At 40.8% G+C, this 115,343-nt stretch carries 111 protein-coding genes, 1 other RNA gene, 2 pseudogenes and 1 riboswitch (2 of these 115 running past the window's edge); of the genes and pseudogenes, 101 read left to right on the top strand and 13 right to left on the bottom strand.

Translation table 11 applies throughout. The features are described from left to right. From NYE65_RS02510 to fni, 5 genes are all read left to right on the top strand, one after another. Positions 1–2: a 2-nt sliver of a YpfB family protein gene (locus NYE65_RS02510; protein ID WP_098865327.1), read on the top strand. The gene continues 184 nt to the left of window position 1, outside the view; just 2 of its 186 coding nucleotides fall inside the window; its start codon lies beyond the left edge, outside the window; the stop codon is cut by the window's left edge — 2 of its three bases fall inside, at positions 1–2. 195 nt (positions 3–197) lie between these two features. Beyond that, positions 198–872 carry a (d)CMP kinase gene (cmk, locus tag NYE65_RS02505; RefSeq protein WP_191929644.1) on the top strand — a complete coding sequence of 225 codons (675 nt, stop codon included), beginning with the start codon at positions 198–200 and terminating at the stop codon, positions 870–872. Next, positions 869–1,456, top strand: coding sequence for a lysophospholipid acyltransferase family protein (locus tag NYE65_RS02500; RefSeq protein ID WP_170956575.1), 588 nt, complete (start codon positions 869–871; stop codon positions 1,454–1,456). The genes cmk and NYE65_RS02500 overlap by 4 nt, the downstream gene beginning before the upstream one ends. Positions 1,457–1,672: 216 nt before the next feature. Beyond that, positions 1,673–2,812, top strand: coding sequence for a 30S ribosomal protein S1 (rpsA, locus tag NYE65_RS02495; RefSeq protein ID WP_034308045.1), 1,140 nt, complete (start codon positions 1,673–1,675; stop codon positions 2,810–2,812). 19 nt (positions 2,813–2,831) lie between these two features. Continuing rightward, positions 2,832–3,878 (top strand): type 2 isopentenyl-diphosphate Delta-isomerase, encoded by a 1,047-nt coding sequence (gene fni / locus NYE65_RS02490; protein WP_340859765.1) that lies wholly within the window; start codon positions 2,832–2,834, stop codon positions 3,876–3,878. 67 nt (positions 3,879–3,945) lie between these two features. Here fni and NYE65_RS02485 read toward each other — a convergent pair whose 3' ends face one another. Next, positions 3,946–4,077 carry a YpzI family protein gene (locus NYE65_RS02485; protein ID WP_095389675.1) on the bottom strand — a complete coding sequence of 44 codons (132 nt, stop codon included), beginning with the start codon at positions 4,075–4,077 and terminating at the stop codon, positions 3,946–3,948. 112 nt (positions 4,078–4,189) lie between these two features. On the opposite strand from NYE65_RS02485, the gene NYE65_RS02480 reads away from it, so the two are divergent. The 33 genes and pseudogenes from NYE65_RS02480 to NYE65_RS02320 all read left to right on the top strand — a co-directional run bounded on the left by NYE65_RS02480 (position 4,190) and on the right by NYE65_RS02320 (position 37,598). Beyond that, positions 4,190–4,810, top strand: a complete 621-nt coding sequence (locus NYE65_RS02480) for a YphA family membrane protein (RefSeq protein ID WP_340859762.1) — start codon at positions 4,190–4,192, stop codon at positions 4,808–4,810. Positions 4,811–5,307: 497 nt separating this feature from the next. After that, the gene (gene der, locus NYE65_RS02475; protein ID WP_034308039.1) at positions 5,308–6,618 is read left to right on the top strand and encodes a ribosome biogenesis GTPase Der; all 1,311 of its coding nucleotides are present in this window, start codon (positions 5,308–5,310) and stop codon (positions 6,616–6,618) included. A 16-nt stretch (positions 6,619–6,634) separates the two neighbouring features. After that, complete coding sequence (locus NYE65_RS02470) at positions 6,635–7,687, top strand: NAD(P)H-dependent glycerol-3-phosphate dehydrogenase (protein WP_328176803.1); 1,053 nt, start codon at positions 6,635–6,637, stop codon at positions 7,685–7,687. A gap of 375 nt (positions 7,688–8,062) precedes the next feature. Next, positions 8,063–9,400, top strand: coding sequence for an APC family permease (locus NYE65_RS02465; protein ID WP_328176802.1), 1,338 nt, complete (start codon positions 8,063–8,065; stop codon positions 9,398–9,400). A gap of 472 nt (positions 9,401–9,872) precedes the next feature. Further along, positions 9,873–10,004, top strand: a complete 132-nt coding sequence (locus NYE65_RS02460; protein ID WP_340859759.1) for a hypothetical protein — start codon at positions 9,873–9,875, stop codon at positions 10,002–10,004. 242 nt (positions 10,005–10,246) lie between these two features. Further along, a complete protein-coding gene (locus NYE65_RS02455) occupies positions 10,247–12,352 on the top strand; it encodes a sigma 54-interacting transcriptional regulator (RefSeq protein WP_268591104.1) in 2,106 nt (701 codons plus the stop codon). A 303-nt stretch (positions 12,353–12,655) separates the two neighbouring features. Next, positions 12,656–14,029: a putrescine aminotransferase gene (locus NYE65_RS02450; protein WP_048681701.1), complete on the top strand. Its 1,374-nt coding sequence runs from the start codon at positions 12,656–12,658 to the stop codon at positions 14,027–14,029. Between the two features lie 702 nt (positions 14,030–14,731). After that, positions 14,732–14,929, top strand: a complete 198-nt coding sequence (locus NYE65_RS02445; RefSeq protein WP_048681698.1) for a DUF2768 domain-containing protein — start codon at positions 14,732–14,734, stop codon at positions 14,927–14,929. A 13-nt stretch (positions 14,930–14,942) separates the two neighbouring features. Beyond that, entirely contained in the window at positions 14,943–15,668 is a 726-nt protein-coding gene (locus NYE65_RS02440; RefSeq protein WP_098865329.1) for a hypothetical protein, read from the top strand. Between the two features lie 233 nt (positions 15,669–15,901). Then, complete coding sequence (spoIVA, locus tag NYE65_RS02435) at positions 15,902–17,380, top strand: stage IV sporulation protein A (RefSeq protein WP_034308024.1); 1,479 nt, start codon at positions 15,902–15,904, stop codon at positions 17,378–17,380. 504 nt (positions 17,381–17,884) lie between these two features. Beyond that, positions 17,885–18,157 carry an HU family DNA-binding protein gene (locus NYE65_RS02430; RefSeq protein ID WP_034308023.1) on the top strand — a complete coding sequence of 91 codons (273 nt, stop codon included), beginning with the start codon at positions 17,885–17,887 and terminating at the stop codon, positions 18,155–18,157. Positions 18,158–18,447: 290 nt separating this feature from the next. Continuing rightward, positions 18,448–19,014: a GTP cyclohydrolase I FolE gene (gene folE / locus NYE65_RS02425; protein ID WP_034308020.1), complete on the top strand. Its 567-nt coding sequence runs from the start codon at positions 18,448–18,450 to the stop codon at positions 19,012–19,014. Between the two features lie 20 nt (positions 19,015–19,034). Next, positions 19,035–19,283, top strand: a complete 249-nt coding sequence (mtrB, locus tag NYE65_RS02420; protein WP_034308017.1) for a trp RNA-binding attenuation protein MtrB — start codon at positions 19,035–19,037, stop codon at positions 19,281–19,283. A 251-nt stretch (positions 19,284–19,534) separates the two neighbouring features. Beyond that, positions 19,535–20,365 (top strand): heptaprenyl diphosphate synthase component 1, encoded by an 831-nt coding sequence (locus NYE65_RS02415; RefSeq protein ID WP_340859758.1) that lies wholly within the window; start codon positions 19,535–19,537, stop codon positions 20,363–20,365. 3 nt (positions 20,366–20,368) lie between these two features. Beyond that, on the top strand, positions 20,369–21,079 hold the full coding sequence (locus tag NYE65_RS02410; RefSeq protein ID WP_034308012.1) for a demethylmenaquinone methyltransferase: 711 nt from the start codon (positions 20,369–20,371) through the stop codon (positions 21,077–21,079). A 34-nt stretch (positions 21,080–21,113) separates the two neighbouring features. Beyond that, a complete protein-coding gene (gene hepT / locus NYE65_RS02405; RefSeq protein WP_053535594.1) occupies positions 21,114–22,076 on the top strand; it encodes a heptaprenyl diphosphate synthase component II in 963 nt (320 codons plus the stop codon). 96 nt (positions 22,077–22,172) lie between these two features. Then, entirely contained in the window at positions 22,173–22,619 is a 447-nt protein-coding gene (gene ndk, locus NYE65_RS02400) for a nucleoside-diphosphate kinase (RefSeq protein ID WP_034308008.1), read from the top strand. A 186-nt stretch (positions 22,620–22,805) separates the two neighbouring features. Next, positions 22,806–23,577: pseudogene (locus NYE65_RS02395) on the top strand (CheR family methyltransferase). Positions 23,578–23,830: 253 nt separating this feature from the next. Beyond that, positions 23,831–25,003 carry a chorismate synthase gene (gene aroC / locus NYE65_RS02390; RefSeq protein ID WP_340859756.1) on the top strand — a complete coding sequence of 391 codons (1,173 nt, stop codon included), beginning with the start codon at positions 23,831–23,833 and terminating at the stop codon, positions 25,001–25,003. A 3-nt stretch (positions 25,004–25,006) separates the two neighbouring features. Beyond that, the gene (gene aroB / locus NYE65_RS02385) at positions 25,007–26,086 is read left to right on the top strand and encodes a 3-dehydroquinate synthase (RefSeq protein WP_340859755.1); all 1,080 of its coding nucleotides are present in this window, start codon (positions 25,007–25,009) and stop codon (positions 26,084–26,086) included. A 24-nt stretch (positions 26,087–26,110) separates the two neighbouring features. Beyond that, positions 26,111–26,479: a chorismate mutase gene (gene aroH, locus NYE65_RS02380; protein WP_082609239.1), complete on the top strand. Its 369-nt coding sequence runs from the start codon at positions 26,111–26,113 to the stop codon at positions 26,477–26,479. 81 nt (positions 26,480–26,560) lie between these two features. After that, on the top strand, positions 26,561–27,673 hold the full coding sequence (hisC, locus tag NYE65_RS02375; RefSeq protein WP_063575748.1) for a histidinol-phosphate transaminase: 1,113 nt from the start codon (positions 26,561–26,563) through the stop codon (positions 27,671–27,673). A 47-nt stretch (positions 27,674–27,720) separates the two neighbouring features. Continuing rightward, positions 27,721–28,824 (top strand): prephenate dehydrogenase, encoded by a 1,104-nt coding sequence (locus NYE65_RS02370; protein ID WP_057276291.1) that lies wholly within the window; start codon positions 27,721–27,723, stop codon positions 28,822–28,824. A gap of 22 nt (positions 28,825–28,846) precedes the next feature. Continuing rightward, positions 28,847–30,133, top strand: coding sequence for a 3-phosphoshikimate 1-carboxyvinyltransferase (gene aroA / locus NYE65_RS02365; RefSeq protein WP_340859754.1), 1,287 nt, complete (start codon positions 28,847–28,849; stop codon positions 30,131–30,133). Between the two features lie 369 nt (positions 30,134–30,502). After that, the gene (locus tag NYE65_RS02360; protein WP_328176795.1) at positions 30,503–31,774 is read left to right on the top strand and encodes a tetratricopeptide repeat protein; all 1,272 of its coding nucleotides are present in this window, start codon (positions 30,503–30,505) and stop codon (positions 31,772–31,774) included. Positions 31,775–31,815: 41 nt separating this feature from the next. Beyond that, positions 31,816–32,367, top strand: coding sequence for a ReoY family proteolytic degradation factor (locus NYE65_RS02355; RefSeq protein WP_034307987.1), 552 nt, complete (start codon positions 31,816–31,818; stop codon positions 32,365–32,367). Positions 32,368–32,527: 160 nt separating this feature from the next. Next, positions 32,528–32,989: a YpiF family protein gene (locus tag NYE65_RS02350; RefSeq protein WP_053535588.1), complete on the top strand. Its 462-nt coding sequence runs from the start codon at positions 32,528–32,530 to the stop codon at positions 32,987–32,989. A 160-nt stretch (positions 32,990–33,149) separates the two neighbouring features. Next, entirely contained in the window at positions 33,150–33,656 is a 507-nt protein-coding gene (locus tag NYE65_RS02345) for a ubiquinol-cytochrome c reductase iron-sulfur subunit (protein WP_034307977.1), read from the top strand. Between the two features lie 3 nt (positions 33,657–33,659). Next, complete coding sequence (gene qcrB / locus NYE65_RS02340) at positions 33,660–34,334, top strand: menaquinol-cytochrome c reductase cytochrome b subunit (protein WP_034307974.1); 675 nt, start codon at positions 33,660–33,662, stop codon at positions 34,332–34,334. 56 nt (positions 34,335–34,390) lie between these two features. Further along, positions 34,391–35,158 (top strand): menaquinol-cytochrome c reductase cytochrome b/c subunit, encoded by a 768-nt coding sequence (locus NYE65_RS02335; protein WP_034307972.1) that lies wholly within the window; start codon positions 34,391–34,393, stop codon positions 35,156–35,158. A gap of 178 nt (positions 35,159–35,336) precedes the next feature. Next, on the top strand, positions 35,337–35,933 hold the full coding sequence (locus NYE65_RS02330; RefSeq protein ID WP_264638962.1) for a DUF1405 domain-containing protein: 597 nt from the start codon (positions 35,337–35,339) through the stop codon (positions 35,931–35,933). A 119-nt stretch (positions 35,934–36,052) separates the two neighbouring features. After that, entirely contained in the window at positions 36,053–36,838 is a 786-nt protein-coding gene (gene ypjB, locus NYE65_RS02325; RefSeq protein ID WP_034307968.1) for a sporulation protein YpjB, read from the top strand. A gap of 85 nt (positions 36,839–36,923) precedes the next feature. Then, a complete protein-coding gene (locus NYE65_RS02320) occupies positions 36,924–37,598 on the top strand; it encodes a zinc metallopeptidase (RefSeq protein ID WP_340859750.1) in 675 nt (224 codons plus the stop codon). A gap of 135 nt (positions 37,599–37,733) precedes the next feature. Here NYE65_RS02320 and NYE65_RS02315 read toward each other — a convergent pair whose 3' ends face one another. Next, positions 37,734–38,606 carry a YitT family protein gene (locus tag NYE65_RS02315; RefSeq protein ID WP_034307964.1) on the bottom strand — a complete coding sequence of 291 codons (873 nt, stop codon included), beginning with the start codon at positions 38,604–38,606 and terminating at the stop codon, positions 37,734–37,736. 131 nt (positions 38,607–38,737) lie between these two features. Between NYE65_RS02315 and NYE65_RS02310 the strand changes: the two genes are divergently transcribed. The 20 genes from NYE65_RS02310 (at position 38,738) to NYE65_RS02215 (ending at position 58,754) form a co-directional block, all read left to right on the top strand. Beyond that, a complete protein-coding gene (locus tag NYE65_RS02310; protein ID WP_223255836.1) occupies positions 38,738–39,133 on the top strand; it encodes a nucleotide pyrophosphohydrolase in 396 nt (131 codons plus the stop codon). Continuing rightward, positions 39,126–39,926 (top strand): 4-hydroxy-tetrahydrodipicolinate reductase, encoded by an 801-nt coding sequence (gene dapB / locus NYE65_RS02305; protein ID WP_340859747.1) that lies wholly within the window; start codon positions 39,126–39,128, stop codon positions 39,924–39,926. The genes NYE65_RS02310 and dapB overlap by 8 nt, the downstream gene beginning before the upstream one ends. 18 nt (positions 39,927–39,944) lie before the next feature. Then, positions 39,945–40,370 (top strand): methylglyoxal synthase, encoded by a 426-nt coding sequence (locus tag NYE65_RS02300; protein WP_048681639.1) that lies wholly within the window; start codon positions 39,945–39,947, stop codon positions 40,368–40,370. Beyond that, positions 40,354–41,064 (top strand): bacillithiol biosynthesis deacetylase BshB1, encoded by a 711-nt coding sequence (bshB1, locus tag NYE65_RS02295; protein WP_340859745.1) that lies wholly within the window; start codon positions 40,354–40,356, stop codon positions 41,062–41,064. The genes NYE65_RS02300 and bshB1 overlap by 17 nt, the downstream gene beginning before the upstream one ends. Before the next feature lie 7 nt (positions 41,065–41,071). Beyond that, positions 41,072–42,211 carry an N-acetyl-alpha-D-glucosaminyl L-malate synthase BshA gene (bshA, locus tag NYE65_RS02290; protein ID WP_063590701.1) on the top strand — a complete coding sequence of 380 codons (1,140 nt, stop codon included), beginning with the start codon at positions 41,072–41,074 and terminating at the stop codon, positions 42,209–42,211. Between the two features lie 13 nt (positions 42,212–42,224). Then, complete coding sequence (locus tag NYE65_RS02285; protein ID WP_340859744.1) at positions 42,225–43,409, top strand: CCA tRNA nucleotidyltransferase; 1,185 nt, start codon at positions 42,225–42,227, stop codon at positions 43,407–43,409. Continuing rightward, positions 43,394–44,374 (top strand): biotin--[acetyl-CoA-carboxylase] ligase, encoded by a 981-nt coding sequence (locus NYE65_RS02280; protein WP_264638959.1) that lies wholly within the window; start codon positions 43,394–43,396, stop codon positions 44,372–44,374. Before NYE65_RS02285 ends, NYE65_RS02280 begins: the two co-directional genes overlap by 16 nt. Positions 44,375–44,716: 342 nt before the next feature. Continuing rightward, positions 44,717–45,553, top strand: coding sequence for a 3-methyl-2-oxobutanoate hydroxymethyltransferase (gene panB / locus NYE65_RS02275; protein ID WP_328176792.1), 837 nt, complete (start codon positions 44,717–44,719; stop codon positions 45,551–45,553). Beyond that, a complete protein-coding gene (gene panC, locus NYE65_RS02270) occupies positions 45,550–46,398 on the top strand; it encodes a pantoate--beta-alanine ligase (protein WP_340859742.1) in 849 nt (282 codons plus the stop codon). Before panB ends, panC begins: the two co-directional genes overlap by 4 nt. 24 nt (positions 46,399–46,422) lie before the next feature. Beyond that, positions 46,423–46,806 carry an aspartate 1-decarboxylase gene (gene panD, locus NYE65_RS02265; RefSeq protein WP_057276303.1) on the top strand — a complete coding sequence of 128 codons (384 nt, stop codon included), beginning with the start codon at positions 46,423–46,425 and terminating at the stop codon, positions 46,804–46,806. Positions 46,807–46,966: 160 nt separating this feature from the next. After that, positions 46,967–49,747, top strand: a complete 2,781-nt coding sequence (dinG, locus tag NYE65_RS02260; protein WP_340859740.1) for an ATP-dependent DNA helicase DinG — start codon at positions 46,967–46,969, stop codon at positions 49,745–49,747. A gap of 150 nt (positions 49,748–49,897) precedes the next feature. Continuing rightward, positions 49,898–50,068, top strand: coding sequence for a YpmA family protein (locus NYE65_RS02255; protein ID WP_065310840.1), 171 nt, complete (start codon positions 49,898–49,900; stop codon positions 50,066–50,068). Positions 50,069–50,086: 18 nt separating this feature from the next. Then, the gene (locus NYE65_RS02250; RefSeq protein ID WP_034307930.1) at positions 50,087–50,563 is read left to right on the top strand and encodes a cell wall elongation regulator TseB-like domain-containing protein; all 477 of its coding nucleotides are present in this window, start codon (positions 50,087–50,089) and stop codon (positions 50,561–50,563) included. A gap of 19 nt (positions 50,564–50,582) precedes the next feature. Beyond that, entirely contained in the window at positions 50,583–51,767 is a 1,185-nt protein-coding gene (locus NYE65_RS02245) for a pyridoxal phosphate-dependent aminotransferase (protein WP_340859737.1), read from the top strand. A gap of 226 nt (positions 51,768–51,993) precedes the next feature. After that, positions 51,994–52,671, top strand: coding sequence for a GntR family transcriptional regulator (locus NYE65_RS02240; protein WP_063575759.1), 678 nt, complete (start codon positions 51,994–51,996; stop codon positions 52,669–52,671). Between the two features lie 109 nt (positions 52,672–52,780). Then, positions 52,781–53,698 carry a 2,4-dihydroxyhept-2-ene-1,7-dioic acid aldolase gene (gene hpaI / locus NYE65_RS02235; RefSeq protein WP_340859735.1) on the top strand — a complete coding sequence of 306 codons (918 nt, stop codon included), beginning with the start codon at positions 52,781–52,783 and terminating at the stop codon, positions 53,696–53,698. Between the two features lie 77 nt (positions 53,699–53,775). Beyond that, the gene (hpaE, locus tag NYE65_RS02230; protein ID WP_340859733.1) at positions 53,776–55,290 is read left to right on the top strand and encodes a 5-carboxymethyl-2-hydroxymuconate semialdehyde dehydrogenase; all 1,515 of its coding nucleotides are present in this window, start codon (positions 53,776–53,778) and stop codon (positions 55,288–55,290) included. A gap of 31 nt (positions 55,291–55,321) precedes the next feature. Beyond that, positions 55,322–56,305, top strand: coding sequence for a 3,4-dihydroxyphenylacetate 2,3-dioxygenase (gene hpaD, locus NYE65_RS02225; RefSeq protein WP_057276309.1), 984 nt, complete (start codon positions 55,322–55,324; stop codon positions 56,303–56,305). 541 nt (positions 56,306–56,846) lie between these two features. Continuing rightward, positions 56,847–57,185 (top strand): DUF485 domain-containing protein, encoded by a 339-nt coding sequence (locus NYE65_RS02220; protein ID WP_063575763.1) that lies wholly within the window; start codon positions 56,847–56,849, stop codon positions 57,183–57,185. A 3-nt stretch (positions 57,186–57,188) separates the two neighbouring features. Then, the gene (locus tag NYE65_RS02215) at positions 57,189–58,754 is read left to right on the top strand and encodes a solute symporter family protein (protein ID WP_268591114.1); all 1,566 of its coding nucleotides are present in this window, start codon (positions 57,189–57,191) and stop codon (positions 58,752–58,754) included. A gap of 162 nt (positions 58,755–58,916) precedes the next feature. Here the strand turns inward: NYE65_RS02215 and NYE65_RS02210 are convergent, their stop codons facing one another. Continuing rightward, positions 58,917–59,804 (bottom strand): LysR family transcriptional regulator, encoded by an 888-nt coding sequence (locus NYE65_RS02210; protein WP_340859731.1) that lies wholly within the window; start codon positions 59,802–59,804, stop codon positions 58,917–58,919. Positions 59,805–59,968: 164 nt separating this feature from the next. Here NYE65_RS02210 and hpaB point away from each other — a divergent pair, with 164 nt between their 5' ends. Then, on the top strand, positions 59,969–61,441 hold the full coding sequence (gene hpaB / locus NYE65_RS02205) for a 4-hydroxyphenylacetate 3-monooxygenase, oxygenase component (protein ID WP_340859729.1): 1,473 nt from the start codon (positions 59,969–59,971) through the stop codon (positions 61,439–61,441). A 78-nt stretch (positions 61,442–61,519) separates the two neighbouring features. Here the strand turns inward: hpaB and NYE65_RS02200 are convergent, their stop codons facing one another. Genes NYE65_RS02200 through NYE65_RS02190 form a run of 3 tightly spaced genes read right to left on the bottom strand, consistent with a single transcriptional unit; the run spans position 61,520 to position 63,497 of the window. Next, positions 61,520–61,906, bottom strand: a complete 387-nt coding sequence (locus tag NYE65_RS02200; protein WP_340859728.1) for a 5-carboxymethyl-2-hydroxymuconate Delta-isomerase — start codon at positions 61,904–61,906, stop codon at positions 61,520–61,522. A 17-nt stretch (positions 61,907–61,923) separates the two neighbouring features. Continuing rightward, a complete protein-coding gene (locus NYE65_RS02195) occupies positions 61,924–62,712 on the bottom strand; it encodes a fumarylacetoacetate hydrolase family protein (RefSeq protein WP_328176783.1) in 789 nt (262 codons plus the stop codon). Continuing rightward, positions 62,709–63,497 carry a fumarylacetoacetate hydrolase family protein gene (locus NYE65_RS02190; protein WP_340859727.1) on the bottom strand — a complete coding sequence of 263 codons (789 nt, stop codon included), beginning with the start codon at positions 63,495–63,497 and terminating at the stop codon, positions 62,709–62,711. Before NYE65_RS02190 ends, NYE65_RS02195 begins: the two co-directional genes overlap by 4 nt. A gap of 516 nt (positions 63,498–64,013) precedes the next feature. Here NYE65_RS02190 and asnS point away from each other — a divergent pair. From asnS to NYE65_RS02170, 4 genes are all read left to right on the top strand, one after another. Continuing rightward, positions 64,014–65,306, top strand: coding sequence for an asparagine--tRNA ligase (asnS, locus tag NYE65_RS02185; RefSeq protein WP_034307905.1), 1,293 nt, complete (start codon positions 64,014–64,016; stop codon positions 65,304–65,306). A 114-nt stretch (positions 65,307–65,420) separates the two neighbouring features. Beyond that, complete coding sequence (locus NYE65_RS02180) at positions 65,421–66,116, top strand: DnaD domain-containing protein (RefSeq protein WP_053535560.1); 696 nt, start codon at positions 65,421–65,423, stop codon at positions 66,114–66,116. Positions 66,117–66,138: 22 nt separating this feature from the next. Then, positions 66,139–66,795 carry an endonuclease III gene (gene nth, locus NYE65_RS02175; RefSeq protein ID WP_057277814.1) on the top strand — a complete coding sequence of 219 codons (657 nt, stop codon included), beginning with the start codon at positions 66,139–66,141 and terminating at the stop codon, positions 66,793–66,795. Continuing rightward, complete coding sequence (locus NYE65_RS02170) at positions 66,792–67,331, top strand: YpoC family protein (RefSeq protein ID WP_340859723.1); 540 nt, start codon at positions 66,792–66,794, stop codon at positions 67,329–67,331. The genes nth and NYE65_RS02170 overlap by 4 nt, the downstream gene beginning before the upstream one ends. A 45-nt stretch (positions 67,332–67,376) precedes the next feature. Here the strand turns inward: NYE65_RS02170 and NYE65_RS02165 are convergent, their stop codons facing one another. Beyond that, positions 67,377–70,127 (bottom strand): PBP1A family penicillin-binding protein, encoded by a 2,751-nt coding sequence (locus tag NYE65_RS02165; RefSeq protein WP_340859721.1) that lies wholly within the window; start codon positions 70,125–70,127, stop codon positions 67,377–67,379. Between the two features lie 26 nt (positions 70,128–70,153). Next, positions 70,154–70,765, bottom strand: coding sequence for a Holliday junction resolvase RecU (gene recU, locus NYE65_RS02160; protein ID WP_034307899.1), 612 nt, complete (start codon positions 70,763–70,765; stop codon positions 70,154–70,156). Positions 70,766–70,906: 141 nt separating this feature from the next. Between recU and NYE65_RS02155 the strand changes: the two genes are divergently transcribed. The 4 genes from NYE65_RS02155 (at position 70,907) to NYE65_RS02140 (ending at position 73,566) form a co-directional block, all read left to right on the top strand. Further along, complete coding sequence (locus tag NYE65_RS02155; RefSeq protein ID WP_340859719.1) at positions 70,907–71,848, top strand: DUF2515 family protein; 942 nt, start codon at positions 70,907–70,909, stop codon at positions 71,846–71,848. Positions 71,849–72,191: 343 nt separating this feature from the next. After that, complete coding sequence (locus tag NYE65_RS02150; protein WP_048688368.1) at positions 72,192–72,467, top strand: hypothetical protein; 276 nt, start codon at positions 72,192–72,194, stop codon at positions 72,465–72,467. 69 nt (positions 72,468–72,536) lie between these two features. Next, positions 72,537–72,905 (top strand): YppE family protein, encoded by a 369-nt coding sequence (locus NYE65_RS02145; protein ID WP_340859716.1) that lies wholly within the window; start codon positions 72,537–72,539, stop codon positions 72,903–72,905. Positions 72,906–72,981: 76 nt separating this feature from the next. Continuing rightward, the gene (locus NYE65_RS02140) at positions 72,982–73,566 is read left to right on the top strand and encodes a YppG family protein (protein ID WP_340859714.1); all 585 of its coding nucleotides are present in this window, start codon (positions 72,982–72,984) and stop codon (positions 73,564–73,566) included. A gap of 69 nt (positions 73,567–73,635) precedes the next feature. On the opposite strand, the gene NYE65_RS02135 is transcribed toward NYE65_RS02140, so the two are convergent. After that, a complete protein-coding gene (locus NYE65_RS02135; RefSeq protein WP_340859713.1) occupies positions 73,636–74,088 on the bottom strand; it encodes an Hsp20/alpha crystallin family protein in 453 nt (150 codons plus the stop codon). Positions 74,089–74,229: 141 nt separating this feature from the next. On the opposite strand from NYE65_RS02135, the gene NYE65_RS02130 reads away from it, so the two are divergent. The 11 genes from NYE65_RS02130 to NYE65_RS02080 all read left to right on the top strand — a co-directional run bounded on the left by NYE65_RS02130 (position 74,230) and on the right by NYE65_RS02080 (position 87,166). After that, positions 74,230–74,991 carry an alpha/beta fold hydrolase gene (locus NYE65_RS02130; RefSeq protein WP_098186732.1) on the top strand — a complete coding sequence of 254 codons (762 nt, stop codon included), beginning with the start codon at positions 74,230–74,232 and terminating at the stop codon, positions 74,989–74,991. 122 nt (positions 74,992–75,113) lie between these two features. Further along, positions 75,114–77,390, top strand: coding sequence for a DEAD/DEAH box helicase (locus NYE65_RS02125; protein WP_268591123.1), 2,277 nt, complete (start codon positions 75,114–75,116; stop codon positions 77,388–77,390). 36 nt (positions 77,391–77,426) lie between these two features. Further along, complete coding sequence (locus tag NYE65_RS02120) at positions 77,427–78,683, top strand: ribonuclease H-like domain-containing protein (RefSeq protein ID WP_340859711.1); 1,257 nt, start codon at positions 77,427–77,429, stop codon at positions 78,681–78,683. Between the two features lie 451 nt (positions 78,684–79,134). Continuing rightward, a complete protein-coding gene (locus NYE65_RS02115; RefSeq protein ID WP_340859709.1) occupies positions 79,135–79,626 on the top strand; it encodes a CotD family spore coat protein in 492 nt (163 codons plus the stop codon). 65 nt (positions 79,627–79,691) lie between these two features. Continuing rightward, entirely contained in the window at positions 79,692–80,243 is a 552-nt protein-coding gene (locus NYE65_RS02110) for a DUF1273 domain-containing protein (RefSeq protein WP_340859708.1), read from the top strand. A 198-nt stretch (positions 80,244–80,441) separates the two neighbouring features. After that, complete coding sequence (gene gpsB / locus NYE65_RS02105; protein ID WP_034307876.1) at positions 80,442–80,753, top strand: cell division regulator GpsB; 312 nt, start codon at positions 80,442–80,444, stop codon at positions 80,751–80,753. A gap of 80 nt (positions 80,754–80,833) precedes the next feature. Continuing rightward, an RNA gene (gene rnpB / locus NYE65_RS02100) (RNase P RNA component class B) lies at positions 80,834–81,223 on the top strand. A 615-nt stretch (positions 81,224–81,838) separates the two neighbouring features. Beyond that, positions 81,839–83,002, top strand: coding sequence for a THUMP domain-containing class I SAM-dependent RNA methyltransferase (locus NYE65_RS02095; protein WP_340859706.1), 1,164 nt, complete (start codon positions 81,839–81,841; stop codon positions 83,000–83,002). A 178-nt stretch (positions 83,003–83,180) separates the two neighbouring features. Then, a complete protein-coding gene (locus NYE65_RS02090) occupies positions 83,181–83,381 on the top strand; it encodes a cold-shock protein (RefSeq protein ID WP_034307871.1) in 201 nt (66 codons plus the stop codon). Positions 83,382–83,610: 229 nt separating this feature from the next. Further along, the gene (locus tag NYE65_RS02085) at positions 83,611–85,524 is read left to right on the top strand and encodes an ATP-dependent DNA helicase (RefSeq protein WP_340859697.1); all 1,914 of its coding nucleotides are present in this window, start codon (positions 83,611–83,613) and stop codon (positions 85,522–85,524) included. Between the two features lie 130 nt (positions 85,525–85,654). After that, the gene (locus NYE65_RS02080; RefSeq protein ID WP_340859695.1) at positions 85,655–87,166 is read left to right on the top strand and encodes a carboxypeptidase M32; all 1,512 of its coding nucleotides are present in this window, start codon (positions 85,655–85,657) and stop codon (positions 87,164–87,166) included. 172 nt (positions 87,167–87,338) lie between these two features. Here the strand turns inward: NYE65_RS02080 and NYE65_RS27170 are convergent. Further along, positions 87,339–87,601 (bottom strand): annotated as a pseudogene (locus tag NYE65_RS27170) (transposase); the annotation flags it as partial. Positions 87,602–87,969: 368 nt separating this feature from the next. Beyond that, positions 87,970–88,071: riboswitch (purine riboswitch) on the top strand. Positions 88,072–88,232: 161 nt separating this feature from the next. Here NYE65_RS27170 and NYE65_RS02070 point away from each other — a divergent pair. The 10 genes from NYE65_RS02070 (at position 88,233) to NYE65_RS02025 (ending at position 100,007) form a co-directional block, all read left to right on the top strand. Then, positions 88,233–88,832 carry a xanthine phosphoribosyltransferase gene (locus NYE65_RS02070; protein ID WP_034311269.1) on the top strand — a complete coding sequence of 200 codons (600 nt, stop codon included), beginning with the start codon at positions 88,233–88,235 and terminating at the stop codon, positions 88,830–88,832. Further along, entirely contained in the window at positions 88,825–90,138 is a 1,314-nt protein-coding gene (locus NYE65_RS02065; RefSeq protein WP_057277827.1) for a nucleobase:cation symporter-2 family protein, read from the top strand. Before NYE65_RS02070 ends, NYE65_RS02065 begins: the two co-directional genes overlap by 8 nt. 895 nt (positions 90,139–91,033) lie before the next feature. Continuing rightward, complete coding sequence (locus NYE65_RS02060) at positions 91,034–92,122, top strand: type III polyketide synthase (RefSeq protein WP_268591130.1); 1,089 nt, start codon at positions 91,034–91,036, stop codon at positions 92,120–92,122. Next, entirely contained in the window at positions 92,122–92,652 is a 531-nt protein-coding gene (locus tag NYE65_RS02055) for an isoprenylcysteine carboxyl methyltransferase family protein (RefSeq protein ID WP_340859691.1), read from the top strand. The genes NYE65_RS02060 and NYE65_RS02055 overlap by 1 nt, the downstream gene beginning before the upstream one ends. Before the next feature lie 153 nt (positions 92,653–92,805). Then, complete coding sequence (locus NYE65_RS02050; protein ID WP_156404370.1) at positions 92,806–92,964, top strand: hypothetical protein; 159 nt, start codon at positions 92,806–92,808, stop codon at positions 92,962–92,964. 190 nt (positions 92,965–93,154) lie between these two features. Then, a complete protein-coding gene (locus tag NYE65_RS02045) occupies positions 93,155–96,868 on the top strand; it encodes a dynamin family protein (protein ID WP_340859690.1) in 3,714 nt (1,237 codons plus the stop codon). Between the two features lie 15 nt (positions 96,869–96,883). Further along, the gene (locus NYE65_RS02040) at positions 96,884–97,645 is read left to right on the top strand and encodes a nucleotidyltransferase domain-containing protein (RefSeq protein WP_340859689.1); all 762 of its coding nucleotides are present in this window, start codon (positions 96,884–96,886) and stop codon (positions 97,643–97,645) included. An 11-nt stretch (positions 97,646–97,656) separates the two neighbouring features. Next, complete coding sequence (locus NYE65_RS02035; RefSeq protein WP_340859687.1) at positions 97,657–98,484, top strand: sulfurtransferase; 828 nt, start codon at positions 97,657–97,659, stop codon at positions 98,482–98,484. 85 nt (positions 98,485–98,569) lie between these two features. Beyond that, the gene (locus NYE65_RS02030; protein ID WP_057277833.1) at positions 98,570–99,445 is read left to right on the top strand and encodes a 5'-3' exonuclease; all 876 of its coding nucleotides are present in this window, start codon (positions 98,570–98,572) and stop codon (positions 99,443–99,445) included. A 268-nt stretch (positions 99,446–99,713) separates the two neighbouring features. Then, positions 99,714–100,007 (top strand): DUF6123 family protein, encoded by a 294-nt coding sequence (locus NYE65_RS02025; protein ID WP_034307851.1) that lies wholly within the window; start codon positions 99,714–99,716, stop codon positions 100,005–100,007. Positions 100,008–100,048: 41 nt separating this feature from the next. Here NYE65_RS02025 and NYE65_RS02020 read toward each other — a convergent pair whose 3' ends face one another. Then, positions 100,049–100,957, bottom strand: coding sequence for a DMT family transporter (locus NYE65_RS02020; RefSeq protein WP_340859684.1), 909 nt, complete (start codon positions 100,955–100,957; stop codon positions 100,049–100,051). Beyond that, the gene (locus NYE65_RS02015) at positions 100,941–101,354 is read right to left on the bottom strand and encodes a reverse transcriptase-like protein (RefSeq protein WP_098936927.1); all 414 of its coding nucleotides are present in this window, start codon (positions 101,352–101,354) and stop codon (positions 100,941–100,943) included. The genes NYE65_RS02020 and NYE65_RS02015 overlap by 17 nt, the downstream gene beginning before the upstream one ends. A 221-nt stretch (positions 101,355–101,575) precedes the next feature. On the opposite strand from NYE65_RS02015, the gene NYE65_RS02010 reads away from it, so the two are divergent. The 4 genes from NYE65_RS02010 (at position 101,576) to NYE65_RS01995 (ending at position 103,456) form a co-directional block, all read left to right on the top strand. Next, entirely contained in the window at positions 101,576–102,247 is a 672-nt protein-coding gene (locus NYE65_RS02010) for a reverse transcriptase-like protein (protein ID WP_222619895.1), read from the top strand. 5 nt (positions 102,248–102,252) lie between these two features. After that, a complete protein-coding gene (locus tag NYE65_RS02005; RefSeq protein ID WP_034307842.1) occupies positions 102,253–102,438 on the top strand; it encodes a zinc-finger domain-containing protein in 186 nt (61 codons plus the stop codon). A 97-nt stretch (positions 102,439–102,535) separates the two neighbouring features. Then, positions 102,536–103,228, top strand: coding sequence for an HD-GYP domain-containing protein (locus NYE65_RS02000; RefSeq protein WP_340859680.1), 693 nt, complete (start codon positions 102,536–102,538; stop codon positions 103,226–103,228). 102 nt (positions 103,229–103,330) lie between these two features. Further along, complete coding sequence (locus NYE65_RS01995; protein WP_340859678.1) at positions 103,331–103,456, top strand: hypothetical protein; 126 nt, start codon at positions 103,331–103,333, stop codon at positions 103,454–103,456. A gap of 27 nt (positions 103,457–103,483) precedes the next feature. Here NYE65_RS01995 and NYE65_RS01990 read toward each other — a convergent pair whose 3' ends face one another. Next, the gene (locus NYE65_RS01990; protein ID WP_340859676.1) at positions 103,484–103,948 is read right to left on the bottom strand and encodes an RrF2 family transcriptional regulator; all 465 of its coding nucleotides are present in this window, start codon (positions 103,946–103,948) and stop codon (positions 103,484–103,486) included. 170 nt (positions 103,949–104,118) lie between these two features. Here NYE65_RS01990 and hmpA point away from each other — a divergent pair, with 170 nt between their 5' ends. The 9 genes from hmpA to NYE65_RS01945 all read left to right on the top strand — a co-directional run. After that, positions 104,119–105,327: an NO-inducible flavohemoprotein gene (gene hmpA / locus NYE65_RS01985; protein ID WP_340859674.1), complete on the top strand. Its 1,209-nt coding sequence runs from the start codon at positions 104,119–104,121 to the stop codon at positions 105,325–105,327. A gap of 334 nt (positions 105,328–105,661) precedes the next feature. Beyond that, positions 105,662–106,750 (top strand): glutamate 5-kinase, encoded by a 1,089-nt coding sequence (gene proB / locus NYE65_RS01980; RefSeq protein WP_340859672.1) that lies wholly within the window; start codon positions 105,662–105,664, stop codon positions 106,748–106,750. A gap of 35 nt (positions 106,751–106,785) precedes the next feature. Continuing rightward, the gene (locus tag NYE65_RS01975; protein WP_340859670.1) at positions 106,786–108,033 is read left to right on the top strand and encodes a glutamate-5-semialdehyde dehydrogenase; all 1,248 of its coding nucleotides are present in this window, start codon (positions 106,786–106,788) and stop codon (positions 108,031–108,033) included. Between the two features lie 80 nt (positions 108,034–108,113). Next, on the top strand, positions 108,114–108,548 hold the full coding sequence (locus NYE65_RS01970; protein ID WP_340859668.1) for a general stress protein: 435 nt from the start codon (positions 108,114–108,116) through the stop codon (positions 108,546–108,548). Between the two features lie 641 nt (positions 108,549–109,189). Continuing rightward, entirely contained in the window at positions 109,190–111,124 is a 1,935-nt protein-coding gene (locus NYE65_RS01965; protein WP_340859667.1) for a sigma 54-interacting transcriptional regulator, read from the top strand. Between the two features lie 186 nt (positions 111,125–111,310). Beyond that, positions 111,311–112,285, top strand: a complete 975-nt coding sequence (locus tag NYE65_RS01960) for a hydroxyacid dehydrogenase (RefSeq protein ID WP_340859665.1) — start codon at positions 111,311–111,313, stop codon at positions 112,283–112,285. An 86-nt stretch (positions 112,286–112,371) separates the two neighbouring features. After that, positions 112,372–112,563, top strand: coding sequence for a DUF3311 domain-containing protein (locus NYE65_RS01955; RefSeq protein ID WP_268591143.1), 192 nt, complete (start codon positions 112,372–112,374; stop codon positions 112,561–112,563). Continuing rightward, complete coding sequence (locus NYE65_RS01950; protein ID WP_340859663.1) at positions 112,563–114,059, top strand: sodium:solute symporter family protein; 1,497 nt, start codon at positions 112,563–112,565, stop codon at positions 114,057–114,059. The genes NYE65_RS01955 and NYE65_RS01950 overlap by 1 nt, the downstream gene beginning before the upstream one ends. Positions 114,060–114,138: 79 nt before the next feature. Beyond that, positions 114,139–115,343, top strand: the 5' portion of a protein-coding gene (locus NYE65_RS01945; RefSeq protein WP_340859662.1) for a thiamine pyrophosphate-dependent enzyme. 460 nt of this gene lie beyond the right edge of the window; 1,205 of the gene's 1,665 nt are visible here — the first part of the coding sequence; its start codon is at positions 114,139–114,141; the stop codon falls past the right edge of the window.

The raw sequence follows: 115,343 nt of genomic DNA, 5'->3' as shown, positions 1-115,343 counted from the left end.
AAAAGCGGTGATACCCGCTTTTTTTTGTAAGAAGATTTTCAGTAAAACGATAACGTTTGATGGCTGTTGGGATCAAAAAAAGAACAAAGGTGATTTTGATCGTACACATCCCTTTTATTAATGATTTTCCCGCTAGTTGTGATAAAATGAAAAGGTACTAAATAATCAGCATGATTGTAGGATTCCTGGGAGGATTTATGAAAAAAAAATTATCAGTCGCAATCGATGGACCAGCTGCTGCTGGAAAAAGCACGGTTGCTAAAATTGTTGCAGAAAAGTTCAATTACATATATGTGGATACAGGGGCAATGTATAGGGCCATTACCTATAAGGCCCTTAATCAAAAGATTCTTCTTGATGATGAACAATCATTATCAGAAGTTCTCATCAATACGGAAATCGAATTAAGACCAAGTGAAAATGGGCAGTTGGTTTTCTTGGATAACGAGGACGTGACAGCCCAAATCAGGAACAATGAAGTGACTGGTTCCGTTTCAAAAGTGGCCAAGCACCGGAGCATCCGGGAGGAATTGGTTCGGAGGCAGCAAATCTTAGGTGAAAATGGCGGTGTCGTCATGGATGGCAGGGACATCGGTACGCATGTGTTACCAAACGCCGAAGTAAAGGTATTTCTAATCGCTTCTGTGGATGAAAGGGCACAGCGGAGGCATCAGGAAAATATATTGAAAGGTTTTCCATCAGATATCGAAAAATTAAGGGAAGAAATCGCAACAAGGGACAAACTGGACTCCGAACGCGAGGTATCGCCATTGAAAAAGGCAGCGGATGCTATCGAAATCGATACGACCTCATTATCGATTCAGGAAGTTGCAGAAAGTATCATGTCTTTAATAGAAGAGAGGAAAAGATGACATTGGATTTTTACACATTTGCCAAGAACATCGTAAAAGGCGTTTTAACGCCTTCGTTTAGGGTTAAAGCACTCGGAAAGGAACATATCCCTAAAGAGGGCGGGGTATTGATCTGTGCCAATCACATTGATAATTTGGATCCGCCCGTAGTTGGCATGACGTCTCCAAGGGATATTCATTTCATGGCGAAAGAAGAGTTGTTTCATGCACCTGTTTTAAAGGGTATATTACCAAGAGTAAATGCATTTCCCGTGAAACGTGGCAATAGCGATCGGGAATCCCTTAGGAAAGGCTTAAAGCTTTTGAAGGAGGGCAAGGCTATTGGTCTGTTTCCCGAGGGAACCAGAAGCAAGACTGGTCAATTGGGAGAAGGTTTGGCGGGGGCAGGATTTTTTGCGTTGCGGTCTGATGCCGTTATCATACCGTGTGCAATCATCGGCCCATATAAATTTTTACGTCCATTGAAGGTCGTTTACGGTCCTCCAATAAATTTTACCGAATATCGTGAACAGAAAATATCAGCCGATGAAGCCACCAAGATCATCATGGAGCATATTGGGAAATTGATTTCCGAGCATAAATAGTCCTTCATACTTGACAATTTTCTGATTTTGTTAGAATTTATAAAATAAGGGTATTGTTCCTTATTGCCGATGAAAAGGAATATAACTTTATTACTCTAAAAAAAAACTGTTTTTATCTTTATTAGGAAAGTGTTTTTATTGAACCACTTTAAATAAAATATGTGGCCGATGAAGAGGAAATTTGCTGATCAGTCATGGGTTAAGGAGGAGTTAGTAATGACAGAAGATATGAACCAAGTAGAAGTGAACAATTACAAAGTTGGGGATCAAGTTAAAGCAACCGTTTCAAAGGTAGAAGAAAAACAGGTCATTGTCGATGTGGAAAACAGCAAGACTGATGGAATCATACCTATCAGTGAGCTTTCAAGCCTGCATGTCGAAAAGGCGTCAGATGCCGTTTCGGAAGGTGATGCATTGGAGCTGGAAGTCATTAAAGTCGAAGAAGAAGCTCTCATTCTATCAAAACGTAAAATTGACGCTCTTAAGGCATGGGATGACCTGGAATTGAAATTTGAAAATGGAGACGTATTTGAGGCTGAAGTTAAAGATGTCGTCAAAGGCGGGCTTGTCGTAGATCTAGGCGTACGTGGTTTTGTTCCAGCTTCTCTAGTAGAAGACTATTTCGTTGAAGACTTTTCTGATTACAAAAACAAAACTTTAACATTCAAGATCGTTGAACTTGAGAAAGACAAAAATCGCTTAATCCTCTCACATCGGGCAGTGGTCCAGGACCAAAAGGAAAAGCAAAAAGCAAACGTCTTGGATAAGATTGAAAGCGGGCAAGTGCTTGAGGGTGTGGTCCAAAGGATTACCGATTTTGGTGCGTTCGTGGATATTGGTGGCGTAGACGGCCTTGTCCACATTTCCCAGCTTTCCCATCAGCATGTCGACAAGGCATCCGATGTCGTGTCCGAAGGGGATAAGGTGCAGGTGAAAGTGCTATCCATCGATCGTGATAATGAAAGGATTTCACTTTCCATCAAGGATACCCTTCCTGGACCTTGGGCAGGAATTGCAGAAAAAGCTGCCAAAGGCTCTAAACTGGAAGGTATCGTCAAACGCCTTGTTTCTTTTGGTGCATTCGTGGAAATTTTTCCAGGCGTAGAAGGGCTTGTCCATATATCACAAATTTCACACAAGCATATTGCCACACCGCAAGAAGTACTTAAAGAAGGCCAGTCTGTCGAAGTGAAAGTGCTGGAAGTCAATGAAACGGATCAGCGTTTATCATTGAGCATCAAGGAACTTGAAGAACCTCAATCCAATTACAACACATCAGATTATGAGATGCCTGAAGAATCGAAGGGTTTTCAGTTAGGTGAAATGATTGGTGATCAATTGAAAAAACTAAAATAAGATAATAATGGTGATGGCCTTGGAGAGAAAACAACGAAAATTAGATCATATAGAATTTGCGCTTAAGACAGGACAGCAGCATCAAACCGGACTAGAAGATATTTCGTTTATTCACCAAAGCTTACCAGGTATTTCCTTGAATAATGTGAACCTCACAGCAGAAGTTGGCGAACTTGAATTAAGTTCGCCAATTTTTATAAATGCCATGACCGGAGGCGGAGGCGCTGAAACGGAAAAATTGAATGGTGACCTAGCCATTGCTGCAAGGGAAACGGGAATCGCCATGGCGGTAGGATCGCAAATGGCAGCCATCAAGGATCCTAGCCAGCAAGCTTCTTTCAAAGTTGTAAGGAAGGAAAATCCTGATGGTGTGTTGATTGGTAATCTCGGTGGTGAAGCAACAGTCGAACAGGCTAAGCGGGCAAGCGAAATGATCGGGGCCGATGCCCTTCAAATACATATTAACGTCATCCAAGAATTGACGATGCCTGAAGGGGACAGGGATTTTGCGGGTACCCTTTCGAGAATAGAAAAAATCAATGAAACGATCGGAATTCCTGTCATCGTAAAAGAAGTTGGATTTGGGATGAGTATGGAAACGGTACGGCAATTACATTCCGTAGGTGTTTCAATCATTGATGTAGGCGGGTTTGGCGGAACGAATTTTGCTAAAATCGAGAATGAAAGACGAGCAAAAATACTCGGATATTTTAATGAATGGGGCATACCGACAGCCGCTTCGATTGTCGAAGCAGTGAATGTTTCACCACAGCTTTCAGTCATTGGGTCGGGTGGCATTCAAAGCCCTTTGGAAATTACAAAAAGCCTGGCGCTAGGAGCGAAAGGTGTCGGATTGGCTGGACATTTCCTCAAGCTCTATAAAGAGTTGGGCTTGGAGCATTTGATTAAAGAAATACATTACATACATGAAGATTTAAAGGTCATCATGACTGCACTCGGATGCGGTAATATCTCTGAGCTAAGAAAATCGAAATTAGTCATTAAAGGAAATACCTATCATTGGTTATCTCAAAGAGGCATTGATTGTTCCGTGTATGCTAAATGAATGACCACAAAAAGGAAGCATCTCATTGGATCCAATGGAGATGCTTCCTTTTTGTTCATGGATAGACTTAACTATTCCTTTTTCGTGCCTCTTCAGGGCTTTCCATTCTTGTTGCCCCTTTAAGACCCAGTGATTGGTCCCTGTCGGACTCCACCCGTTTACTTTCTCTTAATTTCTTCTCTTGTCGATCTTTTCCCATATTCACACCTCCTTTTTAAATGAATGGGGTAAGGTTTCCTCATTAAATGCCGTGCTTAACGTTTATACTTTGAATAAACAACCCATAATGTTCCTAAAAGGGGGGACGCTGCATGGATGGAATTATATTTTATTGGATTTCATGGATAGTTTGGGTCATTGTCATGTATTTTATTCCGAAAACGGTTCCCTTTCGTTTTGATTTTCTTTTTCATCTATTAGCCGTAATGGTATTAACGGGCTATAAACTGGAGGCTCCGTTGGTTTCCGTGCATTTAAGCGGACCTTATCTTTTCTTTATTCTGTGTGTGTATATTAGGAAGAAATCAATCATCAAGATGATGGAACTGATCAGCGGAAGTCTTATTATCACTCTCGCTTATGCGAGTTTTCAACTTTTTTCTTTACTTGATCCGATATGGCTCATAATGAAACCCTCTTATCTTTTGTGTATTTTCCTGAATTATCTTATTTTATTACTTTTTAAAAATTGGAAACATCGATTGTTCGTCCTTTTAATTGGGATGCTGCTAGGAGATATCATATATTCCGGATTACTTGCTTACCACTCTTTACCTTATGTGGCCCTTGATTACGCATGGCATGATAATGCCGTGCTGGTATTGGGAGCAAACATACTGTGGAGAATGTTGGAACTGGTTGGCCAATACATTTATACAATTTCCCATTCGAGATTTTTATCAAAACAAGGAAAAGAGAATTTTAATCAATGAGTATGGAGAAAATTAGTATGGGGTATTAGCTGTTTTATCAAAAGGCAGAAATATAAATGGAACCAATTGGAATTGGAAGGCTTTTATTCATACAATCATTGTTGATTGGCGAGAAATTTGTTACTATAGGATAGTTAGAGGTCTGTAGATAAATCGTAAAATGCTCTAAACAATTAAAAAGGAAGCCGTATGCCGAAGCTTTCTTAATTTTTTTGGGCTGTTTAGAATCAAGTTTTAGCATGCAGAGGGTTCAGCTTCATGTCACCTAAGGAACCGGGGCGTCAAGTGGACAAACCGCCCGTGAATACCTGATGAGTTTAACTGAACATCAGTTGGGATTATCCTTACTGATGAAAGATTCCTTTAAATGATGATGAATACAACCTTTTCCTTTAAAAGGAAATTATGAAAATCAATAATGCAAAGCAACCGTAATAAATGCATTCATGAATTTCGTGACTTTGACAGAGATATAGTAGCAGAAAGGGTGAATAGCAATGCCAAAACCGGTAATTGCGATAGTCGGTCGTCCGAACGTGGGAAAATCGACAATCTTTAATAGAATAGTTGGAGAACGGGTTTCGATTGTTGAAGACGTTCCAGGAGTGACCCGGGACAGGATTTATAGTTCGGGTGAATGGTTGACACATGATTTCAACATTATTGATACAGGTGGAATTGATATCGGTGACGAGCCGTTCCTAGAACAAATTCGTCAGCAGGCTGAAATTGCCATTGACGAAGCTGATGTGATAATTTTTATGACGAATGGTCGTGAAGGTGTAACGGCTGCTGATGAAGAGGTCGCAAAGATACTCTATAAGTCAAGAAAGCCGGTTGTCCTTGCGGTAAATAAAGTCGATAACCCAGAAATGAAAGATCAAATTTATGATTTCTATGCGTTAGGTTTTGGTGATCCATTCCCGATTTCCGGGTCTCATGGACTTGGTCTTGGTGACCTTCTGGATGAAGCGGCTAAACATTTCCCTAAATTTGACGGCCCGGATTATGCTGATGATGTCATTAAATTCAGTTTGATTGGAAGACCGAACGTAGGTAAATCTTCTCTGGTCAATGCATTGTTAGGTGAAGAACGCGTCATTGTCAGTGATATTGAAGGTACGACTCGTGACGCAATTGACTCTCCGTATAAGTATAATGGCAAAGAGTATGTCATTATTGATACAGCAGGGATGCGGAAAAAAGGCAAGGTGTATGAAAGTACGGAAAAATATAGCGTACTTCGTGCATTAAGGGCAATTGAACGTTCAGACGTTGTTCTTGTAGTCCTGAACGCTGAAGAAGGAATTCGTGAGCAGGATAAGAAAATTGCAGGATATGCCCATGAAGCGGGTAGGGCGGTCATCATCGTCGTCAATAAGTGGGATGCCATCGAGAAAGATGAAAAAACGATGAAGGATTTTGAAGAAAAGATCCGTGCTCATTTCCTGTTCTTGGATTATGCGCCAATCATTTATCTTTCTGCCTTAACGAAAAAACGGACACATACCTTAATACCGGTCATTGATCAGGCTAGTGAGAATCATGCTATCCGGGTTCAGACAAATGTATTGAATGAAGTGGTAATGGATGCCGTGGCAATGAATCCGACACCGACTCATAATGGAAACCGTTTGAAAATTTACTATACGACACAGGTAGCCATCAAGCCGCCAACTTTCGTCGTATTCGTTAACGATCCGGAGTTATTGCATTTCTCATATGAGAGATTTTTAGAAAATCGAATTAGGGATGCCTTTGGTTTTGAAGGAACACCAATACGAATTTTTGGACGCCAGAGAAAATAGTAAAGGTGGTTATACCGTGGTAAAAGAAAAAGAAAGTATCGCAGTGATTGGAGCTGGGAGCTGGGGGACTGCTTTAGCGCTTGTAATCGCTGATAACCAGCATGAAGTGAGATTATGGGGACATAATCAGAAACAAATCGATGAAATCAATCAAATTCATACGAATGAAAAATACTTGCCTGGGATTGAATTGCCTTTGGGGATTAAAGGTTATTCTTCCATTAAGGAAGCATTGGCCGGGATTGAAATAATAATCTTGGCTGTTCCGACAAAAGCCTACCGGGAAGTGCTTGGCCAGATTGAAGAGGCTCATGATAAACCGTTGACAATCGTTCATGTGAGTAAGGGAATTGAACCTGATTCCCTGCTTCGTATATCGGAAATGATTGAAGAAGTCTCTTCGTCAGAATGGCTTAAGGATATAGTGGTTCTTTCAGGACCGAGCCATGCAGAAGAAGTCAGTTTACGTCACCCGACAACAGTTGCCGTTTCTTCAAAGAATATGAAAGCTGCCGAAAGGGTTCAGGACATCTTTATCAATAATAATTTCCGTGTATATACGAATCCGGACTTGATTGGTGTTGAAATCGGAGGGGCTTTAAAGAACATCATCGCTTTGGCTGCCGGCATCACGGATGGTTTAGGCTATGGGGATAATGCCAAGGCTGCATTAATGACTCGAGGGTTGGCTGAAATATCCCGTCTAGGGGTGGCCATGGGGGCTAACCCATTAACGTTTTCAGGTTTAGCTGGGATTGGCGACTTGATCGTCACTTGTACAAGCGTTCATTCCCGTAATTGGAGAGCTGGGAATATGCTTGGTAAAGGGCAAAAGCTTGAAGAAGTTTTGGAAAACATGGGGATGGTAGTTGAAGGTGTCAGAACCACTAAAGCCGCCTATCAACTAGCCCAAAAGTACGAAGTGAATATGCCGATCACCGAAGCCCTGTACGATGTTTTATTCAATGGGGAAGAAGTGAAAAAGGCAGTTGACCTTTTGATGAATCGTTCAAAAACGAATGAGATGGAAGAACTTTTTAACATATTGGATAGCAGGCAGCAGGATTAATCTCCAATCTGTTGATTTTCATAAAAGAATTTCATTAAATTAGGCATTTGATGATGCGCCTTGCCGTGTATCAGCATACAATGCAACGAAAGTAAACTAGTAATTTGACCTCGGCACGGGGGATTTAGTCAAATGAGCAGAAGATATCTAAATATCTTCTGCTTTTTTTATTGGCAAAAAATCTTCTATTTATGAATAATTGAATAGATTATTCAAATTTGCATAAATCATTCTACATATTTCCTTGTTTTTTGTTAAAAATCGACCCTTTTTTTTGGTATGAAAATTGCGAAGTGTAATATGACCAACAATTTATAAGGGAGGCTAGAAAAGTTTGTCTTAACTTTTCTAGCATAAAAGGAAGGGGAATGATACATGCAAACAGGTAATCTGAAAAGGTCATTAAACTTGTGGCATATCGTATTGCTCGGTGTTGGATATATGACGCCGATGGTTGTTTTTGATACATTCGGGATAGTTTCCGAAAAAACCGGGGGGCATGTGCCGACCGCTTATATCATTGCTCTTTTGGCAATGTTGTTTACAGCAGCCAGTTATGGAAAAATGGTTAAAATATATCCGCAGGCGGGTTCATCCTATACGTACACACAAAAAACGATCAGTCCGCATTTAGGCTTCCTCGTCGGGTGGTCTTCGTTACTTGACTACTTATTTTTACCGATGGTGAACGGCATTTTGACTAAAATATACTTAACTGCTCTTTTTCCGGAAGTATACCCATGGATATGGGTGGTGGCATTTGTCCTTTTAATGACAGTCATTAACTTATTCAATGTTAATTTTGCGGCCAACTTTAATAGCTTCCTTGTTTTTTTTCAAATGTTGGTCATCGTCATTTTTGGGGCACTTGTCGTTAAAGGAGTCATGGGTGGAGAAGGGACTGGAGAGGTCTTGTCGGTTCAGCCATTCATCGGACCCCATATGGAAATCTCGACGCTCATAACTGGTGCTACAATCCTTTGTTTTTCTTTTTTGGGGTTTGACGCAGTCACTACTTTATCGGAAGAAACACCGAATCCATCCAAAACGGTCCCCCGGGCCATCTTTTTGACTGCCCTGATCGGAGGGGTTTTATTCGTGACGGCATCATTCTTTACACAGTTATTTTTCCCGGATGTTTCCCGTTTTAGCGATCCTGAAGCAGCCTCTCCGGAAATTGCCCTTTTCGTGGGCGGGAAGTTATTTCAGGCATTCTTTCTTGCAGGAACTTTATGCGGTACCCTTGCCTCCGGTCTTGCATCTCACGCTAGTGTTTCTAGGTTGCTATATGTCATGGGGCGTGACCAAATGATTCCGAAAAAACTATTTGGGTTTGTCCACCCCAAGTACAACACGCCATTTTTTAATGTCATTTTTGTCGGGTCGATATCACTGGTTGCCTTATTCCTTGATTTGGTTACGGCCACTTCCCTCATAAACTTTGGGGCATTAATCGCTTTTACCTTCGTGAATATTTGTGTAATCGTCCATTCGATAAGAAACAAAAGCTTCAGAACGATTAAAGGTTTTCTTTCAACTATTCTGTCCCCGGTTTTAGGCGCGGCTTCGGTCTTCATCCTTTGGCTTAATCTCGAGATGAGTTCCTTGATTTTAGGAATAGTCTGGGCGGTAATTGGGATTGGTTATCTTCTATATCGGACAAAATGGTTTACGGAATCCCCTCCGTTATTCCAATTTGAAAAAGCACAGTGAATGTATTCTACTGTTTCATTACACGAGGGAGGGTGTTATATGCCTGATGAGAAATGAAGAGGTCATTAATGCTATTGCTTGTTGTCTATTCCGTTCATGGCGTTAGCAACATGTATTCAGCGCTTAGGGCAAGAATATGTCGCTTAGTATGGTGCCCGGGAGCTTTCATGGTAATGCTTTTCCCGGCGTACGGTTATGTAATGTTGGCAAAGTCATTCCTTCGGCAGGTTCGGTATAGTTTTATATGTCCATTCATACATATGCCTGTTTTTGCAGGTTAGGACACTGATGGATTAATTATTCATTTCAATTATATTGCTTTTAATAAATTTCCTTCTGTACTGACCTTTCCATAAGCATTGAATTTACTGATTATTGTGACGGTTTCCGTGTCATGGTTGGGAAAGTGGGTGTAATTTATCTAGGAAATTATGTAGGGGGATGAATAAGGAATAGCGACGGGGGCAGAAGCATGGAAGCATATATGTTACCCTTGGTTCCTTATAGTGTTGCAAACAGGTATGAAGCCGTAATGACGGTATTGAGGGTGCTGTCCTATCTGTATAAAAAGCCCTGGCAGAGGACGGCCATCCATGAATCATAACAAACAGGAATAAGCAAAATTCAAACATGATTGGAATGTATAAGATAAGGTGGACGGTCCTTATAAAATAAGTCTAAGCTGCATATCAGATTTTTAGGTCAAAAGGGTCCCTTTAAGGACCCTTTTGTCGTGGAATGAGTAAAGGTAAATGCTGGATATGAGTAATGGTGCCTCTTATTTTTTATCTTGCAATTCGGAATTGTGATAAAATATAGGTTAGGTTACAAAAGGAGAGTGAAACTGTGTTATCTATTCCGGATGATAAAATTAGACCATTCATAACTATAACAATTGATCAGCCTACATTTTCAGACCAAAATATTCATGAGATACAGGAACCTTTCTTCTTTCTTATGAAGGAAAATCAAGTGTTTGCGTATATCCGCATGGATGACCTCCCGTTAAATGAAAAAATAACGACAGTCGATCAGCTTTTACAGTATGCTTTTTCGATTGATAATGTCTGTAAATTGCACCCTAACATTTCCTTGCCGCATTTGTTTCAAATTATCGGTGAGCCTATCGTACTGATAAAAACGGATGATGGCCTGCTAACCGGTTATGTAAAAAGGGAAGATGTATTAGCTGAATTATTCAAGCAGGACAGCAAACAAAATTTAGACCTATTAAATGTTATATTAACCTCCATTCCTATGGGGATATTTGTGGCTGATAAAGAAAAGAATATCGTGAACTTCAATGAATCAGGCTTGAAGATGATAAAAAAACCTTCTGAACAAGTCCTTAATGAACCTGCTGCGAGCATCTTCAATAAGCAGCATATACATAGCGTGTTTGCCAGCGGGAGCAGTATTCTGAATCAGTTGGAGATTACTGATGTCATGAGTGTGCTTGTCGACTATAGCCCGATTCTGAACCATGAAAAAGAAGTCGAAGGCCTGATCATCATCGTTCAGGATTTACCGATGGTTGAGGAAATGGCCATGGAAATAGAATTGATAAAAAGCTCGAATAAAGATTTGAATGCCATTTTAGCGAATATCTATGATGAAATACTTGTAGTCAATCAAAAAGGAGAGCTGCTGCGCTATAGTGACAGCATCATCTCGGGATTCTGGGGGAAGGACTTAAAAGATTATATCGGGAAGAATCTCTTGCAATTAGAGGATGAAGGGATTTTTAATCCTTCGGTAACCCGGTTAGTCCTTGAACAAAAAAAGAAAGTATCGATTGTCCAAGATACGAAAATGAATAAGAAAGTCCTTTCCGTCGGCACCCCTGTGTTCAATGAAAAAGGGGAAATAGATCGAATAGTCATTGCATCAAGGGATATAACGGAAACGACACAATTGAAATCGGAATTAAATGAAATGAGGAAAGAACTGGACTCTTTCAAAAAACAGGATCAATTTTATAAAGAGTTGGTTTTTGCAAGTCCTAAAATGGAGCAGATAATCAGCCAAGTCAAGAAAATCGCCCATTTTTCATCTACTGTATTAATTAATGGGGAGTCGGGAGTAGGTAAAGAAGTGATAGCTGAAGCCATTCATAAAATGGGCAGGCGATCTAAAATGCCTTTCCTGAAGATAAATTGCGGGGCGATTCCGGAAAACCTTCTCGAAAGTGAATTGTTTGGTTATACGAAGGGTTCCTTTACAGGAGCGGATAAAAATGGGAAGGTAGGATACTTTCAGCAGGCTAATAAAGGTGTTTTATTCCTGGATGAAGTTGGTGACATGCCCATACATCTGCAAGTCAAGCTGCTGCGGGTACTCCAGGAACAGGAAGTGATACCGATTGGCAGCACTACACCCATTTCCATTGATGTTCAAATTGTTGCGGCCACGAATAAGAGTCTGGAAAAAATGGTCGAGATGGGCACGTTCCGGGAAGATTTATTCTATCGGTTGAACGTCATACCCATACATGTGCCCCCATTAAGGGAAAGGCCGGAGGATATACCGCCGCTAGCCTTTCATTTCCTGCAAAAACTGAATGAAAGGTATCAGCGGAATTATCACTTTTCCCCTGATGCATTAAATATACTGGAAGTCTATACTTGGCCGGGAAACATTCGTGAGTTGCAGAACATGATTGAAAGATTGGTTGTTTCTGCAGATGAAGAGATGATCGATGCTGACTTCATTCAAAGGTTCATACCTGTGGGCAGTGACTTTAAACAAACGAAACCCATCATTACGAGAATCCTTCCGCTGCAGGAAGCGCAGGATCATGTGGAAGAACAATTGATCATGCTTGCCATGAAACAGTATAAAACCACGACCAAAGCGGCTAAAGCGCTCGGGATAAGTCAATCGTCAGTGAGCAGGAAGTATCAAAAAGTGTTAGCTGAACAAAGTAAGAAAATCGAAAATGATGCATTTTGATCAAAAGCCGTTGCCGGGTGATGAAAATCACTTGTCAACGGCTTTTATTTTTATGAAGGCATTTTCGAAGCTTTTCAATGATTTCCCAAACTTGATTATGCAAAGTGAAATAACGATATGCATATTTGCATAGTTTTAGAGTGTTTTTTTTAAAAAAATGCAATTTTATTGGTTAATTAACTTGGCATGCTTCTTGCTTGATTAGTAAGTATAAGAAAAAAGGGAGGTAAGCATCAAAGTTTCATAAAACAAGCAAACTTAATTAACCCATCAACTAAAGCTATAAAAAAAGGAGATAATAAAATGTCAATTAACGTAGAAAGTAAAAACACTCAAGCTAACCAATCAGCAACTCAAGATTATATTAAAAAGGTTCTTCAATTAATCGAGCAGAAAGAAATTTCAAAAGAAGATGCACAGTGGGTAACAAGAGAAACGGTCGAGAATTTCCGTAACCATGTAAACCCTGGGTTTTTGGAATACCGGAAGACGGTCACTAAAGACACACAGTTCGCTTCGGTGGAGTGGTCTGATCAAGATTCCTGTTTTACGGATGTAAATGGAAAAAAATATATTGATTGTTTAGGTGGCTTTGGTATTTATAATGTTGGCCATCGTAACCCTAAAGTAGTAAAGGCAGTAACCGATCAATTGCAAAGACAAGCCCTTCATAGCCAGGACTTACTTGATCCATTACGTGCAATGCTTGCCAAGATCCTTGCCGAAATCACACCGGGAGATCTAAAATACTCATTCTTTACGAACAGCGGTACCGAGAGCGTGGAAGCTGCACTTAAGCTGGCTAAAATGTACAGTGACAAATACACGATCATTTCCACGACAAAATCATTTCATGGGAAAAGCCTTGGTTCCCTATCGGCAACGGCAAAGGGCATGTTCAGAAAACCGTTCATCCCGTTGGTTCCAGGTGTGCGCCATGTACCGTTCGGTGATGTGGATATGATGAGAAAAACGTTTGAAAGTTGTGCATTGGTCGGTGAAGATGTTGCTGCTGTGCTGTTAGAGCCTATTCAAGGTGAAGGAGGGGTCATTCTGCCTCCGCAGGATTATTTAAAGCAGGTTCGGGCATTATGTGACGAATATGATGCGTTATTGATCTTGGATGAAGTGCAAACAGGAATGGGACGGACAGGTAAAATGTTCGCTTCTGAGCTATATGATGTTGTTCCGGACATTATTTGTTTAGCGAAAGCATTTGGTGGCGGTGTAATGCCTGCAGGCGCTGTTGTAGCCAATGAGAAAGTATTTAAAAGCTGGTTCGACAATCCATTCATGCATACTACGACATTTGGTGGAAATCCATTAGCTTGTGCTGCGGCCATCGCTACGATCGACGTACTTTTGGAAGAAAACTTACCGCAGCGTGCTGCGGAAGTTGGAGAATACTTCTTAAATGGGTTAAGGGAAGTGGCTGCTGAGCACAAAGATAAGGTGCTGGAAATCCGTGGCCAAGGATTAATGATCGGTATTGAGTTCCATAAAGATGAAGTGGGTTATGAATTCTCAAAAGCCCTTTTTGATAAAGGCATCTTGGTGGCAGGTACGCTTATTAATTCCAAAACAATCAGGATCGAGCCATCATTGACTATTAAGCTGGATGAAGTCGATACAGTAATTAAAGCGTTTAAAGAAGTCTTGCCGACTCTTCAATCTTAATTAAAAAAAAGCAGAAAAACAGCCTTTGGCTGATTCAGACTGTAGATAAAAAGGTTTCGGAATGGTATCATTCCGAAACCTTTTTGAATTTGTAGCAGTTTTAGATAATGATGAACTCTCCAAGGTCATTATTTCCAACATTTCTCCCCTTCGTCAAGGCCAGGTGGCCATCTTCTTTACATGAATGGGAACCTCCATTCTACTAATCTGCAAGAGGTGGTCTAAGTAAACATTTCAAGCTGATCAAAGGTATCCTCACCACCTCGAGTATTCACCCTTAAATAAGGAGCTTATCTTCCTGTTAACACAAGGTTAACTGGAACGGAACGTAACGAGACTCCTGCGGGAAAGCGGGGCCAAGGGAGACCCCCACAGGCGCTAATAGAGCCGAGGGGGGACCTTCCGGTAAAGCGAGTGCCCTACGTTCCAATCTACGGTCAAATTTTAAACACCTTAAAAAACTGTCGACAAACTCAATTATTATCGAGTTTGTTTATAAACTGAAACAGTCATTGCGCTGTTTTTTTTGTTGTTTGGAGGAGGGGATAATTACATATTTCTCGTTTTATAACTGGATCTCAGAATTTTTTTTCACGAGAACGAGTAATGAAAACGGGAATTACACAGATTGGACAAGGATTTAATTCCTTTAACGTAATTTGGTATGTTATAATAATTTCTGGAAAAAGGAGTGATGAAGATATGACACCTGCTCTGCAAAAAATGTGGATATCCTTTATAGCTATGGGCTTTATGGTTATCTCTATATTTCTAATCTACTTAAGCCGCTATAAATTAAAAGGTTTTTGGAGAGTCTTGACAGCAATTATCGCATACATACTTATGATTCTGGCCGGCTTGATCATCCTTATCGTTGTTCTTAGCGGGCCAACCACTTGATAGGTGAGGAGAAATGATGAGAAATTTTTTCAAAATATTATGTTTATTATGCATCTCTGTATCATTATCCGGCTGCTTATATCCGGAGAAGCAAAAAATGCAAAACCAACTGCCTTATAAAGAACAAATACAATCCGTCCAAAGTGCAGTGGATCAATTTCAGAAGGATGAAGGCGGCATACTGCCGATAGTTACTAAAGATGCAGGGACACCGATTTATCAAAAATATGTCATAAAATTTTCTAAGATTTCGCCGAGGTATATGGCTGAACCGCCGGACAATGCCTTTGAATCAGGGGGTGTCTTTCAATACATCCTAGTTAATGTTGAAAAAGATCCGACTGTAAAGCTGTTGGATGTCAGGATGGCGCAGAAGATTCAGGATGTTTCCTTGAGATTGACTGCCTATCAGCAAAGCAACGGATACCCGCCGTTTAAGGAAAGGTTATCCGATAATGTCTTCACGCTTGATTATGAAAAGATGGGCCTGAAGGAAGCTCCGACGGTCACGAGTCCATTTTCACAAAAAGATTTATACCTTGTAGTCGATGGTCAAGGCAGCGTTTTTGTTGATTATACCCCGGATTTACTTGAGGCATTGAAGAAGAATGAGGGGAAAATCAAGCAAGGTGAAGATATCCGGGAACTGCTGGTGCAGAGTTCGGAGTTCGTTCCTGCCTATTCGTTACCATATACAATTGATGAAAAAACAAATACTCCAATATTTCTTACAAAATAGGCATAACCCTTCTTCTGCAAAATATATTGTAGGGGAAGGGTTATTTCTTTTATCTTTATTTCATCTTACTTTTAAAATAACAACCCTTATATAAAAATTTCTGGTGGAGGAAGGGATTGAACCAGGGAAATAAATGGAATAAATTTTTAGGACAACATCATAGATATATATTGTCCTAAATAAATGCAAATGGATAAACGAAATCCCAAAACTCTAATTCGGGAGGGGATACCTTGGAAAAGGTAGATATTTTTAAAGATATAGCTGAACGGACCGGTGGCGATATATACTTGGGGGTGGTCGGTGCCGTCAGGACTGGAAAATCCACATTTATTAAAAAATTCATGGAGCTAGTCGTCATTCCGAATATACCGTCTGAGGCGGACCGCGCCAGGGCACAGGATGAATTGCCACAAAGTGCTGCCGGAAAGACGATCATGACGACGGAACCCAAATTCGTACCGAACCAGGCAGCATCGATTCAAGTAGCTGAAGGTCTCGACGTGAACATCCGTTTAGTCGATTGTGTCGGTTATACAATACCCGGGGCAAAAGGGTATGAGGATGAAAATGGTCCCCGCATGATTCACACGCCTTGGTATGAAGAGCCGATTCCGTTCAATGAAGCTGCCGAGATCGGTACTCGTAAAGTAATTCAGGATCATTCCACATTAGGTGTGGTCGTTACGACGGATGGTTCGATAGGAGAAATCCCGCGAAGTGATTATTTAGAGGCCGAGGAAAGGGTCGTCGAAGAATTGAAGGAGGTTGGCAAGCCATTTATCATGATTGTCAATTCCGTTCAGCCTCACCACCCGAATACGGTGGCACTGAGGGAATCCTTGCAGGAAAAGTATGATATCCCCGTATTGGCCATGAGTGTCGAAGGAATGCGGGAATCGGATGTTTACAGCGTACTGCGCGAGGCCTTGTACGAATTTCCTGTTCTCGAGGTCAATGTTAATCTCCCGAGCTGGGTAATGGTTCTGCGCGAGGATCATTGGTTAAGGGAAAGTTACCAGGAAGCGGTTAAAGAGACAGTCAAGGACATTAAGCGCCTGAGGGATGTTGATCGTGTAGTCGGTCATTTCAATGAATTCGAGTTCATTGACCGTGCAGCGCTTGCAGGCATTGAGATGGGGCAGGGGGTTGCAGAAATAGACCTATACGCCCCGGATGAACTATATGATGATATTCTGAAGGAAATTGTCGGTGTGGAGATTCGGGGCAAGGATCATCTGTTATCATTGATGCAGGACTTTGCGTATGCGAAAGCAGAATATGATCAGGTGGCCGATGCGTTGAGAATGGTTAAACAAACTGGATATGGTGTCGCAGCCCCATCCCTTAACGATATGAGTCTTGATGAACCGGAAATCATCCGCCAGGGAGCCAGGTTCGGTGTCAGGCTAAAAGCTGTAGCTCCTTCCATCCATATGATCAAGGTCGATGTCGAATCCGAATTCTCGCCAATCATCGGTACGGAAAAGCAAAGTGAGGAATTAGTACGGTATCTGATGCAGGATTTCGAAGACAATCCACTTTCCATTTGGAACTCCGATATTTTTGGAAGAAGCCTAAGTTCCTACGTAAGGGAGGGCATACAGGTGAAATTAGCGATGATGCCAGACAATGCACGCTATAAATTAAAAGAAACACTTGAGAGGATTATTAATGAGGGCAGTGGCGGTTTGATTGCCATCATCTTATAGAAAACGTTTAAGGCCGGACCAACTCCATTTATGGATTGGTCTTTTTACATGGAAGAAACGGCAGGATCGAAAGAAAAATATCATTTATGAACGCTAATATTTGAATTAATCTGCTGTTCTTTAGTATAATCTTGAAAAAACCTTGTGGTTAAGCGATTTTCAGCAATATAATAAGTTTAATTTCTATAAAAAAGGGAAATGATGAATAGCGAAAGACAAAATTTATAATATATACAATTATTGATGAAAAGATTCCCATTATTTTTTGAATTCCCTTGCTAAGCTAATAGGATTTGTGATAATCTACATACAGAAAACGCGTTATAACAGCGATTTCAACCTATTTATAAATTTCCGGATGAATTATTTGGAAATTAATCGGGCTTGGTAATCCATGATTGTCAGGGAATGAAAATTTTTTGACCGAAGCTAATAACAAATCACTATTATAGTGTTGTAATAATGATTTTTTATAAAGATCCCTTTTGGGAGGAGGTGAATGGCATGAACAAAACAGAATTAATTAATGAAGTTGTTACAGCAACTGAAATTTCTAAGAAAGACGCTACAAAAGCTGTTGATGCTGTTTTTGATACAATCTTAGAAGCTCTAAAAAACGGTGATAAAGTCCAATTGATCGGTTTTGGTAACTTTGAAGTTCGTGAACGTGCGGCTCGTAAAGGCCGTAACCCACAAACTGGTGACGAAATCGAAATTGCAGCTAGCAAAGTGCCAGCTTTCAAACCCGGTAAAGCGCTGAAAGATGCAGTGAAGTAATTCTACCATTACATACGGGTGCTTAACCGAAAAGGGCCGCGTGAAAACGCGGTCCTTTTTTTGCTTCTTAATTTCCATCTGTGATAATATAAAAGACAGTGAATATTTTAGATACGCTTCAGATGGTAAATCTGTCACAAGAAAATACCCACCCGAAACCGCCTTTAAAGGGCTTCAATCTTTGGGTAATCGGTCGCTTTATAATTGCAATTATGGATTTCCGGGTGCAACGCGCTTTGGTTTTTTTATCTGAATACATAATATTATTGATTTTTTAGGAGGTACAAAAAATGGCTAATGTTGATCATGCCAAATTAGAAGAAGCGGTTAAAATGCTTCTCGAGGCTGTAGGGGAAGACCCAACGAGGGAAGGATTGCTGGATACTCCTGCTCGTGTAGCCAGAATGTATGAAGAAATTTTTTCTGGACTTAATCAGGATCCAAAGGAATATTTCGATACTGTTTTTGGGGAGGACCATGAAGAACTCGTACTAGTAAAGGATATTCCGTTTTACTCGGTATGTGAACATCATTTAGTCCCTTTTTACGGGAAAGCCCATGTAGCATATATTCCGAAAAACGGAAAAGTGACTGGTTTAAGCAAATTGGCACGGGCGGTTGAGGCTGTATCGAAGCGTCCGCAGCTTCAAGAGCGCATCACTTCTACAGTTGCAGACTCGATAATGGAAAAGCTCGAGCCTCATGGTGTAATGGTTGTAGTAGAGGCTGAACATATGTGCATGACCATGCGAGGCGTGAAAAAACCTGGATCTAAAACAGTGACTTCAGCTGTAAGGGGAACGTTTGCGAAGGATCACCGTACTAGAGCTGAAGTACTGGCATTCATTAAAGACTAAGGATATGGGGGCAGGAAAAAATGAATGATAAAAAGATTCTGAATGATTTTGTCGTAATCAAAGCCATTGAGGATAGTGTGAATGTCATCGGGTTGACAAGGGGAACGGACACCAAGTTTCACCACTCCGAAAAACTGGACTCAGGAGAGGTGATGATCGCACAATTCACGGAGCATACCTCGGCAATTAAAATCAGGGGCCATGCAAAGGTCTATACTCCATTCGGAGAGATAGAAAGTGATTCCAAAAAGAATTCACCTGACAAATGATCGTTTCTCAATGCTTGGTTAATTATAAATCAATCACCTGATATCGCGTTTAACAAGCTGTAAATTTCCCGCATCCATTTTTTTGAAGAGCAAAAGTCGATGATTTCCTTGTTTTTGGAAGTTTCATTTTATAAACGTTGACCATTTCATCTGATTGTTTTTATGGTATAATAATGTGTATTTTACACAGACAGAAACCAATATGTATGTATGAAAAAAATTATCTTTCGGGGATGCAAGGGTGATCTCAATTGTTAAACATAACGGACGACATAAGGCAATTAAAACGATTAATAGAAACGAAAGCTCAACATCCATATTTGTTGAAGTATATACAAAAGCCAAGCTTGGACGAAGATAAACTGATGTTGCTTTGGGGATTGTTTAACGATTTGGACGTTACAAGCGAAAAACGGAATCAATACATCATTTCAACCATGTTAGTGCAAATAGCTCTGGATACCCATGAAATCGTCTCAAATTCGGGTGAAGGAATCGAGTCGCCGGAGGTATTGAAAAATCGTCAATTACAAGTGCTTGCCGGTGATTACTATAGTGGCTTATATTATCAAGGGCTTGCCAGTATAGGTAATGTTGACATGATCCGTATCCTTTCAAGCGCGATAAAAAAAATAAATGATAATAAAATCATTCTATACCAACAAGGGTCGATTCAAGATGTACCAACGCTTTTAATGACGATAAAAGCGATCGAGGCTTCGCTGATTCAGAAACTTGCGGATTACTATAATGAGCCTGCCTGGATAGAGATATCGGAAGATCTGCTGCTTTTAAAACGGTTGCATGCCGAGAAGAGAAGTTATATGAAGTCGGGGGAATCAATAGTTTTTGATGTCCTAAGGGAAATGCCTTTTGATGACTCGATCGGTCGGGATGTTCCCATTTCGGAAAAGGAAGAACAGGTACGCACCCAATTCGACAAGTGCCTGAGGGATGCCTGGCAATCCGTAGAGCGCTCGATGCGGAAGCTGGCAAAGTTGGATGATGAACTACTGGAAAGAGTGAAGGCCATCTTGGAACAAACAGAGAGTATGGCAAATTCATATGTGAAAGAAGGGTGAATCATGGAGCAGTCTAAAGAGCAAAAAGTTCATCATGTCTTTGAAAAGATTTACGGAAATTATGACAAGATGAATTCCCTCATAAGCTTTAAACAGCATCTTAAATGGCGGAAGGCTACAATGGCCATCATGAATGTCCCAAAAGGCGCCCATGCACTGGATGTATGCTGTGGAACAGCGGACTGGACCATTGCCCTTGCTAATGAAGTAGGACCAGAAGGAAAGGTTGTTGGTCTGGATTTTAGTAAAAACATGCTGAAAATCGGCGAACAAAAGGTGAAGGAACTCAATCTGGATCAAGTTTCCCTAATGCATGGGAATGCAATGGAACTTCCTTTTGAGGATAATAGCTTTGACTATGTCACGATCGGTTTCGGGCTGCGGAATGTCCCTGATTACATGAAAGTGCTTAAAGAGTTAAACCGTGTAGCGAAGCCAGGTGGTATGGTCGTTTGCCTGGATACGTCACAGCCAACGATGCTAGGCTTTAAACAGGGATATTATTTTTATTTCCGTTTCATCATGCCCATGTTCGGCAAATTATTCGCAAAAAGCTATAGTGAATACTCATGGCTGCAGGAATCGGCTCGAGATTTCCCAGGCATGAAAAAGCTTGAAAACATGTTTAAGCAGGCAGGAATGGAAAATGTCAGTTATAAAGCCCATTTCGGTGGGGTAGCAGCAACGCATTTCGGGTACAAGCCTTCAAAATAAGCAGAATAGCAATGGACAAAGCTGGGTGGAATGTATGAAATTTAAAATGATGTATTCATTTTTGAATGCAGATTTGCAATTAATAGAAAAAGAACTGGAAGCCGCAATTGAAGCGGATTCCACGGTTTTAAGGGAAGCTTCCCTGCATTTACTGCAATCCGGTGGAAAACGGATCCGTCCGGTATTCGTCCTATTGGGAGCGAAGTTTGGCAACTATGATATTCATGTCGTAAAGCATGTCGCAGCGACTCTGGAACTGATTCATACGGCCTCCCTTGTACATGATGATGTTGTGGATGATGCGGATTTACGCAGGGGGTCGGCTACCATCAAGTCGAAATGGGATAATCGTGTCGCCATGTACACAGGCGACTTCATTTTTGCTCGTGCACTGGAAATGATGGCGGTCATCGAGTCTCCGCTTGCGCATCAAATTCTCGCTGATACCATGGTTGAACTATGTCTTGGGGAAATTGAACAAATTAAAGATAAGTATAATTTCGAACAGAATTGGCGGATATATTTTAGACGGATCAAACGGAAAACGGCATTGCTCATTGCATCCAGCTGCCAGTTGGGAGCCATTTCAGCAGGTGTTGAAGAGGGAATTCACGAAAAGCTATTTAAATTCGGATATTATGTCGGTATGTCCTATCAAATCACCGATGATATATTGGATTTTACGGCGTCGGAAGAAGAGCTTGGTAAACCGGCCGGGAGTGATTTGATTCAAGGTAATATCACTTTACCCGTTTTGATCGCTATGGAGGATCCAAAGTTAAAAAAGCTTATCGAAACTGTTCGGGAAGATACGCCAAAAGATGAAATGTCCCATATAATCAATGCGATAAAAACTTCCGGTGCCATTGAACAGGCAGCGAGGATCAGTGATATGTATTTAGAAAAAGCTTTTACTGAGTTGAAAGGTCTTCCTGCCATTAAAGCTAGAAAAACTTTATCGGATATCGCGAAAAATATCGGAAAAAGAAAGTTTTGATAATGGGAGTTGCGAAACTCATCAAACAATGGTAATATTCTAAAAGTATTGCCTTATATAGGCAAATAACAATGATACATATTAGGAGTGACATTCATGGAAAGAACTTTTTTAATGGTAAAGCCTGACGGCGTTCAACGCAATTTAATCGGTGAAATCGTTTCCCGTTTCGAAAAGAAAGGCTTCCTTCTTGCAGGAGCAAAATTAATGGTCATTTCTCAAGAATTGGCTGAGCAACATTATGGCGAGCACAAAGAACGTCCTTTCTTTGGCGAATTAGTGGACTTCATTACTTCAGGTCCTGTCTTCGCAATGGTTTGGGAAGGTGAAAATGTAATCGCTACAGCACGTCAAATGATGGGTGCTACTAACCCTAAAGATGCAGCAGCAGCAACAATTCGTGGCGATTTTGCGGTAACTGTCGGCAAAAACATCATTCACGGATCTGATTCAGCTGAAAGCGCTGTACGTGAAATCGGTTTATTCTTCAAAGAAGAAGAACTTGTTGAGTATTCTAAACTTGTAAACGAGTGGGTTTATTAATTAGTACTCTTCACTATATAGGAAGCGGGTTCCATCGTCATTATGCGATGGAACCCGTTTTTTTTGCATTGCTTTTTTAGCTTCCCGGCACGGTAAGGAATTATTGTAGTTTAAAGAAAATATGGCACTCTCCGATATATAAAGGGAAGGAACACTTAAATAATTATGTGCAGGGGAGTCGTAGGAATGCCTCAAGAATTTGAAGAGTTTATTCGCAATATCAAAACGCTGACAGGCATTGATTTGGCATTATATAAGGAAGGGCAAATGAAAAGGCGATTGACATCTCTATATGAAAAAAGAGGATATCATTCATTTCGTGAATACTATAAAGACATTCAAACCAATCCCGAAGTTTTAAATGAGTTTCTGGATAAAATGACAATCAATGTTTCCGAATTTTATCGAAATGCGAAAAGATGGAAGGTGTTGGAGCGGAAAATCCTTCTAGGTCTTTTAGCAAGCAAAAAAAAGTTGAAGATTTGGAGTGCGGCCTGTTAAACTGGCGAGGAACCATACACGCTTGCCATGATTTTATCCAATCTGGTTCCACTTAGCCAGATAGAGATATTGGCGACGGATCTGGATGAAAATGTGTTGGCGCGAGCGGAATTGGGGATGTATCCTGAACGTTCCTTAAATGAAGTGCCTGAAGAAATCAAAAGGAAATACTTTGAAAAAAAGCGGATTTTTATCGTGTTGATGAAGAAATCAAGAGAAGGGTGACATTTAAAAAGCAAAACCTTCTCGCTGATCGTTTTGAACAGGGGTTCGATATAATCATTTGCCGCAATGTGCTAATTTATTTCACGGAAGAAGCCAAAAATTTGTTATATGAAAAATTCAGTGCATCACTAAGAAGCGGCGGGGTTTTTTTGTAGGAAGTACAGAGCAAATATTCACCCCTGGAAAATATCAATTTGAAACGATCGACACATTTTTTTATAAGAAAAAGTAAATACTTTTTAAAAAAGGGACTGATTCTGCTCATGGGCGTTCAGTCCTTTTCGTTTGTCGAGTAATAGCAAATCCAGTAGAACTCTGATTTGAAAGAAAAACTATATCGAAAATGTTTAAGTACTTGTAAAATAGAGTGAAAAGTGATTAAATTCAAACAATATGGTTTTTACGTTTTACATATACCCACATTTCATAAAATTGTGGTATATTGATACATATACACTTTAAAGTGCTAAAAGGGGGGCTGGAAGATGAGATATTTAACAGCGGGAGAATCACATGGTCCGCAACTGACTACTATCATTGAAGGATTACCGGCAGGAATGCCGATTTCGAATGAGGATATCAATCAAGAATTGGGACGCCGGCAAAAAGGGCATGGACGTGGAAGAAGGATGCAGATCGAGAAAGATCAGGCTTTTATTTCTTCAGGAATCAGACATGGCTACACACTCGGTTCACCGGTTGCTTTGGTGGTCGAGAACGATGATTGGAAACATTGGACAAAGATTATGGGAAGTGAAGGGCTTTCAGAAGAGGAAGCTGAAGAAATTAAACGTAAAATCACCCGGCCTCGCCCTGGTCATGCCGACTTGAACGGCGGGATTAAATATGGGCACCGCGATTTGAGAAATGTTCTGGAACGCTCTTCAGCCCGTGAAACGACAGTAAGGGTGGCGGCAGGTTCTGTCGCGAAAAAACTATTGTCTTTATTGGGGATAGAAGTGGCATCGCATGTTTTGGAAATTGGCGGAGTGAAGGCAGAACCGCCAAAATACGAAACGATCCAGCAATTGCAACAGGTAACAGAAGAATCTTCCGTTAGATGTTTCGACAAAAACGTAGAGCAGCAGATGAAGGATGCAATTGATGAAGCGAAACAAAAAGGAGATTCCATCGGCGGAATCGTCGAAGTCATTGTAGAAGGAATGCCGGTGGGAGTGGGAAGTTATGTGCATTATGACCGTAAGCTTGATGCAAAACTAGCCGCAGCGATAATGAGCATCAATGCATTTAAAGGGGTGGAAATAGGTCTAGGATTTGAAGCGGCCCATCTATTCGGCAGTGATGTCCATGATGAAATCGCATGGGATGAAGTACAGGGTTATTACCGGAAAACCAATCGCCTTGGAGGTTTTGAAGGCGGTATGACAACTGGAATGCCGATAGTTGTACGCGGTGTGATGAAGCCGATCCCCACTTTATATAAACCTTTGAAAAGTGTTGATATTGATACGAAGGAAGTGTTTGAAGCAAGTGTCGAGCGTTCCGATAGTTGTGCGGTTCCTGCGGCAGCAGTAGTTGCTGAGGCGGTAGTGGCATGGGAACTGGCGGCTGCCATCGTTGATCAATTCCCTTCAGATCGTTATGAGCAATTAGCAGAGTACATAAGATCATATCGGGAAGAAGTAAAGGGGTTTTAAATCATGGAATCCATCCAAATAAAAACGGCTTCCAAGCAATATCCGGTTTTAATTGGCAAGAAGGCAATCAATGAATTGCCCGAATTAATAACACATGAGCTGAATCATCTAAATAAGATTCTGATCATAACTGATGAGAAAGTGGCGGCACTTCATTTGCAGACTGTGAAGGACGCCCTGATCAAGACGGGAAAACCGGTCTTGCATCATGTAGTGCCAGAAGGGGAGCATGCCAAAACATTCGATGTGTTTTATGAATGCCAAAGCTTCTGCTTAACACAACAGATTAATCGCAAGTCATTGATTATTGCCCTTGGCGGCGGTGCAGTCGGTGACTTGGCTGGATTCGTTGCAGCTACATTTATGAGAGGGATTCCATTTATACAGGTTCCGACGACTTTGCTTGCCCACGACAGTGCAGTGGGCGGCAAGGTTGCCATCAATCACCCGCTAGGGAAAAATATGATTGGTGCCTTTCATCAGCCTGAAGCGGTCATTTATGATCTGGAATTTTTAAAGACTCTGCCACTTAAAGAATTAAGGTCAGGTTTTGCAGAAGTCATTAAACATTCCTTGATAGCAGATAATGAGCTTTATCTATGGTTAAAGTCGAATATTGTTGATTTGAATGATATAACGGATGAGGAATTCCTTACCATGATTACAAAAGGGATTAGCATAAAAGCTAAAATTGTCGAAGAGGATGAGAAGGAAAACGGCATTCGTGCCTTTTTGAATTTTGGTCATACGCTTGGACATGCAGTGGAAGGTTCAATGGGATACGGAAACTTTACGCATGGGGAATCGATTTTAATCGGGATGGTATATGCTCTTAAACTAAGCAGAAAGAAAGTGGATCTTGATTTTAAACTAGATGAGTTTATTGCCTGGGTTTCTTCTTTAGGTTATGAAATAACCATTCCAACCCGACTTGAACATGAAATGCTGCTTGAATTAATGAAAACAGACAAAAAATCGGTCAATGATGCAGCTACCTTTGTCTTGCTAAACGAAGTGGGGTCACCGCTATTAATGGATATAGCCGACTCTGAGCTGATAGAGGAAATGGCGGAGATGATTTAGAGTTCAGTAGAAGGGGGACTATGTGTGATAAGAGGAATAAGGGGTGCCACTACAGTAGAAAGTGACACGGAAATGGAAGTGATTTCTGCTGTCGAAAAGTTGATGGCCGAGATCATTCAGGTCAACGAAGTTGATCCCGATATGGTAGCTTCTGTATTTTTTTCTGCTACGGAAGAGATTCGTTCTGTCTTCCCTGCCAAAGCCTTGAGGAAATTCGAAGGCTGGACTTATGTACCGGTTACATGCATGAAAGAAATACCGGTGAGCAATTCCTTGCCATTTTGCATCCGGGTCATGATCCACGTAAATACGACAAAATCTCAAAAAGAGATACAGCATGTATACCAGGCAGGGGCTACGGTATTACGGCCAGATTTGACAAAGCAGATATAAGATGATTATAAATCTATTAATATGATATACTATTCTCACACTTTCTTACTTTAAAGTGATAAATATATAGAGGTGATTGACATGAAATGGAATGAAGCGGTCCTTTCCTTGAAGTCTTATCAACCGGGAAAATCCACTGATGAAGTGAAAAAATTATACGGGCTGGAAAAAATCACGAAATTAGCTTCAAATGAAAATCCTTTTGGCTGTTCGGAAAAGGTCAAGGAATCCGTTAGGAATTCAACCCATTCGTTTGCCATCTATCCAGATGGATATGCAACGATGCTAAGGGAGGCTGTTGCGAAACATACAGGTGTGAAAGAAACTCAGCTTATTTTTGGAAATGGATCTGATGAGAACATTCAAATCATCTCCAGGAGTCTATTGGGAGCTGGAAAGAATACGGTCATGGCAACAGGCACTTTTTCGCAGTATCGCCATAATGCCACACTAGAAGGAGCGGAAATAAGGGAAGTTCCTCATATTGACGGTGCTCATGATCTAGAAGGAATGCTTAAAGTAATAGATGATGAAACATCGGTTGTATGGCTTTGTACACCAAATAATCCAACAGGTAAATACATTTCGGAACAGGACTTATTATCGTTCATCGAAAAAGTGCCGGAAGATGTTCTTATCGTTTTGGATGAAGCTTATTGTGAATATGCAACGGCTGAGGATTACCCTAGAACGAATCAATGGATCAATAAATATAAAAATTTGATCATACTCCGGACTTTCTCAAAAATTTATGGACTTGCCAGTTTTAGGGTAGGGTACGGTTTGGCGGATGAGGATATCATCCAGAAACTAGATCCATCCCGGGAACCATTCAATGTGAACACATTTGCACAGAATATTGCTATCGTCGCTTTGGAAGATCAGGCCTTCATTGAAAAATGCAAGGAAGAAAATCAAAAAGGGCTAAAGCAGTACTATGAATTTTGCAATAAGGAAAATTTGGCTTATTACGCGTCACAAGGTAATTTCATCTTTATCCATTTTAAACAGGATGCCGATGTGGTATTTCAATATTTGCTTGAGCGCGGCTTCATCGCAAGGTCGGGGAAATCTTTCGGTTTTCCTAACAGCCTGAGGGTAACGATTGGTTCTACGGAAGAAAATGAAGGAATGATCCATGCTATTAAAGCTTTTTTGAATGAAGTTGAGGCACCTTCTGATTCGCTGCTTTAACGTTTCATCAAACCTAGAGGAGCATAAAAGATGCGGGGGAGAGAAGAGTGAAGGGTAAGGTTTTTGTAATAGGTTTAGGTCTAATAGGCGGATCACTGGCCATGGCTGTACGCCATGCACATCCTGAAGCCGTGATTGTTGGTATGGACCTAAGTGAAAAGAATATTCAACTATCGATGCTATTGGGGATCATTGATGATTCTGTATCATCTTTGGAAGCGGGAGCATGTGAAGCTGATTTGATTCTACTTGCCGTGCCTGTCAATGAAACCGTGAAGATTTTAGCTCAATTGGCTGATATGGATTTGAAAAGCGATGTCCTCATATCTGATGCAGGAAGTACGAAGGATACAGTCGTTAAGGCAGCGAAACCATTGATAGATAAAGGGGTGGCCTTCATCGGGGGGCACCCTATGGCTGGTTCCCATAAGAGCGGCGCTGCGGCAGCCAAATTACATTTATTCGAACATGCATTTTATTTGCTTACTCCCGGGGACACCATCAAAGAAGAAAAAGTTGAGCAGCTGAAAGGGTGGCTGCAGGGGACAAGAGCTAACTTTCTTATTGTTAGTCCTGCCACACACGATAAGCTGACTGGGGTCATTAGTCATTTTCCGCATATTGTCGCATCAGGGCTCGTTAAGCAGGCAGAAAATTACAGTAAGGAAAACAAGTTGATTTCAAGGCTCGCAGCAGGTGGATTCCGGGATATTACCAGAATCGCCTCAAGCAGTCCGGAAATGTGGCGTGACATTTTGTTACATAACCGGGATGTGCTGCTTGAATTAATGAATGATTGGCTGAATGAAATGGAGCATATAAAAGGTCTGGTTGCGAATGAAGAAAGTGAAGAAATCCTTCGATTCTTTACCGATGCCAAGATTTTCAGGGATGATTTGCCGACACATGCGAAAGGCGCCATACCAGCGTTTTATGATTTATATATCGATATACCGGATTATGCCGGAATAATTTCTGAGATTACCGGATATTTGGCACAAGAAGGTATCAGCATTACAAACATAAGGATCATTGAAACCAGGGAAGAGATATACGGTGTGCTGGTCATCAGTTTCCAAACGGATGTTGATCGCATAAAAGCTGCGGAGTGTATTTCAAGACATACAGATTATGAAACGATCCTGGCATAATAATATAGGGAAGGATGGTTTTATGAATACTAAAAAATTACAAACAAAAATCCAAACATTGCGTGGTTCGATTGTCATACCTGGAGATAAGTCGATCTCCCATCGTTCGATAATGTTTGGAGCCCTTGCCGAAGGGGAAACGACAGTAACTAATTTTCTTCCAGGAGCTGATTGTTTAAGTACGATTTCCTGTTTTAAGCAGCTTGGAGTCCATATTGAACAAGATGGCCAGCACGTCAAAATTGAAGGCAAAGGTTTTAATGGATTAAAGGAACCTGAATCAGTACTGGATGTCGGAAATTCTGGTACCACGATCAGGTTAATGATGGGCATATTGGCAGGACAGGATTTTTCAGCGGTTTTGGCAGGTGACGAATCGATAGCCAAACGTCCAATGACCCGGGTAGTCAACCCTCTACGTCAGATGGGAGCAACCATTGATGGCCGAAAAGGAGCCGAATATACCCCCCTTGCCATAAGAGGAGGCAAATTACAAGGGCTTCGCTACGAATTGCCTGTAGCGAGTGCACAGGTGAAATCTGCGATAATCTTGGCTGGTTTACAGGCAGAAGGTGAAACGATCATTATCGAACCGGAAGAGACCCGTGATCATACAGAACGAATGATCCAGGAGTTTGGCGGTAAAATCGAAAAGGACGGCCATACGATTAAAGTAAGCGGAAATCAAGTCTTCAAAGGGACGGCCATCCATGTGCCGGGTGATATTTCTTCGGCAGCTTTCTTCATGGTGGCTGCAGCGATTACGGAAAATAGTGAAGTGGTATTAAAGAATGTGGGCCTTAATTCGACAAGGACTGGAATCATCGAAGTCATGAAATCGATGGGGGCTGATATCACGATAGAGAAGAAGACGAGCGAGGGAGAACCTGCAGGTGACATCACGGTCAGAAGCTCCCGATTAAAAGGAACGACCATCAGCGGTGATTTAATTCCCCGTCTCATCGATGAAATACCGGTAATTGCACTTCTGGCGACACAGGCAGAAGGGATAACGACGATCAAGGATGCAGCAGAATTAAAAGTGAAAGAGACGAATCGAATTGATACTGTTGCAAATGAGCTTTCCATCCTGGGGGCAGATATAACCCCGACAGCAGACGGATTGATCATCAAAGGCCGTAAAGCCCTGAATGGAGGTATGGTTACAAGCCATGGGGATCATCGTATCGGGATGATGCTTGCTGTAGCGGCTTTGATAACGGATGGGGAAGTGGAACTTGCCGACCCTGATGCCATCGATGTATCATATCCACAATTTTTTGGGCATTTGACGCAATTGATAAAGTAAATATAAAAAAAGTTTACATACCTTATTTGGTCTGTAAACTTTTTTTAAATGCTTAAAAGTGTTGAAAGCGCTAACATCAGAGGTGTTTTGTACCTGAATTGATCATGAAAATAATGAAAAAGGGGTTCAAGATCAAAAAGGAGATTTACCGTAGCATGGAGAATTAACTAGTAACCTTTTTTTAATGAGAATGGGAGGGGACTTCATCGATGGAATACAAGGCTGCAGTATGGTAAACTAGTGAATACTGTTTACTATGCATCTCGCGATTACATGGTATTTTGTTCTTAATGGCAGAGTATGTTACATTATGGCGTGAGTGTGTATGACTAGGGACCAAGTCTATCATGCAAAAGGAAGGATTCAACAATGAACACAGTGGAACAAGTTATACAGCATTTAAAAAAAGGGGAATTAACAGAAGCTCTTAAACATATAAATCGAATTAAATCATCAGAGTCAGCAGAGGACATTTTATTGCTGGCCGAAGAAATGCTCCAGCTTGGCTTTGCGGAAGAGGCAAAGGATCTTTTTGAACATCTGCTGCAACTCTATCCCGATGAAGGAGAATTGATTGTTTCGTTGGCGGAAATCCTAATTGATATGGACCAGGAAGATGAAGCGATGCTGATGCTTGAAAAAGTAAGTGCAGATGATGAAGTATATCCAAGTGCTTTGCTTTTGGAAGCGGACCTTTATCAATTGCAGGGGATGGATGAGGTCAGCGAACGGAAATTACTGCAGGCTAAGGAAATGCTTCCAGATGAGATCATCATTGATTTTGCACTAGCTGAACTGTTCTTTCATCAAGGCAGGGATCAGGAAGCCATTGCAAATTACATAAAGGTTTTGGAACAGGAACAAGAAATCGCTGGTGTTAATGTCAATCAGAGGCTTGCTGAAGCATTAAGCAGCTCGGGCAAGTTCGAGGAGGCCCTTCCGCACTTTGAGAAGGCCTTGAAGGACGGACTTGAAATCAATACTCTATTTGAATATGCATTTACAGCTTTTCAGGCAGGTCTTTATGAGACAGCCGTACGAAAGTTTATTGAACTGAAAGAATTAGATCATGAATATCATTCACTATATTTGTACCTGGCAAAGAGTTATGAACATCTTGAAGATCTCGAAAATGCCTTGAAAACGGTCAAAGAAGGAATCAAGGCTGATGAATTCAATAAGGAACTTTACTTCTTCGGTGGTAAAATAGCCTTGAAAAGCGGGCTTGACAAAGAGGCTGAAAATCTATTTAAAGAAGCACTTGCCATTGATCCGGGATATCTGGAAGCTGCACTCACCCTTTTGAAATTGTATATGCACCAAGAAAGGTATGAAGATGTATTGGAGTGTATAGGTGAAGTAAGGCGATATGGAGAGGATGATCCTCAGTTTGATTGGATTGCTGCTGTATCTTATCAGCATACCGAACAATTTAAAGAGTCATTAACCAGCTATCATAAAGCATATAATTCATTCAAGAGCAATCAAGATTTCCTTGAAGATTATGGTTTCTTTTTAATTGAAGAAGGAGACAGAGCCACATCTAGAGAAGTATTTAATAAGCTGCTTGAGATGAATCCGGCGAATGATGAGTATGCAATGATCTTGGAGCGGCTAGGTGAAAGCACAGAGGAAATGTAGATAAGTGAAATAAAACTAAATCAAGACAGAGGAGGGAATTCATGGTGGCTGCCCCTGTTTCTGTGAATGAGAAGAAGGATTTTATTCGGTGGTTCTTAAATCATTATCAACTGAAACGAAGAGAATGCGTGTGGATATTGAATTACTTAATGAGTCATGATCAACTGATGAAAAAGGTTCATTTTGTAGAAAATGCACAATATTGCCCACGTGGACTGATCATGTCGACACATTGTGTGGATGAGGTCCCTTTCAGGTTCTATAAGTCCAATATCATGACGACCGATGCAGAGAAATCTTTTCATGATATCCGTTTAAATCGGGACGAAGACATTTATATTCAGCTTAATTTTAAATCGTCTTACTCTTCCTATCAATATGCAGCGGTACTCGAGCACAATCCCTTCATGCCGAAATCGACGGCATCGAATGAAAAAGATCAGCTGCTAGCTGAACAATTTTTAGAAAGAAGCATGTTGTATTTTCAAAGGGACCGTCTTCTTAAGGAAATCGATGAAGCACTTGATAAGCATGATGAACAAGCATTTAAGGATTTAACCGAACAATTGAATCAATTGAAAGTACTTGGATGAAATAAATTGACCTTTCCGTAAACAGGAAAGGTTTTTATTTTTTATAAAACATTGATAAAATCCACATTTTTGTAAAGACTATGGGTATATGGTAAAGATGTTATAAAAAAATGGTAAAATGATAAGGAGTTGATTCAAAAATCGGGAGTGAAGAAAAAACATGAAGTGGACAGCAAAAGATCTTGACATGTATATGCAATCAAAAGAGTATGTGGATACCGTTTTGATTCCTTTGGTTCCCCTATCTTTTAAAGGGCAAATGAAGCAAACGGGCTCAATGAATGAATTTCTTACCATTTTAAGCTTGGAAATTGAAAAGCAGATGAAAGGTAGAATTCTTTTATTGCCGACATTTCATTATTTAAGCGATGAAATGGATAAGGTTGAACGGTTAAAGCGTTGGGCCAATGAAGTGAAAGAAAATAATTTCGAGCATGTTTTCTTTCTAACATCGGATTTCGAGTGGAAAAAAGAAGAGCGGGAATTAGAAAATAATTTAGTATGGATTCCTGCCATTCCCTTGGAGGGGCTTGAAATTGAACAAGCAAGGGAAATGATTAACCAGCAAGTTCTCCAAATCCTTGATATTTTCTCTTATAATTGGAAAAATGAAAAAAAGTAGGATTTTTCGCATTATTTGACACATAGTTGCCACCTTTTGGGTTTTACAAATATTGACCTTGGTAAATTATTGAGATATCATGGAAATGTCCTAGTTTTATAGTGTCGCTATTTATTGGTCCTTTGGGCTCTCAGTATAGTAATAGAGGGGGGGAAAACGCATGAGCAAGCATAATGTTTCACGACGTCAATTCCTTAATTACACACTTACTGGCGTTGGTGGATTTATGGCGGCCGGTATGTTGATGCCTATGGTTAGGTTTGCAATTGATCCTGTATTATCAGCTGATAAAGGCGGGGATTACGTTGCAACTAAGCAAAAGGTAGGTGAACTCACTACCGAACCAACCCGTGTCGACTTTAGTTTTAAACAGGTCGATGGGTGGTATGAGTCTGAAGAAACAAATACAGCTTGGGTTTACAAAACGGATGATGGTAAGATCGTTGCTTTATCTCCAATCTGTAAACATTTAGGCTGTACGGTAGGGTGGAATACGGATAAGACTAATCCGAATCAATTTTTCTGTCCTTGCCATTACGGCAGGTATACGAAAGATGGGATGAATGTGAAAGGGACACCGCCAGTTTCACCATTGGATGTCTTTGACACGAAAGAAAAAGATGGAATACTTTATTTGGGTCAACTAAAACCGCACGGGGAGGCGTAAACATTGCTAACAAAGTTATATGACTGGGTGGACGAGCGTTTAGATATTACGCCGTTATGGCGGGATATTGCTGACCATGAGGTTCCTGAACATGTTAACCCCGCACATCATTTTTCTGCATTCGTATATTGTTTTGGTGGGTTAACTTTCTTTATTACGGTCATCCAAATCTTGTCAGGCATGTTCTTGACGATGTACTATGTCCCGGACATTAAAAACGCTTGGGAATCTGTTTATTATTTGCAAAATGAAGTTGCCTTCGGTCAAATTGTCCGTGGTATGCATCACTGGGGAGCAAGTCTAGTTATCGTTATGATGTTTTTACATACTCTTCGTGTCTTCTTCCAGGGAGCTTACAAAAAACCGCGTGAATTGAACTGGATGGTCGGCGTATTGATTTTCTTCATCATGCTGGCATTAGGCTTGACTGGTTATTTATTGCCATGGGATATGAAAGCGCTATTCGCAACGAAAGTTACGTTGACAATTGTCGAATCGGTACCGTTGATGGGACCGGCACTCAAGACATTGATAGCAGGAGATCCAACCATCGTTGGAGCACAGACATTGACACGATTCTTTGCAATTCATGTATTCTTCCTGCCAGCAGCATTATTTGCTTTACTAGCGGCTCATTTCCTGATGATCCGAAAACAAGGTATTTCAGGTCCGCTATAAAAGAATGGTGAACCAAAAACCAAAAAAACCTTTTCATAAAGGAGGGGAATTGTTCAATGCATCGTGGGAAAGGTATGAAATTCGTAGGTGACTCGCGTATCTCCGCGGACCGTAAACCGAATATTCCGAAAGATTATTCAGAATATCCTGGGAAAACTGAAGCATTTTGGCCTAATTTCCTTTTAAAAGAATGGATGGTAGGAGCTGTATTTCTTGTAGGCTACCTTTGCCTGACAATCGCACATCCGTCACCATTGGAAAGGATAGCAGATCCAACAGATACAGGGTATATTCCGCTGCCGGACTGGTATTTCCTATTCCTTTACCAATTACTTAAGTATACCTATGCTTCAGGTCCTTATAATGCTATCGGGTCCATGGTAATACCCGGCTTGGCTTTCGGAGCGTTACTCTTGGCACCTTTTCTAGATCGTGGTCCAGAGCGGAGCCCGGCGAAACGTCCTTTTGCTGTAGGCTTCATGCTATTGGCAATGGCCGGCGTTTTCTATCTAACATGGGAGTCCGCAGCCCATCACGATTGGGAAGCTTCCAAGAAGCAAGGAGCCATCGTGGAAGGTGCAGACATTGATAAAGAGAGCGATGGGTATAAACTGATGGATTCTAATGGCTGTATTAGCTGTCACGGAGCAGAATTAACTGGTGGAGCAGGAGCGCCAAGCTTAATTGACACTGGATTGAAGCCAGAAGAAATTTCTAAAATCGCAGTCAAAGGCCAGGGTGCCATGCCAGCTGGCATGTTCAAAGGTACAGATGAAGAACTGAAAACATTAGCTGAATTTGTATCTGGTTTATCGACAAAGTAATATAGCCATAAACTTCAATTTCTTTCATAGGCTGCAAATAAAGCTGACGACTACGGTTGTCGGCTTTTTTATTGGTAAATTGAAGCGTATATGAGAGGAATTTGAAATGAATACTTGGTTTTCTGGTTGATGGCCTGTAAAATGAATATACTTGAGAATGTAAGTGAGGGTAAAAAGAATGAATGTTATTTACAGTTTGCTTGCAAACCGGCAAATGCTCGCTTTGTTATTATTAATAAATATTTTCGGTACTGCCTATGGATATTATTGGTACGGTAGTCAATTGGAAAACACTCCGGCGATTTTTTTGGCATTTGTACCGGACAGCCCGACAGCTAGCCTGTTCTTTGTATTTGTTTTATTGGGGTTCCTGTTAAGAAGGAATTTCGGACTTATGGAAGCGTTGGCGATCATAACACTTTTCAAATATGGAATATGGGCGGTTGCAATGAATTTGATGACCTTCGTGACAACCGGTTCATTGCCATGGGAAGGTTATATGTTAATGGCTTCTCATTTGGGGATGGCGATACAAGGGGTATTATATGCACCATTTTATCGAATAAAACCTTGGCATTTGATAGTGGCCGCGATTTGGACCATACATAATGACATAATCGATTATGTTTTCGAAATGATGCCAATTTATCGTGATTTATTGGTATTTATGAATTCGATAGGTTATTTCACTTTTTGGCTCAGTATACTATCCATTTTTGTCGGCTGGTACTTTGGATATAGAAAAAAGCGGACCACCCTATCCTTCATCCATTAAAAAGTTAACTCTAAATACAGCTTTGTAAAAGCAGGGTTAACTTTTTTATGTTGAACGAGGTCTACTCATGTTTTTTCTTTCATATCGTTTTAGTAGAGATATGAGGAGGGACGAGTAGCATGTTGAAAAAATTCATATTAACCATTGCTGTTTTATTTGTCGTCTTACATTTCCCTGTCTATGCAGAATCCTCTTCAAGTTTGGAGCAATTAGATAACATTTCCGATAGAGCCTTGGAAATGACCAAGTTGAAGCGATATGGAGATTCGGAAAAGATGCTGACGTTTTTTTCTGACCGGTTTTTAAAAGAGACAGCGAAAGAGCAGATCCTTGACATGGACGAACTTCGAATTATCACTGTAGCTCATAATGAGGCGTTGATGACAATAAAGGATATGAACAAGGGAGATTCCGAAAAGGTTAATTCTGTTACAAAGTTCCGGCTTGTTGTTGATGCGGTCAAGTCCACCCATCAGCCTCTTTGGACAGAGATGGAGGATCAAATGATGAATTCATTCCAGCAGACAAAGAATGCCGCGATCAATCAAGACACAATTACTTTCAATAGCCAATTGAACTTATTCCTATCACAATATGAAATGATATATCCAAGCTTGAAAGTCGACCTTTCTAAAGAAACGATGCAGCAACTGGACACGAGGATTCAATACATCAACCAATACCGTCCGGAGGTAATCAGTGATGGAGAAAGTCAGAAGGAACTGGATGCGTTGCAAAACGAACTAACTTCCATTTTTGATGATATGGGTGAAGATGATGCAGATCCTTCCCTTTGGTGGGTCATCATATCGACAGGCTCAATCATTATCATGACGCTTTCTTATGTAGGCTGGAGAAAATATAAAGGTGATAGGGAAAAACCAAGGAAAGAACATAATGATTAAAAAGACAGGGGAAGAGAACACTATATTTGACACGGTTGCCTTCAATCCATAGAATTAAGAGTAATAATAGTTATAGGAGGATACCATGTATTTCATTTATTTGGCGATTATCATTTTAATCCCGATTTATGCACAAATGAAAGTGAAAAGCACATATAAAAAATATTCAAAGGTATCGGCCTCTTCCGGTATGAGCGGTGCTGAGACGGCGCGGGCCATTTTAGATCAAAATGGACTGTTCAATGTCAGGGTCGAAGAGACACCTGGAATGCTTTCGGACCATTATGACCCAAGGGATAAAACGGTACGTTTATCATCGGATAACTATCACGGCCATTCAGTTGCCGGTGTAGCGGTAGCAGCCCATGAAGTTGGACATGCGATTCAAGATAAAGAAGCCTATGCATTCTTGCGTTTCCGTCATGCATTAGTACCGGTAGCTAATTTTGGCTCTAACATATCTTGGATTTTGATTTTAATCGGGATGTTAGCTTCAATTCCTGGGTTGCTATTGGCGGGTATCGTATTTATGGCAGCCGCTGTATTGTTCCAAGTGATTACCCTGCCGGTTGAATTCAATGCCTCTTCTAGGGCGATGGATCAACTCGTTTCCGCCGGGGTCATCCGGAACGATGAAGAACGGGAAACGAAAAAAGTATTAAGTGCCGCTGCGATGACTTATGTTGCTGCCGCTCTTGTAGCCGTAATGGAATTAGTTCGTCTTCTGCTTATGTATACAGGAATGAGGGAAGAAGATTAATGAGAAAAGGACACCATCTTGGGATGGGGTCCTTTTTTCATTTTTAGAGTATTAGCTGCACATTGCTAATAAAATTCAGTTGGACAGGGCAACATTCATAAGGGTTGCATTCAATCGGTATGTACAGTCAATGGATCACCTTTCAATGGGATTCTTGTTCTCATCAAGGGTAAAGCCCTCACCCAATACGTCATGAACTTCACTGACTGATACAAATGCATGAGGGTCCACAGAAGTTATGGCATTTTTTAAGCGGACTAACTCATTTTTCCCAACAACACAATAGAGGACTTCCCGGTCATTGCGTGTAAAGGACCCATAGCCCCTTAATACAGTTACGCCCCGCTCCATATCATTCATGATTTTTTCGGCAATTTCCTTGTTTTTGTCACTAATGATCATTGCACCTCTAGCAGCATAGGCTCCTTCTTGCATAAAGTCGATTACTCGGGCACCTATAAAAACGGCAACGAGGGTATACATCGCTTGCCGGTAATCCAGGTAGGTAAGGATGGACAGGCCAATGACGACGGCATCAAAGATGAACATGGTCCGACCCATGCCCATCCCTAAGTAACGATGGGCAAAACGGGCAATGATATCCACTCCGCCTGTTGTACCGCCGTAACGAAAAATGATGCCCAGCCCGACACCAACCGAGACCCCGGCAAACAATGCCACAAGCATCAAATCATTACCGAGATTGATTTCAAATTCGTATCTCTCGAAAACCCAAAGCCAAACGGAGAGGCCAACCGTTCCGATAATCGTATAAAAGAAAGATGTGCGCCCTAAATATTTCCACCCGATTAAAAATAAGGGAATATTCAAAATCAAATTAGAATAAGAAGGATTTATCCCGATAAGTTGATATATAATCAAGGTGAGGCCAGTGAATCCGCCCTCGGCCAAGTTGTTCTGCATGTTAAAATGCACAAGGCCAAAAGCGAATATTCCAGCCCCAAAAAGGATAAATATGATGTTTTTCAATTTTAAGCCCAAAAGCATGTCCCATACCTCCAAAGGTTTGCATAGCATTAATTTACTTATTATAACTAATTAACCAACTATGGGCAATTTTGATTCCAAACGTATCTGTTGTCATCTGTTTCACTTTTAGCTAACATGGAGAAGGTATGATGTTTGAAAACGAAAATCAAGAATGGGTGACTCATATGGAAAAGCAAAAGACGATCCAACAAATGCAAGCGGAAGTCGACCGATACATAGGACAATTTAAAGAAGGATATTTCAGCCCTCTGGCCATGCTCGCACGCATGTCTGAAGAACTTGGGGAATTGGCTAGGGAAGTCAATCATTACCATGGTGAAAAACCAAAGAAGGCAACAGAGGAAGAGAATACCATTGAAGCGGAATTGGGGGACATGCTTTTTGTGTTGATTTGTTTTGCCAATTCTTTAGGGATTGATCTTCAAAACTCGCATGATTTGGTCATGGAAAAATTCACAACCCGCGATAAAGATAGATGGACAAGAAAAGAAGAGGAAATGGAGGAGGAAGGTAAAGATGAGTAAAGTGAAAGTGATTGTAGCAGGTCCACGAGGCAGAATGGGAAATGAAGCGGTGAAGCTTGTACATAGGACAGAAGGGTTTGAATTGGCAGCTGTCATAGATCGCAAGCATAACGGGGAAAGCCTTTCCGCAATAGAAGGTTTTCACGGGATTGAAGCACCGGTTTTTTCTGATATAAATGAATGCTTTTCTTCTGTAGAGGCAGACGTATTGATCGATTTGACCACACCGGAAGTGGGCATGTTCCATACCGAAACGGCACTTAATCATGGCATCCGCCCTGTAGTGGGAACGACTGGTTTTACAAAAGAAGATTTAGCAAAGCTGGATTCATTGACAAAAGAAAAAGGCATTGGTTGCATCATCGCGCCAAACTTTGCAATTGGCGCCATTTTGATGATGAAGTTTTCCCAAATGGCCGCAAAGTATTTCCCGGATGTGGAAATCATAGAAATGCACCATGATCAAAAACTGGATGCACCTTCTGGAACTGCTTCCAAAACGGCAGACATGATTGCAGCGGTACGTGAACCAAAACAACAGGGGCACCCTAATGAAAAAGAAACCATCCAGGGGGCAAGAGGTGCAAATGTAGATGGCATGCATATCCACAGTGTCCGTCTACCGGGACTCGTTGCCCATCAACAGGTGCTTTTCGGAAGTGATGGAGAGCTATTGACGGTTAGGCATGATTCCTTTAATCGAGCTTCCTTCATGTCAGGAGTCAAACTTGCTGTCGATACCGTCATGAAATTGGATGTTCTTGTATACGGCTTGGAAAATATTATTGAATAGGGATCAGGAGGATTTACGATGAAAATTGCCTTAATTGCCCATGATATGAAAAAAGAAGATATCATTCAATTTGTGACAGCCTATAAAGATGTATTTGAGCAGCATGAATTATTTGCAACAGGTACGACTGGGAAACGAATCATGGAAGAAGTATCACTGCCTGTCCATCGTTTTCATTCAGGACCTCTTGGCGGAGATCAGGAAATAGGTGCAATGATTGCTCGCGGAGAAATGGACATGGTCCTATTTTTCCGCGATCCTTTGACATCACAGCCGCATGAACCTGATGTATCGGCGCTTATCCGCCTATCAGATGTATATGAAATTCCCTTGGCAACAAATATGGGCACTGCAGAAGTGCTCATACAAGGTTTGAAACATGGGTATATGGACTGGCTAAAACTACGGCAAAAACAAGGTGAGATAAATGATAAACAAAAGTAATATAGATATCCTGGCTTTCGGGGCACATGCTGATGATGTTGAAATCGGTATGGGTGGCACAATCGCTAAATATGTGCAACAAGGCAGGAAAATTGTCATTTGTGATTTGACAAAAGCTGAAATGTCGTCCAACGGAACCGTTCCACTGCGGCAAGAGGAAGCCGATAAGGCTGCTGAAATCCTTGGGGTGAAGAGGATTTCCCTTGATCTACCCGACAGGGGACTATACATGAAGGCGGAATACATAAACCAAATCATCGCGGTCATTCGCCAATATAAACCTGCACTTGTATTTGCACCATTTTTGGAAGATCGCCATCCCGATCATGGTAACTGTGCCAAATTAGTCGAGGAAGCAGTTTTTTCGGCAGGAGTAAGAAAGTATATGGAAGAAGAAGGTCTGGGTTCCCATCGTATCCAAAATATGCACTATTATATGATCAATGGGTTTCACAAACCGGACTTCGTCGTGGATATCACGTCTACAATATCGAAAAAGCTGGATAGCCTTAGGGCATATGGGAGCCAATTCGAAAAAAGTCAGGTATCTGTAGAAACACCGTTAGTTAATGGCTATATCGAGACTGTAGAGGCACGGGAGCGGATGTTTGGCAAAGAAGTGGGTGTCGCCTTTGCGGAGGGATTCATGACAAAAAAACCGTTACTGATCGATGCCGACTTGTTAGGAGAATAATAATCTTATGAAATTAAAAATTGGAATTACCTGTTACCCGACAGTTGGGGGTTCTGGTGTCGTAGCAACTGAATTAGGTAAGATGCTTGCAGAAAAAGGACATGAAATACATTTCATTTCTTCAAGCATCCCTTTTCGCTTAAATAAGATGTACTGTAATATTTTTTATCACCAGGTTGAAGTGAACTCATATTCAGTCTTTCAATATCCGCCATATGACTTGGCGCTTGCGAGCAAGATGGCGGATGTCGTAAAACGGGAAAAATTAGATATCCTTCACGTTCACTATGCAATTCCACATGCTGTTTGTGCGATCCTTGCAAAGCAGATGTCAGGTAATGAAGTAAAGATCGTAACGACACTGCATGGTACGGATATCACCGTTTTGGGCCAGGATCCCTCATTGACCAATTTGATTAAATTCGGCATAGAGCAATCAGATGTCGTTACAGGAGTATCTAATTCCCTTGTTCAGCAAACGCACGAATTAATCGCGCCGGATAAGGAAATCAAAACCGTTTATAATTTCATTGATGAAAGAGAGTACCATAAATCCGATTCAGATTACCTTAAGGATGAATACGGAATCAGGGAAGATGAAAAAGTGATCATACATGTTTCGAATTTCCGTTCGGTCAAGCGAGTGAAAGATGTCATCCAGGCGTTTTATTTAACTCAAAAGAAAATGCCTGCAAAGCTACTGCTCGTAGGAGATGGGCCGGAAGTGACAACCGTATTGAAATTGGCTAAAGATCTTGGAATCGATGATGCGGTCTTGTTCCTTGGTAAGCAGGATAACCTTGCGGAATTATATTCAATCAGTGATTTGATATTCCTGTTATCGGAAAAAGAGAGTTTCGGACTTGTGCTGCTCGAGGCGATGGCATGTGGAGTTCCTTGTATCGGGACGAATATCGGGGGAATACCTGAAGTCATCGTTGATGGGGAGACTGGTTATATTTGTGAATTGGGAGATGTCAAAATGGTTGCTGAAAAAGCGGTTGGACTTTTAAGCGACCCGAGTTTACATAAACGCTTTTCTGAAGCTGCGCTGGAAAGGGCCAATACTGATTTCCATAGTGATACGATTATGTCAGAGTATGAAGCCATCTACATTCAAGCACTTGAAGGTAAATCCATGGAATAGGGAGGAGACGCTGATGGATCGGTTATTCTTGAAATCAGTACCCATTCTGGAATTGATTGAAGAAGCAGGATATGAGGCTTATTTCGTTGGCGGCTCTGTAAGGGATTATATCCTTGGCAGGACAATAAACGATGTGGACATCGCTACTTCCGCAACACCCCAGGAAATCAAAAGAATTTTTCCTAATACGGCTGATATCGGAATCGACCACGGTACAGTGCTTGTCATTACGGATACGGGTACATACGAAATTACGACGTTTAGAACGGAAAGCGGGTATTCGGACTTTCGCAGGCCCGATGCCGTAAAGTTTGTCCGTTCTTTGACCGAAGATTTGCAAAGAAGAGATTTTACCATGAATGCAATAGCAATGGATAAGACCGGAAAGATCATCGATCCATTTAATGGTAAGCGCGATTTGGCACAAAGAAGGATTATCACAGTTGGTAACCCGCATGAAAGGTTTCATGAAGATGCATTGAGAATGATGCGTGCTTTAAGGTTCGTCAGTCAACTTGATTTTGAACTGGATCAAGAAACCTTTGATTCCCTTAAAGAGAACGCCCAGAACATCAGTGAAATCGCTGTCGAAAGAATCCTGGTTGAATTTGAGAAACTAGCGGCCGGCTCCAATAAGATAAAGGCTTTCTCACTATTGCTGGAAAGCGGATTATATCAATACCTGCCTCTATTCTCAAGTAAAAAAGATCATCTGATGGACTTACTGAACCTGCCGCTTCATCAACTGAATGCGGCAGAAATATGGTCTATCATCATGATTCACACAAAGGATCAAGAAATCGAAGAGGCTTTGAGGGCATGGAAGCTGCCATTGAAAACGATAAGAAACGTTCAACGTACGATAAAGCTGGTGAAGAGTAAGGAACCATCAGCCATCGATGTATTTCAGGCAGGTCATGGCATAACGGTACAAGCTGCTAAAGTCAGAGCTGCACTGAATGCCGGGAATGTATCGGATGCTGAAGAGAATGCACACCAACGCTACAATGGACTTATTATAAAACAAATGTCGGATCTTGCCGTCACGGGGACGGATCTATTGATTTGGCATCAAGAAAAGCCAGGTCCATGGGTCAAGGAATACTTGGAAAAAATATTGAAAGCTGTCTTGAATGAAGAATTAAGAAATGATAAAGAAGAAATTAAGAGGTGGCTGGTGAAATGCAATCTGAGTTAAGAACAAAGCTGATGGAAGCCCTCTCAAAAGCGGATGGTGCGTTTATATCCGGTCAGGAAATTGCTGAATACATTGGCTGTTCGCGCACAGCGGTCTGGAAGCATATAGAAGATCTGCGCAGTGAAGGATATAATGTCGAAGCTGTTAGGAAAAAAGGCTACCGGATCATATCGGCGCCGGAAAAAGTGTCCGAGAGCGAAATACAACTTGGCTTGGAAACAAAAACGATCGGCAAGTTGATCCATTATCAGGAAACTGTTGAATCCACTCAAAAAATTGCGCATCAACTAGCAAATGAAGGAGTTCAGGAAGGAACCCTCGTCGTTGCCGAGGAGCAGTTATCCGGCAAAGGAAGGCTAATGAGATCTTGGCATTCCCCAAAATTCAGCGGGATATGGATGAGTCTAATCCTAAGACCGAAAATTCCGATTCATGAGGCGCCGCAACTTACATTATTGGCCGCGGTCGCTGTAGCTCAGGCTATAGAGGATACCACTGATTTGAAGCCGCAGATAAAGTGGCCGAATGATATTTTGGTGAATCGCAAGAAAGTGGTGGGCATCCTGACGGAGATGCAGGCGGAGTCAGATAGAATCCATTCTGTCATTATCGGAATTGGAATGAATATCAATCAGCAATTGGAGGATTTTCCTGAAGAACTGCAGGAAAAAGCGTCCTCCCTACTCATAGAAAGTGGAGGGACGATTTCAAGGTCCAAGGTCATTCAACGAGCATTATTTCGTCTTGAAAATCTGTACGAACTCTATTTAGATCAAGGGTTCATGCCTATAAAGGATTTATGGGAGAGTTATGCGATCAGTCTTGGACAGGTAATCAAAGCCAGTACCGTTAATGACATGATTGTCGGAAAAGCATTGGGCATAACGGATTCAGGCGTTTTACTTCTCGAAGACGGAAAAGGTACCGTACATTCGATATATTCTGCTGATATTGAAATTCAGTAGATTTTTGTCAAATTCGTGAAAATTAAATAGAAAATTTCAATTTTGCTTGATATAATGCAAGTGGGCAGTATCTCATGTGAACTGCACCCCCATAAATACCAAATTATTTGAAAATCTGCCTTGATCCAGAGAACTGGACTGGGACGGAGGGATGAAACTTCTGATGAAATAAAGGGATTGACTAAAAAGCTAAGTGCTGTTTATTGATCGAATTGTGGCTTTTCATGCCATTTTTCGTAGCGAAACAGATACTTTTTTAGTCAGTCCTTTTTTTGCGCATGAATGTATAGACACCAGTTTTCGCTGATGTTTTCATCTCCTCCATTAAAAGGAGGAAACGTAATGAAATTGTCCGGAGATTTTTTGAAGATGAAACAAAATCAAGAGAAGATTGTCATGCTCACGGCTTATGATTACCCTTCAGCAAAGTTAGCCGAACAATCAGGTGTAGACATGATTTTAGTCGGTGATTCTTTAGGAATGGTCGTATTGGGGTATGACTCAACGATTCCAGTTACGGTGAATGACATGATTCATCATACAAAGGCAGTAAAACGCGGGGCACCAAATACATTTGTCGTGACGGATATGCCCTTTATGAGCTATCACCTATCTATGGATGAAACACTGAAGAATGCAGCCCGGATCATGCAGGAAGGTCATGCGGACGCCGTGAAGCTCGAGGGAGCGGATGATGTTGTTGAAAAAATATCAGCATTGACAAAGGCAGGCATCCCGGTTGTAGCCCATCTTGGCTTGACTCCTCAATCCGTCGGTGTTCTGGGCGGATATAAAGTGCAAGGAAAAGATGCAGAAAGTGCAGCACAACTCTTGGAAGATGCGAGAAAGTGTGAAGCGGCAGGGGCGATGCTAGTAGTTTTTGAATGTGTTCCATATCAAGTGGGGGAACTCGTCACACGGAACCTCGAAATTCCAACCATTGGAATTGGAGCAGGTGCAGAAACGGATGGTCAAGTCCTCGTTTACCATGATGTCATCAAGTATGGGGTAGACCGGCTAGCGAAATTCGTAAAAGTTTATGGAGATGCAAATGATTTGATTGGCCAATCGATTACAAGCTTTGTGAATGAAGTGAAATCTAAAGATTTTCCGTCGGAAGAACATACATTCACGATGAAGGAAGAGCAGCTTTCTGAACTTTACGGAGGAAAAAGATGAAAACTTTTACATCAGCAGCTGATTTGCAATTGGCACTTAGAGAGGAAAAAAACAATCACAAAAGCATTGGCTATGTAGCGACAATGGGGTTTTTGCATGAGGGGCATGCAACCCTTTTGGAAATGGCCCGCAAAGAAAATGATATTGTGGTATTGAGTATTTTTGTAAATCCGATGCAGTTTGGACCGAATGAGGATTTTGAAACATATCCGCGGGATTTGGAACGGGATGAAAATGTCGCAGCCAATGGCGGAGTGGATTATCTCTTTTATCCAACAGTCCATGAAATGTACGGTGAAGAACCATCTGTGAAAGTTGTTGTCCAAAGCAGGACGGATGTTTTATGCGGGAGACAAAGGCCTGGACACTTTGATGGTGTAGCGACAGTCTTAACGAAATTCTTCAATATCATCCTTCCCGATAGAGCTTACTTTGGTAAGAAGGATGCCCAGCAAGTCGCCGTGATAGATGGACTGATCAAAGACTTCAATTTCCCTATCCAGCTTGTTGCTGTAGATACCGTACGCGAGGAAGATGGGTTAGCGAAGAGTTCGCGAAATGTGAACCTATCAGATCAAGAACGCATGGAGGCTAAAGAGCTGTACCAAAGTTTATTGAAGGCCAAAAAGGCGGTTGAATCAGGTGAAAGAAATGCAGCTACCGTCACGGCTCTAATTAGTGAACATATTACTGCCCAAACAAGTGGCGTGATTGACTATATTGAAGTCTATCAATACCCGGAACTTAAACCACTTGAATCACTGGCAGGAAACATCATCATTGCAATGGCTGTAAAGTTCAAGCATGCAAGACTAATTGATAATATCACCTTATATATAGAATAAATCATAAGATCAGGGGGAATTGAGATGTTTCGAACGATGATGAATGGAAAAATCCACCGTGCACGGGTAACTGAAGCTAATTTGAATTATGTAGGCAGCATTACGATTGATGAAGATATAATAGATGCGGTGGGGATTTTGCCTAATGAGAAAGTCGCCATCGTGAATAATAATAATGGTGCAAGGCTTGAAACGTATGTGATTGCGGGTGAACGGGGTAGCGGTGTCGTGTGTTTGAATGGAGCGGCAGCTAGACTGGTGCAGCCGGATGATATCGTGATAATCATTTCTTATGTGATGGTTTCTGAGGATAAACTGGGAGATCACAAACCAAAAGTTGCGATCATGGATGAATACAATAAAATCATTGATTTAATTTCAAACGAACCTGCAGCTACAATCATGTAAGCGGAGGGCCGGCACATGTGCATGAAACATGCATATAGGTGCCGGCCCTTTTCGTCTTTTGATGAACGGCTTGTTTCCTTTATTACGATTATTATGGTATAAAAAAGATAAGAGAATTCCATCAGGAAGTGGAGAAAGCGAAGTTTGAGGTGTACAATTCATGATGCAACGATATGTAGTGGTCGATTTGGAAACAACAGGGAATTCTCCAAAAAAAGGAGATAGGATTATTCAATTTGCTGGAGTGGTCATTGAAAATGACCAAATCGTGGATGAATACTCGACATTCATCCACCCTGGACAGGAAATTTCCTTGTTTATTGAAGAATTGACCGGAATAAGCAACGAGACGGTAAAAAATGCACCTGACTTTGAAGATGTTGCAGAAAATATTGCCCGGCTTATAGAAGGGGCTTGTTTTGTTGCCCATAATGTATTATTTGATTTATCTTTTTTACAGGAAGAACTAGTGCGATGCGGGTTTGAGCCGTTTTATGGTTCCACCCTTGATACAGTGGAGTTAGCGAAAATATTAAAACCAACATCCGATGGATATAAGCTGCACCAGCTGGCTAAAGAAGAAAACCTAGATCATTCCAGGCCACATCAAGCGGATAGTGATGCATATGCCACCGCTTTATTATTGTTGGAATTGAAAAAAAAGCTGATGAATCTTCCAGTCATGACACTTAAACAGTTGTATCGATTATCTTATTCCTTACAAAGTGAGGTTTCCGAATTAATAGATGCTTGCATTGCAAGCAAACTTGCTAAAGCAGAAGTCCATTCACCTGATCTAATTACTTATAGGGGCCTTGCCTTTAAAAAGGCTGAACATGAAGGTGATCATAAAGACACGGGGTCTGAATTCCCGCTCGACAATGAGGTAAAAGTAGCCATGCTCCAAAGTGCATTCCCTGCATTCGAAGCAAGAAGCGGACAACTTGATATGATGAACCTGATTCACAATTCTTTCGAAACCAGCCAGGATGCAATCATTGAAGCTGGAACCGGTATTGGTAAATCGATAGGTTATCTGCTTCCGGCCGTTTATTTTGCAAAAAAACATCAAAAACCTGTCGTCGTTTCGACGTATACGCTTCAGTTGCAGGACCAACTACTTCAAAACGAGGTTCCTAAGCTTAAGAAAATCCTTCCTTTTACCTTTCAAGCTGTTTTACTGAAGGGGAGAAGCAATTATTTGAGCTTGGCAAAGTTCGAAAGGGCTTTGCGTGAAAAGGAAGATAATTATGAAACGGCCTTAACGAAAATGCAGATATTGGTTTGGCTTACTGAGACCGTAACAGGTGATAAAGATGAATTGAACCTTACAAGCGGCGGTCAGCTATTTTGGAATAGGCTTCAAAGTGATGGTCTTACATACGCCGGTTTAAAACAGCCCTGGCTTGAATTGGATTTTTTTGAACGGGCAAAAAAAACTGCTGCAAAGGCGGATATCATCATTACTAACCATTCATTTTTAATGACGGATCTTCTTACGGAAGACGCCTTGATTCCCAAAAAAGGGTATTTGGTTCTCGATGAAGCACACCATTTGGAACAGGCTGCATCCAAACAGCTTGGGAGCAGGCTTAATTACATTTCGGTGAAGACGATTTTGAACAGACTAGGGACATCGGATCAAAAGCAATTATTATATAAATTGGACAGGATGCTTTTGAATAACGGACTGACGGACGGGAGATCTTCACATGAATTGGATCAAAAGCTTAGTGATTTTTCGTATGAATTCGAACAGCTTTTTTATTACCTTTCCAATCAGGCGGAAAAACTTTCACGTTCTTTAAGTCCAAAACGGCTTTCATTCAAAATAGATGACGGAAGATGGGGAAAAGCGATTCTTGTCGCTGAGCGGTTGGTGGATTTATTAGGATACATCATCACGGAGTTAGAGAAAAGATTGGCCCTTTTATTGAATAATGAATCCCCATTAGGGAAAAATTCATTATTTCACTTGAATGATATCGAGGTGCTGCTTGGACATTTACAGGATACCAGGGACTCCTTGCATGAGTTTTTCATCAAGCCGCATGAAGAAAATATTTATTGGCTTGATTATACGAATGCAGCACCTCAGCATGGGGTGACTTTGACGGTTCAGCCGATTGCAGGCAGTAAACGGCTATGGGATTCCTATTTCGGGCGCCAAAAAAGTGTGGTCATGACATCGGCAACCCTTGTGGTGAAGGATTCTTTTAAGTATTTTAAGGAACAACTCGGATTAGAGAATGAACCTATGCAGACAGCAAGTTTTCCATCACCCTTTCCCTATAAGAAACTCGTAAAGGTACTGGTTCCAAATGATCTACCAGATATCAATTGTTTATCGGTGGAGGAATTCTCCGAAACCGCGGCTAACCATATTATTGCTGCCGCTCAGGCAGCGAAAGGGAGAATGATGGTATTATTCACCTCGCATGAAATGCTGCGCGCAACCTATCATTCGGTCAAAGATTGTGGTGTTCTGGATGAGTTCACCCTGTTTGCACAAGGGATTTCTGGCGGCAGCCGGATGAGGCTGCTCAGGAATTTCCAAAACTTCGAGAAAGCGGTCCTGTTTGGGACAACAAGCCTATGGGAGGGCGTCGATATCCCTGGCGAGGATTTATCTTGTTTAATCATTGTCAGGCTGCCTTTTTCGCCACCGGATGAACCAGTGACAGCTGCAAAATGCCAACTTCTCGAGAAGCAGGGGCGCAATCCATTCTCTGAGTATTCATTACCCGAAGCCCTATTAAGGTTCCGACAAGGTTTCGGCAGGCTTATACGCACTCCAGAAGATAAAGGGATTTTGGTAATACTTGATCGCCGCATCATCACGGCTAAATATGGAACTGAATTTCAAAAGGCCATTCCGAAAGTGGACTGGCACCAAGGCACTATTTCAGAAATGGCTGAAATGATAGAAGAGTGGATTTAAAGGGTCTTGATAATTCATTAATCCAGGAATTTTTATAATTTTTAAAGAAAAATAACCACTGAACTGGTATAATGTGATAGGTGGTAAAGCCTTCAAATCCTATTCATACCAGTGGTTGTTGACAATTTATTAAAATGGAGGGGCATTTTCATGGAAAGTAAAATCGAAGTAATTTCAACAGTCAGGTTACAACATTCTCCTGATCTGTATAAAATTGTGGATTCCTTGAACCGAACATTGAAAAAAGATGATTTGATGTTCGGTCTGGCATTGGATTCCCAAGATCAAGAAAAAGCGATATTTACAATTTATCGTACATAGAAAGAAGGAAAAGCAGCTTTGAAAAAATGGTTGATTATTGCTTCTATCCTAGTCCTTTGTTTTATCGGATTTGTCAGCGGGGCATATATTAAAGCGTTGCAGCCTAAAAAAGAGGCTGGTAATGAGGCTTTTAAAAAGGCAAAGGAAGAGGGCGGCCTTGTTACCATGGAAGAATTCTACCTTTATAATGGGCAGGATTCATACTCTGTCATCATTGGTAAGGGGGAAAAAGGGACTAAAAAAATAGTCTGGCTTCCTGAGGACAAGAAGAAAGAAATAGTAGTGGAAAACTATAAAGATGGTAAATCAAAAAAAGAAATCATGAACATTGTCAAAGAAAAGCTTAATCCCCAAAAAATCATTTCGGTTAAGCTAGGCATGGAAAAGAACGTCCCGCTTTGGGAAGTAACGTATCTTGATGAATCCGAGCGCTTTAATTATGACTATTATGATTTTAAAACTGGGGAATGGCTAAAGTATTATCGAAGCATTTAGAATGGAGGATTAATTTAAAATGAAATTAGCGAACCGTGTTCAGTCATTAACGCCATCAACAACATTGGCCATTACGGCAAAAGCAAAGGAACTTAAGGCCCAAGGTTTAGATATAATTGGTTTGGGTGCAGGTGAACCAGACTATAATACGCCCAAACATATCATAGATGCAGCACTTCTTTCCATGAATGAAGGTCAAACTAAATACACGCCATCCGCTGGTCTGCCGAAGTTAAAAGAAGCAATTGCGGCTAAATTGAAGCGTGATCAGGGCTTGGATTACAAACCGTCTGAAATTGCAGTTGGATCAGGTGCAAAGCACTCGCTGTACACATTGTTTCAAGCTATCCTGGATGAAGAAGATGAAGTCATTGTTCCGATACCATATTGGGTGAGCTATCCTGAGCAAATCAAGCTTGCTGACGGTAAGCCGGTTTATATAGTTTGTACGGAAGAAAATCAATATAAAATCACGAAAGAACAATTAGAACAAGCAATTACCGATAAAACGAAAGCGGTTATCATCAACTCTCCAAGCAATCCAACGGGCATGCTTTATTCCAGGGAAGAATTGGCGGCTATCGGGGAAGTTTGCCTGGCTCATGATATCTTGATCGTTTCCGACGAAATTTACGAAAAATTGGTTTATGGAAATGCTAAACATACATCCATTGCAGAGATTTCACCTGAATTGAAAAAGCAAACGATCATCATCAATGGTGTTTCTAAATCTCACTCGATGACTGGCTGGAGAATAGGTTATGCAGCCGGTGATGAGTCCATCATTAAAGCAATGGCGAACCTTGCTAGCCATAGCACATCCAACCCAACCACAACCGCTCAATATGGTGCGATTGCGGCTTATGAAGGTACACAGGAGCCTGTTGAGGAAATGCGTCAAGCATTTGAAAGCCGTTTGAATAAAATCTATGATAAATTGGTTGAAATTCCAGGCGTAAGCTGCATTAAACCACAAGGGGCATTTTATTTATTCCCGAACGTTAAACGTGCAGTTGAATTAACAGGGTATAGCAATGTCGAAGATTTTACGACTGCGTTGCTTGAAGAAGCTCAAGTGGCTGTTATTCCAGGTTCAGGGTTCGGTGCACCTGATAACATCAGACTCTCTTATGCAACTTCACTGGAGCTGCTGGAAGCAGCCGTTGAAAGAATACATTCATTCGTTAATTCAAAAATGGCCTAATTTATAAAAAACCTGCAGACTGAGTCTGCAGGTTTTTTATAGTTGGATTATATTTCGATACGTGAAGAAGGCGGGACATTGCGTGGGCTGCCGGATTTTCTAGATACATTCTGTCTATTCATAGGCACAGGTCATTCATATATGCAAAACAAGCATGTGAAAAATCATATATGATTTTTAATGAAAATCGATTGCAATCATATATGATTTCATATATGATGAAAATATGGAAGATAAAAGCAAAAACCCTAGCAAAAAGCAACTAGCTTATGAGCACCTTCGTAAATTAATTTTGGATGGAACATATGGTTCTGGACAGCGGATCATTATCGATCAAACGGCAAAAGAACTTAGTTTAAGTCCGATTCCTGTCAGGGAAGCGATCAGGCAATTGGAATCTGACGGCCTTATTCAATATAAGCCTTATAGTGGAGCGGTGGTTACAAGCATAAATGAGAGCGAATACATTGAAACTCTTTCTGTTTTATCTCTGCTTGAAGGATATGCAGCTGCACTCAGTTCTTTAACCATGAATGATCATGATTTTGAAAATCTAATTAATTTAAACAATGAAATGGAAAAAGCCCTCCATAACTTTGAATTAGAGCTGTTTGGTAAATTAAACGAATGTTTCCATGCGGAAATTTATGAAAAGTGCGGAAATTCCTTTTTAATAGAGGAAATTAAACAGGCACAACAAAGAATGAATAGAGTCAGAAAGTCCATGTTCACCATGGTGCCGCAACGCGCAGTCCAATCGATTCGCGAACATGAAAGCATCATAAAGCTCCTAAAGGAAAAAGCATCTTTTGAAGAAATTGAATCATTGGTGAGAAAGCATAAACTGAATGCGATAAGCACTTTCAAGCAGAGGGCGGAAACTAATCAAGATCAGGCACTTTGATGACCCAGGCTTTGTTTTATTATAGTCGATTGATTATTGATAAAAGCAAAGCCGATTTTTTCACTTGAATTATTCGGAATATTCAAATAATAAAAAGGTGGTAGAAAAAATGTACGAGGAAATCAAAAGTCGTTTAAGAGGATCCATCGCACCCGTTATCACTCCCTTTGATGACAAGATGGAAGTTGATGTAAAGGCAATTGAAAATCTAGTAAACTGGCATATTGAAAGCGGTTCCCATGGAATTTCGTTATGCGGGACTACAGGCGAGCCGAGTTCACTTACTATTGAGGAACGGGAATTAGTGATGGAAACGGCAATTAAAGCAGCAAAAGCCCGTGTTCCAGTTGCACCAGGTACCGGATCTGCCAATCAGAAAGAAACGTTGCATTTGACAAAAAGGGCACAGGAAATGGGCGCGGATGCTGCTTTAGTCATCGTACCTTATTACAATAAACCGAATCAACAGGCACTTTATAATCATTTTAAAACCGTAGCCAATGCAGTTGATATCCCGCTGATCGTTTATAACATCCCCGGAAGAACGGCGACGAATTTAGAAGTGAAGACATTGGCACGTCTTGCTGAAGATTGTGAAAATATTATTGGTGTAAAAGAATCTAATAAAGATTTCGAACATGTGAACCGTGTCTTATTGAATTGCGGAAGGGATTTTCTCTTATATTCTGGCATTGAATTATTATGCTATCCAATGTTGGCTATTGGAGGGGCAGGACATATAAGTGCTACTGCCAATATCACTCCTAAAGAAGTGGCGGACATTTATAACCTTTGGGTGGAGGGTGATGTAGATAAGGCGCTTGACCTCCATTACAAATTAATGCCATTGAATGATGTTTTGTTTAAAGAAACCAATCCAGGACCATTAAAAGCTGCGATGGGGATGATGGGGAAAATCAATCCGGCATTAAGGCCGCCTATGGGACCGCCTTCGGAACCATTGGAAAAAGAACTGCGTGAAACCCTTCAATCATACGGGTTGATTGACCAAAAAATCCAGTCATAAAGCTAGATTGGGAAGATTGCACAAATCCAAACGATTTTTGTCATCTTCCCGAATTAATTTTTAAAGGAGGATTTATCATGCAAACTTTTCCCGTGCAGGATGTGAAGCATTACGTCAATGGTCAATTTGTGGATGGTATCTCAGGAAAAACATTTGAAAATCTAAGCCCTTTTAATAATCAAGCAATCAATAATGTGGCAGAAGGCTTTAAAGAGGATATTGATCAAGCGGTCGCCGCCGCAAGAGCTGCATTCGATAATGGCCCATGGAGAACGATGAAAGTGGAAGAAAGATTGAAGTACATGAATAGGATTGCTGATCTAATTGAAGAAAATGCCGAAGAAATCTCCTTTTTGGAATCACTGGATACAGGGTTGCCGATTAGCCAGACAAAAAAACAAGCGGCAAGGGGAGCGGAGAATTTTCGTTTTTATTCTGAAATGGTGAAAAGCAGGCTGATAGGAGAGTCATATCAAGTGGATGACACTTTCATCAATTATACGATTCATAAACCGATAGGAGTGGCAGGATTAATCACTCCTTGGAATGCACCTTTCATGTTAGAAACCTGGAAGATCGCCCCGGCCCTGGCTACAGGTAATACATGTGTCCTTAAACCAGCGGAGTGGTCTCCATTGACTGCCAATAAATTAGCTCAAATCATTGATCAATCCGGTCTGCCAAAAGGCGTATTCAATATTGTTCACGGTTTTGGGGAGACAGCGGGGGCGTCCTTGGTTGCCCATCCTGAAGTCCAATTGATATCCTTTACCGGAGAAACGACAACCGGCGCTGAAATCATTAAAAATGGTGCAGATACAATGAAACGTTTTTCCATGGAACTCGGCGGTAAATCACCAGCAGTCATTTTTGAAGATGCCGATTTAGAAAAGGCCCTGGATTCAGTGGTATGGGGAATCTATTCGTTCAATGGGGAGCGCTGCACAGCCAATTCCAGATTATTTGTCCATGAATCGATAATAGACCAGTTCGTGGCAGAATTGAAGGAACGTGTTCATAATATCAAGATTGGAAACCCAATGGATCCAGACACGGAAATCGGACCGCTGATCCATCGTAACCATTTTAATAATGTCTCCCGATATCTGGATATAGCAAAAGATGAAGGGGCGGAAATTGTAAGCGGTGCCATACCAAGTGCATTCAAGGAAGGGAATTATATTGCCCCGACGCTTCTTTTGAACTGTACAAATGATATGACGGTGGCACAAGAAGAGATTTTTGGACCTGTCATGGCAGTCATTCCTTTCAAGACTGAAGAGGAAGCACTGAGAATGGCTAATGATGTAAAGTATGGGCTAGCTGCTTATGTATGGACCAATGATATGAAACGTGGACATAGGTTTGCTCAAGCTGTCGATAGTGGGATGGTCTGGGTGAATTCCCAAAACGTTAGGGATTTGCGGATTCCTTTTGGAGGGTCGAAATATAGTGGGGTAGGACGTGAAGGCGGCCATTATAGCTTTGAATTCTATACGGAAACACAAGTTATCCACGTGGCAATTGGAGAACATCACATTCCGAAATTTGGCGACGTAAAACAAAATGCCGTTTCTTCTGCTGAAAACTAATCCGGGTTTCATTAAAGAAGGGGAGAATACTATGAATTTTTCTATTATTCGTGTTGCGAGAACGATACTTAATGTAACAGATTTAGATAAATCAAGAGCCTTTTATGTGGATGCTTTAGGTTTTATTGAAACGGAAAGAACGAATGACCACATATATTTACGTGGTTTAGAGGAAGCGCATCATCATTCGCTTATCTTGCAAAAGGCAGAAAAGCCAAGCGTTGAGGCAATAGGATACAAGGTTGAAAAAGAGGAAGACCTTGAAGGGTTGGAATCTTTCTTTCTGTCCAAGGGAATGAAAATGAAGTGGATGCAGGAAGGAACACAGCATGCACTAGGCAAGTCACTGCGAGTTCAGGATATTTCAGGATTGCCAGTAGAGTTTTTTTACAAAATGGATAAAGCCGAGAGATTGCTGCAACGATATGATATGCATAGGGGTTCGAGGGTCCAAAGAATCGATCATGTGAATTGTTGTGTACCAAATGTGCAAAAAGCCTCTGACTTTTATATGAAAGAATTAGGTTTTGCCTGCTCGGAAGATACTGTGGATGAGTCGGGCAAATTATGGGCAACGTGGCTACATAGAAAGCAAACGGTCCATGACCAGGCATTCATGAACGGTATCGGTCCAAGACTTCATCATGTAGGCTTCTTTCTGCCTGACCCGCTTGCACTTATCCATGCCTGTGATGTACTGGCATCTCTTGGATATGCAAAGTCAATCGAACGCGGCCCAGGGAGGCATGGCCTATCCAATGCATTCTTCCTATATTTAAGAGATCCGGATGGTCACAGGATCGAATTATACAATGGGGATTACTTAACATCTGACCCGGATACCGAACCGATTCATTGGGATTTGAATGATCCAAGACGGCAGACATTCTGGGGAGCCCAAGCTCCGGATTCATGGTTTGATGAGGCATCTTCTGTACTTGATATAATATCAGGAGAAGAAGTTCCTCTTAAAGAACCGATCCTGGCAAAAAGTAAGCCTGAATTCATCATCTAAAAAGAAGCGGGATTTAGGATGAAAGATGGGAAATTCAGCAAAAATACATGGACTCTCATAGTCTTTTCAAAAGGGCGCCTGTGCAAATGGTGAAAAGTTGATGGAAGACTGCTGGATAAGGAATAGCCCATCAAATACTGGACGGATCCTTTCAAGGGAGTTGGCACTTACATTTCAATGATTCTCTTCCCTTGAAAGGAAAGGAGGTTCATATCAAATGGAAAAGTGAATGTATCAAGAAGTCGAAACAGATGAAGGATAGGCAGCCAAGACTAATGTGAAAGTGCAAACCTTTTAAAAGATATGGTCTTGGACAGGGCAGCAGTGGGAGCTTACTGCTGCCCTATTTGTAAGTTTCATCGGTTTCACAAAAGGAGTATGGAAAGCTTAGGGAATGGGCTTCAGACCCTCTTTGGGCAGATGAGGTTGTAGGTATTCTGGGATGGAGGGGGATCTGTGCCATTGAAGAATGCGGCTGACATTGGAGGAATACTACCAGGACCGTCCTTGTAAAAATAAATATCAGAAGAGGTGTGTAGAGATGGTTCGGCTGGAAAAAAACCTTGATGAATCGGAACAAACCAATCTAGTGGATTATGAAAAGATTGTTGCCTCCAAAGAGTTTCAGAATATGCTTTCCGACAAAAAGAAGTTCGTCATCCCTTTTACGATTTTCTTTATGGGATATTCCTTGCTTTTGCCCTTCTTAGTTTTTTACACAGATATCCTGGATCACCCTTTCATCGGGGACATAACCTGGGCGTGGGCGTACGGTGTCTCCATTACGGTTATGTCTGTATGGGTTTGCAGCATATATGTAAGGAAATCTGAAAGAATCGATGAACAAATAAAAGAAATCATCGAGAAAGAAGGGCTTTGAAACATGAATTGGACAGTTATCATTCTCTTTGCGCTAATGTCGATAGGTACGCTTTTCATCACGTATTTCGCTTCAAAAAAAACTAAAACGGCAGGCTCCTTTTATACGGCTGGGGGCGGGTTGACCGCTAGGCAAAATGGACTTGCATTGGCCGGGGATTTTATGTCGGCTTCCACGTTTTTAGGGTTGATAGGGGCATTTTCCTTAACGGGATATGATGGATTTTTCCTGATGTATGGAGCACTTGTTTCATTTCTTGTCGTGTTATTCCTAGTGGCTGAGCCATTAAGGAACTTAGGGAAATACACATTGGCTGATATGGTGACTACAAGGTTTAAATATAAACAGGTCCGGGGAGTGACCGCATTTAATACCCTGGTGATATCAGTCATGTACATGCTGGGGCAACTTGTTGCTGCAGGCGCTTTATTTAAATTGCTTTTAGACATCCCGTATAATATTTCTGTCATCATCGTAGGTATTGTAATGCTGGTATTTGTTCTATTCGGGGGGATGACGGCGACGAGCTGGGTGCAGATCATTAAAGCCATCCTGCTGATAGGCGGAGTGTTTATATTATTCATGATCGTCATGTGGAAGTTGAATTTTAGTTTCATCGGAATTTTCACGGATATGAAAACTGCGACACCCATGGGTGCAGATTACCTGAAGGCAGGAATTAAGTATGCCAGTGGGTGGGATGCAGCATCCTTGTCACTGGGTCTGATTCTGGGAACGGCAGGTCTGCCTCACATTTTAATACGTTTTTTGACTGTCCCGAATGCACGAGTGGCAAGAAAGTCGGTTGTTTGGGTGATGTGGATTATGGGTGCATTTCATATCATGGTCATTTTTCTCGGATTCGGTGCTGCTAAGTTGGTCGGAACATCGAATATCATGGCCGCTAATCCAGCAGGTAACATGGCTGCACCTTTATTGGCCCAGCTTGTGGGCGGGGACATCTTATTCGCATTTATTGCGGCCGTTTCTTTCGCAACGATACTCGCAGTAGTTGCAGGAATCGTTTTAACAGGTGCTACGGCATTTTCACATGATTTTTATAATGAAATATTAAAAGATGGAAAAGCGACGGAAAAACAGCAAATGACGATGGCTAGATGGGCTTCTATTGGTGTGACTGCACTTGCGATTGTTTTATCATTAGGTCTGCAGGAATTCAATGTAGCGTTTCTGGCATCTATCGCCTTTACATTGGCCGCCAGTTCGAATTTGCCAGTAATCCTTCTTACGATCTATTGGAAAAAATTCAATAAAACTGGAGCGATAGTCGGTATGATGACAGGTCTTTTTGGAACACTTTTGCTCGTGGCCCTCAGTCCAAATGTCTGGAACCCGGTCCCCGGAGCATCCATAATGACAGGTGAACCGATTTTCCCTTTGAATTCACCAGGAATCGTTTCCATTCCGCTTGGATTCATCGCCTGCTATTTAGGTGCCTTGATCGGCAATCGCAGGACCGGTCCGAAAACGGTTGCAAAAGACAATTATAATGAAATCCTGGTAAAGTCCAATACCGGTCATGATGTTAAGGGGGTTTTGCGACATTAAATGATGTAAAGGCATGCCTATAAATAAAGCACAGGTCAACGCAATTGTGAATGGATTTGAAAAAGCGGCCATCAAATGATAGGTTGCTTTTTTCTTTTCAAGGATAAAGAAATTCGAACAAATACAAAAGATTACTAGAAAGAGGTACAGGTGCACTAATATTCAGGGATAACTGGGCATTCCTTCAGAAAATGTTTCTAGGAATTTGACGGCTCCTTTGGAAATATAGCGTTCTTCGAGCCAAATAAGGGCGGCTTCCGATTGTACTACACAATCTATCAATTCGACTATTTTTATCCCCTGGGTTGAAAACGATTTGGACGTGGTACGTGGCATGATGGTAGCGCCTACTCCTTCCTTCACTAAAGATAAGATCATGGCAGCATCAGGACATTCACATACAATCGTAGGGTCAAATCCATGTCTTAGACATTCATCCACTATAAGTTCGTAAGTACCTTGACCGCTAACCCTATGCAGCAATAAGAGGGGATATTCCTTAATTTGTTTGAATTCGATCGAGTCTGGGATATCCCAATCTTTTGGGGTGACAAGCACAAAATCTTCCGGCGGAAGGTTAATCGATGAGAATTGCTTACCGTTAATAGGAAGCCTTACAATGGCCAACTCGATTTCCCTGTTTATTAAGCCTTCTGTCAAACGGAACGTATCACCTTCCATTAACTTGAAACGAATGTCAGGGTATTTAACCCTAAAGGTTCTCATCCTTTGCGGAATGTAAGAAAAGCAAGTTTTTACTGACCCTATGGAAAGAGTACCCTTTACCCCTTTACTGACTTCCTTCACTTCCAGTAGTGATTCTTCGAACTGGATTAATAGAGCTTCAGCTTTTTTATAAAGGACCTTACCAGTTTCAGTGAGTTCAAGTTTCTTTCCATTCCGATCGAAAAGTTTTTCACCGATTTCCATTTCCATTAATTTAAGTTGCTGGCTAAGGGGCGGTTGAGCCATATGTAATTTTTTTGCGGCTTTGGTTACTTGTTCTTCCTGAACGATCGTCACAAAATACTTTAACTGCCGGATGTCCATTATATACACCTCATACATATGATTTACATATACATATTGAATTTTTTAAGTATTATATATATATCATAACACATGGTATATTTTGTTATAGGAATTAATTCAATTTTTGGAATTTATTTAATTGTAAGCGCTTCATTAAATTAATACTAAAGGGGGATGTAAGCATGCCGGCTAAAACAGGTAAAGAATATATCGATAGGGTAGACAAAGCAAAGGCGAATGTATGGATCAATGGAGAGCAAGTAAAAAATAAGATCAGTCAACACCCAGCTTTTAAAGGGGTCATGAAATCACAGGCCGAATTATATGATTTGCAGCATGATTCCGCGAAAACTGACATCATGACTTATATTTCACCAACTTCAAACGAAAGAGTAGGGACCTCATTCATGCAGCCGCGGACTAAGGAAGACCTTGAAAAAAGGAGGAAAATGATTCAAGAATGGGCAAGGCATAATAATGGAATGATGGGACGTTCCCCTGACTATATCAACAGTGGGATGATGGCGTACGGTACAGCAGCTGATATGTTCGGCACTCAGGATTCGGCATTTGCTAAAAATATGAAAGATTATTATGAGCTCTGCAGGGAAAAGGATTTGTCGTTGACACATACCCTGATTCAACCCCAGGTTAATAGGGGAGTTAGTGCCGCAAAGCTTCCGGACCCTTACATCGCTGCACGGATTGCTGGCAAGAATTCAGAAGGGCTTATTATAAAGGGAGCTAGATTATTAGCTACACAAGGGGGAATAACGGATGAAATCATGGTATTCCCTTCAACATTGCTTAAACAATCGGAAGAAGAAAACCCTTATGCATTCGCATTCTCCATACCAAATAATACACCAGGGTTGAAATTCATCTGTCGTGAATCATTCGACTATGGCAAATCACATTTTGACCATCCTCTTGGTTCAAGATTTGAGGAAATGGATACGATTATCGCTTTTGATGATGTAGTCGTTCCTTGGAATCGGGTATTTGCATATGGGGATGTCGGCATTTGCAACCAGGCTTATAATGAAAGCAATGCGGTTGTTCATATGACCCATCAGGTGGTAGCGAAGAATATCGCCAAAACCGAGTTCATTCTGGGGATTCTGCAACTAATGGTGGAAACCATCAATATCGGGCAATACCAGCATGTTCAGGAAAAAATCTCGGAAGTCATCATAGCGCTTGAAACGGTAAAGGCTTTCATAACAGCTTCGGAGGCAAACGCGAAAGTGGATAAGTGGGGAATGATGACACCCGATTTCACACCGTTAAACATAGCCCGTAATTATTATCCGAAGATTTACCCTAGATTCAGTGAAATAATGCAGCTTCTTGGGGCTAGTGGCTTAATGGCGATACCAAATGAAGCCGATTTCGATTCGGAGCTTCGACCGGATTTGGATAAATATCTTCAAGCTGCGAATGGTGGGGCCTATGACAGGGTTAAATTGTATCGTCTCGCATGGGATGTATGCATGAGTTCATTTGGATCCAGGCAAACGCTGTACGAAAGATTCTTTTTTGGGGATCCGGTCCGTATGGCTAGCGCTTTATATAACGGCTATGATAAACAGGAATATGTGGACCGTGTCAAGGAGTTCTTGAACCGTACTGAAAACCTTGCAGAAATCAACTGAGCCCGGTAGCATTGGCAAAACATATTAATTTAAAGGCCTTCCCGATGATTTGGAAGGCCTTTAAATATGAAGTATTGTTCATTTATTATATCGATTATGGATATTATTCTTTTTATATGTGCCAAAATCACTGAATTCCGTAAGTTCCATGGAGAGGGCAAGATATCTTTTTGAAAAGAGGGATGCCAAATGGGACTCCATCGTTTCGAAAAGGTGGTCACATACTTTTGTTTTATCACTGTCCTGGCGTCCAGCGCCAATTTTTAGTATGGCATGAACAAAAGCATCATCCTCTGTACCATTGGCAACACGATAATGCTTCAATTCAATGGCCCGGGATCGAATCCCGCCAATGGGAAAGATGGAGGGATAGGATATCAGTACATCATTCACCTTTCTTAATAAGCCGTCAATCTGGATTTCATCTTTGATATTATCCGTATATTCAATAATTATATGAGGCATATGATCAGTCCCTTCCATTATTTGTGGATATTCAGATGAGGCCGATCCCCGATTTCAGTAAATACATCGTCCCCGACTATTGTGCTAACGAGTTTTCCGATACCTTCAATTTCAGTGATGATTTCATCGCCTACAGCAGTATCCGCCAAGCCTTCAGGTGTGCCTGTCAATATGATATCGTTTGGACTCAATGTCATGAAGCTGCTGAAATATTCAATTAAATCAGCAATGCCGAAAATCATGTCTTTCGTGTTGCCTTGCTGAGTCAATTTTCGGTTGACGTAAGTTTTGATGGCAAGATTCGAAGGATCTGGAATATCTTCGGCATCGACGAGCCAGGGACCAATGGGGGTGCAGGTATCGCGATTTTTGACCTTTAAATTTGGCCGGTAGTAGTTCTCCAGATAATCCCGTATTGCATAATCATTTGCAATCGTATATCCACTTACATAATTAAAGGCTTCTTCCTTTTTTATGTTCCTCGCCTTTTTACCGATGACCACTGCCAGTTCACATTCATAATGCATATAAGCTGCATCAGCAGGCCGCCTTGTCTGTCCCCGGTGGCCGATGAATGTATTGGGACCTTTTAAGAATGCAAGGGGTTCTTCCGGGGCTTTAAAAGCTAGCTCCTTCGCATGGTCTGCATAATTCAAGCCAAGCGCGAAGACAGTTCGTGGTTCCACAGGGGGAAGCCAGACAACGTCCTGCTCATTGACAAGCCGGCCATCCGCCAATTGGAGCTGGCCATGATATTCACTTGCTGGATGTATGGCACCTGCATAGGCTACACGTGCTCTCTTCATAAAATCCCCTCCAGTGATAATTTTTCCTCGGAAATGATCGTATTTTCCAAATAACCGATTTCGTCTATTTCTATCCTGACTTGATCATTGGCTTTGGCCAGCGGTGCATTCTCAGGAACTCCAACTAGAAGGACGTCACCCGTATTCAAGGTCATGAAGTCCGTTACATCCTCAATAAGCCGGGGGATGGAGCGAATTAGATTTGAAGTTGAATTTTCTTGCCTTAGCTCTCCATTAATATATACACGAAGTCCTAAAGAATCGGGGTTGGAGATGGATTCCTTGGATACGACCCATGGACCGATCGGGCAAAATCCATCACGGGCTTTATGGCGGATAGCAGGACGGAAAACGCTTTCATGAGGAATGCTAATATCATTGGCGATCGTAAAACCTTCTATATAATCCGAGGCATGTTCTTTCTTGACTCTTGTCGCCGTTTTACTGATCACTATTCCAAGTGCGGCTCCGATTTCCAATTCAGGTATGCCGGTTGGAAGGGGAACTGGATTTGAATAAGAAGAAAACGTGTTTCTAGGTTTAATATAAAGGATCGGCCCTTTAGGAGGTTCATTATAAGGCGGATGGTCGATCTTTCCCTTCATTGCTTCCAATGATCCTTTATAGTTTAATAATGTTCCATATACCGTTCCGGAAATAGGGTTATCCAACTTGATTCGTGATACCTCATACTTAACACCGTTCATTAATATATAGCGGTTCGACAGTATTTCCACTTCTTCTGAGTAATCTGACTTTTGGAGTTTAACTCTTGCTTTTGCCATGGCACTCACCCCTTGATTTTTTAATTAATCATATATGATATCGTATATGATTTTTTGTTTAAGTTCAACATATTTAGATTATTCAGTATAATTAGACAAAAAATGTTAGAAAAAAGCTGGGTTTCAACAGAAAAATGCCTGGAACATTTAGTTAGTATGAAGCAAGGAGTTCAAATTGAAAGATTATGAATGGGGGATATTCCTGATATTCCGATGATGAATGGTAAAGAGTATTTGATTACCATTGGTTGATTGGATTCAATCCTTTGTTCAATATTAGAAATGTCGGCCTATACATATACCGAGATGATTTTACTGTAATAAGAGCATGGGCATTAGTGAAAAGTAATTTATTATGCAACAATCTGGCGAATACGCGACAAAAACATAATAAGAATGATATAAAAGGCATGGAACCTCCGCTTCAATTGATTTATTTGCTTGTAAGCAGGGCTATGGGTATAATAAGTAGAGTAAATTCATTAGTAAGTTAAGTTATTTTTGGAGGTAAATTCCGTGAAAATTACAATAAAAGATGCTAGCAAATTCGTCGATCAAGAAGTAACCATTGGAGGCTGGCTTGCCAGCAAACGTTCCAGTGGGAAAATTGCTTTCCTTCAAATACGTGATGGCTCTGGTTTTATTCAAGGGGTGGTCGTGAAAGCTGAAGTGGGAGAAGAGATTTTCGCTCGTGCGAAATCGGTTTCGCAAGAGTCATCCTTGTATGTAACTGGTGTCATTCAAAAGGATGAACGCTCGCCGTTCGGTTTTGAATTACAGGTGAAAGATATTGAAATCATTCATGAATCATTGGATTATCCCATTACACCTAAAGCGCATGGTCCTGAATTTTTAATGGATAACCGCCATTTGTGGCTGCGTTCAAAACGGCAGCATGCAGTCATGAAAATCCGGAACGAAATAATCCGTGCTACATATGAATTCTTTAATGAAGAAGGCTTCGTTAAAGTGGATCCCCCAATTTTAACGGGAAGCGCACCAGAGGGAACGAGTGAATTGTTCGCGACTAAATACTTTGATGAGGATGCATACCTTTCACAAAGTGGTCAACTCTATATGGAAGCGGCAGCCATGGCACTTGGGAAGGTATTTTCCTTTGGCCCAACCTTCAGGGCAGAAAAATCCAAAACAAGACGACACTTAATCGAGTTCTGGATGATTGAACCAGAAATGGCTTTCATCGAATTTAAAGAAAACCTGGAGGTACAGGAGAAATTCGTTTCTTCCATCATCCAATCCGTATTGAAAAACTGTGAGCTTGAGTTGAATACACTGGGCCGTGATACATCGAAGCTTGAACAAATCCAAGCTCCTTTCCCGCGCATTACATATGATGAAGCCATTAAGTTCCTTCATGAACAAGGATTTGATGATATTCAATGGGGGGATGATTTTGGAGCTCCGCATGAAACTGCGATAGCGGAAAGTTATGATAAGCCCGTTTTCATAACTCATTACCCAACCAAAATCAAACCTTTCTATATGCAGCCAGATCCTGACAGGGAAGAAGTCGTTCTTTGTGCCGATTTGATCGCTCCGGAAGGATATGGAGAAATAATTGGCGGTTCAGAACGGATTCATGATCAGGGATTGCTTGAACAGAGAATCAATGAGCATGGCTTGAGCGAAGATGCTTACAAATGGTATATGGAATTAAGAAAATATGGCTCTGTGCCGCATTCAGGCTTCGGTTTGGGATTGGAACGCACCGTAGCATGGATCAGTGGAGTCGAGCATGTCCGTGAAACCATCCCGTTCCCACGTCTATTAAATCGATTATATCCTTGATTACGTTATGAAGCGGTTATCTTGCCTATTGGCAGATAACCGTTTTTTGTTAAAATTATAAACTTATTCGATGAGCCGTATTCATGTTATACTAAACCAGAGGTGTCCAAAAACATGAATAAAGAACATTTATATGCGTGGTTTAAGGAAGGAACGATAACGATTCCATCCTTTTTGTTGACTAACTATAGTGCAATGGGACTGAATGAACAAGAAATGGTCCTATTATTACAATTGCAAAGCTTCATCGATAAAGGTAATCATTTCCCTGCACCCTCCCAACTTTCTGACCGAATGACATTGCAGGAAACGGAATGTCTATTCATGATCCAGCGTTTGGTCCAAAGGGGATTTGTTGAAATGGTGGTTGAGGGGAGCCAAGAAATCGGACAGGAAAAATATTCGTTGTCTCCACTGTATGAAAAAATGATGGACTGTTTCTTGAAAACTTTGAAACAGGCAGAGTCTGCAGAAATTCAAAAAGCGGGGGAGAGCCTTTATACGATTTTTGAACAGGAGTTCGGCCGCCCTTTATCTCCCTTTGAATGTGAGACATTGGCAATGTGGATGGAGGATGACCATCAACCCGAAATCATTAAGTCAGCTCTGAGGGAGTCTGTCATTTCCGGAAAATTGAATTTCCGATACATTGATCGAATTTTATTCGAGTGGAAAAAGAATGGAATTAAAACCTTAGAACAGGCAAGGGAGCAAGGACAAAAATTTAGAGTTCATCAAAAGAGGGACCGAAAGACGGAAACTGCACAACCATTGAAAGATGTGCCATTCTATAACTGGCTCGAGCAGTAATGTAAATTGAAGGAGAACCGATATGTTGAATAAAGCTCAAATTCGATATTGTCTGGATACGATGGGTGAAATGTTTCCGGATGCCCATTGTGAGCTGAATCACTCCAATCCATTTGAATTGGTGGTTGCTGTTGCCCTGTCAGCTCAGTGTACGGATGTATTAGTCAATAAAGTGACGAAGGATTTATTTCAGAAATATAAAACGCCTGAGGATTACATAAGCGTTCCGATTGAAGAGTTGGAAAATGACATTCGCTCAATCGGTTTGTTTCGTAACAAGGCTAAGAATATACAAAAGCTGTCGCGCATGCTGATCGAAGAATACGGTAAGGAAGTTCCGAGAGATCGTGATGAGCTTGTTAAATTGCCTGGCGTTGGCAGAAAGACGGCGAATGTAGTCGTTTCCGTTGCTTTTGATGTGCCGGCGATCGCTGTGGATACCCATGTAGAGCGTGTTTCCAAGCGCCTGGGATTATGCCGTTGGAAGGATAGTGTCCTCGACGTTGAAAAAACGCTGATGGCTAAGATACCAAAGGATGAGTGGTCCGTTACGCATCACCGCCTGATATTCTTTGGACGCTATCATTGCAAGGCCCAGTCACCAAGGTGTGAAACCTGCCCGCTTCTCGATTTATGCCGTGAAGGAAAAAAAAGAATGAAAAGGAAAGAAGCCAATTGACGCAGTCCATATCATTAAAAGTCCCTAAAGAATTGGCCCATCATTTGTTTTTTCCTGAAAAGGAAACCATCTTGGAAAAAGAACGATATGCAGTTTGGAGTGAAACGATTCCATTCGAGGATTTCCCGTATGAGTTACTTTATTATAATAATGTAGAAGCCTATGCTCCCTGGACGAAGGGGGCAATGCATGTAAAGGAACTGCTGGAGAGTTGGAAGGGAATTGATTCGGAATGCAGATTGCTATATTCTGAGCGAAAAGCGGGACAGACCTTGGGACTCATGAAGCAGGGGATCGGTTTATTTTTAACCGCAGTCTTCTGGATGCATGGGCAGCCAGTGGCATTGAATGATATCCGGTGCCAAATACAATCCTTTAACAATATTCCGGTGAACATGGATGAAAGGCTTTCTTTCATCCTTGCTAGACCCGCTTTTTTTCATTCTTATAGACAGCTCAGTGAGTTGTTCCGAGAATTTGAAAAACAATATGTAAAGTTCATGATCAAAAATAAGAACAGCCAAAAAAACGTCTAAGCCAAAAGCTTAGACGTTTTTTTTTAGGTCAATCTTCATATTTATTTATTCGGTATCTTGGTTTGGATCTGGGTCCGGATTAGGATCGGGATCAGGGGTCTCGACTGGTTTTTCCTCTTCTACCGTTCCAGGGTCAGTGGTATCATCCCCGCCCTCGACATCCTCTCCATTATTGCCATTTCCGTCATCCGTGTTGTTGCCATTACCATTATTACCATTGTTACCATTGCCATTATTGTCGTTATTGCCATTATTACCGTTATTGCCATTATTGTCCTTATTATCGTTATTGCTGTTTTCGCCATTGCTATTTTTGTCTTCGTCTTGTTTATCCTCTTCGCCTTCAGCAGGAGTTTCTTGTTCCGGATTTTCACCTTCGGCAGGATCTTCAATTTCCTCGTCCTCAGTATCCTCAGGGACTACCGCTTCAGCAGGTATTTTGACAGATGTACTCGCAGGATCACTTTGTTGGTTATCCACTAGAGCTACCACTGAGAAAGTATATTTACTTCCAGGGGTTGGATTAGGAATCGTTAAACTAGTATCCTTCGATTTTTTCAATACACTCTGTGCGCCGCCGTCAACGGACATCTTAACCTCGAATTGGGTATTCCCATTATCTTTAGGATATGACCATGATAAATTGATTTCATTGCTTTCCTGGTTGTAAGAAGCGTTAATGCCAGGAACGTCGATTTTTTCATATTCTGTCGTCACTTGTGTAGGCTCGTGACCTTTAACATAATATTCATAAGTGATTTTACTGCTTGGTGTATATTCATTGGCTTTAACAGCCGGATTCGAACCTTTGATGACTCCAACCTTCACAACACTGTCAGGTTGATCAAAGTCTTTCGTTTCTTTTGATTGGGCCATATGTTCCATTAAATTCTTAAAGATGAATTTAGGGATTCTTTGAGATGATTCACCCAGATATTCCATTTGCTCACCAGATGCATTATCATAACCAGCCCAAACCGCGACTGTATAATTGGTTGTATAACCCGCCATCCAGCTATCCTTTACACCCGAAGATGGGATGTTGTTCGCTGCACGCTGTTCAGGCGTAAAGTTGGTTGAACCTGTTTTACCGGCTACCGGGAGACTAGGGATATTGGCTAACCTTCCTGTTCCATATGGTTCTTTCATGACGCTTTTCAACATGTCCGTCACGATGAAAGCTGTAGAATCTTTCATGACTGGTTTTGATTCCGTCTTATTTTTGATGGTTGTTTTATCACGTAAAACAATCTTTTTCACACTATGCGGTTCATTATAAATGCCATTGTTTCCGAATGAACTGTATGCACCGGCAAGTTCAAGTGTAGAAACATCCTTACCTCCGCCCAATGCTGCCGATTCGGTAATTTCCTTGTCGAAAGGAATCCCAAGATCAGTGGCAAAATCACGTGCCCGGTCCAAGCCGACTGCTTGAAGCGTTTTTAAGGCAGGAATATTTAATGACCGTGCCAATGCTTCCCGAGTCGTTACAGTGCCATAATGTCGTCCGGAAGCATTTTTAAGCGGTGTTCCATTACTGTAAGTGTATTCCTCATCCTTGATTTGGTGGTAGGTGGACCAATTTAAATATTCCACGGCAGGACCGTAATCCAGAATCGGCTTAATGGTCGAACCAGGTGATCGCTTGGCATCCGTTGCATAATTCCAGCCGCGTTTAACCGTCGTATTCCTGCCGCCGCCCACTGCTTTAATTTCACCAGTTTCTGTATCGAGTAATGTGACTCCGGCTTGGAGATCTTTACTTGGATAATTGATGATTTCATCACTGTTCAACATGTTATAAACATATTCTTGGGCATCTTTATCAATGGTCGTCTGGATTTCCAAACCATCGGTAAATACGTTATAGTCACCCATATCTCCGACTTCCTCAATTACCAAATCGATGAATGCATCGTATGCGGTCGTATCGATTTGGCTCTTATCGATTTCTTGAAGTCCTTCTGTTATATCGATGCTTTGTGCATTTTTCATTTCCGTTTCAGTGATATATCCATGTTTGTTCATTAAGTGCAGGACAATATCACGGCGTTCTTTCGCACGTTCAGGGTATTTATACGGGTCATATCTGCTTGGGCTTTGCGGTAATCCTACAAGCATGGCCGCTTCGTTCAATTTCAATTCGTTAAGATCTTTTCCATAATAAGTTTGCGATGCAGTTAAGATCCCGTTGGCACGGTTTGCAAAGAAAATCTTATTCACATACATTTCGAAAATTTCTTCTTTTGTATATTTTCTTTCAAGCTGTATGGATAGCCACATTTCCTGGACTTTCCTTTTAATGGTCTTATCAGGCGTTAAATAAGAACGCTTGATGACCTGCTGGGTCAATGTACTTGCACCCTCTGAGCCGAATCCGTTTTTGACGTTGGCTATGACGGCACTGCCCAGACGTAAGAAATCGACCCCGTGATGCTCATAAAAGCGGGAATCTTCCGTTGCCAGGAAAGCTTCTTCGACAAGATCGGGTATGTCTTCATAATTTACATAATCCCGGTTTTCCTTTCCGATTTCAGCAAGTAATTTACCATTTTCATCGAGAATCTTGGATGTGACCGGATCTTTTAAAAGCTTGTCGTCAAGTTCTGGAGCGTCGCTTATAAAATAAGCCATTGCAGCTCCTCCGGCAACCAGGCCTATTATTCCGAATGTAACAAGTATAAGGAAAATCCGCTTAAGCATATTGGTTGGTTTTTTAGGACTTTTATTCTGTCCCTTTTTTTGAGTCTGCCCCTGCTTTCGGCGTTCTTCTCTAGTATTATATTTTTCAGCCATTACAGCTAACCTGCCTTTCTAAAAAACTAAAAATTTTCTGAGATGAGCGAATCTACTACTTTAATATAGTCAATTCTCGGTTGAAAGCCAAGAGTAATCTTTCGTGAACTGCTTTCAACCTCTTGAAGAGTTATAGATTTGCGTCCGCCTTCTTTCATTCTCTTCCAATAAAAACTCAGTTGTTCGGAACTCATTAAATATATATCATCCATTGCGGAAAACCGGATGATGACAAACGCAATTCCGTCATGCTGAACGATATGCTTCATGTGTTCAATTTGATGGTCATGAAAATTCTTCAGCGGGAACGAACTGCTGTTTTTCGTTTCCTTTGCCTCAAAATCAATGTACTTTCCTTTATAAACACCATTATAATCGGTGGTCGATGCTTGTTTGAAATAAGCTTCTTTAATGACTGCAGCACTTCTTTTCGGATAGTGGACATCGACAATTTGTATGGGTGTCGGTTTTTTATGGATGACGGCAATGCCGTGTGCTAAATAATACTGATTGGTTTCGTTCAAATCGTCTTCCAATGTCTTTCCCCGGTTGCTGTAACTGATTTTTTTTAGTGGACTTTTCTTTTCTTCCATAGCCTGCGGTACAAATCTTCGTCCGTTGGGATAATGAAATGCCACTTTTACCCCTCCTTTTTTTCACTTATCTATATTAGCAAAAAAAGAATCCAAAATGTGAATAAAAAGAATTGTTTCTTAGAACGATAGGATTTATGTACAACTATATGTCACAATTCATCGCTATAGAAAGGCTAGATGCGAATGTTAAAGACGGAAAAGCAGTTGCTCCAATCCATAAAAGCCCAAACTGCAAAAGGGAATAGGGATAATATATCAAGAACGAAAGCATATGAACAATTTTTTAGAATCCATCCAGAAATACAATGGTCTTTTTTAGCAGGGATGGTTTCCAGGAATGCAGGCTGGAATATGTGTGATCTTGAAGGGATTTGGTTTTCCAATTTACTTGGCCTTAAATACAGGCATCAATTATTCCTAACGTATGAAGAAGCCAACTGGAGAATATTCCAAGATGCATATCCGCAATTACTTCTCTATCATTATTCGACGAAATATGGACGTCCATTGTTTCACTTATGTCATTATTTTTTTATTACCAAATTCATGAAGAACGAATGGCATTCCTTTTGGAAATATGGAAATCGTGAAAAATTAGTCACTGCGCTTATCATAAATGAACAAAACATCATTGAAGAACCGGTTATTAAAAAGCAATCCTTCGTTTTTCATTCTTTGTTATTTTTCCTGCAGGATTGGATGCATTTTAGCACCGTTTTATTTCCTACTTGCAATGGAGAACTGTATGGATCGTCCGTTGCACATTTTAGAAATATCGATAAAAGGATTGAATTGGGGAAAAGGTTGACTGGACTTTTATTTTCTGAAGATTTATTTCCACTATTTTATGAATTTTCCTGCAGGACTGAACCAACGGGTGCCAGATATGATTATGAACAATATCGAAAAAAGCCTAGATACCATGAAACCCCGATGCTGAGAGGAGTATATCCATTGATTCATCATCAAGCAGGGGAGACAGAGCAATGGGATATGAAAAAAAAGGTAAAAAAAAAATGGTTCAATGAACCCAAATGGAAAGAAGACCCGCATTTGACGGAATGGTATGATCATAAACAAAAGCAGCTGCACACGGCAGCAATAATCAAAAATTGGATTTTATAATAGGAAACAGGGAAGGCGTCGATGAAGCCTTCCCTGGATTCAGTACTTACGTAGAGGGGCGGTTTTCTCCACTAAGTTTCGGGTTTCCCGTTCCTGCCTCTTTAGTGGGCGGCTTTTGTCGTTTTTCGTTTTTCTGCTGTCTGCTTTCATTCGACTGCATAAAATCACCTCCTGTCTGTATTCTTGTTTAAAACTCCATTCTTCATTCTGCCATTGTTGTCGAAGGGCATAATAAATTAAGTGAATTGCACTTTCTTTGCCGATTCGCTTCTAGTTTTGTCAGTCATGAAGGGCTTTCAGATAAAAAAAAGAATAGTACAGGTAAAGAATGGGAGGGATCAGCATGGTCAATAAAAGTGTCGCAACAGAAGAGATATTAAGGATGATAGCTGAGATCAGTACCAGCCTGGATCGTTTGGAAATTTCATATGGGGAAACTGTAAATACAGTGCGGTGTAAACTATGGGCGGAACAATATACATTAGTTAATGAAGCCCAGGAAGCCATTGAGAAAGCCGAGGATTATTGGGTGAATGCTGAAGGTGTGAACCACTCCTTTTCCATTGTTCCGGAAAAAACAATTATAAAACACAAGGTTTTCACTGAATTGCACGTATAATCCGCAGGAATTTCATTTTATGGAGAACTGGATTATAATAAGGGAAACAAATGTACGGAGGAATATATTGTGCAAAAAGAAAAACTGCAGCTGTTAACAGAACAATTGATTAAATATACGGACCAGGCAGATGATATTTATGAGGGTGTACGCCTGGAAGGAAAGGAAAAGGATTTCTTTTCGGAAGTAAAGCCGTTTGCAGATCAGGTCAGGAACGTATGCATCGAATGGGAAACCGGAATGAAGGAGTGGATGAAAGAAACCGAATTTAGGCATCTTTTCCCCGAGCAAATCGAACAAACCGCCCATAACCTTTCTGATGTGGCCGTTCAGGCATTTTTTCCTAAAACAAGTTATAAGCGATTTAAAAGCCATGTCCAGTCGATCGAATTCATCCTTAATAATGTAAAAACGGAAATCGATCGGATTTTATCATAAAAACACCTACACTTTATCCCTTCTTTTTTCATATATTATCAGAACCATGTAATGAAAAAGAGGAGGGCTTATTGTCATGATGAGATCCGGTTATAACCAAATCTCCCCAAATCAAGGACAGTTTCCTCAATCAATGCCGGAAAATTGGGGAGGATACCAACAGCCAATGCCGTATCCTCCGCCAAATAATCATAATCTTGAACAACCATTTATGTATCCATATCATCACCAGGATACAGGGGGCTATATGACGCCATATCATGATCCTTATCAGCAGGCAGCGCATCACCCATTTCAACCAGTCCCTCAGCAGGCGATACCCGTGGGAGCTTATCCGGGCAACAGTGTTATGCAGCCAATGGCACAAATGCAGCCAATCCAGTCCAATCTTCATCCGCAAGCTTTTAGTCCGTTCGCAAATCCGTTACAGCCAGCTAAAAGACCTCCGCAAAGTCAGCAGCAGGCTCATAATCCATATCCAAAGCAGCAGTTCATGCAAAAACCCCAGCCATCGGGTTTCAAATCGGTCATGAATCAATTCAAAACACAAGATGGCTCCATGGATATAACGAAGATGATGAACACAGCTGGACAAATGATGAATACAGTTTCCCAAGTATCTTCAATGGTCAAAGGAGTAGGGGGCTTCTTCAAAGCATAGATGGTGAATAAAGAAAAAAGCAGACTTACAAGTGACCAGCCACTTTTTTAAGTCTGCTTTTATTCATGCCTAATGGATTTCAATCCGATTCCCCCTGATTTTGGGTAGGTGAAGCGTGAGGATGCCATCGAGATGTCGAGCGGTCACATTTGTTTCATCAATCGGTTTTGGAAAGGAAATGGTTCTTGAAAAAGTACCAGCTGAAACTTCCTTTTGGAACAATCCTTGATTTTTATCCTTTCTATCTCCATGCTTTGCAGATATGGTTACGGAATGGGCCAGTACATCAATTGATATTTGGCTGCGTGGAATACCGGGCAAGGTGGCAGTTAGGGTATATTCTGAATGCGTTTCGTGAATATCAACCGGAAAGCTGCGTTCTTTCGCCGAGCCGAAGAAATCGTCAAGAGATTTCAGCATGCCTTTAGGAGGCCTTTCGGAAAACAGCCGATCCATTTTGTTAATGAAGTGGGAAAAGGGTTCCATTCGATTCCGGTTATTATTTTTTTCAGAAGAGGTCATCACGGTGCTCCTTTCTAAAAAATTCCTTTGCCTATAAGCTATGTGAGGAATGAAGAAATGTGAATGGACTGTTGGGTTTCAGATTCAGGTCCATAGGGAATAACGGTATTGAATGATTAATAAAGGAAATGAGGGATTAATATGACAGATAGCAAGCTTTCCTACATAGATACCGGGAAAGGCAAGGAGACATTGTTGTTTATCCATGGATTTTGCGGAAGCCATGAATATTGGAGCGACATCATTGCTGGATTAAAGGAAGAATACCGGGTTATTGCCGTTGATTTACGGGGACATGGTGCAAGTGAGGAAATAGGGGAGTCTTTCTCGATTGAAGATATGGCAGCTGATATTGCGTCATTTTTGGAAGAACTGGAAATCGGACAGGTATATATGTTTGGTCATTCGCTTGGGGGATATATCACCTTGGCATTCGCAGAAAGGTTTCCTGGGAAATTGTCTGGTTTTTCATTGGTACATTCCACCGCTTTCCCGGATGATGAGACTGGAAAGGCGGGGCGCTTAAAATCAGTCGAGAAAATCGAAAGTGAGGGAATCCCTGCTTTCATTGACGGACTTATACCGAAGCTTTTCGCTCATTCCGATGATCCCAATATTGAACATACAAAGGAAATCGGATATAAAACAAGTGAAATTGGTGCGATAGGGTCTTTACATGCCATGAGGAACAGAATGGACAGAAATCATGTTCTCGAAGATACGAAGTTGCCTGTCCTTTTGGTTGCAGGTGAAAAGGATAAGGTGATTCCCGTTGAAAAAACCTTTTCTGTAAAAGGGAGCCATATCAATGAAGTAATACTTAAGGGCAGCGGCCATATGGGAATGTTGGAAGCTCCAGGCAGACTAATTGAAGAAATCATTCGCTTTGTCGAGAAGAATTAAGTGAAAAAAATGACCGGGCTGGAAACGAGATGTTGACGTTTCCAGCTTTTTTTTTGAATAGGAAATAGTTTCCCTTTTGCATAGAACGTTCATTCGGTAGAATAGGAGGATGAGGTGGTTAAATGAAACTGCGAAAAAATTTACTGGAAGTCATAAAGGATCTAAAAACAAATGAAGATTTTAAAGAAAATATAGTACATTGGCAAGTTATTGAAGCAAAAGAGGCAAAACATGTTCCCTTTCCCGAAGCAATGAATGATAAGATCAAGCATGCTCTTGAAATACGGGGGATTAATGGGTTGTATACCCATCAGGCAACTGCATTTGATACTGCTGTCAGCGGCAATAGCCTTGTAGCGGTAACACCTACAGCTTCTGGTAAAACATTATGCTATAATTTGCCGGTCCTTCAAAAAATACTGGAAGATGAAAAAACCAGGGCGCTATATATTTTTCCGACAAAGGCACTGAGCTATGATCAAAAAAGCGAATTGAATGAAATGATCCATGAAATGGATGCTGAAATAAATAGTTATACATACGATGGGGACACACCTTCAAATATCAGGCAAAAAATCCGCCAGGCCGGACATATCGTGATCACCAATCCTGATATGCTCCATTCAGGAATCCTGCCCCATCATACGAAATGGGTCTCATTATTTGAAAACTTGAAGTATGTGGTCATCGATGAACTTCATATTTACCGCGGCGTTTTCGGAAGTCATACAGCCAACGTCATTAGAAGGTTAAAGAGGATTTGCAATTTTTATGGAAGCGACCCTGTATTCATCTGTACTTCCGCTACAATCAATAACCCAAAAGAGTTGGCAGAAGAGCTTACGGAAAAACAAATGGTCCTTATCGATAATAACGGAGCCCCGAGTGGGAAAAAGCATTTTGTGTTTTACAATCCCCCAATAGTCAATAAACCGCTGAACATACGCAGGAGTGCGGTTTTGGAAGTCAGGAAGCTGGCAAATGAATTTTTGAAAAATAAAATTCAAACCATCGTTTTTGCGCGAAGCAGGGTTCGTGTGGAAATTCTATTGACATATTTACAGGAGCTTGTATCAAAGCAATTGGGGCCAAAATCAATCAGGGGCTATCGCGGCGGATATCTGCCAACACAGCGTAGGGAAATTGAACAAGGCCTTAGGGATGGTTCCATTTATGGAGTGGTATCCACAAATGCACTTGAGTTGGGTGTCGATATCGGCCAGCTTCAGGTTTGCATAATGACTGGTTACCCTGGATCCATATCGAGTGCCTGGCAACAGGCGGGACGGGCAGGAAGGAGACATGGTGAAGCATTGATCATCATGGTTGGCAGTTCCAGTGCCCTTGATCAATATATCGTACAGCATCCCGATTATTTCTTTACCAGAAATCCAGAGACGGCAAGAATCAATCCGGATAATCTTTTGATCCTGGTTGATCATGTAAAATGTGCAGCATATGAGCTGCCATTTAAAAAAGGCGATATATTTGGGAAAACAGAGATTATGGACGTTCTTGAATTCCTTACAGAAGAAAGGGTCTTACACTTGAATGGGGACAAATGGCATTGGATGAACGATGCTTTTCCCGCAAGCAATATCAGCCTGCGTTCAGCGGCACAGGAAAATGTCGTGATCATCGACCAAACGAATGCACCGGTTAATCGGGTCATCGGGGAAATGGATACGTTCAGTGCAATGACCCTTCTCCACGATGAAGCCATTTATTTGCACCAGGGAATTCAATTTCAGGTAGAAGAACTTGATTGGGATGAAAAGAAAGCTTATGTACGAGAAGTCAATGTGGACTATTATACGGATGCTAACCTTGCTGTCCAGTTGTCTGTATTGGAAGTCGATAAACAGCGATCTTTCGCTTCCACAGCAGCTGCTTTTGGTGATGTCGCAATCCGGGCAATGCCTACGATCTTCAAGAAAATCAAATTCGAAACTCATGAAAATATTGGTTCAGGACCAATCAGTCTTCCGGAGATGGAGCTGCATACGAGTTCGGCCATGCTTTCCATGGATTCTGATATATTCAATTGGGACGAAAATCGAATAGAACAAGGAATGATAGGAGCCTCCCATGCTCTAAATTACATGATTCCGCTATATGTTATGTGCGATCCGCATGATATTCATGTGTATCCGCAGGTTAAGGCAGCGCATAATGAAAAACCGACCATTTTCATCTATGATAGTTATCCGGGTGGAATAGGGTTAAGTGATAAAGTATATGAAAACTCTGAAGTCATCCTGATGGAAACAATATCAATGATAGAGAATTGCACTTGTGAAAGCGGCTGTCCTTCCTGTATTGGAACGGAATCCGCAACGAAAACAGCCAAGAGTGATGCCAAACAATTATTAGGTCAATTTTGTAAGCAAAAACATTAATAGATTACAGGGATCCGTGAAAAGAGGTGTAATTTCATGTCTTTAAAAAATAAACTAAACCGTATGAAAACCCATATGAACCTAGAGAAACATACTTCTCCTATAGAAGTAATTGACCAGAAAGAGAATGAAGAAATTCCTTACTTGGAAAAGTGGCTGGAGAACGATACCGTTTCCTTTCATTTCGATGGTGACTATTGTTTCATTAGGGAAGTCCGCTACCCTATAAATCACAAACACGGCTTATATGCATTTTCCGAGCTTAAAAAGGTCGTAAAAGAGTGGAATCAAGCTTCATTGGAGCATCCACTCTCCGCCAAGGGCGTTAAAAGTGAAGATCTGTTTTTCTTCGATACGGAAACGACAGGGCTTGGAGGAGGAGCGGGCAATACCATTTTTTTACTTGGCTATGCGTATTTAGAAGGTGAAGAAGTTGTCGTGAAGCAACATATCCTTCCGCAGCCTGGAAGTGAAATCCCGCTCTATCAAAGCTTTCTGGAAAACATCAATTACGAAACCCTTGTCACATATAATGGTAAATCCTTTGATTGGCCTCAGCTAAAAACAAGACATACCTTGATAAAAGAGCATGTACCAAAACTGCCGGAATTCGGACATTTCGATTTGTATCATGCTTCAAGACGCCTTTGGAGAAACAAATTGGAGCGAGTGAAATTATCTGCTGTCGAAACAGATATTCTTGGTGTACATAGAGAGGATGATATTCCTGGATATTTGGCGCCGATGATTTATTTTGATTTTGTTGAGAGGAAGAATCCGGAAATTCTGTTTGGGATCATGAAGCATAATGAATGGGATATCCTATCACTGATCACATTGTATATTCATTTGTCCCGAAAAATCCTCCAAATCGATGGATATACGGAAGAGTCCATGGAGATTGCACGATGGCTCGATTATTTGGGGAAAAAAGAGGAGTCAGTTGAGACATATCAAAAAATATTGGAAGGGGGAAGTGAGGAAGATCGGATAATGGCTGGTCATGCCTTAGCTTTCCAGAAAAAGAAGCTAAAACAATTCAATGAAGCTTTGGAGATTTGGAAGGAAGTTGCCTTAAAAGGGAATGTGCAAATAAGGATACAGGCACAGATTGAATGTGCAAAATTATACGAACATCAATTTAAGGAAGTCGGTCATGCTCTAAAATGTTCAATAATCGCCCATCAGGAGATGGTAAGAGAAGGGATCACTCAGGAAAAAAAACAATTGGAATTGGAAAAGAGGATTCGGCGGCTCGAAAAGAAAGAAGGTTCAAAGGATATTTCTATGTAAAATAAAGGCATGAGAATGGTCTTTTAGTGCAAAAGGATGAAATTAAAAAATATGTATACAATTATTGTAGCCTTCAACTATTGTGTGTAAAATGAAAGAGTTGAGGGTGAAATTCCAAGCGTTCATTTCATACCTATACATCAAATAAAATCAAGGTGAAAGCGGAGCGGAGAAATGTATAAAACGACTTTATTTCTATTTTTTGTTGTCCTTTGTTTAACGATTGTTTTATTTACTTCATTAAAAGACAGTCTCTATTCCTTTTTGTAGAAAATTACCCTCTATATTTGAAGAGATAGCATTCATATAATAGTGTACTTATCGACAGCCATACATCGTTTTATACTTATTCTGTATAATTAGGTCATTTCATCAGTACACGTATCCCCTTTTTTTCATAGTCTGTAATGGTAAGACTAAACTTATCATGATGAAAGGGGACGTATTATAAATGTATTTTCGTAATTGTGGAGGAAATAAACCCAATGTAATGGGAGTATCCAACAATGTAATGGGCGCATACGGGAACGCACCTGGAGTAATGGGCGCATCAACCGGTAAATACCCCAATAACGTAATGGGGGCGTCAACCGGTAAAAACTCTAACGTAATGGGAGCATATAGTCCATCGGCTGTGTCTCCAGCTCAATATGGTCCATCGGCTGTATCTCCAGCGCAATATGGTCCAACACAAACATCTCCATCTCAAGTTGCCCCAGCGCAAGTTTCTCCAACACAGCAATATGTTAATACGAATGTATCGAACACAGTGATTCCTGTCGTTCATCCATCACATACTACAAATGTCAATAAACATGTGAACACGTTTAAGCATTATTTCCCGCATACTCAATCCGTGGTGAACGAGTGCTATAATCAACACTTGATCTGTGGAAGGCCGCCGCAAAACCCATGCTGTCCGCCTAAGCATTTCGGATACTAAAAAATAAGGGCTTATTAAGCCCTTGTTTTCTTACATAATCATGTTAAAAGGAGATTGGCCAAGCGATGAAGGTTTTGTATATGACCGGCTACAAAGCTTTTGAATTCGGGATATTTAAAAATGACCATGAAGCCGTAAAATATATAAAGAAAGCGATGAAACAGCGTCTCCTGCCATTGGTGGAAGATGGGCTGGAATGGGTGATCATCTCAGGTCAGTTGGGTACGGAATTATGGGGTGCCGAAGTGGTTTTCGAGTTACAGGAAGAATTTCATCAGCTTAAATTAGGTGTGCTTACTCCTTTCCTGAATCAGGAAGAGTCATGGAATGAAACGAATCAAGAGTTTTACCGATCCATATTGGCCCGTGCCGATTTTGTTGAATCGATTTTCAACAAACCATATGAAGGGCCCGAACAGCTTAAAATCAAAAATAGGTATATGGTCCATAAAAGCGATGCCATGCTCATCATTTTCGAAGCCGAAAAAGAAGGATCAGCCCGATATCCTTATTTCGAAGCGATGAAAAAAGCTGAAACACAGCCATACCCCATCTTTCAGATAAACTTTGATGATTTGCAATCGGCTGCGGAAGAAGCGAGCTGGTCCGAAGAATGAGAGAAAATAATTATGGTTTAAAAGTTGTTTCTAAAGCATAATCATATTATTATGAAATTTAGATACAGTTTTAATGGGAATACATACCGTTCACTGAAACAGTAAGATACAAAAAGGTGTTTCGTTGACAAACCCAAGAAGATTTGAAAAAATAATAAAAAGTCGATTGTATTGGCGAAAGTATTGAGGTGAAGTCTTATGCTATCCGATAAGATAAAATTAACGGCTAAAGATATTCTTGAAAAAGATTTTAAAACAGCCATGCGCGGGTATAAACCTGAAGATGTGGATCAATTCCTGGATCTGATCATTAAAGATTATGAAGTGTTCCATCAGGAAATTGAAGATCTTAAACAAGAAAATCTTAAATTGAAAAAACAAGCCGACGAGAGTACAAAACGTCCAAATCAACCTGCTCCAAGTGCCACCCCGGGAACCACTAACTTTGACATCCTTAAACGGTTATCCAACTTGGAAAAGCACGTTTTTGGTAACAAGCTGTTTGATTGAGGTTTTGCATTGTAAAAGTTAAAATTATTTTGGTATTGTGTTTTCATGAATAATGGAGTATAATCAATTATGTTATGTTAACGTTTGGGTAATTGCTGCTGCATTTATGCAGTAGAGGAAAGTCCATGCTCGCACGGACTGCGATGTCCGTAGTGTTCGTGCCTGGCGAAAAAATAAGCTTGGGCAGCAATCTTGGATTGCTGACGGCTGGGAAAATGCCTAAGTCCTTTTGGATATGGCATGAATACCTATAAAAGTGCCACAGTGACGTAGCCTTTACAGAAATGTAAAGGGTGGAACGAGGTAAACCCCACGAGCGAGAAACCCAAATTAATGGTAGGGGCGCTTTCTTCCTTGGAAATGAACGAGGAGAAGGACAGGAGCACATGCTTCTGTAGATAGATGATTACCGCCGAAGTACGAGACGCGAGTCGCTTGCAGTACTGAGGAACAAAACATGGCTTACAAAACGTTATCATATTACACCAAAAGCACAACTCTCCTTTTAAAAGGAGAGTTTTTGTTTATGGAAATTGCCCTAATATAAAAAGATTGGGCATTTCCTTTTATTTTTCGTTTTCGGAAACTCCGCTGTGTTAAACTAAGAACTTGGCAAGTTTTTCATTCCATTCGAAAAGTGTCCAGCGGAAAGAAAATGGCTTGAATGAAGTCTTCGGAAACGTTTTTAAAAATAGTGTTGGAATGTTAAGCATTTCCTTGATTCTGGGTATCCTATTTATAAAGGTTCCTTAAGCTCTTCTGTTAGCTGAAAAGCGGATAATGGATGGGAACCATACATAATTGGTTTGGATGATTTCAAGCATATAATTGCAGCGAGTATCTTAAGGTGCAGTGATAATAGAGTAAAGCTTTTATGTCACGGTAATCCATAGATGTTCCCGCTATATGATCATGATAGAAGCTAGGCCAACAATGAAGAATTCTAACGGCAAGATAAATGGTAGTGGACCTTTTAAATAAGGTTTACATGTAAAAAATCAATGCCTGCTTCTAAAATACATAAATGAAGAAATTCGCGAAAAGGTGCCATTGATTTGGATTAATGGAAAGAAGGTGCAGAATTAATGAAACAATTCGATATTATCGCAACATCAGCAATGGGATTGGAATCAATTGTTGCCAAGGAGGTTCGGGATCTTGGTTACGATTGTCAAGTCGAAAATGGTAAAATCACGTATAAAGGGGATCAATCCGCCATTGCCCGTTCTAATTTATGGCTGCGCACTGCCGATAGGGTGAAAATTAAAGTCGCGGAATTTAAAGCATATTCATTTGATGAGTTGTTTGAAAAAACAAAGGCATTGAATTGGGAAGATTACTTATCGGCCGATGTCGAGTTCCCCGTGAGTGGAAAATCCGTTAAGTCAAAGCTATACAGTGTCCCTGATTGTCAGGCCATTGTCAAAAAGGCAATTGTTGATAGATTGAAAAGTAAATACAAGCAAGTGTCTTGGTTTGCCGAGACTGGTCCTTTGTTTAAAATTGAAGTATCTATTTTAAAAGATGTTGTGACACTTACCATAGACACTTCAGGTGCAGGTCTGCATAAACGGGGATATCGAACCGGGCAGGGGGAGGCACCTCTTAAAGAAACATTGGCGGCTGCGTTAATCATGCTGACCAATTGGAAAGCGGATAAACCTTTCATAGATCCATTTTGTGGATCTGGAACGATTCCCATCGAGGCGGCCTTAATTGGTCAGAACATAGCACCGGGGTTTAATAGGGAATTCGTATCTGAAACTTGGTCATGGATGGACAGCAAGGTTTGGGATGAAGCGCGGATCGAGGCTGAAGATTTAGCCGATTATGATCAGTACTTGGACATAACCGGTTGTGATATTGACCATCGAATGGTCGATATAGCTAAAGCTAATAGTTTTGAAGCGGGTCTTGGTGATCTGATTGAATTCAAACAAATGCAGGTGAGGGATATCTCGACCAGGAAAGAGTATGGTGTCATTGTCGGGAACCCGCCTTATGGAGAACGTCTTGGCGAGAAAAAAGCGGTTGAGCAGATGTATAGGGAAATGGGCCAAGCCTTCAAGAAGCTTGATACTTGGTCAGTATACATGATTACCTCCAACCCTGACTTCGAACAGCATTATGGTAAGCCTGCAACGAAAAAAAGGAAATTGTTCAATGGTTTCATCCGTGCTGACCTTTATCAATATTGGGGGAAAAGGCCGCCAAGACAGCCTCAAGGTGAACAAGTAGGTAGAATATAACGGAGGATTTTGCTAGTCAGGACGATTTATTCATAATAGGTTCCAGTCTTGCTTATCATTTCCTTTTCTGTTATTCTAATAATGAATTATTTTTGTTCAGATTTAAGGATTACCTTAATATTCTTTTGAACAAGGATAGTAATATAATGTGTGGAGAACACACTAGGAGGCAACAAAAATGGAACAAGGTAAAGTAAAATGGTTTAACGCAGAAAAAGGTTTTGGATTCATCGAACGTGAAGGTGGAGACGATGTATTCGTACATTTCTCAGCTATCCAAGGCGAAGGTTTCAAAACTCTTGAAGAAGGCCAAGACGTTACATTTGATGTAGAACAAGGTCAACGTGGACCACAAGCATCAAACGTAAACAAAGCTTAATTCAACCCTATATTATTTACAGACAGGCTCTCTTTTGGAGCCTGTCTTTTATTTTACGAATGGGACAACCAGACAGCATACATAGAAAAAACATACATAAAACGTTTCATTTTCAAATGGTTGGTAAATACCTTGACTATTAATGTGAAATAAAGGATAATATACTTTTGCCTAAGATTATAATGATTCGGATTCTATATACTGATGATAGATAGAAGGGGAGACCAGGATGCTTAAAACACTGCCTTTTTCGGTAACAAAGGAAGATTCTTTTTACGATAAGCTTTCAGAATGGATCGGTGATGTCTTTTACGATATTCTTCCCGAAAAAGGATTTGAGCTGCGTGACGAACAAATCTTCATGGCATTTCAATTAGAAAAAGCCTTTAAGGAAAAGAATGTAAGTTTTGCTGAAGCAGGGGTAGGGACCGGTAAGACATTGGTCTATTTACTATATGCGATTTGTTATGCGAGATATACGAATAAACCGGCCATTATTTCGTGTGCAGATGAAACGTTGATTGAACAGCTTGTCAAAGAGGAAGGCGACATCCAAAAAATCAAGAATGCTTTAGGTATTGAAGTGGATGTTCGGCTTGCTAAATATCACGATCAATATGTATGTCTAAAGAAGTTGGATTACGCAGTGAATCATGAAGATTCAGAGGGAATAGATCAGCTATATGATGAACTTCCCAAGTTTGTCCATGATAACTCATCCATGAACGCCTATACAGCATATGGGGACCGTAAACAGTACCCATATTTAAATGATGAAGACTGGTCTAAAGTTGGCTGGGATCAACTCCAAAACTGTTTCACTTGTGATAAACGCCATCGATGCGGGCAAACCCTATCAAGGGACCACTATCGAAAATCAAGTGATTTGATCATTTGTTCACATGACTTCTTCATGGAGCATGTATGGACCAAGGAAAAGCGTAAGCGTGAAGGACAGTTACCATTGCTGCCAGATCATAGCTGCGTTGTCTTTGATGAAGGTCACTTATTGGAATTTGCTGCTCAAAAGGCTTTAACTTATAAAGTTGGGGAACAAACCCTTGCCTCGGTTTTGGAATTGCTTACAGCCAATCAGGTTCGTGAAGAAACCTTATACATCATTGAGGATTTAATTGATATTAATGAAGAATTTTTTGATTTGTTGGATGAAAAAGCGATACATGTCAGCGGATCTAATCGTTATGAAATCCCAATGTCCAAAGAAATTACAAGCTTTGCCCATAAGCTTCACAAAAAGGTTGAGGAGTTAGAGGAGAACCTAGTTTTTGAAGCGGAAATGTACACGATCAATGATTATGATTTAAAAGTGACGGAAGAATATTTAGAGCAGCTGGGCTACTCCCTTTCTCTATTTGTAAAGGATGAACAGGCCGTTTCCTGGTTTGAAGAAAATGAAATGACCAAAACATTGGTCATCATGCCAAGGCTCGTACAGGATATTTTGTCTGAACAGGTATTCTCTAAAAAAATCCCTTACATTTTTTCATCGGCAACATTATCGGATAATAAATCCTTTCAGTACATTGCAGATAGTTTAGGGATAGAAAAGTATGACAGCTTTTCCGTTGAATCACCGTTTGATTACGATGAAGTCATGAAAATGTACATGCCTACCTTCGAAAATGGAGATCAATTGGCTAAACTTCAATTTACGATGAAGACAATTGAGGAAAATGAAGGTCGAACACTCGTGTTGTTCCAGTCAAAAGAAGAATTGCATTGGTTCAAGGAAAACTGCCCAATGTCTTCTTATCCATTTTATTTTGAAGGGGAAGCGGAAATCAGCGAGCTGGTTAAGAAGTTCCAAGAGGATGAGCAATCTGTTCTTTTCTCCTATCATTTATGGGAAGGACTTGATGTTCCAGGGCCTTCATTACAAAATGTTGTGATACACTCCCTGCCATTCCCGCCGCGAGATCCAGTTTTCGAGGCTAAACGCAACTCGGTTTCCGACGCATTTGAAGAAGTGGACCTTCCATACATGCTCCTTCGCTTGCGCCAGGGAATAGGGCGTTTGATCAGGACGAGCAATGATTCGGGGACAGTCCAGATTTTGATTGATAAGGATTTTTCGGAGCAGGTGAAAGAGAAGATTGTATCCATTCTTCCTGTTACGCTTTAACTAAAGTCTATCCAAAAAAGAGCCAAGGTGCCCCTTGGTTCTTTTTTATTTTAATTTTTTAATCGGAGTGGTTCTGATAGGAATGATTTTTGTATAATATGGTAAAGTGTAGTTGGAAGGAGCAGTGATTATGACTAAAAAGGGTATCGATCTGATAGAAAAAGAGTTTAAGGAATATGTAAAGAAAATCTCGGCGTATAATGAAGCACTCGCGTTAATTTTTTGGGATTTGCGTACAGGTGCACCGAAAAAGGGAGTTGAGCAGCGTTCCGAAGTTATCGGGGTGCTTTCCTCCGAAGTGTTTAATATGAGCACAAGTAAAGAAATGGAATCCTTCATTGCAGAACTTTCGATGGAGCCTCTTAGTGAAACGACTAATAAAATGGTGCAAGAGTGTAAGAAAGATTTTGAAAGGAATAAGAAAATTCCTGCAAACGAATATAAGGAATTCGTCATTTTACAATCGCGTTCTGAAAGTGCATGGGAAGAGGCAAGGGAAAAAGCTGATTTTTCTTTATTTCAACCTTATCTGGAGCAAATTGTAGCGTATACCCGTAGGTTTGTAGAATACTGGGGATATGAAGGGACGAAATATAATACCCTTTTGGATATGTATGAACCAGGCATGACTGTAGATGTACTTGACAGCGTATTCAGTGAGCTTCGGTCGAGGATCGTTCCTTTGGTAAAACAGATTGCAACAAGCGAACATAGACCTAAAACAGGGTTCCTTTATAAAGAATTTCCAAAAGAAAAACAGCATCAACTCAATTTGGAAATTCTAAAACAGCTAGGCTACGATTTCAAGGCTGGCAGGCTGGATGAAACGGTTCACCCTTTCGAAATTAGAATAAATAGGGGAGACGTCCGGGTGACGACCCGATACGATGAAAATGACTTTAGGGGGGCAATCTTTGGTACCATTCATGAATGTGGACATGCCATTTATGAACAGAATATCGCCAATGAGTTAACCGGAACACTTCTTGATTCCGGGACATCCATGGGGATCCATGAATCACAATCTTTATTTTTCGAAAACTTCATTGGACGGAACCATAGCTTCTGGAAAAATAAATTCTCCTTATTAAAAGAATATGCCCCCGAACAATTCAATGACGTGACACTGGATGAATTTTACCGGGGCATTAACGAATCGAAACCATCGTTCATCCGTATTGAAGCAGATGAACTGACGTATCCTCTACATATAATGATTCGGTATGAACTGGAAAAGGCTCTTTTTAATGGAGAACTTGAAGTGAAGGATTTACCGGAAGTCTGGAATGAAAAATATAAGGATTATTTGGGAATTGTTCCTGAAAATGATGCCATGGGCGTGTTGCAAGATGTACACTGGGCAGATGGCAGCTTTGGTTATTTCCCTTCTTATGCATTGGGCTATATGTATGCAGCCCAAATCAAGCAAGCGATGCTTAAAGATTTGCCTGATTTTGATGGACTGTTGGAAGCGGGGGATATTGCGCCAATCAGGGAATGGCTTAATGAAAAGATACATAAATATGGAAAAACAAAAAAACCTTTGGAGATTTTGAAAGAAACGACAGGGGAAGGCCTGAATGTTCAGTATTTAATAAAGTATCTTGAAGATAAATATAAAGAAGTTTATAAAATCAAATGAATCAAAGGAAGAAGGACTTGCATTAAGTGTAAAGCCCTTCTCAGTTTGTAGACAAAAGGGGTTCGGAATTAAAAATTCCGAACCCCTTTTGGAAATTCCCTTTAAATTTCCGCCTGGAATTAAGCGATTGGGGCTCTACAAGCCCACTAGGTTAGGCCATTTTTGGACCTTACTATGTCCAATTGGCCATTTTTCTTAAAGTAATCCAGCGAAAAAAGTAAGCATCGCCTTCATCTACAATTTTTAAGTCCCCTTAAAGTAGTCCACTGCATACCATTCTTTTGCATCTGCGAATACACGCTCAATCGTTTCTTTACGTTTCGCATATATAGTTTTTACATCTAAATGATGACGCTGATGATCTGACTCTTCCACATATGTTTGCCAGATAGGCTCACCACTTTTTGATATTCTTTTTGTACACTGTGATAAAGATTAGGGTTCTAAAAGTTAAAACAAAGTTGAACGGCATATGCAAGACTCCTGCTTAGAAAAGCGAGTCCAGGGGAGCCCCCGCAGGCGCAAAGGCGATGTGGGCGGACCGCCCGCGGAAAGCGAGTACCTGTAGAGGAAATCAACGGTCAAATTGTACAAACCATAAAAGGGCATGAGTAAAATACCAGTAAATGTTATTTGGAGTGGAAGCGGTGTTTTTTCTTTATAGGTAAATCCATGCTATTTAGGTTTAGTGATTTCACAATTTTCTATTAATACGAATGATGACTTATTTTTTTTGTTGAAAGTTCGGTTTTTAACAAAAATAACTTTTCAAATAGAGTCAGCGTTGTTATAATTCATATATTAATAAAATATTAAGTTTCACTCGTATAATAGCAGGGATATGGCCTGCAAGTTTCTACCGGATTACCGTAAATAATTCGACTATGGGTGAGTAATAGATCTTGTTGCATAATGAAGGCTTTTGCTGATTCATTTTTCATTCATGCCCAAGAAGTATTGCTTCACTCAAAAAAAGTGCAGCAATGTTTCTTGGGCTTTTTTATATGCCTGGAAACAATTGCATAGTTTATGGGTCAATAAACATCCAAGATTGGGAGGAACCTTCATGCAACTTTTAAAGGATAAAATTTTGTCCGAGGGTCAAGCTTTATCAGAAGATATTTTAAAAGTAGATTCATTTTTAAATCATCAAATGGATCCTATGTTAATGAAAGAAATTGGTAAAGAATTCGTAAAACGTTTCGAACAAAAGGAAATAACGAAAGTGCTGACAATTGAATCTTCTGGCATTGGACCTGGTTTGATGGCTGCGCTGGAATTGGAAGTTCCGCTCATTTTTGCCCGTAAACGTAAATCACTTACTTTAACAAATGATTTAGTAACGGCGTCCGTTCATTCCTTTACAAAAAAAGAAACCAATACCATTACGGTTTCCAATAAATATATTGAAGCCGGAGATAAGGTTTTGATCATCGATGACTTCCTTGCTGTCGGACAGGCAGCACGTGGGTTGGTGGAAATCTGTAAGCAGGTTGGAGCAGAAGTGGCCGGAATCGGCATCGTGATTGAAAAAGCATTCCAAAGCGGTGGTAAGGATCTTAGGGAACAAGGTTTTCAAGTGGAATCACTTGCACGGATTGCTGAGTTGAAATTCGGTGAGATAACGTTTGCTGAGGAAAAGGAAGGAGAAGCCGTCAATGTCTAATCAATCACCATTAAAAGTTGCTTCATTAGGATTACAACATGTTCTTGCCATGTATGCCGGTGCAGTCGTCATTCCATTGATAGTCGGTGGGGCGCTGGGATTGACTGCAGCGCAGTTAACTTATTTAGTTTCGATAGACATTTTGATGTGCGGGATAGCAACTTTATTGCAAGTATGGAAAAATAAATTCTTTGGAATTGGGCTTCCGGTCGTCCTGGGCTGCACATTTACAGCAGTTAGCCCGATGATTGCAATTGGTACGCAATATGGAATCAACTCCATTTATGGATCTATTTTGGCGTCGGGATTGATCGTCATCATCATTAGTAAGTTTTTTGGAAAACTGGCAAGGTTCTTCCCGCCCATTGTCACTGGATCGGTCGTTTTGATTATTGGCATTACGCTCATTCCTGTTGCCATCAACAACCTTGGTGGTGGCCAAGGAGCTGCTGATTTCGGAGACTTGAATAATGTAGCTCTTGGGTTCGGAACTTTGTTATTCATTATATTCATGTATAAATTCTCATCAGGATTCGTACGCTCCATCTCTATTTTATTGGGGCTGTTAGTAGGAACATTTGCAGCTTTCTTCCTTGGGAAAGTGGACTTTAGCTCGGTTGTCAGTGCCACTTGGCTGCATATGCCTCATTTTTTCTACTTTGGAACCCCGACATTCAACGTCACGGCAATCATTACAATGACATTGGTGGCGATCGTCAGCTTGGTGGAATCGACTGGTGTTTATTATGCTCTTGGTGAAATCACGGACAAAGAAATTTCAGAAGACGATCTGGCTCGCGGATATCGTTCTGAAGGACTTGCCATCATGATTGGCGGTTTGTTCAATGCGTTTCCGTATACAGCTTTTTCACAAAATGTCGGCTTGATTCAATTGTCAGGCATTAAAACAAGAAATGTCATATTCACAACGGCTGGCATTCTTATTTTCATAGGTTTTGTTCCAAAAATCGGTGCATTCACGACAATTATCCCTTCATCCGTGCTTGGCGGTGCAATGGTGGCGATGTTCGGGATGGTAATTGCCGCTGGAATTAAGATGTTGAGTAAAGTTGATTTTGCTTCTCAAGAAAATTTATTGATCATCGCGTGTTCAGTAGGGATGGGACTAGGGGTGACCGTCGTTCCTGAGCTATTTGCGCAAATTCCGGAAAGCTTTCAAATCTTAACGGAAAACGGTATTGTTGCCGGAAGTTTGACAGCCATATTCTTGAATATCGTTTTTAACATCATCCCTACAAAAGGGAAAGTGAAGGAAGCCCGCATTGAAGGGCAAAATGTAGCCTGATTAAAAATAGATTCTGTCATCTTGATAGATTCACCCGTTTACATGCCCAAAATCCTCAGGTGAAGAGGATTTTGGGCATTTTTTTCATTTAGGCCGAAGCATATCATTGATAATGAATTTGGAGTTTTGTCAGATAAAAGGAAACTCTCTTCACTTTTTGAATATATTGATAGTATATGTTCAGGAAAGTAGTGATAGGGATGGAGAAAAAATATTGTATTCATTGCAGGACCATACTAAGCCAGGAGTATAGGTGCAGTGTGTGTGGAAAAGAGGAGTTTCAAAACATTATTATACAAGTGCAAAATCAATCTTCAGTAAAGAAAGATGACTGAAAGCGCCCCCTTACCAAATTATAGGTAAGGGGGTTTTATTATATCGTGTATACATTTCGATTATTAAGGTGATATGAAGGGTACCTCGCCATTTTATCGCCATTGCCCATCATGACGTGGGGGGGGGATAATACCAACCAATGCTTTGTCTCCTGCTAAAGAGGCGGTAACATTACCGGCAAGCATGCTGCCGAATTCTGCTGTAAAGGATCCAAACATGATTTCACCGTTTTACTCATCCCATCCGTTTTTTCCTTCGATCATTAACTCCGTTATTCCTTTCTCTTTGGACATTCAAAAGCCGTACCTCATAAGACAGCCTTTCGTACAGGAATGCATTAGCGTCGTTATCTGCATGAAAGGTGATATTCGTGGAAGATGTTCCTCCACTTGTATTGTTGTACTCTCCGTTTTATGTATTACGCAGTCCTTTTTGCCTGAGTATTTAGAAGAAAGAAAAAAATTATTAAATGCCTATACATATCACCATTTAGCTATAAAGCATAATTGGTGTCATGGTGGGTATATTAACCATATCATGAATATTTAGGGGTGGAATCATGCCGTATTTATTATCTGCATCTCATGTAAAGCTGCCACATTTGCTTTCACAAGAAAAAATCATGGAATTTTCGAGAGAAATATTTGGAGCATCATTTAAGAATATAGAACGGTTACTAAAGGCCTTTAAAAATGGACAAGTGGAAAATCGATATTTTTCAAATGATCTCGATTGGTTTAAAGAGGATCATTCTTTTGCCGATCGGAATGATTTATATATACAGCAGGCAATCAAATTTGGGAAAGAAGCTATAGAAAAATGCTTAGCCAACACAGAATTTTTAAAAGAAGGACTGCAGGCAAACGAGCTAGATGCTTTCTTCTTTATCTCAAGCACGGGGATTGCCACCCCGACCATTGATGCCAGAATAATGAATGAACTTACATTTAACCCGCATGCTAAAAGGATTCCGATTTGGGGGCTTGGCTGTGCAGGGGGAGCGAGTGGCCTATCACGTGCTTTTGAATATTGCCAAGCATACCCGACTGCGAAGGTCATTGTTTTAAGCGTGGAGTTATGCAGTCTGACATTTCAAAGGAATGACATCTCCAAAAGCAATTTAATTGGGACTTCACTATTTTCCGACGGAGTAAGCTGTGTTTTGGTTTGCGGTGATGATGTACCGAGTGAACAGTTCTCAAAAAAAGTAAGACATTTGCAATTTTTGGATTCGCAATCGACACTAATGCCGGATTCATTGGATGTAATGGGGTGGGATGTTAAAGATCAAGGGTTATACGTGATTTTTTCGAAAGATATCCCTACAATCATCAAGGATTGGCTTAAACCGAATGTTCAAGAGTTCTTAATGGAGAATGGATTCGATCTAAACGATGTAAAAGATTTCATCGCTCATCCTGGAGGCAAGAAAGTAATTGATGCTTATCACGAAGCCCTCGGGTTCGATGAAAGCATGACGGGAGAGTCAATGAGCGTATTGCGTGAATTCGGCAATATGTCCTCAGCAACTATTTTGTACGTTCTGGAGAGGTTCATGCAGCGGGGCGGGGATAAAGGTGAGGTGGGCCTGGCTGCTGCATTGGGGCCTGGGTTTTCATCTGAACTTGTGTTAATGAGGTGGAAGTGATGATCTTCGCCATTTTCATTATCTTGATTGCTATACAGCGCCTTGTTGAATTATATATCGCCAAACAAAATGAAAAACAGTTGAAAGCCGGAGGAGCAATAGAATACGGTGAGTCCCATTACAAATGGATGGTTCTGATGCATCTTAGTTTTTTTATTGTTCTCATTATTGAAGTGATCGCCCTTGAAAGGGATATATCTGGACTTTGGCCGATTTGGCTGACCTTTTTTCTAATTGCGCAGTCAGGAAGGATTTGGGTAATCCGTTCATTGGGAAAACATTGGAATACAAAAATCATAGTGGTTCCTGATGCTGATGTAGTCATTAAAGGTCCTTATAAATTTTTCAAACATCCGAACTATATCATAGTGGCAACTGAGATTTTAGTTATTTCCTTATTATTCAATGCATATTATACTGCTATCATCTTTAGTTTATTGAATGTTTGGATGATGATGGTAAGAATCCCACTGGAAGAGAAGGCATTAAAGGAACATACGGAATATTCTACGGTTTTTAAGGGAGAATAATAAAAAAATGAAATTACTTATTGAAAATGATTATCGTTCGTGATAAGATTCTAAATGAAGATGAAAATTATTCTCATTCGGATTTCAATCATTTATTTTAATTAAAAACTAAAAACTAAAAGCTAATCAATATAAAAGAGGATGGTGTTGGTAATGGTTTGGGTATTCATTTTATTGACAATCGCTACATATGGTTTTGTGATGAAACATGTATTGAATAATATTCAAAAACCGGCAAAGGCAGTAAAACCTTATACCGAGTCACCAATGGAAAACCGAGCTGCTTTTAACCCCACCCCAACAACCAGGTAAACATCCTGGTTTTTTTTTTTTGCATTCCAACAATATGATCAAATTGCGCGAATCCACCAATTGGTGGTTTTTTTTTGAACATGGCCTGTAATGAATCATATAGTAAAAATAAAGCTGACGGTATGAATAACAAACGAAATCGTTTACAATAAGAATATCAAAATGACGATAGATTAAGGGGTATGGATTCATGATTCAAGAAACATTAAAGCAACAGTCCAAATTGGGAATTTTGACTGCCATGTATGAGAAATTTCAATCGGCAGGTGATACAGGCAATGCAGATAAAATGAAACAGTTAATCATGAAAGTGAATAATGAGGAGTTCATCATTGCTTTTTGCGGGCATTTTTCAGCGGGGAAATCTAGTATGATCAACTTTCTCCTTGGTGATCAAGTATTGCCTTCAAGTCCGATTCCTACGAGTGCAAATACGGTAAAGGTACAAAAAGGGGAAGACTATGCCAAAGTCTTTTACCATCATCAGCCACCAGTCTTATTTCCTGCACCTTATGATTTTAAAGAGGTCAAGAAATTTGCCAAGGATGGAGATTCAGTATCGGCAATAACGATAAGTTCCAATGATTTTTCACTGCCGGATTCATGTGCGATCATGGATACGCCAGGAATCGATTCGACAGACGATGCACATAGAGTTTCTACGGAATCTGCCCTGCATCTAGCTGATGTCGTCTTTTATGTCATGGACTACAATCACGTCCAATCAGAAGTGAACTTCCTATTCACGAAAGAATTGTTGGAGGCTGAAAAACCGACATACTTAATTATCAATATGATCGATAAGCATGATGAAAAGGAGCTTGGCTTTCAAGACTTCAAGCTTTCCGTTTCTGAAGCTTTTGCGAACTGGAATGTATATCCTGATGGTATTTTTTATACATCCGTAAGAGACTTGAACAATTCCGAAAATGAAATAGAAGTGGTCAAGCAATTCATATATGAAATGGCGGGCAAAGGTTTAAATGATGGGAAGGATGCCATCATGCAATCGGCTAATGCCCTTGTCGAAAGACATCTTAATTGGCTGAAGGAGCAGTATGAAGAGGAACATGCCGATGATATTGAAGTATTATCAGAACTGCCTCATGAAGAGCGGATACACCTGACAAATCAGGTGGACAGCCTATTGAAAGAAAAAAAATCATTGGCTGGACGCATAGAGGAAATCAAGGGCCAGTATGCCGATGCATTGGAAACCATTTTAAAAGGCGCATACATCATGCCGGCGGCAACACGGGACCTAGGTAAATCATTCTTGGAATCGGCCCAGCCGGACTTTAAAATGGGTCTATTATTTGCCAAGAAAAAAACGGATGCCGAACGTGAGGCACGTATTAAGGCGTTCTTGAGCGATCTGCAAGAAAAGGTGAAAACCCAGCTTGAATGGCATCTTAAAGAACTGGCGGTTAAAACGCTTAATCAAGCGGAAATCCATGATTCAACACTTGAAAGTAAGGCTCAGGCACTTCAGATCGAGGTAACGGAATCTTACATAAAAAACTCTTTGAAGCCTCAAGTCGATATTACGGGTGAATACGTTTTAAACTATACGAATGATTTGGCATCAGCCATCAAAAAGAAAGCACGTGATGTATCAGAAGGATTTTTGAATGATATGGTTACCGTTATGGAAGGAATAGTGGAACAGCAGTCCATGTCCATCGATAAGGAACTTGAAGGTTTTTCTGAATTTGCGGAAGCCCTTAAAGTTACTGCTGCGATGAACGCGGAAATCGAGTACCAAACGGAACGTTTAGAGGCCATTGCCCATCAAACTGAATCATTGGTCGATGAGCGTGAAATCGATATGCTGTTAACTGAATGGAATGAAGAGGAAAATAATATTACAGTCAAAATCATGACAACCGATAAAGTAAGTAATTCAAGGTCCGTCAACGAACAATCTGTAAGTGATCATGTTAAAGAAATCACGGATGCTGTACCTTACGTGACTGTTCCTTCATCTGATGCTACTGATTTACGCGGAAAAGAAAAGCTGATGGAAACTGCAGCGAGTTTAAAACAGGCGGCCGAGCTGATCCAACCTCTGAGAGGGTTTCAATCGCTTTATAAAGAATTGAAAGAGAAGGCAAATCGCTTGGAACAACAGACGTTCACGGTTGCCCTCTTCGGTGCATTCAGTGCGGGTAAATCTTCTTTTGCCAATGCTTTGATGGGAGAAAGCGTACTTCCTGTCTCACCAAATCCGACAACTGCCGCAATCAACAAAATCATGTCTTCGGACGCTGAGCATCCACATGGTACGGCAACCGTCAAATTAAAGACCGAAGCGATGCTGTTGGAAGATGTAAGCCTGGCATTGGCAGCTTTTGATAAATCGGCAAAGACTCTGGATGAAGCACTTCAACTAGCAGGGCAAATCATTGCGAAGGCAGGGGAAGTTGATAAGGGTAAAACGCACTTATCGTTTCTTAGGGCGTTTCATCAAGGGCTTCCCGAGTACCAAAATGATTTAGGAAATGTGGTTACAGTAGACCTTGAAGGATTTAAACGGTTTGCTGCGGAAGAGTCCAAGTCATGTCTTGTTGATCTGATCGAATTGCGATATGACTGTGAAATGACAAAGCAGGGGATGGTCCTTGTTGACACACCTGGGGCCGATTCGATTAATGCACGCCATACTGGAGCAGCTTTCGAATATATTAAGAATTCGGACGCCATCCTATTTGTGACTTATTATAATCATCCATTTTCCCGGGCAGACAGGGAGTTCCTGATACAGCTTGGACGTGTGAAAGATTCTTTCGCTATGGATAAGATGTTTTTCATCGTCAATGCCGTCGACCTGGCACAAACGACTGACGAATTGGACGAAGTGATGGATTATGTCACAGATCAATTGAATGGATTCGGTATCCGTTTTCCAAAACTGTTCCCGCTTACGAGTAAGGGGGCGTTGATGGAAAAACAAACGCCTGGTTCGTTTAAGCATTCATTCCTTCCTAATAGCGGAATCATGGAATTCCAAGGCCAATTCGATTCTTTCATAGAAAACGATTTAACTGGACTTGCGATTGAATCGGCTCAAGCGGCTGTAAAAAGAACCGAAGAATTGCTACGAGATGTAATTACAGCTTCCAGACAGGATGAGAAAGCGAAACGAAAAGCCCTGGAGACACTTTCTCATGAGTCAAATGCCATTTCGGAACTCCTTTCAGTCATTAAAGGGGATGCCGAAAAGCAACGGTTGAAAAAAGAGATAGACGAATTGACTTTCTATAGTAAACAACGGGTCTTCTTCCGGTTTAATGATTTCTTCAAAGAATCGTTCAATCCAGCTGTTTTAAAAGATGATGGAGGCGATCTGAAAATTGTCCTCAAGCAATCGATGAAGAACTTATTGGATGCGTTAGGCTTTGACCTTGCCCAGGAAATGCGGGCAACGGCTTTAAGGACGGAAATGTTCGTAAATAAATTACTGAATGAGAAACAGGGCAGTTTGCTTCAGCAAATGCAAAAAATAAGAAGAACCCTTTCATTACAGCCATATGAACCCAATGAGAGGGAATCCCTTGAATTCACTGGAGCTTTTGCCCAATTGGATACAGGGGAATTCAAAAAGGAATTGGCATTATTCAAGAATCCAAAATCTTTCTTTGAAAAGAATGAAAAAGCGAAAATGAGCGAAGGTCTTCAGAAGCGTTTGGATGAACCTGCCCTTATATATGCAAAAGAACAGGGTGAGCGGATTTACGAAATGTATAATGAAGTCCTCGATCAAGAGCTACTCGCGATTCAAAAAGAGTTTAAGACGGAAGTATCGGATATCTTTGCAGGTTTACGTGCAGCATTGGAGGAAACGGTTGATTTACCGTATTATGAAAATGCTGTAGCGGAATTGGCTAAAATGCATTCGAAATAGAAACGAGGTTCATTCATGAAAGAAAACCTTATTTCACGCTTGAGATACCAGGAAAAGAATGAGGATATAACCATATTGATGGCTGCTGTTACTGGCAGCCATTCTTTTGGTTTATCATCGGTCCAATCGGATTTCGATGTTCGGTTTATATATGTTCATAATGATAAGCGATCATACTTGAGCTTGAATCAGCCAGTTGAAGTCATTCAAGTGAAAGAAGGCCTATTTGACATGGAAGGCTGGGATCTCTTTAAATCATCCCGACTTACCTTAAAGAGTAACCCTGCTCTATTTGAATTGTTTCAGTCACCTATCAGGTTGATAACCCATCCGGATTATTATAGGAAGATGACTGGTTTGATAGCGGATTGCTATTCCAAAAAGGCACTGGGGCACCATTACTATCGGATGATGAGCGACAACCTTCAACAATTGACAAAAACAAGGGGTTCCGAAAGAAAAGAGCTAAAAATATGGGTACAAGTATACCGTTCGTATTTAACCCTTGAATATATCATCCAACGGGGTTCGCTGCCACCATTATCGGTATGGGAATTACTTGATTCGGTTTCAATGGATCAAGGAATGAAAAACAGGATGACCCGGATATTTAAAGCAAAACAAATGGAAGAATGTATAAGCAACAATGAAAGTGAAAATAATCTTTCGCTAATAGAAGGGAAATCACTTTCCATAAAGAATGAGATAACTAAGCTACATCAAGGGAAGAACATGGAAATGGAACTTAATGAATTGATTTGGGCCATTTTGGAATAGGGGGATATGAGATGAGTTTTATAATCGAAAAAGAAGAGCTGTTGCCGTTGTTGAATTCTAAAGATATCAGAATTTGTGACTGCCGCTTTCAACTAGGCTCTCCTGATGCAGGGTATAATGATTACAAAAAAGACCATATTTCAGGCGCTGTTTATTTCGATCTTGAAAAGGACTTATCTGGTCAGGTTCAAGATCATGGCGGAAGACATCCTCTTCCTGACTTGGAAACCATTAAGGATAAACTGGAATCAAATGGAATCACCAACGATACTGTACTTATCGCTTATGATGGCGGGGAAGGTTCTTTTGCTTCCAGGTTTGTCTGGTTGCTAAGCTACCTTGGGCATCAGAAAGTCTTTGTCCTGAACGGGGGATATCGCGCCTGGAGGGATGCGGGCTATCCGATTGACTCGATTCAAATGAATTATATGCCAACCGAATATCGTATCGATTTAAATGAACACGTTTTTGCATCTTTTCGAAAAGTGAAGGATTACACTTTGAATAGACCTGACGATATCGTATTAATGGATTCACGGGAATCTAAGCGCTACGAGGGAATCGAGGAGCCAATTGATAAAAAAGCCGGCCATATACCTGGTGCAGTAAATAAGGTGTGGACGAACGTTCTGGAAAATGGCTATTTTAAAAAGAAGGAAGATCTTCAGTCGAATTTCACAAGCATCGGTAAAGATAAGGAAATCATTGTGTACTGCGGTTCAGGTGTAACGGCCTCACCCAATTATATCGCCCTGAAAGAGGCGGGCTTTAAAGATGTAAAGATTTATATTGGCAGTTTCAGTGACTGGATATCGTATGATGATAATCCAATTGAATAATATTTTTTCCAATTAAACGATCCTTAAAAAAAGGGACAGTTATGTTAAAATGGAAGTACATCATGATAGAGGTGATAATGTGTTAATGAAAGAAAATGAGCAGCATCCATCCTTTATGCTTGTCGATGGAATGGCGCTTTTATTTAGAGCTTTTTATGCAACGGCCGTTACTGGTCAATTCATGATTAACTCCAAAGGCATCCCGACCAATGCCGTTCAAGGTTTTTTGAAGCATATGCTGACGGCGGTGAATCACTTTTCACCCAGTCATGTAGCGGTATGCTGGGATATGGGCAGCAAGACTTTCAGAAATGAATTATTTGATGGATACAAGGCGAATCGATCAGAAGCTCCAGTCGAAATGATCCCTCAATTCGACTTAGCGAAAAAAGCGGTTGAAGCATTCGATATCCCTAACATAGGACTATCTGGTTATGAGGCGGATGACTGTATCGGAACAATTGCCAAAGCATCTGCACAGCATAGCCGAGTGGGCATATTGACTGGCGATCAAGATATGCTTCAGTTAATAGAGGAAAACATTTCCGTACTATTATTAAAAAAAGGGTATGGTAACTATGAGGTGCATAATCCCGATAGCTTTTTTGAGTGGAAAGGGATTACACCAAGGCAAATGATCGATTTAAAAGCTTTAATGGGTGATACAGCTGATAACTATCCCGGAGTTAAAGGAATTGGGGAGAAGACAGCGTTGAAATTATTGATACAGTATCAAAGTATCGAAGGCATTCTTGAAAATGTTGCTTCATTGACGAATGGGCAACGGGCTAAAATTGAATCCGCTGTCGATATGCTTCATTTATCCAGAAAGCTAGCAGAAATAAAATGTGATGTACCAATTTCATGTCCTTTGGACGATGCGGTTTATCAGTATGATCGCGAAAAGGTCAAAAATCTCGCTAGGGATCATGAATTCAGGACATTACTGCGCATGATCTAATCAAACAAGGGGGAGTTTCCTAATGGGAGCTCCCCCTTTTGAAATTCCCTTTAAATTTTCGCCTGAATTTAAGAGATTGGGGATCTACTAGCCCGCGAGTCGAAGGGAGACCCTGCAGGCGGATCGCCCGCGGAAAGCGAGTGCCCTAGTTCCAATCAACGTTCAAATTGTACAGTCCGGGACATCGGTCATTTATTTTGTACGATGATTTTTTTGTCGAAAAATGGATAGTCAAATTCTTTGATATACGGTAAGATGAAAATAAGGCATGAAGTATGGAGTGGATGAGGAAGTGGCGAAATCAACTGAAGAGTATGTTAGTTTTTTAGAGGGTAAGGGATTCACTTTTGGTAATGACGCGATTGGCTTTATTTATTTTGGTAAGCGCTACACGGATGCAAGTGATATTTTAGTCAATGCAGCAATAGAGTTGACATTAAAGGTACAAAAGAATTTTGATGGCAGCTTTTATATCTCCTTTTTGGAAAACTTAAAACAAAATGGCATTGAAACGCGTAGTGCAGCGGTATCGTTTGCAAAAGAACAGGGGCTACTTAAATAAATCGGACTTCGTAACTGGAAGTCCGATTTATTTTGGGCTTTTCAAGTAAACCCCTGTGTCACCGGTTTCTTTTTCTTAACAGGCAGTTCTGCAAAAATCATTCCCAAGAATATGAATGCGCAGCCGATGATGGAAGCGGAAGTTAATTTTTCCCCTATCAATATGTATGAGGATAACGCTGCAAAAACCGGTTCCATTGAAAAGATCAGCGCCACTCTTGTAGGTGTCGTATAGGCTTGGAAGAAGGTTTGTGCGAAAAAGGCGAAGGCCGTGGCAAGGGCTGCAGTAACCAACAAAGCAGTCCATACATCTCTCTGTAACATGACCTCTGAGCTGAAGATGACGGAATGATTCTCTTTGAAAATGAAAGCTGAAACAAATGATAAAAAAGATACGGTGGAAACCTGAATCAACGTCAGCGGTAAAGCGGGAAGGGTCTTGGCATATTTAGCGGTAGTAATGATTTGCATGGCAAAACTGATTGCACACAAAAATACCAGCAAATCACCGATATTCAAATTGGAGCGGTCAGCGAAAGTCATTAAGTAAAGTCCGATGGTTGCGGCTGCGACACCTATTATTGTATTGCGGGAAAGCCTATGCTTTAATAGCAGCAGGGAAAAAACAGGTACCATGACAACACTTAATCCTGTTATAAAGCCAGTCTTGGCAGGCGTTGTATAATTCAATCCGATCGTTTGAAGTCCATAGCCGAGAAAAAGCCATACACCAATATGAAACCCAGCTTTAAAAAGGCCTTTGCTCCCGTTTTTCCCCTTTTTGTGTAGAGTAAATAAATAAGGGATGAGCAAGAATACGAACGCCATGAAAAAACGGACGGCATTAAACGTGAAGGGGTCAAGAAAAGATAGCGCATTTTGGACCATGACAAAAGTGACGCCCCAGATGAATACAACGAATAATAATGAAAAATCAGCTGTCTTGTTCATGATTTTCCTCAGCCTTATTCAAGCGAATGGCCCGTCTAGCCAACTCATCCGCGGACTTATTTTCGATATTTGGAATCCATTTCATGAAAAATAAATCAAGCCCGTCGGAAAGCTTTAACGCCCGTTCCAGCAAAAGGGCATACTTATTTTTTGCAAATCTTTTTTCAATGGCTTGGTTTATGGCTTGGGAGTCTGTACGAAAAGAAACGACTTGATACTTATTGGCCACACAAATCTCCAATGCTTTGATTAAGGCATGGTACTCCGCTTCATGGTTTTCCATATTCCCAAGCGGAAAGGAATGCCTCTCGACCACACCGTTATTATTTATGAAAACACCTGCACCGCTAGGTCCTGGATTGCCCGCACTGGCACCATCAATATACACTTCGATCAATATGTGCTCCTCCTCGAGTTTAACTGTTTAAATGTTCGATATAATAACGTTTCATTTAAAATTAAGATTGAAACATGAGAATTTCAGGCTGATATGGGAACTATAATTAAAAAGAGTGATTAAAATGCTTACAATATATTATAAAGGGTATGACGAAAAAAAGGTATGAAAATTGTAAGCTGTTCTGCATGAATCGTGAATGGATAAGGAGCTGGAAATCTTTGAAGGTAATTATGCAATGGACATATCAAGCTTCAAAAAAACCATCTGCCGATTTCGTTTCGGATTGGCTTGATGCCGGGACTGCACTGGTCATTACAGAAGATCTTGAAAAGGCAGGAAGGCTGAAAGAAGTGGAATTCAAGGATGAATTCGATACAACATGGAACAAGAAGGAGTTAAAGAAACTCCTGACGGAAATTGAGGAAGAACCGCAGGATGTGACGGTCTTCTTTGATGGAGGTTTTCAAAAAGATGAAAAGGTGGCAGGAATTGGTGTTGCCATTTATTATCGTCAAGGAAAGAAGTTCTTACGGTTACGCACCAATGTGAAATTGGAGCAATTCGAATCCAATAATGAAGCTGAATATGCGGCTTTTCATGAAGCGGTCAGGCAGATGGACGAACTTGGAATCCACCATCAAAGCTGTGTCTTTAAAGGTGATTCTCTCGTCGTCTTAAATCAACTTTCCGGTGAATGGCCCTGTATGGAAGAAAACTTAAATAAATGGCTGGACCGCATTGAAGCGAAATTGGATAAATTAAAGATCATTCCTGTCTGCAAGCCGATTTCTCGAAAGGAAAACCAGGAAGCCGATCGCCTGGCCACACTTGCACTGCAGGGCAAGGCCATTTTCAGTAAAATAGAAATTGCTGGGTCAAAGGAGCCATAACAACAATGAACAGGAAAAAAATATATGAAGAAGTGGAAGATGTTCTCGCTTCATTTTGCCAAGATTGTTTTTTAAGAAAGCATTTTCGAAAAGAGAAGGGGCGTACGTATGCCCATCAGTTCTGTATTTCAGAATGCACGGTTGGTGAAAAACTAAAACAGCTCGGCAATGAACTTAGTGACCGAACTTAATTGCTTTCATTAAGACACAAGAGAAGGGAAAATATGGTATTACAGGTGAAAAATAGAGAAAAGTGTGAGAGCAATGAAAAATAGAAGAGGGAAGCATGTGAAACAGCCTCTTACCATACCCCAAAATGATTTCATCAGGGAAGAATTGAAAAAAGATGCATTTGCTTTAAGGGTAGATCATGTACAACCTAACGTAAATATTCAGGATAGAATCAACGAAGCTTCGCTTCATTTGAAAAACATCTTTCAAGATATACGTAAAGAAGGAAAAATACAGCTTGAAAAGATTGTATTGATTAAAGCAAAAGTTGCACCTGTCATTGCAGATGCTGCAATGAACCCTGATATTTATTCCCTTTTCGATGAGCCGCATGCAGATAACGAGTACACGTATCAGCATAATATAGGTGTCGGGATAATCGCCACTTATCTAGGGATGAAGCTTGGATTATCCAAAGAAAACCTTTCAGCCCTGACTTTGGCAGTCATGCTGCATGATGTGGGGAAAACAAGGATTTCGGATAATATAGTGGAAAAACCGGGTAAACTGAATGAGGCAGAATATGAAGATATGAAACGCCATGCCATTTATGGATATGAATTACTTAAAAATATCCCTGGAATCCCACCATCGATTGCATTAACAGCCCTCCAGCACCATGAACGGGAAGATGGGCAAGGCTATCCTCAAGGGAAGAGTGGAAAGGATATCCATCTTCATGCAAAAATCGTCGCTATAGCCGACGTATTCCTTGCGATGTCATCATCATCAGGCCATGCCGTTTTATAAGGTGATTGAGCAAATGAACAGGGATATGGTCAGTAAATTCAATCCTGAGATCCTAATGGAGCTTGTAAGCCGATTACTGTCCACGTTGGTAGAAAAGAAGTCATGCTTACCAATGGACGATTCGGGACGATCATCATGATCGATCCATACAATCCCCTTAAAGCTTTATTGAAAACCGGTACAGAGATCATAGATTCACGAATGGAAAAAGAATGGCAAATCGAATGAATCATCGGTTAATGGAAAAAAGCCCGATTATAAAAAATCGGGCTCTTCGTCATTCTGCTTTACCGAATCAAAATAGGTTTTGAGCATCACTTTATTTTCGCTGAAGTCTGCAATCGTATATTGATCAAGGACTTGAAGAAAAGCATCCAAGGCATTGTTAAGGACAAATTTCAATGAACAAACGGGAGAAATCACACAGTTATCGTGATCTTTAAAACATTCCACTAGATAAAAATCTTCTTCGGTTCTCCGCACAAGTTCCCCTACATTTATTTCAGCGGGTGATTTTGCAAGCCGGAAACCGCCATTTCTTCCACGTATCGTCTCAATATAGCCTAATTTACCTAGATTATGAACAATTTTCATCAAATGATTTTTAGACAGTTGATATACTTCAGAAATCTCTTTGATATTTGATAATTTGCTTTGGTCGTGGGTAGCCAGGTAAATCAACACTCTAAGTGAGTAATCGGAATAATTCGTCAACCTCATGTTTATCGCCTCACATTCTATCCCCATTTGACTATATCATAAATGTGAACATTTTATAAACATGAAAACTTATTATCTGAAAAGATGTATAAAAAATATTGCTTTTAATGCATTTAAGTTCTAATATAAACATGTATTCAAAATACTTGTTTATGAAAAGGGGTTTACCTATGCTATCCCAGAAAACTATCGATATTATAAAATCAACCGTACCTGTATTAGAAGTGCATGGTACAACTATCACAACTGTATTCTATAAAAATCTTTTCGAAGCACATCCTGAATTATTAAATGTTTTCAATCATGCCAATCAAAAAAAGGGGCGCCAGCAAACTGCACTTGCCAACACGGTATTGGCAGCAGCTAAATATATAGATCAACTTGAAACGATTTTGCCTGCCGTGAAGCAAATAGCACAAAAACATAGAAGCCTTGCAGTCAAAGCAGAACATTATCCGATTGTTGGAGAACACCTATTAGGCGCAATCAAAGAAGTGTTACAAGATTCGGCTACAGAAGAAATCCTTCAAGCTTGGGGAGAGGCGTACGGAGTCATTGCGGATGTTTTCATTAGCATCGAAAAGGAAATGTACGACGAAGCTTCCAATCAGGTCGGCGGATGGTCTGATTTCAAACGATTCACAGTGGTGGAAAAAGTACGGGAAAGTGACGTAATCACATCCTTTTATCTAAAGCCATCAGATGGAAATCAGGTTCCGGCATTTCTTCCAGGACAATATATTACCGTTCGGATCGAGATACCGGGTGAATCTCATTTATTCAACCGTCAGTATAGTTTATCTGATGTTCCGGGAAAAGATTATTTCCGTATTTCCGTTAAAAAAGAAAAGCCGGGAACCTCTCCTGATGGAAGGGTCTCTAACTACTTGCATGAATCCATTCAGATGGGTGACAGTATTGACGTAACGGCTCCTGCAGGTGATTTCACCATCGACTTGGATAAACGAACACCGGCAGTATTCTTGAGCGGAGGCGTTGGCATAACGCCTTTCATGAGCATGGTACATGCGTTGGCTGAAAAAACACCTGAGCGTGATGTACAATTCATTCATGCAACCGATAATGGCCATTTACAGCCGTTCAGAATGGAACTGACAGAACTAGGACACAAACTTACCAACTATCAATTATCCTTTGTCTTTAAAAATCCGAGTAAGGATGATAAGAACCTGCCGAATTTTGCAAAGCAAGGGTATGTAGATAAGGAATTATTGAGCAGTATTGTTAAACCTGAAGCTGATTATTATGTGTGCGGCCCTGTGCCTTTCATGAAGGCCATCATCACTTACCTGAAAGAGCTTGGGGTAGATACGGATAAAATCCACTATGAATTCTTCGGCCCGGCCATGGCGCTATAAGGTTCATTCATCGAAGGAATGTTATTGACATCAAGCAGATAATTTTGCATACTATATTAAAACAATGAACGTTGAGAGAAGATTAGTATGCGAGAATCACTGTGACAGAGAGCGGAGTCATTTGCTGGAAGGCCCGCGACAGGAATGCGCTGAACCTGCTTCTTGAGTCCTATGCAAAACATAGGCGCAAATCCTGGCGTTATCAGGCAAAGTGGAATGCATGAATTTGCATTCAATGAAGGTGGTACCACGGAGAGCAGCCCTTTTCGTCCTTATTTCGAGGATGAAAAGGGCTTTTTTTCATGTCTTAGATATTTATTGGAGGAAGTAATCGATGGAAAAGAAACGCATCGTTGTAAAGATAGGAAGTAGTTCTTTGACCAACACACAAGGTGAAATCGACCAGAATAAATTTTCCGATCATATCCAGGCAGTGGCAGCTTTAAGGAAAGCCGGACATGAAGTTGTCCTTGTTTCATCAGGTGCTGTAGCGACAGGTTTTCGCAAGCTTGGCTACCCTACGCGACCTGTCACTCTCAAAGGAAAACAAGCTGCTGCAGCTGTAGGTCAAAGCCTATTGATTCAATCGTATATGGAAGAATTGGGTCATTTTGGAATCGTTCCGGCGCAGATTTTATTAACAAGGAAAGATTTCTCGAAAAAAGATCGATATAAAAATGCATATGCCACATTGATGGAATTGCTTGAACGCGGCATCCTTCCGATCATAAATGAAAATGATACAGTATCGGTCGAGGAGTTGACTTTTGGTGATAATGATATGCTATCCGCCTTGGTAAGCGGGTTAGTCCACGCCACGAACTTGATCATATTAACGGACATTAATGGGCTCTATGATTCCAATCCACAGACAAATCCAGGGGCGAAACGATTTGATAAATTATCAAAAGTTACGGATGATTTATTGCAAATGGCAGAAGGTGCAGGATCTAATGTGGGAACCGGTGGGATGAAATCGAAGCTGATTGCAGCGCAAACGGCATTGTCACTAGGGGTGAAAGTATTCATCGGATCTGGTTTGGGGAGTGATAAACTTCTAACTATCCTTGAAGGCAATGGTGATGGCACATATATAGGGAATGAAGACATGGCGATGGTAACGAAAAACAAACAATGGATATCCCTTCATTCAAAAGTATCCGGGAAAATTTTCGTTGATGAAGGTGCCGAAAGGGCCTTAGTTTCAAATGGAAGCAGTCTGCTGCCAGCTGGAATTTATGAAATTAAAGGAGTCTTCAATAAGGGTGATGTTGTCGAAGTCTTTGGTGCAAATGGGTTATTAGGGCGGGGTGAGGTCCTTTATTCCGACGAAGAATTAAAACAGGCGATGGGAAAGAGGACATCCGAGCTTATAATCACTTCCATAGAAGTTATTCATCGCGATAAATGGGTGAAAGCATAAAAAATCAATTTCAAGAAAAAAGGGGGAATTTAGAAATGAGTGAAGTGACGGCGAAAGGAAAGGCAGCCAAAAAAGCCAGTTATGAGCTAATCGGATTGAGTACGGAAAAGAAGAATGAGGCTCTTGGGAAAATTGCGAAACAACTTATTATCGATAAAGATTTTTTGATAAAGGAAAACCAAAAGGATCTGGAAGATGGCAGGAAAAAAGGTCTCAGCGAGTCTATCTTAGATCGAATTATGTTGAATGGTAACCGTATTGATGACATGGCAGCGGCCATTATGCTTTTAATCGATTTAAATGATCCGATTGGGGAACGATTGGAAACGATTGAAAAAGAGAATGGTTTATTGATTAAAAAACAACGGGTGCCTATCGGGGTAATCGGAATGATTTATGAAGCAAGGCCGAATGTGACCATCGATGCAGCTACATTATCCTTGAAAACGGGGAATGCTGTCATCTTAAGAGGCAGCTCGTCAGCCAAATACTCCAATATCGCACTAGTCTCTTCCATTCATAAAGCATTGGAGAATACGGAAATCCCTGTAGAAGCTGTTCAGTTGATCGAGGATACGAGTCGTGAAACCGCTAAGGAACTTTTTCATCTAAATGACTATTTAGATGTCTTGATTCCACGCGGCGGAAAGAACTTAATTGAAACGGTGATTAAGGAGTCCACTGTCCCCGTCCTTGAAACAGGAGCAGGCAATTGCCATATCTTCATCGATCAGACCGCAGATATCACGATGGTCGAGAAAATTGTCTTAAACGGTAAAACTCAGCGACCATCCGTATGCAATGCCATTGAAGGGCTTCTGATCCATGAAAAATGGTTTGAAGAAAATGGAGTGCGTATTCTGGAACTCCTGGACGAAAAGGGTATTGAATTATATGGAGATGAAGCGGTTTGCAGCTCCTTTCCGAGAGCGAAAACGGCTACGGAGGAAGATTGGTCAACTGAGTACCTGGCTTTAAAACTCAGCGTGAAAACTGTAAAAGGTGTATCCGATGCCATTGATCACATAAACCGATACGGTTCCAAGCATTCTGAAGCAATCCTAACGAGGGATGAACAAAATGCTTACGCATTTTTGAATAAAGTGGATGCCGCAGCCGTTTATCACAATGCTTCCACCCGTTTTACCGACGGCTTTGAATTCGGTTATGGCGCAGAAATCGGCATTTCCACTCAAAAGCTGCATGCACGCGGACCAATGGGTTTACCTGCCTTAACATCAAGCAAGTACTTCATATACGGCCAGGGGCAAATCCGGGAATAGATTTCATTTCTTTCATGGAAGGTTATTAAAGCTCAATTAAGGGTATTGTACAATACATTACTTTTAAAGGAGCAGATACCATGGACAAGAGGTTTATAGCAATATATGATAATGAAAATGAAGCGACTTCAGCAGTCAAAAATTTAAAGGAACAAGGATATACATCAGATCAAATATCAATAGTGGCAAAAAACATCGATAAATTACCAACTGAAGCAGAGGAAGTCAGCCCGGCAAAAACTGATGGATTAGTAGCCGGGGCAGCAGCCGGCGGAGCTGTCGGATTGACAGGCCTGCTTATTGGAATGAGTGCATTGGCCGTACCAGGAATAGGTCCGATATTGGCAGCGGGTCCGATTTTCACCACATTTGGCGGAGCCGCAGCCGGGGCAGCATCGGGAGCAGGCGGATTGAGAAAGCCATTATTGGACATTGGACTGGAGGAAGCCGAAGTCGATCAATATCTAGAGGATATTAAGGCAGGGAAAATCCTTGTCATCGCCGATCCTTTTTAAGTTCGTAAGTAAAACCACCTTGAATGAACAGACTAATGATGTTTGAGAACTAAACTCCATAAAAACTCAAAATTAAACAGCTCTTATTTATTGATAAACCCCGTTCAGGATTCTTGAACGGGGTTAATCTGTTTGTAGGCTAATTTTATTGTCACTAACGATAAAATCAAAAGGAATTCCACATTTGTATGAAGAATAAAAGGAATATAGTCCTGTTAGCGTGAAAGGAAGGGGAATTATGGAAAGTTACGTAGATGGAAGCCGCCCTTTAAGAAATTAAAGAGGCATGATGAATTTCACCATAAGGATCATTATGATGATGTTAAAAATCGTTCTCTAGTTTTAAATGAGATGACTGAATGTCCATTCTTTTTGTAATAATTAATATCAATCGGAATCCTTAAAAACCCAGGATAACAGGGTTTTTTATTTTTCAAAATGAAGAATCTTAATAAAATGCAGAAATAACCTTAAGCGTACTTATGGCCATTACTTTTCTTATCGCGGCTTTAAATGAAAACTTTTGCGGCGTATTAGCTACCTTTATTATATCTCGTCCTTATTTGACCTGGGCTAGAATAACAGGTTGCCAGAGTTTACATCCAATAAGCCAAATTGATTTTACGCTGGAGGTGTGTATTTTGATAAAAATAAAACTCGTTGTTCCCCGAAAAGGGTATATTACGAATGCTTTTGAAAGATTTGAGGAGTTCAACAAGTTGGAAGAATCGGAAAACGGTGGTAACGTTTCAGTGAAGTTTGTTTTAGAGGAGGTAGTTGAGGATGCCGATAAGATTGGGAAGTTGAAGCTTGATGCCGATGTAATCATCTCAAGGGGGTTAATCACGAAACTATTAAAAGAATGCAATGAATCCATTCCTATCGTTGATATACCTGTGCAGGGCATTGACCTCATTCGTTCCCTGCATGATTGCAAGGCACGTTTCGGCAGTAAAAAAGTGGCCGTCATAGGAGCTTTGAATATGATTTATGGCGTGGAAAACCTTTCGGATATCGTCGATTTGCCAATTCAGTCCTATATATTAAATGATATCGAGTCCTCAGTCAGTTTAGTGGATTTAGCCGCCAGAGATGGCTGTGAGGTTGTGTTAAGTGGGTTAAGTACCTGTAAATATGCTGAAGAGATAGGGCTGGGGGCCATTCTGGTTGATACTGGAAAGGAATCATTTCGGCAGGCGTTGATTGAGGCGAAAAGGGTAGCTCTTGTCAGCAGAAGGGAACAGGAGAAGACCAAGCGTTACCAAACGATTCTTAATTATGCCTATGAAGGGGTTATTGCAATAGATTTAAAAGGACAAATATCCGTATTCAATACGGCCGCTCAGGAGATATTAGCCATTTCCAAGGGGAGCTTAATTGGAAATTCTGTATACGATATAATAAAGCCCGGAACATTTCGTAATATGCTTTTAAGCGACGATGAATACGAAAAAGATACGGTTGCTTACCAATCCATTCAATTATCGGTAAAAAAAGTCGGGATATTTCTAAAAGGTAAAAAAGTGGGGGATATGGTCGCCTTTCAAGATGTTACCCGCATTCAGGAGATGGAAGGGAAGTTCTTTAGAAAGCTTCATTCACGCGGACATGTGGCAAAGTACACATTTGATGATATATTGTATCGGAGTTCGGAAATCAAGAGGACGATTGAAACGGCTCAACGTTATAGTGAAGTGGATTCAAACATTCTTATAATTGGAGAAACTGGAACGGGCAAGGAAATATTCGCCCAAAGCATACATAATCATAGCAATCGGAAAAATAACCCATTTGTTGCCATTAATTGCGCAGCGCTTCCCGAAAATTTATTGGAAAGTGAGCTTTTCGGATATGCAGAAGGAGCTTTCACGGGAGCCATGAAAGGCGGAAAGCAAGGATTTTTTGAACTGGCTCATAGAGGTACGATTTTTTTGGATGAAATAGGAGAAATCTCCCCAAAAATGCAAAGCCGGCTGCTGCGTGTCCTGCAGGAGCGTGAAATCATGCGCATCGGTGATGATAAAGTAATCCCTGTTGATGTGAGAATAGTGTCGGCAACGAACAAAGACCTCATGCAAATGGTAAAGAGTAATGACTTTCGGGAGGATCTTTATTATCGCTTGAGCGTGCTGGACCTTGTATTGCCTCCGCTTCGGGAACGCAGAGAAGATATTCCGTTATTGGTGAATGCTTTTATTCGGAAAGGTCATTCGGAACAAAAACAAATCAAGATCACGGAAACTGCCATGAAAAAGCTGAGTGAAGGGAATTGGGAAGGGAATATTCGCCAATTGCAAAATTTTTGTGAGCGATTATGCGCTCTTTATAAGAACAAGTTAATTGATGTGTACGATATCGAAATGTATTTTCCGAATAAAAGTAATCAGAAAATACTTCTTTCGGAACAAAACGAAGAGATGGATATATCACCTGGGATACATTTATCCGAGCGTGAAAGAATTGTTCAAACGTTAATGAAGGTGAATTTTAACAAAGGAAAAGCTGCTTTTGAGTTAGGGATGAGTCGGACGACTTTATGGAGAAAAATGAAAAATTTGAATATCGAAACAAATTGAAACGGATTGAAACAAATTAATTCATTATGAAACAATTTGTTTACTTTATTTATCTCTTAATTTGAGAACGAATTGGCTTCTTTCTTGAATAAACGGATGTTTTTTATGTTGGCACAATAATTGTATATAAACAATGTAGTAGGAAAGGTTTTTCCTTCAAGGTTAACATGAAAGGTTGGTGGCAATGTGAGTCATTTAGTGTATATTCCTCAAGATATTGAGAAAGAGGGGAAAAGTTATTTAGTAGAAAAAGGCTTTAAGATTAAAGTAGGATCTGATTTGTCGCAAGAAATTCTAATGGAAGAAATCAAGGGTTGTGATGCAGTACTAACGAGATCAACGGCTGTAATAAATAGAGAAGTTATTACAGCAGCTGAAAACCTCAAAGTAATTGCCAAGTATGGAGTGGGCTTGGACAATATTGATATTGAAGCTGCTACAGAGCGTGGCATTTATGTAACAAATACCCCAGAGGCAAATGCGAATTCTGTAGCGGAACATGTAATGGCATTAATTTTATCTTTGTCCAAAAACTTAAGCTTGGCTGACAAAGAGCTGCGCAGCGGGAATTTTGCTATCCGTAATCAACTTTTTGGCATGGACTTGGAAGGCAAGACTTTGGGGATTATCGGACTGGGGAGAATCGGCAGAATACTGGCAAAAAAGGCATCCGAAGGCTTCGATATGAAAGTGATTGGCTACGACCCTTATGTTACAGCCAGCCCGAATTCTGAGCTGGAGATAGCAACAGATTTAGAATGGGTATTCAGAAACGCTGATGTTATTAGTCTGCATCTGCCGTTAACGAAAACAACAAAAGGAATAATAGGAAGCCGTGAGTTTTCCTGGATGAAAACTTCCTCCTTTTTTGTAAACGCTTCCAGGGGCGGTGTGGTGAAGGAAATTGATCTAGTAAACGCTTTGCAAGCAGGCCAGATTGCCGGTGCCGGAATAGACGTATTTGAAGTTGAACCTCCTGATCAATGGAATCCACTTTTTAAATTGGATAATGTGATTGTCAGTCCTCATAATGCCGCTTTGACGAAGGAAGGTTCCGTACGCATGGCTGTACATGCCGCAATGCAGGTGGAACAAGTTCTTTCTGGCGTGAAACCGAACTGGGCTGTAAATGAGCCTTTAACTAAAGGAGTGTCAATGTAATCATACAGAGATAATTATCTGTATTTTCTGATAAATGAGGTTTGAAAGATTCGAGTTTAGCATTTGTTGATAAGGATGGTGAACAAATGAAGAAAATAATCTATGTGATAAGTGCAATACCGGCACTTGGCTCGCTTGTGGTTATCAATCGAATTGAACCTTATGTGTTAGGGATGCCATTTGTTCTTTTTTGGGCCATATTATGGGTTTGTCTTACATCAGTTTTTTTGATAATCGCCAATAGACTTAATCCTGCAACCGAGGAGGAAGAAGACTGATGAATGAAGCCCTGCTCGTTATCCTTTTCTTTCTGGTTCTGTGTATTTGGTTAGGGCTTCAAGCTCGTAAAGGTAAAAATATGAGTTTGGAACAATGGGCCATTGGCGGAAGAGGCTTCGGCAGCTTTTTGCTCTTCTTTTTGATAGCAGGTGAAATGTTTACGACGTATACGTTTTTGGGGGCGAGCGGCGGAGCTTATCGATCTGGTATGCCTCCTGCCTTATACGCTTTTAATTGCTTCTATTTTGTAATCGCCTATTGGCTGTTGCCGCCTATTTGGAGATATGCAAAAAAAAATAATGTCATTTCTCAATCTGATTTTTATGACAAAAAGTACAACAGTCCGGCTTTAGGTGTTCTTGTGGCGGTAATTAGCGTCATTTCAATTATTCCATATCTGATCATGCAGTTGAAAGGGTTAGGAATTATCGTATCGGAAACCTCCTATGGTTCCATATCTCCAAATGTGGCTATAGTTGTTGGGGTAATTGCAATCACAATTTATGTAACGGCTTCAGGGATGCATGGAGTGGCGTGGACCGCGGTCATTAAAGATATCATGATTCTGACAGTTGTCGTCTTTATGGGGATTTATTTTCCACTTCATTATTACGGTGGTATACAGCCGATGTTTGAAGCAATCGATACAGCAAAACAAGGATTTTTGATTTTCCCGGAACAAGGTTTGAGTATCTCTTGGTTTATTTCAGCTACGATCATGACAGCATTGGCATTCTACATGTTTCCTCATATGTTAGCGGGAGTGTTCTCTGCAAAAAGTCCGAAATCACTTCGTTGGAATGCTGGGGTTATGCCAATTTATCAAATAATCATCATTTTTTCGTTATTTATTGGTTTTTCTGCGATTCTCCAAGTTCCGAATTTACAGGGAGCAGAAGCAGATTTAGCTTTATTTAAAATGGCGAAGATGTCATTTGATCCCTGGTTTGTAGGAGTTATTGGAGCTTCAGGGGCAATGGCCGCCCTTATTCCCAGTTCACTCGTGTTGACGGCTACGGCCACGATACTTTCAAAAAATGTATATAAGGTATGGAAGCCGAATACATCGGATGACCAGCTACAAAGATTGAGCAGGATGTTAGTACCTGTCATTTCTATAGTGACTCTATATTTTACGTTCAATGGCGGGGAGTCGATTTTTACCTTGTATCTTATGGCATATAGCTTCATGGCACAGTTGTTTCCAGCACTATTTTTCAGTTTGTGGAAAAAGAATCCTGTCACGGTTCAAGGAGCATTTGCCGGCATGATCGTTGGAATTCTAATTATTGTATACTCGACTACATCAGGTACGACACTTGCTACATTATTTCCATCTCTGCCGCAAGCCATACAAGATCTTGATGTAGGGTTAGCTGTATTATTCATCAACATCGCAGTGACTTTAGGAGTGAGTGCCGTTACTAGAAAAACTTCACCTGGGATGAAAGAAGATATTAAACAGGCTTCAGGAATGGAAAAGCTTGTTAAATGACAGTGGGAATCAGTCCAATATTCATATAATCATAGATTAATAGAATAAAAACACGTTTTCGAAAGCGGGAGGCTTGATTATGAAAGTCAGTGGAGGAAGAGCAGTCGTAGAAGTAATGGCTAAAGAAGGGGTAAAAAAAGCTTTTTGTGTACCAGGTGAAAGTTATCTTAGTGTAATGGATGCACTATACCAACATCCTGAAATAGAACTTATTTCCGCAAGGCATGAAGGAGGTGCCTCTTTTATGGCGGAAGGGTATGCCAAGGGTTCAGGAGAGGTGGGAGTCTGTATGGCAACGCGTGGAGTTGGTGCTACAAACTTAGCTATCGGCATTCATACTGCTGCTCAGGATTCAACCCCTTTGATTGCGCTTATTGGCCAAGTCGAACGCCCGTTTAAAGAAAAGGAAGCATTCCAGGAAGTGAATTTGACGGGTTTTTTCAGTCATTTATGTAAATGGACGGTAGAGATCGATCGTGTGGAAAGAATCCCGGAATTATTGCAACGGGCTTTCCATATTGCGAGATCGGGGCGTCCGGGCCCTGTATTAGTGGCTTTGCCGCATGACATGTTGGAAGACGAGGCAGAGTTGAACATGAACCCTTCATATCGCTCGCTTCCTCCTCAACCACATATGGAAGATGTGAAGCAGGCTATGGATACGATACGAAACGCGGAGCGCCCCGTATTGATTGCTGGCGGAGGTGTGATTCATGCTAAGGCCAACAGGTTGCTTGTACAGTTTGCGGAGGCAATGACACTTCCTGTCGTTACAGCTTTCCGTCGGTTTGACGCGTTTCCGAACTCACATCCTTGTTATGCAGGGTGGCTTGGATTTGGGACACCTCAATATTTACTTGATGCAATCCGGGATGCAGATGTAGTTTTGGCATTAGGGACACGATTCTCTCAAGTAGGAACACAAGATTACACCTTGCTTTCTAAAAATTCAAAGCTGATCCATGTGGATATTTGTCCCGATATTTTTGGTAAAGTGTATGCTCCTTCTCTTGCCATTGAAGCGGATGCCAAGAGCTTTTTGGAACAAGCACTGCAAGCGCCAGAATCAGGATCTTTTATTTCAGGCGAAGATCATCTGAAAGAATTGCACGATAAATATATGGAATTTTCTGAACCGAAGGCCGATTACACAGAGGATTACGTGGATATGGACGGATTGATGCATGATCTGGCTGTCTGTCTGCCGAAGGATACCATCATTACAAATGATGCAGGCAACTTTTTTGGATGGCTATCAAGATATTATCGTTTTGAACAAGAAAA

It is taken from the genome of Peribacillus sp. FSL R5-0717 (assembly GCF_038002945.1).
GTDB classification, from domain to species: domain Bacteria; phylum Bacillota; class Bacilli; order Bacillales; family DSM-1321; genus Peribacillus; species Peribacillus frigoritolerans.
The sequence above is the reverse complement of the archived record's forward strand: the minus strand, read 5'-3'. Positions and strand labels throughout refer to the sequence as shown.

Bases quoted from the DNA above. Each gene is read 5' to 3' on its own strand.
- cmk (WP_191929644.1), top strand. From the start codon at position 198: ATGAAAAAAAAATTATCAGTCGCAATCGATGGACCAGCTGCTGCTGGA.
- NYE65_RS02500 (WP_170956575.1), top strand. From the start codon at position 869: ATGACATTGGATTTTTACACATTTGCCAAGAACATCGTAAAAGGCGTT.
- rpsA (WP_034308045.1), top strand. From the start codon at position 1,673: ATGACAGAAGATATGAACCAAGTAGAAGTGAACAATTACAAAGTTGGG.
- NYE65_RS02485 (WP_095389675.1), bottom strand. From the start codon at position 4,077: ATGGGAAAAGATCGACAAGAGAAGAAATTAAGAGAAAGTAAACGGGTG.
- NYE65_RS02480 (WP_340859762.1), top strand. From the start codon at position 4,190: ATGGATGGAATTATATTTTATTGGATTTCATGGATAGTTTGGGTCATT.
- der (WP_034308039.1), top strand. From the start codon at position 5,308: ATGCCAAAACCGGTAATTGCGATAGTCGGTCGTCCGAACGTGGGAAAA.
- NYE65_RS02465 (WP_328176802.1), top strand. From the start codon at position 8,063: ATGCAAACAGGTAATCTGAAAAGGTCATTAAACTTGTGGCATATCGTA.
- NYE65_RS02460 (WP_340859759.1), top strand. From the start codon at position 9,873: ATGGAAGCATATATGTTACCCTTGGTTCCTTATAGTGTTGCAAACAGG.
- NYE65_RS02450 (WP_048681701.1), top strand. From the start codon at position 12,656: ATGTCAATTAACGTAGAAAGTAAAAACACTCAAGCTAACCAATCAGCA.
- NYE65_RS02445 (WP_048681698.1), top strand. From the start codon at position 14,732: ATGACACCTGCTCTGCAAAAAATGTGGATATCCTTTATAGCTATGGGC.
- NYE65_RS02440 (WP_098865329.1), top strand. From the start codon at position 14,943: ATGATGAGAAATTTTTTCAAAATATTATGTTTATTATGCATCTCTGTA.
- NYE65_RS02430 (WP_034308023.1), top strand. From the start codon at position 17,885: ATGAACAAAACAGAATTAATTAATGAAGTTGTTACAGCAACTGAAATT.
- folE (WP_034308020.1), top strand. From the start codon at position 18,448: ATGGCTAATGTTGATCATGCCAAATTAGAAGAAGCGGTTAAAATGCTT.
- mtrB (WP_034308017.1), top strand. From the start codon at position 19,035: ATGAATGATAAAAAGATTCTGAATGATTTTGTCGTAATCAAAGCCATT.
- NYE65_RS02410 (WP_034308012.1), top strand. From the start codon at position 20,369: ATGGAGCAGTCTAAAGAGCAAAAAGTTCATCATGTCTTTGAAAAGATT.
- hepT (WP_053535594.1), top strand. From the start codon at position 21,114: ATGAAATTTAAAATGATGTATTCATTTTTGAATGCAGATTTGCAATTA.
- ndk (WP_034308008.1), top strand. From the start codon at position 22,173: ATGGAAAGAACTTTTTTAATGGTAAAGCCTGACGGCGTTCAACGCAAT.
- aroC (WP_340859756.1), top strand. From the start codon at position 23,831: ATGAGATATTTAACAGCGGGAGAATCACATGGTCCGCAACTGACTACT.
- aroB (WP_340859755.1), top strand. From the start codon at position 25,007: ATGGAATCCATCCAAATAAAAACGGCTTCCAAGCAATATCCGGTTTTA.
- hisC (WP_063575748.1), top strand. From the start codon at position 26,561: ATGAAATGGAATGAAGCGGTCCTTTCCTTGAAGTCTTATCAACCGGGA.
- aroA (WP_340859754.1), top strand. From the start codon at position 28,847: ATGAATACTAAAAAATTACAAACAAAAATCCAAACATTGCGTGGTTCG.
- NYE65_RS02360 (WP_328176795.1), top strand. From the start codon at position 30,503: ATGAACACAGTGGAACAAGTTATACAGCATTTAAAAAAAGGGGAATTA.
- NYE65_RS02355 (WP_034307987.1), top strand. From the start codon at position 31,816: ATGGTGGCTGCCCCTGTTTCTGTGAATGAGAAGAAGGATTTTATTCGG.
- NYE65_RS02350 (WP_053535588.1), top strand. From the start codon at position 32,528: ATGAAGTGGACAGCAAAAGATCTTGACATGTATATGCAATCAAAAGAG.
- NYE65_RS02345 (WP_034307977.1), top strand. From the start codon at position 33,150: ATGAGCAAGCATAATGTTTCACGACGTCAATTCCTTAATTACACACTT.
- NYE65_RS02335 (WP_034307972.1), top strand. From the start codon at position 34,391: ATGCATCGTGGGAAAGGTATGAAATTCGTAGGTGACTCGCGTATCTCC.
- NYE65_RS02330 (WP_264638962.1), top strand. From the start codon at position 35,337: ATGAATGTTATTTACAGTTTGCTTGCAAACCGGCAAATGCTCGCTTTG.
- ypjB (WP_034307968.1), top strand. From the start codon at position 36,053: ATGTTGAAAAAATTCATATTAACCATTGCTGTTTTATTTGTCGTCTTA.
- NYE65_RS02320 (WP_340859750.1), top strand. From the start codon at position 36,924: ATGTATTTCATTTATTTGGCGATTATCATTTTAATCCCGATTTATGCA.
- NYE65_RS02315 (WP_034307964.1), bottom strand. From the start codon at position 38,606: ATGCTTTTGGGCTTAAAATTGAAAAACATCATATTTATCCTTTTTGGG.
- NYE65_RS02310 (WP_223255836.1), top strand. From the start codon at position 38,738: ATGTTTGAAAACGAAAATCAAGAATGGGTGACTCATATGGAAAAGCAA.
- dapB (WP_340859747.1), top strand. From the start codon at position 39,126: ATGAGTAAAGTGAAAGTGATTGTAGCAGGTCCACGAGGCAGAATGGGA.
- NYE65_RS02300 (WP_048681639.1), top strand. From the start codon at position 39,945: ATGAAAATTGCCTTAATTGCCCATGATATGAAAAAAGAAGATATCATT.
- bshB1 (WP_340859745.1), top strand. From the start codon at position 40,354: ATGATAAACAAAAGTAATATAGATATCCTGGCTTTCGGGGCACATGCT.
- bshA (WP_063590701.1), top strand. From the start codon at position 41,072: ATGAAATTAAAAATTGGAATTACCTGTTACCCGACAGTTGGGGGTTCT.
- NYE65_RS02285 (WP_340859744.1), top strand. From the start codon at position 42,225: ATGGATCGGTTATTCTTGAAATCAGTACCCATTCTGGAATTGATTGAA.
- NYE65_RS02280 (WP_264638959.1), top strand. From the start codon at position 43,394: ATGCAATCTGAGTTAAGAACAAAGCTGATGGAAGCCCTCTCAAAAGCG.
- panB (WP_328176792.1), top strand. From the start codon at position 44,717: ATGAAATTGTCCGGAGATTTTTTGAAGATGAAACAAAATCAAGAGAAG.
- panC (WP_340859742.1), top strand. From the start codon at position 45,550: ATGAAAACTTTTACATCAGCAGCTGATTTGCAATTGGCACTTAGAGAG.
- panD (WP_057276303.1), top strand. From the start codon at position 46,423: ATGTTTCGAACGATGATGAATGGAAAAATCCACCGTGCACGGGTAACT.
- dinG (WP_340859740.1), top strand. From the start codon at position 46,967: ATGATGCAACGATATGTAGTGGTCGATTTGGAAACAACAGGGAATTCT.
- NYE65_RS02255 (WP_065310840.1), top strand. From the start codon at position 49,898: ATGGAAAGTAAAATCGAAGTAATTTCAACAGTCAGGTTACAACATTCT.
- NYE65_RS02245 (WP_340859737.1), top strand. From the start codon at position 50,583: ATGAAATTAGCGAACCGTGTTCAGTCATTAACGCCATCAACAACATTG.
- NYE65_RS02240 (WP_063575759.1), top strand. From the start codon at position 51,994: ATGGAAGATAAAAGCAAAAACCCTAGCAAAAAGCAACTAGCTTATGAG.
- hpaI (WP_340859735.1), top strand. From the start codon at position 52,781: ATGTACGAGGAAATCAAAAGTCGTTTAAGAGGATCCATCGCACCCGTT.
- hpaE (WP_340859733.1), top strand. From the start codon at position 53,776: ATGCAAACTTTTCCCGTGCAGGATGTGAAGCATTACGTCAATGGTCAA.
- hpaD (WP_057276309.1), top strand. From the start codon at position 55,322: ATGAATTTTTCTATTATTCGTGTTGCGAGAACGATACTTAATGTAACA.
- NYE65_RS02220 (WP_063575763.1), top strand. From the start codon at position 56,847: ATGGTTCGGCTGGAAAAAAACCTTGATGAATCGGAACAAACCAATCTA.
- NYE65_RS02215 (WP_268591114.1), top strand. From the start codon at position 57,189: ATGAATTGGACAGTTATCATTCTCTTTGCGCTAATGTCGATAGGTACG.
- NYE65_RS02210 (WP_340859731.1), bottom strand. From the start codon at position 59,804: ATGGACATCCGGCAGTTAAAGTATTTTGTGACGATCGTTCAGGAAGAA.
- hpaB (WP_340859729.1), top strand. From the start codon at position 59,969: ATGCCGGCTAAAACAGGTAAAGAATATATCGATAGGGTAGACAAAGCA.
- NYE65_RS02200 (WP_340859728.1), bottom strand. From the start codon at position 61,906: ATGCCTCATATAATTATTGAATATACGGATAATATCAAAGATGAAATC.
- NYE65_RS02195 (WP_328176783.1), bottom strand. From the start codon at position 62,712: ATGAAGAGAGCACGTGTAGCCTATGCAGGTGCCATACATCCAGCAAGT.
- NYE65_RS02190 (WP_340859727.1), bottom strand. From the start codon at position 63,497: ATGGCAAAAGCAAGAGTTAAACTCCAAAAGTCAGATTACTCAGAAGAA.
- NYE65_RS02180 (WP_053535560.1), top strand. From the start codon at position 65,421: ATGAATAAAGAACATTTATATGCGTGGTTTAAGGAAGGAACGATAACG.
- nth (WP_057277814.1), top strand. From the start codon at position 66,139: ATGTTGAATAAAGCTCAAATTCGATATTGTCTGGATACGATGGGTGAA.
- NYE65_RS02165 (WP_340859721.1), bottom strand. From the start codon at position 70,127: ATGGCTGAAAAATATAATACTAGAGAAGAACGCCGAAAGCAGGGGCAG.
- NYE65_RS02155 (WP_340859719.1), top strand. From the start codon at position 70,907: ATGTTAAAGACGGAAAAGCAGTTGCTCCAATCCATAAAAGCCCAAACT.
- NYE65_RS02150 (WP_048688368.1), top strand. From the start codon at position 72,192: ATGGTCAATAAAAGTGTCGCAACAGAAGAGATATTAAGGATGATAGCT.
- NYE65_RS02140 (WP_340859714.1), top strand. From the start codon at position 72,982: ATGATGAGATCCGGTTATAACCAAATCTCCCCAAATCAAGGACAGTTT.
- NYE65_RS02135 (WP_340859713.1), bottom strand. From the start codon at position 74,088: ATGACCTCTTCTGAAAAAAATAATAACCGGAATCGAATGGAACCCTTT.
- NYE65_RS02130 (WP_098186732.1), top strand. From the start codon at position 74,230: ATGACAGATAGCAAGCTTTCCTACATAGATACCGGGAAAGGCAAGGAG.
- NYE65_RS02125 (WP_268591123.1), top strand. From the start codon at position 75,114: ATGAAACTGCGAAAAAATTTACTGGAAGTCATAAAGGATCTAAAAACA.
- NYE65_RS02120 (WP_340859711.1), top strand. From the start codon at position 77,427: ATGTCTTTAAAAAATAAACTAAACCGTATGAAAACCCATATGAACCTA.
- NYE65_RS02115 (WP_340859709.1), top strand. From the start codon at position 79,135: ATGTATTTTCGTAATTGTGGAGGAAATAAACCCAATGTAATGGGAGTA.
- NYE65_RS02110 (WP_340859708.1), top strand. From the start codon at position 79,692: ATGAAGGTTTTGTATATGACCGGCTACAAAGCTTTTGAATTCGGGATA.
- gpsB (WP_034307876.1), top strand. From the start codon at position 80,442: ATGCTATCCGATAAGATAAAATTAACGGCTAAAGATATTCTTGAAAAA.
- NYE65_RS02095 (WP_340859706.1), top strand. From the start codon at position 81,839: ATGAAACAATTCGATATTATCGCAACATCAGCAATGGGATTGGAATCA.
- NYE65_RS02090 (WP_034307871.1), top strand. From the start codon at position 83,181: ATGGAACAAGGTAAAGTAAAATGGTTTAACGCAGAAAAAGGTTTTGGA.
- NYE65_RS02085 (WP_340859697.1), top strand. From the start codon at position 83,611: ATGCTTAAAACACTGCCTTTTTCGGTAACAAAGGAAGATTCTTTTTAC.
- NYE65_RS02080 (WP_340859695.1), top strand. From the start codon at position 85,655: ATGACTAAAAAGGGTATCGATCTGATAGAAAAAGAGTTTAAGGAATAT.
- NYE65_RS02070 (WP_034311269.1), top strand. From the start codon at position 88,233: ATGCAACTTTTAAAGGATAAAATTTTGTCCGAGGGTCAAGCTTTATCA.
- NYE65_RS02065 (WP_057277827.1), top strand. From the start codon at position 88,825: ATGTCTAATCAATCACCATTAAAAGTTGCTTCATTAGGATTACAACAT.
- NYE65_RS02060 (WP_268591130.1), top strand. From the start codon at position 91,034: ATGCCGTATTTATTATCTGCATCTCATGTAAAGCTGCCACATTTGCTT.
- NYE65_RS02055 (WP_340859691.1), top strand. From the start codon at position 92,122: ATGATCTTCGCCATTTTCATTATCTTGATTGCTATACAGCGCCTTGTT.
- NYE65_RS02050 (WP_156404370.1), top strand. From the start codon at position 92,806: ATGGTTTGGGTATTCATTTTATTGACAATCGCTACATATGGTTTTGTG.
- NYE65_RS02045 (WP_340859690.1), top strand. From the start codon at position 93,155: ATGATTCAAGAAACATTAAAGCAACAGTCCAAATTGGGAATTTTGACT.
- NYE65_RS02040 (WP_340859689.1), top strand. From the start codon at position 96,884: ATGAAAGAAAACCTTATTTCACGCTTGAGATACCAGGAAAAGAATGAG.
- NYE65_RS02035 (WP_340859687.1), top strand. From the start codon at position 97,657: ATGAGTTTTATAATCGAAAAAGAAGAGCTGTTGCCGTTGTTGAATTCT.
- NYE65_RS02030 (WP_057277833.1), top strand. From the start codon at position 98,570: ATGAAAGAAAATGAGCAGCATCCATCCTTTATGCTTGTCGATGGAATG.
- NYE65_RS02025 (WP_034307851.1), top strand. From the start codon at position 99,714: ATGAAGTATGGAGTGGATGAGGAAGTGGCGAAATCAACTGAAGAGTAT.
- NYE65_RS02020 (WP_340859684.1), bottom strand. From the start codon at position 100,957: ATGAACAAGACAGCTGATTTTTCATTATTATTCGTTGTATTCATCTGG.
- NYE65_RS02005 (WP_034307842.1), top strand. From the start codon at position 102,253: ATGAACAGGAAAAAAATATATGAAGAAGTGGAAGATGTTCTCGCTTCA.
- NYE65_RS01995 (WP_340859678.1), top strand. From the start codon at position 103,331: ATGCTTACCAATGGACGATTCGGGACGATCATCATGATCGATCCATAC.
- NYE65_RS01990 (WP_340859676.1), bottom strand. From the start codon at position 103,948: ATGAGGTTGACGAATTATTCCGATTACTCACTTAGAGTGTTGATTTAC.
- hmpA (WP_340859674.1), top strand. From the start codon at position 104,119: ATGCTATCCCAGAAAACTATCGATATTATAAAATCAACCGTACCTGTA.
- proB (WP_340859672.1), top strand. From the start codon at position 105,662: ATGGAAAAGAAACGCATCGTTGTAAAGATAGGAAGTAGTTCTTTGACC.
- NYE65_RS01975 (WP_340859670.1), top strand. From the start codon at position 106,786: ATGAGTGAAGTGACGGCGAAAGGAAAGGCAGCCAAAAAAGCCAGTTAT.
- NYE65_RS01970 (WP_340859668.1), top strand. From the start codon at position 108,114: ATGGACAAGAGGTTTATAGCAATATATGATAATGAAAATGAAGCGACT.
- NYE65_RS01955 (WP_268591143.1), top strand. From the start codon at position 112,372: ATGAAGAAAATAATCTATGTGATAAGTGCAATACCGGCACTTGGCTCG.
- NYE65_RS01950 (WP_340859663.1), top strand. From the start codon at position 112,563: ATGAATGAAGCCCTGCTCGTTATCCTTTTCTTTCTGGTTCTGTGTATT.